Raw genomic sequence first — 115,343 nt, 5'->3', positions numbered from 1 at the left:
AAAATTGTAGTTTTAGGATGGAGCAAAGGCTATCTCACAGCATGTTTGTTATGCGATAGCCTTTGCTCCGCATAACACCGACTCCCAATCATATAGTATGATAAGCCATCGTCCTTTCTTAAAAAAATTATCATTTACAAATCTTCGAGCGTTCTATATATCCGCTCTTCCAGTGCTTTATAAGTATATCTTAGTGGAAACTATTGTAAAATGCAATGAAAGTCAGACATAAAACCGCTTAGGCGGTCAGCGCAGGGAGGTTATACGAAAAATCGTTTTGGTTTGGGGGAGTTCCTGCTATTCAGTTTGCAGGAATTTTTCTTTTAGATAGAATTATAAGATTAGAGGATTGACATGCATTTTGTTTACGGAGGAGATATCATGAGAACATTATTATTCGCACTAAAAGGATTCGAAACTATGGAGTTTAGTGCTTTTGTTGATGTTTTGGGATGGGCGAGGAACGGATATGAATATGACGTGCCGGTTGTTACATGCGGATTTCAAAAAGAAGTGACTAGTACCTTTAACATTCCTATTTTGGTTGATAAGACAATTGATGAGATAAACGTGAACGATTATGATGCACTAGCAATTCCGGGAGGGTTTGAGGAATTCGGATTTTATGAAGAAGCCTATGATGAACGATTTTTAAATCTAATCCAAGAATTTGACAAGCAGAAAAAAATAATTGCAACAATCTGTGTAGCTGCACTGCCTGTAGGGAAGAGCGGGGTGCTAAGGGGACGAAAAGCCACTACATACCATTTGCGGGATGGATTTCGTCAAAAGCAGTTGAAAGAGTTTAATGTTGATGTAGTAAATGAGCCTATTGTAGTAGATCAAAACATCATTACCTCATATTGTCCGGAGACTGCTGCTGGCGTAGCTTTTAAGCTTTTAGAAGAGTTGACCTCCAGTGAAAAAATGATAATTGTAAAACATGCAATGGGATTCTAATGGGCAATGGCAGTAGCCTATTAAAAAAGTTATTCAACGGAAATGGAGACAAGAATGAAGTTATGAATACTGAAGATATAATAGATCTGAGTGTAAACACAAATCCATTAGGAATGCCGAAGTCAGCTAAACTAGCTATTACAAGAGAAATGGAGTTGTATGCACAGTATCCTGACCCCCAATGCACCGCTTTATCTGAGAGAATCGCACAACATTATTCGGGTATATCTGCCAAACAAGTTTTATGCGTCAGTGGGGTGGATGATGCGATCTACCGGATTATAGCTGCACAACAACCAAGAAAAGCACTTATACTGGCTCCTACCTATGAAGACTATGAAGGCGCATTACGTAATGCGGGATGCGCTGTGACATATCATTTTTTGCAAAAGGAAGAAAAATATCAAACTACAGAAACTATTTTAGATTCATTAACTCATGATATAGATATGTTTTTCTTATGCAATCCGAATAATCCAACCGGACAAGTCATTGAGAGGAAATTACTCAATCAGATAGTAGATAAGTGCCAAGAGAATGGAACTATTTTGGTTGTAGACGAGAGTTTCATTGGGTTCTTGGATAAGCCAGAAGAATATACGGCCAAAGGGCTGATTCATGCATATACTAATCTTATCATTTTAGATGGATTTACTAAACTATATGCTATGCCGGGGCTGCGGTTAGGGTTTTGCATATCTAATAATGAAGAATTGTTAGGCAAAATATTTGCAGCAGGACAGCCTTGGAATGTATCTACTCCAGCACAAGTAGCTGGGATTGCGGCATTAAAAGATAAAAAATATTTAAAAGAAACTCAGGAGGTAATTCTGACAGAAAAGAAGTGGTTGCTCAACGAATTAAGCAAATTGAAAATTGAAGTATGGGGTAGTTGCGCTAATTATTTATTTTTCCCAGCGCCTTTTCCTAATACGCGAAAGCTTTTACGAGAAGATAATATACTTTTGCGAAATTGTGAAAACTTCGTTGGGTTAAACGGAGAATTTTGCCGCATTGCAATTAGAGCCCATCACGAAAATGAGGAATTTATTGCTGCCATTCGCAGGCATGTTATTTCAGGAGAGCATTAATAGTCAAGCGGGGTATTGCCAATCCGTAATAAAGCAGACTCGCAACGAAGAATCCTACTCAGAAAGCCTGGACTGGATCGAGAGGAATAGGTTCCGGGGGTAGAGGGTATGGCAGGAGTTATTTTACACTTAGAAGGCAATAATAGAACTAAAGAAAGGTGGTAGAATGATGAAAAGCGTTACTGTACTGATAACAGATTGGTGTCCACATTGTAAAAGAGCAATTGATTGGATTGATGAAGTAAAGCAAGAAAACCCGAAATATAAAGATATCAAAGTGGAAATCATTGATGAAGAGAAGAATACTGAAATTGCAAAGCAATACGATTATTATTATGTTCCAACTTATTTTGTAGAAAAGCGTAAAATTTTTGAAGGTGGCACTACTAAAGATATTGTACGTAAAGTATTTGAAGAAGCCATTAAAACGGATATCTAAATAGAAACTCCTGCTGAATTCTGTATGAATATGGCAGGAGTTTGAGCTTTTATATCAAAGCAACTTTCTACGATCCACATAAATATTACGGCAGACTAAGTAGAATAGAGAAGTTTAGCATTGTTACGCCTAATGTCATCGAGAGAAAAATGATAAGGGAAATGACAATATGAGAACTTTAGTGATATATAAATCAAACACTGGTTTTGTTAAAAAATATGCCGAATGGATTTCTCAAGAATTATCTGCTGATATGATTGAGGTTTCAAGGGTTAATCCATCCGTACTGCCATTCTATGATACCGTAATTTACGGTGGCAGTTTACATGCTGTTGGTATTATTGGACTTGATTTCATAAAGAAAAATCTAGGTAAGCATAAAGACAAAAAGGTGATTGTATTTGCAACCGGGGCAACGCCTTACCGGGAGGAAACTATAAAGGAAGTGCGGGATAAAAACTTTACTCCCGAAGAACAGGGATATATCAAATTTTTTTACCTGCGGGGCGGTTTTGATTTCAATAAACTAAAGCTATTGGACAAGCTTCTCATGACTATTCTGTGGGTAAAAATAAAAAAGCAAAATGAATTGACCCATGATGAAAAGGGCATGTTGGAAACTTATGGTAAGCCTGCCGACTTCACAAAAAAAGAATATATAAAACCGTTGGTGGATTGCGTGAATTCGTGCTAATTGTGCATCATTATTGCTTGCCGATTTATTTAACCGAACACTTATATTTGTAATTATATAAGCGAAATATATAGTAACAAATATTTACTAATCGGTGCAGGAGGAAGAAATGAAAGCAGTTGTTTATCATAAGCCCTATCAGCTTTCCTTAGAAAAAGTAAAGGATGCTGAAATCCAGGATGACCGGGAAATGCTTATACGTGTAACCTCGACTGCCATATGTGGCTCGGATCTACATATTTATCATGGGTTACAACCTATGCTTCATGATGGACTTATTCCAGGCCATGAGTTTATGGGGATTGTTGAAGAGGTGGGAAAAGACGTCAAACGCTGGAAACGAGGAGATAGAGTTTTAGTTCCATTTCCTATTTCCTGCGGTGAATGCATTATGTGTCAATCGAAGCTGTGGAGCCACTGCGAGCGCTCAAATGAGAATGGTGAAATTGCAGCTGTATTTGGACATGGGGATTTCTATGGCGGTTTTCAAGGTGGACAAGCTGAGTATGTACGTGTTCCGTATGCTGATGTTAGTCCATTAGCAGTCCCAGATGAATTAACTGATGAGCAGGCATTATTTGTAACCGATATACTGCCTACCGCCTACTGGATTGTTGATGTATCCGGAGTAAAACCAGGTGATTCAGTAGCTGTCTTCGGTTGTGGCCCGGTGGGTATTCTTGCGCAGCGGTGTGCTATTTTTAAAGGTGCCCGTCGTGTTTATGCAGTAGATCAGGTTCCTTATCGCTTGGAATATGCCAAAAAGTTAAATCCGGGAGTAGAAACGATTAATTTCCGCGATCATGATGACCCTGGTGAAGTAATTCGAGAATTAACGGGTGGACGTGGAGTTGATGTTGCAATTGATGCTGTTGGTTTTGAGTCGGAGCCAACAGACTCTATTGTATCGGCAATGGTTGGAATGAAGCGTATGGGGATCCCACCTTTGCCGGGGACTCGGCCGGAAGATCAGCCGGCAGTCGCTTCTGTTTCCGCTATTAACTGGGAAGTTAAAGCGTTGCGGCATGGAGGAAGTTTAGGCTTAGCTGGTGTGTATGGAGCGAAGGCAGATGGGTTCCCAATAGGTGATATATTTGCAAAAGGACTCAAGATTCAGTGTGGCCAGGCATTAGTGCAAAATTATACGGATGAATTGATGCAACTAATCCAGCAAGGGAAACTGCGTGCAGATGATATTATTACACATCGTCTGAGCTTAGATGAGGCAATGATTGGGTATGAAAAATTTGGTCGCCGTATTGATAACTGTCTAAAAGTAGTAATGCACCCGTAAAAGCATAAAGGTAAACAAAAGAGCACCTCCATACCTTTCGAAGTATGGAGGTGCTCTTTGTGGGAGCATTCCTAATCGCAAATTGCCTTTGATCTGACTTCACAAAGCACAAAAATGGAATTGCTAGACAGTTATGATTCCTTTTGTGCCATCTACACGTACCGTTTGTCCATCTTTTAATATAGTTGTGATACCCGGTATATCTACTATGCAGGGTAGGCCATATTCCCGCGAGACAATTGCAGCATGGGAACCTGCACTTCCGATTTCAGTGATTACTGCGGATGCTAACCTAAAAAGTGGAGTCCAAACTGGAGCCGTATAGGGTGACACAAGAATATCTCCCTTTTTTAATTTATGGAATTCTGATGGTCCTCTTACTATGCAGACTGGACCTTCATACACTCCGCGGCTTGCAGAAATCCCCTTAATTTCATTTGGATTCACAATATTTTTAGCTTGCTTTGCTTTTTTATTAAAGACAGGAAACGATCCGGTAGCTATCATCCAGTGAATACCCTTTTCATGGGCAGCATAGACCTTTTTATAAGCACTTTCCCTTTTGGCAATCTTTCCTTTAAGATCTAATTGTCCCGCTGCGACAGGCCCTAATTCTTCCAAGAAAAGAAAGAATATATCATTCGCTTCGGATAGAATACCTTTTTCTTCAAGCATAGTTCCAAGTTTTAAACTTAATCTACGCACACAAGAGGTGAGCTTTTCTATATAAAACAAACCTTCTTCTCGAATGATCACTCCTTCTCTGGCTAAATCAAGTATTGTAAGGAAGTTGTCATATTGTTTTTTATTTAGCACTTTCTTGATTTCATTCTTTGCCTCTTCAAGGGCAATTTCTTGCTTTTTAAAGCTTGCCTCGGAATGGAACAGCTCGTTGTCACTCACTAATGAATCAATGAGGTTATAAATGACTTCCGGCTTTTCTCGCCATGTATAGGCTGATAGGGTAGGAGCCATACTTGACGAAGGCCTATCGCCGTATTCTGCTAAAAATGCATCAAACTCATTTTTAAATTCAGAGCTGTCTTTTCCATACAAAGCTGCTGCATGGGCAACTTTGACCAGTGATTTATTCTGCAGAGCCGTTCTGAAAGGCAATGCTTTAAGGAGATTTTCTTTCACCTCTTCTTTCCGTTTTTTACCTACCGCTTTTTTGATTAAATAATCAAACTTTAAGTCGATAACGATATTCGGTACGAAGTCAGATATCCTTTTTTGAAAAAGAACTCCCATTTCCGCTACTGCCTGTTCCATCAACTTTGCTAGTTTGACTGCATCCGTTGTATTCTCTCCCTCTTCATCCATTCTCTTAATCCACAAATCTATTTCGCTAGATAAGGATTGCCAAAAAAGCCGGATGTCCATGGTATATTCTTTAATGAGTAATTTTGGTATTTTCCATAGCATAGCAGGGGAGAATTCCGCTTGTTTAAGATCAATAGCAACACAGCCACTCTCTCTTTCGATAGGTCTCATCGGACTCTTAGGCAGACTAAAGCCGACCTCGTTGTGCAAATAACTATCAAAGCCTTGATAACAGGAACAAATGTAAGCGAAATCCAACGGTGTCGGAGGTTCCGAACAATGTTCCATAGCGCTTTGCAAGCCCCAAGGAGCTTTTTTACCCTGGAAAATGATTTGATCATCAGGGCCTAAAATATCCGTATCTTCAGGGGCGGATAACTCAGTGGTGATTGGTCTGGCTTGCAGCATATAGATTTTGCCTTGTGAAAGAGCCCACTCTGTGTCCATCGGGCATCCGTAATGCTGCTCGACCGCTTTAGCAAGGTCGGTCAATTGCTGAAACTCACGGTTGCCAAGGCAGAATTCTTTCCGCTTTTTCAATGGAACTTCTTCTAGCACCGTGCCATTTTTGCTTAGCAAAATTCTTATTTCTTTGGAACCTAAAATTTGTTCTTTGACGCTTCCAGATTTAGATAAGATGAAGGTATCTGGCGTTATTTGTCCGCTTACAATCGATTCTCCCAAGCCGTATCCAGCGCTAATCAGCATTTCATCCCGTCTGCCATTGACCGGATTTGCCGTGAACATGACTCCAGCAGCCTCAGCATCGATCATTAATTGGACAACAGCAGCCAAGTCTACCTTGAGATGTTCAAATCCCATGCTAATGCGATAGGATATGGCCTGCGACGACCAGAGACTGGCCCAACACTTTTTTATATGCCTAATGATCTCATCGATTCCGTAAATACCGAGGTAGGTTTCATGCTGTCCCGCAAAAGATGCAGAGGGTAAATCTTCAGCTGTAGCGCTCGAACGGACTGCAACCATTAAATCGGATTGGTTGCGCAGTTCTTTAGAAAAATTAGCGTATGCCCTTTTTACGTCTTCTTGCACCTCGTTAGGCATAGGAGACTTTTCAATCCAGGTAGAAATGCATTGACTAGCCTCAGTTATAGCAGCAATATCATTCTCAGCGATGTTTTCCAGTTTAGCTTTTATCAGCTCTTTCAGATTTGCAGCTTCCAGGTGCTTTCGATAAGCTGCTACTGTGATTACGAATCCAGGTGGAACAGGAAGCCCTGCTTGGATTAAAACCCCTAGGTTTGCACCCTTGCCGCCTGCAATTGATAAAGATTCTTTATTTAGTCCCTTTAAATCATTTGTATATCTTGTCATATACCTCACTCCTTTTTTATGCTTTTTGAGCTTTTATTATTTTTTGATCTTTCATAAACGCGACCGCGATAATGGATAAGAGTATTGTAATTAGGGTTAGCATCATCGCGTAATTCAAGGCTGCATTATAAGCCTGCTGCTGCAAAATACCACTTGCTTGCTCCAGCAAGCGGTGATTTTGGATTTGTGTTGTTAAAATGGTTATACATAGTGCCTGATTGATCTGTTTTATGGTATTTTGCAGTGCTGAGGCTCTGCTTACGAGATGACTGGGAACAGCGTATATCCCGGCAGTTCCAACCGGCTGCATACAAAATCCCATCCCAAGTCCCCTGAATGTGGATAGCAATAAAATGGTTTGAACAGAAGTGTTCATATCTAGAATACTTAGTTGATAAGTGGTAACTGCGACAATGAAAAGACCCGGTACTGTCAGTTTTCTGAGTCCAACCTTGACTAGTAATCTGCCGCTTATAGCTGATGTAACGCCAGCGGCTATTGCGGAAGGAAAAAGTAATAACCCTGTGTCTAGTGCACTAAATCCTCTTACTTCCTGCAAGTATAAAGGAAGGATAAGCACGCCTCCCATAAAGGCAAGTCCGTGTAAAGTCTGAACGATCTGGCTCACTGTATAGTTGTAGATTTTAAAAACGCGTAAATCAAGCAAGGGCTCTTTGACGGTTAGTTCATTTACAATGAAAACCACTGTACTGATGATTCCAACAGCAAGCAGTATCAAGTTTGTTGTATTATCCCAGTCTATCGAGGCGCCTTCGCTAAGAACATAGAGTAAGCTCACAATACCGATCACTGAAGAAATAAATCCGACGATGTCAAAACGCTTGAATGGCTTGGTCGGAGGATTTTCTAATGAATAGCTTGCTATTGCTATGCCTAAGATGCCAAGAGGAACGTTTACAAGAAACATCATTCCCCAATCCATGTTTGCAATAATATATCCACCGATAGTTGGCCCCAGAGCCGGACCAAACATTCCTACAATTCCCCAGTATCCCATTGCTGCCCCCCGTTCTTCATGGGGGAAGACAGTAAAGATAATAGTGACTGCAACCGGCATAATCATACCGCCACCAATTGCCTGAATGATTCTAAACATGACCAACGAATTATTACTCCATGATAATCCGCACAACATCGACCCCAATGTAAACATGGATAAAGCGAAAATGAATACTCTTTTCGTTCCAAAAGTGTCGATCAAAAATCCCGTCAAGGGAATTACTGCTGCTAGTGCTAGGGAATACGCACTTAATACCCACTTTACATTGCTTAGGTCAACATGGAATATATCCATGAGTTTTGGGATTGCTATATTCACAATACTTGTATCCAGCATAGTCATAAAAGTACCTAATATAATGACCGTCAGAGCCAGCCATTTATTATTCTTCATCTTTATCCCCTCCGTATAAATATAAAATTGTTGAATGATAAGAGAATTGCTTAGTCTTCTAAAACATTGACAACTAATAGTTAGAATTCTAACAATAAGACTAAAAAATTAGATGGAAATTGTAAGGTGATTTTTACTCTAGGTTACTGTTAATCTTTGTTAAAAGGCGAAGCAAGGTTTGAATCTCATCATCAGTTAGACATTTGGTAATATCATTTTCAATTTCTTGAAATTTTTTATCGAAGTCTTCAATTAATTCTTTCCCTTTTGGCAAAAGATAAACTTTTTTTTCTCTTTCATTATCCTTAGGAATTCTTCTTTCAATAAACCCTTTTTTTTCAAGGCCTTGAAGCATGCTAGTTATACTGGCGTCTCGTTTCTTAAAAAAATCGGCTAACTCCTTCTGTATAATTCCTTCATTGGAATTAATGTAACCGAGGGTATGCCCTTGTTGAGAATTTAAGCCGAATTCGGCAAGACTCTTGTCAGCTTTATTCTTCATTTTAATGCTTATCACTCTGAGTAGATACGAAAAAGGTTGATTTGCCCAAGAGTTGTTATCTGCCATTTTTCAGTTCCTTTCTAATGTGGATGATAATCCAAAATGAATTGATGAATTTATTCTAACAGTTAGAATTCTAAATGTCAACGCAGCAATTATAAATGGTATAATTTGGTTATCGGAGAATGTACAAGTCGAAATAGATTATTGACTTTTAAACTAATTTAATATAATATTTAGTTGTCAATGACAATTAAATTGAAGGGGAAAACGATGTATATTCTAAATGATGCCATTAGTTTTATTATTAGTAGAACATATTCTAGAATGAAAAATTTATTTCTTAAAAAATTGAGGAAATATGGGATTACTCTTGAGCAATGGGTCTTACTTGCTCAACTTTCGGAAAAAGAGGGAATTTCACCAACTGATTTATCTTTAGTATCACTTAGAGATAAACCATATACAACAAGACTTATTGACAAATTAGCAGAAAATGGTTTTATTTTTAAGGAAGAAAGCAAGGTTGACAAGCGTTCGTCATTAATTTATCTAACAAAACAGGGGGCAGAAATAAAAAAAGAGATTATTCCCGTTGCTGATAAAATTAATGAATGGTTAGTTGAAAACATGGATGAAAAAGAAGTAAAGCGCCTTAAGATTTTATTGCATCAAATGTACGATAATATCCAATCTCATAGTCGTGATAGTTAACATTTATCTTTAATTTTTTTTTTTTTTTTTTGCATATATAGTTGTCATTGACAATTATATATGCAGTTAATATAGAAACTACACGTCTTTGCCGTTCATTATGAGGGTATGTTGATAAGAGAGGAGTGAGGTTATGAATTATTTAAGGCGTTATTGGCAAGATATTGGTGGTGTTGTGGGGGTGGGAGTATGTCTTGTTTTGTTTTATCAACATCAATACATGCGAGAACTCCAAGTGATTTTATGGCTGAGTTTTGTTGCAATTCTTTTTCATCAGTTTGAGGAGTATCGCTGGCCAGGCTACTTCCCCGGTGTTTTTAATATCGTTATATTCAAAAGCGCAAATCCTGATAAGTATCCTTTAAACAGCCATTCAGCGATGGTTATTAATATGTTAATTGCCTATGGTTTTTACTTGCTGCCCATCTTTTTTATAGAGCAAATATGGATGGGGTTAGCACCAATATTTATGGGATTTTTCCAATTGATATGGCATGGTGTATTTGCCAATTTAAAAATAAAAGGTATTTATAATCCTGGTCTGGGTGCTGTTGTTTTAATGCACATGCCAATAGGGGGTTGGTATATTTACTATATTACAGTTCATAATTTAGCAACTACGTATGATTGGATATTGGGAATTGCATATTTTTTTGTAGCTACTTATGTGTTAATTGTAAAAGGGAATATGTGGATGAAAAATGAGAAATCAATTTACAGTTTTAATCAAAAACAGTTAGGTCCTTATCGCTCACGGTAAAGACTAATAAACTGACGTGGATACTTTCTACGTCAGTTATTTTACTATCTGTCCAACAAATAAGGAGCAGGTCAATAATCTCGTCCCTATGATATCTGCATGCAATAAATTATTTGGAATATAGTTCTTATAGATAGAGGACTTTTAATTGGGAAAGAGAAGGGAGGAACAATGACGTTGGATTTTCTAGGATGTACATAACTGTAAGCCACTTAAATCGACTGATTGCATTCTGAGGATTATCTTAAAAAATAAAGATAAAGGAGATTTTAAGTAATGAATGAGATTCTTGCATTTCTCTTAGAGAACAGAATAGTTTATCTTGCTACAGTTGATGGTAATATTCCTAAGGTGCGGCCTTTTGGTTTTGTTATGGAGTTTGAAGGCAAACTCTATTTTAGCACCAGCAATCAGAAGAGTGTATACAAACAGCTCAAAGCAAATCCTAACTTTGAAGTCAGCATAATTTCAAAAACAGGTGACTGGTTACGCTTACAAGGTAAGGCTGTATTTAATACCACTCGGAAAACCAGGCAGGCTGCTTTAGATGCAGTTCCTGCTTTTAGCAAGATGTATAGTATTGACGATGCTATTTTTGAACTCTTTTATATCGAAGATGGAGTAGCAACTTTTAATGACACAAAGGGATCTTCCAGAACTGTTACATTGTAATTCTTTTCCTACTAGGCCTTATTAGGTGGTTCTATTCTGATGCCCGCTTAGGCATGTACAGCCTGGCGATTGGAGAGGTTTTTATGTTGAATGTCGGAATCTTTTTGTTTAATGATATAGAATTGCTGGATTTTGCTGGACCGTATGAAGTTTTTTCAGTTGCTACAGAAATACAGAATAGTGCATTGTTTAACGTTTTTACCATTACTGAAGATGGAGCGGGGATTCGATCAGTAAATGGGCTAAGAGTCACGCCGGATTATGATTTTAAGAATCATCCACATATAGATGTCCTTATTGTACCTGGAGGCAATGGAACCAAGATTGAAATGACCAAAGATGCGGTTTTACAGTGGCTGAAAGAGCAATATAATCATTCTCAAATTACAATGTCAGTTTGTTCCGGCACAAGATTACTTGGGAAACTAGGGCTGCTGGATAATTTAAAAATTACTACTCACCACGAAGTGATCGCTGATATGAAAATGATTGTTCCAACCGTAATGATTGAAGAAAAGGTGAAATTTGTTGATAATGGAAAAATATTAACTTCTGCTGGTATTTCTGCGGGGATTGAATTATCACTTTACGTAGTGGCAAAATTGTTTGGCAAAGAAGTTGCCAATAAGGCAGCGGTTTATATGGAGTATGGAGATTGGGAAAACCTATGACGTAGGATAAAGCATGATGTATGAAAGTGGGAAGTTAAATTTAATAACGGACGGTGGTAGTGTTTTTAAAAATCACTCCACCGTCCTCTTGTTATGCCTACTATTAACTTCTTGCTTAAAACCTAATTTGAGGATAATCTCTTGAACTTCTTAGATTCTGCCAAATCCATAATAAAATTCATTTTAACGATAATAAATATGACCATCTTTGTATACTGCATGATTCTCGTCTGAACTCGGCCAACTATGGTCATGTCTGTGCCAACCATTTCTATAATCATGTCTAGTATCATACCGAGTGTCAAACTTAGCTCCGTTGTTATACCGGATTACATATCTAGCATTATTGTTTCTACTACTGTACCGAGTGTCATATTTACTATTGTTATCAAATCTAGTATCAAAGTGAGATTTGTCATTAACCCTGGTGTCATAATGAGCAGCTACTCGTTGTTGTTGTACATTGACAGGATTTTCTGCAGCAAAAGTGGTAGCAGGAATTGCTGCCCCGGCTCCTGTTAAGAGAGCGGCACCCGCTAAGGCTGCAGTATAATTTTTGTATTTGCGACGAAGCATTTTTCTTCTAGATATTTTTCTTTCCATATATCCCACCTCCTTTTTTTTAGTTTTCCATGAACTCATCTCAATCATCCATGGTAATTTAGCCTTACTATATCAATACTTTTTTAAAACTGTGCCGTTAGTTTTCGTTGCAGGAATGATCTGTAAAATATGGTATTTTAATTAAGACATAAATATTATGTAGGAAAGGTTATGTTAGTTGAATTTTTTCCGGTTCAACTGCGAATTTATGCTAATACACTTTGGTAGGTATAAGTTTTTTATATTGAGCGGCTTAGCGATGCTCCAAGATATGTAGTAGGATGCGGGAAATTACAGAGGTATTTCAATCTTGTGCGAGTGGAATTTGTGCTGCAGTCTCCATACAGACTGCCCTCTAACGCAGGAGAGCTATCGCGTTAATATTACCTAAGAATAGGGACCACGTATTGACAATCCAATAATAATTGGTAAAATTATACTAATGCTACTTTAAAAGTAGCATAGCGGTTTTGAAAAACTGCATTCAAAGTCTACTAAATCTTAATATTTGTCTGCACAGCATCCGTGAAGGAGCATTTTAAAGCTAGACGCTTTAAAAAGGCTAACCATCACGGTTTTATTTTTTATGGCATTAATTTAATTAAATTCAGCTAGTAGCAAAAAAATAGGGGTATGTGTTGATGAATAAAGATAAAAAGGGACTGTATATGACACCAATGATTGAACGCTTGGACTTTCCAATGACAGTCTTTCGCGGTAAAGGTGCCTTGCATTCTCTAGGCGCATTCTGTAAAACATTGGGCACGAATGCGCTGGTTTTTGGCGGCCAGACCGCATTAGCAAAAACTCAGGAGCTTATTTGGGATAGTCTTTCGCAAGCCGGAGTCGGTATTACTGATACTGAATGCTATGGTGGGGAAAGCTCACGCCACAATATTAATGTTCTGGTAAAAAAGGTTCGGCAAGTCCAGGCAGATGTTCTCATTGCCGTTGGTGGAGGAAAAGCACTGGATACAGGTAAGCTTGTTGCTGATATATGTGAGCTACCGTTAATCACCATCCCCACAATTGCTGCCACCTGTGCTGCCATTACACCGGTATCGGTAGTTTATGCGGATGATGGCGAGTTTGTTGAAACAGTTGTTTTTAATAATTGCCCGGCAGGCACGATTATTGATACCGATATTATTCTGCATGCTCCACTACGCTGGCTGGCTGCCGGTATGGGAGATACGCTGGCCAAATGGTATGAATGCCGTGTCAGTATTCAATGCGCCCAGCAAACAAGCCTGATATTCTGCGCTCTGGCGAAAGGCTATGAACTGGTGGAGCGTTTTGGCAGACAAGCACGGCAAGCTGTGGAAAACCGGAAGCACACCGATGCCCTTGATTGGACTGTGGATGCGATTATTCTATATGCAGGACTGGCTTCGAGTTTGGGTGGCGAAAAAATCCGGTCGACGGCTGCCCATGCCGCAGGTCATGGCTTGGCCGTTGGATACGGCAACTTATTTTTGCTGGCCTTGGAAAATTGTTCCGATGAGGAAATAAGTGAAGCGATGCGCATTGCCGAACAGTGCGCCGTTCCTACGAATCTGGATCAGATCCTCAATTTGACGGAAGCAGAATTACAAACAGTTGCCCAATCAATATTGCTGACGTTTGATACGAAAAATATGCTATTTGCGGCAACAGAAGACATGGTACTAAAGGCAATTCAACGTGTTAATTGCTTAGCTCGGCGTAGAGTAACCGAGAGGCTTACTACCGAAAAAGTAGCATTGGCAAGTGGTAAAAAAACTTTTGCATAATTTTTATCAGTTAAGGAGTGGCTATTTTTAGAAACTCTGTATAAGCGACGTGAAAAAGTTGTAAGTTATGAGGATATAAAGAGAGTTGTACGGCCTGAAAGATAATTAATTCATAATAACTTTTTGGTTGTAGGTTTTGAAGAGGTTTAACATGATGAGTTATCGCTTGCGTAAAAATTGGTAAGTATAGCAAAATAATAAAAACAATTAGAGGCATGGGTGTATATTGAATTTTAGTAGAGCTTTTGCCTAGAGTATTGGAGAAAGCTTTTTATTAATCTGTAATGAATCTGTAAGGGAAATGCTATTCTTTTTAGAAACTAGTTTAAGTAATATATATACGTAGGCTATGAGCGATATAGTCAATAGAAAGCGGAGGGATTATAAGTGAAAAAAGTAATGTTAGTGTTACTATGTATTATGCTAATTAATATTACTAGCGTGAATGCATCAAAAATAATGGAACGCGGGGATTTTGAAAAATATGCTTCTGGCTTTACCGGCACATTTATATTGTACGATGAAACAAAGGATCAATATGTTGTGTTTGATAAGTCACGAAGCACAGAACGATTATCACCATGTTCAACATTTAAGATTTACAATTCGCTTATCGGATTAGAAACGGGAGTTTTAGATAGCGAAGACGTATATACTTTATATAAGTGGGATGGTACACAGTATGCCTTTCCTGCGTGGAATCATGATCAAACACTTGCATCGGCAACTAAGGATTCAGTAGTTTGGTATTTCCAGAGGCTTGCTGCCAATATTGGCGCAGAAAAAATGCAGGAAAACCTCGATAAAATAGGATATGGGAATAGAGATATTTCAGGTGGGTTAACCACATTTTGGTTACGTTCATCACTTCAAATTTCAGCTCGTGAGCAGGTTGATTTATTATATAAGTTGTACTCTGGTAAATTACAGGCTTCTCGAGATAACATAGAAGTAGTAAAGCGAAATATTACGTTGTCCGAAATTGATGGGATTCGATTTATGGGAAAAACGGGGTCTGGTTTTGAAGATGGGAAATGGAAACTGGGTTGGTTTGTTGGCTGTATAGAAAAACAAGGAAGACGTTATTATTTTGCCACTAATATTCAAGCACCAGATGGAGCAACGGGCGGTAAGGCTAGAGAAATTTCCAAAGCAATTCTTAAAGACCTTCGAATATTATAACAGCATGATAGTTGTGTACGACAGAGGGGATTATGCCTAGTGCATATTATTCAGACCTTTGACAGGCGATTGCCAAAGGTTCAGAGGTTGTAATGGAAAAATATCAAACTCCTGCTAAATTTTGTATTAATTTAGTAGGAGCTTTTCGTTTCATGGCAAACATTACAGACACCAAGGGTGGTACACGTTGGTATTTAAAGAATGATGGCGATATTTGGAGAGTGTGCAAGAGTGGAATAGGTTGTTGAAGCGGATTGTAGGTAAGATTACATATCATAGGGAAGCTAATAATGTGTATTTGGGGATTCAATATAATTGAAACTTTAAAAGATAGAATGTGTGGTTAACTTTTCAAATTGACATGATTTAAATAAACTCCTGCTATATTTCGCGAATATAGTGGAGGCTGCATTCCTAGACCGAGACGGCACAATTAATATTGACAAGGGCTATTTTTATATGCCGGAAGAATTTGTGTTTGAGCAAGGTTCTATAAATAAAGGACAGGTACCTTGTTTTAGAAAATGTGAAACAAGGTACCTGTCCCTTTATTTTTTCTAGATTCAATACTTAAATTTCAGCAATTACTCTGCAAGGAAGTCCTGAAAACCCACTCATATTTACCGGAAAAGTATATACTGTAAAGGGCTTGTTAAATGCTTTCTCTAACAACAGGTCTAAATTATCCAAATTTTCAATAATGAATATTCCTCTGTCAGCACAGTACTGATCAATATATAGATGAGTAGCTGGTTTTTGTGCTCCAGCCATATCTACGCCTATAAAATTTACCTCTTTGTCTATAAGATAGTCAATTAGTTCATTGGATAACTCGATATATGTTGAAAGATATTCTTTTGATCCATATCGAAGTTGTTTTAAAATTCCTGAATAAAACATTACAAAATCGCCTTTCTCTACATTACTTAAGTCTAGATCATTTACTTTTACTTCTCCAGTTTTAATGTGGCTTATATTAAATACTCGACCTTTTGTTATAATTTTATCTATAGAAAATTCTTTGTCCCTAACGTCAAAATGTGTTCCTACATGCCCTTGTTTTTCAAGATTCATATAGGCTTGCGAAACCGAACCAGCTAGTTCCTCTAATACTTCTTTATCCACTTTAAAACTCAGATCAATTTTCATATAAAACCCTCCACTAAAATATATTAAAATTCTTAAAAAACGCTCTGACCAAACCTAAGTTAACTAATACTTATCATCATCTTGCTTAAAACCCTTAAATCTATTAGTTATCATAGAATTTACATCATTAAGAAATCTCAATATAATTGCCTTCTCATCTTCAGTATATCTGGCTATAATAGATTTTTTATCTTCATGTATTTCGTCATGTATTTTTTTATGGAAATTATAAAGCTTTTGTCCTGATTCTGTTAACCTATAATATTTTTTTTGATTATTCCCAGGTTCCTGATATTTCTCAATAAAACCCTGATTAAATAATTTCTTACACATTTTTGTTATAGCACCAGTTGTCATCTCTAACTCATTAGATATCTTAGTCACATTAGCATTCTCAATATCTCCTATAACAGAAAGACAATGTATTTGTGAAAGGGTAAGTTCTCCCACAATACTAGGAGCTAATAACTCAGTGTTTTCTTGAATTTTTTTTAAAAAAAATATAATATCTTTTGTAATACTCATTATGAACCTCTCTTCTTTCTTCCATGGAAGCAAGTTTAGTGTAAAACATTCTTTCTTCCATGTCAACAAGTTTTTTTGTTCCTGTATGACCAAAAGTTATACTTTTCCACATACCTGGATGGTGTGCCATGGGCCCAGGTTGTTCTGTCCCGATAGAACATAAGAGGGACATTAATAGCATTATGCGTTATGCACAATCATTATCAAATAATGTAAGTGTATTTGCTTGTAGTATGGGAGCATATTTTAGGCTATTAGCATATAGCCATGAGCCTTTGAAACAGTGTTTGTTTCTCTCTCCTGTGGTAAATATGGAACGTATGTATTTCTTGCTAGTATCCAGTATGATTTAGTAAAGGAGGGCTGTCATTATGACTAAAGTAGCAGCCACCACAGTTGATTTAGTGGACAATTATTTGGAACATGTTCAACAAATAGCGAAAAGTATCGGTAAGATATTCATGATGGATATATATTATCGCCTGTCTTGTAATAAAAGGAATATTCGGTATAATTGTCGAACGATTACCTTATTTTAGGAGGTGTTAATGTGGAAAAGTTAGTTAGGGTAACGATATTATTTATTGCACTTTCTTTTATTATAATGCCTGTGACACTAGGTGAGGCGGCTGATTCGAAGGCAAGCCCTCAGGATAAAATCATCGCCGATTGTACAGCAACTATCGCTGCAAACTCTCAAGATTTTATATCTTATTATGCACGTGGGCAAGCTTATGCTCAGAAGCGATTATTCGACGAAGCAATCGTTGATTTCAGCAAAGCTATCGAAATTAATCCTAATTACGCCGCGGCATACAATGCACGAGGCGCGGTCTATCAGGTCCGTAAAAAATATGATGAAGCAATCGACAATTACACACATGCCATAAAAATCGACGCAGCCTTTTCTCTGGCATATACCAACCGAGCCATGACCTATTGCGCTAAGGAAAATTGGGACTTAGTACTCCAAGACAGCAATAAAGCCATCGAACTATCGCCAAAATTACCCCGGTCATATTATGCTAAAGGCTTGGCACATTATATGAAACATCAATACGATGACTCCATTATCGCGTTCCGCTATCTTATCGCCAACTCAACTGATGCGGTGCTTATTGAGCAGGCTAAAGGGTATATACGGGCGATGGGAGTTAACGGTTAAGGACATTCTCATGCCTGGAGGTGCTGCTTGAACAAGTCTTTTAACTGTTTTACCCGTATGTTATTTTTGGAGGTGTTATTTTGAACAAGCGACTGATAACTGTGATTTTAGTGATGATGGCCTGCTTCCTACTTTATTCCGTGTCGCCGGTGTGGGCGGCTGAGACAACAGCCAGTCCTCAGGATAAAATCATCGCTGAATGCACAGCGGCCATTGATGCTAATCCTAATGACTATTTCTCGTACTTGCATCGGGGGCAAGCCTACAGGAAGAAAAATCTATTCGACGAGGCGCTTGCTGATTGCAATAAAGCTATCGAGATAAAGCCAGATTATGCGGCTGCTTATTTTGAGCGAGGTTGGATTAATCAGGTGCGTAAAAATTGGGATTCGGCCATTGACAATTACACCCAGACAATGAAATTTGACTCGGGATACTATTGGGCTTACAATAATCGGGCTGTTTGTTATAACCAGAAGGAACAATACGATCTGGCTATATCTGATGCTGCCAGGGCTATTGAACTTTATCCTAAGCGGGCCAATTCTTATTTCCACCTTGGCTACGCTTATACCCAAAAACATCAATATGAGGATGCTATTTCCACTTATCGAGGTGTAATCGATAACTGTAGCGACTCTCGTGATATCGAAAAGGCCAAAGACCGGATCAGAGCGTTGGGCGGTAGTGTATAGGTGTTTAGATACATCCTTCAAAGAATACGGTCTTTGGGGATTCAGTATAATTGAAATTCAATAAAAACTCCTGCTATGTTTTGTATAAATATGGCAGGAATTTTATATTTTATAAGAAATGTAGCTATTATGTTTTTGTCTAAATTGAAGGTATATAAATGAGATTTAATGGAGGTAGAGAGATATGAACAGATTGTCGAAATTGTTTTGTATCGTTAGCGTAATACTTGTATCTGTCACGACTTCTGGCTTTGCTTCTAATTGGCTGGTAATGGAGGAAAATTCAACATCTGTGTATCAAGTTGATGCAGAGACGGTAAACTTTTCGGGTGAAGATACCGATAAACAGCTAGAAGTATGGATGAAGAGTCTTCAAAAAGATGGAGCTGGAACATACAATGTAGCTCATTATTTAGTAAAAGAGAAGGGATTAATGTTCATTTTAAAAGAACGTACGATTAGCTCAGCAAATGGGGCAATACTCAGTTCATTCCAAAATACTACAGACAAATGGAATGCAACTACTCCTAATACTCCAATAGGTTCTATTGCAAGCCGCCTCTTTGCTGAGTATCACAAAAATCCGGAAGCATTTACTCTACAATCATTAACGAATAACCTTAAAGGGGCAGGGCCGTTTTCGACTGAGACTAAAATGAAAGAAGCAACAGAAACGGCAGTGGATTTAAAGGAAGTCAAAAAGGCATTGGATGACGAACAAATCAAAATGGACGATGCTAATGGAGTGAAGCGTTTCTATGTACGCGATAGGAGAGGACCTGCTCTATTTAGTGGCATTACACATTATGTAACAGCTGACTTCTGTCTGTCTATTTATGGAAATGCAAAAAGAGCAGCTACATTACAGTTCACTACTGAGGATACCCGGGCTGGTACTCATAAAGAGAAAGGTCCAATAACGATTCAGGTTGACGGAAAAGACTGGGTTTTATCGCCTTCGCAGTCTGACAGCGGCGGACGTAATAGTGTTATGTATATATATACGTATAAACTACCGGATTCCCTCATTCAATCAATAGTGGGCACTAAGAAGCCTGTTACTATAAAATGGATGCATTTTTATAATAATTCATGGGAAAACAAAGAGCGGGTAATTCCAGACAAGACACTGCGTGCAATACAACTTATGTATTTGGGATGTACTAATGAAATATTATCAACATGAAAGTATCATTAAGTGAACGATGGAAATAGTTTAAATTGCTGAACTTAAAGATCGTTTCCGAGAGCATATTGATTAAGTAATGCTAATTAAAACTAGGAAGGATTCTTGCTATATCATGACAAAAGTAGCAGCCATCAAAGCTGATTCCTACGATCCCCATATAGTTGGACAAGCCATAACCGACTTACTCGCCCACTTAGGCGGTATGTCACAGTTTATACAGCCTGGTGATAGAGTGTTAGTGAAACCGAACATGCTGGAAGCGGTGGAAAAAGGTCTTTGTGTAACTACCGATCCGCCGGTTGTTCTCTAAATACCTCTTTAGATGCTTGAGTACTATTGACTGATGCTTTAGAACATAACATTGGTGCCATGTTCATAAAAGTAACAATTCTTTGGATTGTCGGGGGAGAACATGTCATTGGTAACGGCGAAAAATGGTGTGATGATGCGATGTGACAAGGGTTCGATAAGCTTCGCCTCTACCAATCAAAACCAGACTTTCACAAAAATAGGAAACAGCTATTTGCCAATATATGCAAATAGCTGTTTTTTGATATTTAAGATTAATTTAGTTTACTAATAACCGAGTATTTAAGATGGAAGAAAAAGTTTAGTTAATGCAGTATTATGCTTATAATGCGAACGCTCATCCCCATTTAAGTTAATTTTTGCAAACTATTCCTTATTAGTTCTTCAAACCTCGGATTGTAAATACCAGGTTTTACCTGAAAAGGCGTTAGATTATCTATAGAATCTTTAATGTACAAATAGACAGATTTGAGGATTTTACAACTTACGCCTTCATTATTTTCAATACCAGTTTCATTATATGAAACATGATTGCAACCACCATTGCAGAAATCATAAATTTCACAAGACTTGCATTTATCTCTGCGTATTATTGCTTCGCTTAAAATATTCACAAATCCCTCTGATTCGAAGGCGCCCCTAATATTTGAATAATCAAACACATTTCCGAAACTATATTTTGGGGGAAAGTACCTATTGCATGGAACAATCTCACCATCATGTCGCACGCCTACCCATCTTCCTAAGCAGGAAGTAAAGGAACAAAGTGTTTTCTTTCGGAACAGTATAAAATCAATTAGCTGTCTAAAAAAGCTGACTTCAATGTTGCATTCTCTGTCGTATCTCCAATAATCATAAAACTCTTTCATTCGCCAAATTGCTTCATCTTCATGTAATTCTAAACTCGGATTTCTAGAGTCTATAGAGGGAACATAAAAGTTAAGTGAATAATTCATTTGATTCTCTTTGAAAAAATTATAACTCTCTATCAGATTATCGATATTGCGCTGCGAAACCACCATTATAGTACCGCACCTTCCACCGCGATCAAGAATCATTTTACGTCCACGTAATATCGCTTCATCATTGCCTCTCAAGTCTGCGTTACGTATGCCGTCATAAGAACCACTTACACTAATTCCATTATCACACATAAACGCCGCAAATTCTGGATTCATAAGCGTAAGGTTTGTTTGCATAGAGTTTATAATTTTACAATTACTGCCTTTCTGCAACGACAATACGCTTTTGTAAAAATCTTGCCCCATAAGCATAGGTTCACCACCATGCCACAAAAACGTTACTTTTTTATAAAAAGGTAACGTTATAGAAAATAACTGTTTTATTGTTTCTAAATTCATGAAATCACTATTTTCATAATGTTGTTTATGAAAACAATAAACACAATTCATATTACAAGCATTTGTAGGCATTACCAAAACATTCAAGTGTTCAAAAAAGTGAGCCATTTACTTATCCTCTAATCCCTATGCTCATCCCTATGAAAATCAACATATGTATCCCATTCATCATCATCAATCGTCCAATCAGTATGCTTATCCTGGGGTTGATAGATGTTACTAAAAAATGTGCTAAACAAAGATTGTTTCAAATATTTGTCATATAATGCAGTAGTACTCATATGCTTTCCTCCAAATTTAAATAAAATACGTTCAACTAAATTAGAGTTCGCGATTACGTCTGAAAAAGTCGCTGGTTTGCATAATCATCGTTTCCAAATAATTCTTCGGAAGATTTCTTCCTTATACAGATTATCCTTAGTGCAATCAATATAATTATAATCCTTGATTGACAAAAATACAAATTTATGTAATATACTGGGACAGTAAAAATCGTTCGTCGTTATATCCGATGCGGAGAACTGTATCATCCTACAGCAGTTAAATCCATGATATCTCAAAACATCAAATCCATATATCGTCTTGACTATCCTATTTTTGTTTTTGTTGATTGATGGGGTTATAGGTGACTCAATACTTAAATCGAACATTGTATTGGCGTGTTTGTTTAATGTTTCGTGGCATGTTATAGAACTGTTTAATGAATGAACATCGAAAGAATATACTGTCGTTGAATATTGTGTTTCTATCTTACTCAGATACATTTTGCTAATTCCCGTTATCAGCTAGTTTTCCTTGAGAAAGCTCTTTGTTCTTTGCGAATGCGATATAGAAGATTTTTAGTAATTTAGCGATATTTTTTTGCTTCTCTTGTCAAGCTAAATTCATGAAGAATACTGTATACCCGAATATAGTGAGGATACATCCGCCGGTTGTCCTTTGGTTACCTTTTTAGATGCTTAATTTCTCCAAGAATATGCCAGTTTATAAAACCACTCTATTGCCGATTGTTTTCATGCTCATATATCAATCTTTTCGCTGGTGGGCCGGCTTCATTAAAGCCTCCACCATTATGGCCACAGGTTTTGCGTTTAATGGAGAGCCTATAGCCGTGTGGTCGGGAGTATATGAAATGATAATCTGGAAGTATTACTATGCTTTCCATTATATTTTGCTTGCGGAAAGCCTAAAGTTTATCATTGAAACAATAAAGTCGGTACAATTTCGAAGTAATTCGCAATCGAAGTAACACCTAGGTATGATAAGTATGCCGATAGCGAAAGGATAGCGTTAGGGTTTTACGGCATACTATAGTTGGAGATGGGGATTTGATCATGACGATGAAAGTACGTATTATTACTACGATTGTTTCTATGATACTTTTCATTTAGCTTCGACGGATCACGGTAGGAGCGTTGTATAACTGAACTGGTTGATCAGCAGATTCTATATATTTTCGTGCCCGAAGAGCTTGGTATCAATACAATGTAAGGTTGGTGAATACTTCATTGCCAAATTTCCGATACTTAATCAAGTGGAGGTGTATATTCTTGGAAGATAGATTTACTCGTGGATTTACCGCAGGGATCATATCTGGATTAGCTATGAATATATACTCTTGGCTAGCAGGATCAATGGCCCTAACCACTCTAAGGATGGTGGATTGGGCTGGATTAGTTTTATACGGGCATAGGCCACCGTTTGATACAACCGAGTTTATAGTAGCCCAGGTAGCTCAGCTAATCTATTGTGGAGCGCTCGGTGTTTTTTTCGCTTATTTTATAACCTGGGTAAAAAGTAGAAACATATACTTTAAGGGATGGCTTTTTTCGACCATGACCTGGTTTGCCTGTTACGGTATAGCTACTCTCTATAAATTAGAAGGAACTATACCTATGCCAGTAAAAACGGTAATTTCCAATTTTATAGCGGCTATGATATTCGGCTTAGCTATAGCAGCTTTAACCACGGTTGCGGCAACAGACAAGAATACCTCGGAAGCCTATTCTAATTTAATTGCGCAGCCAGCAATGAAACCAAATAAAGAAGATAAGGAAACGCCGGACGACTAGTCACGGGCGTTGATTTTTTCATGGCTTTTTTGTTATTAGGGGATGTGGATGGGGCTACGATTTTGTGTCACCGCCAGGTCCAATAAAACCCAAAAACAAAAAACAAAGCTACAGTAAATAAAATAGTTGGAAAAATTCTACCCATTTATTGCCTAGGAGATTAGTTTTTATATGGTGTCGCCAAGACTTCGAATCCACTCTCGTGCCTTATAGCGATCGAAGGTATTGTTAGGTTCGGGTGGGGTAATCGTATGAAAGTGCCGCAGCACCTCCACAGCCTCCTTGTTCTTGTGTTGATGTTTCAGGGCCAGGGCTTTGGTAAAATAGGCTCCGGCTTTTTGGGGTCTACTTCAATCGCTTATCGGCATCCAGCAGCACCAGGTCGATGTTGCATTGGAGTGAAATAGTTGAAGACTGATTACGAAGAAGCGTATCTTGAGCTTGGCAAACAGATTGCATTTTATCGACAGAAGAGAGGCTTATCGCAAGAGCAATTAGCCAGAAGAGTTAAGTGTAGTTTGATTTACATACAAAAAATAGAAGGGGAGCTTGTGGCAACTCGAACAACGATGAGCGCTATATGGTCAGTAAAGAAATTGGATTTCTTGTTTGCGATTGCCAATGCGTTACAAACAGATGCAGCTGCCTTTTTTAAGCCTATGACAGAGGTTAATTTCCAAAAATATCGGAGGGATCACTAATGTTTGTAGGAACGCGATATGCTACAAGAGGTGTTGCTAATCGATTGGGACTTGATGCACAATTATTACTGTGGTCATTGATTGATATGCGAAAAGAGAAAGGCATTGAAGTTGATTATTTACAGGTATTTGAACTGTCTGTAATACAAAAAGAAGGTATTGATATACAATATGTAATACATCGGCAAGAATGCCCGCCAGCAGTTGATAACTATTATTCGCCGCTGCTTGAAACAACAACTAAAATAACGGTATGGGTAATAGACTGTGACGAATACCGTATGATGTTGTTGCCAGAAGAATATTGAGAACTACCCACAAGCTAACCCTTGTCAAACTATTGACAGAGGTTTATTTTTTTTCTTCAAGATGCATAAAACCGTTTACGCGGTGAGAGCAGGAGGATACGATAAATATATAAGTAGTTAACATAAAGAAGGTGATTGCATGAAGCGAAACATCAAACCGCTAACCCCACGGTGTGGACTTTGTAAAAAGCTCTATTCCTATCGGGAAGATGATGGCTCTGGTCTATGTCCCAGGTGTAGACCTGCTAATAGCCGACCGATGTTAGCAAATCATCACACAAAACAAACAAATATTAAGGAGGTCAGTAAACCAGTGATGGATGATTTTGAGCTAGAGGAGCAGCAGGGACTAGAACCTATTTTAGAACCTAATGAGGAAGTCCAAGAGGATCAGGAACTTGCAGTATCTCAAGAGATGGTTGATCATACTTTTTCTAATAAAGAGAAGGAAGTTGAGTTAGTAAAGGAATCAAGGTCTGAACTTAAAGTTGAGGACATCATCGAACAAGGACGATACGGTGTTAGCAACAGTCAAATGATTCCGGAAGGCCATTGCGGAAGAATTAATAGAGAAGTTGATTCTATTGAAGAGAACGTACTTCTATACTTATGAAAAGTCAGTCCGGTATTTAAAGAAGAAGGAACGGGAATATATTGCTACCAATCTACAATAAGCATAAAAAATCGGAGCATTACGCTCCGGTTTTTTTATTTTCTATTTTAGTTAACTTGTGGCTTGCTTTTGGGTACTATGTGTTACTTCCGCGAGATTATGCCCTTTTTTCGCTTGGTAATACATTGGATTGCTAAGGAGTTGATGAACATGTTGATTAAAATCCATCAAAGCGGTAGGCGAGGGTTGATTAATTTCTTTGAAAGTAAAAGTAATTTTAGGCATTTAATAAAAACCTCCTGAATTTTTGAAGTATCATACGGATTCAGGAGGTAGAACTTAACATGTATTTGAAAGGATGAATATATTGATAGTTAAGACGATAAAACATGTGGCAATTTATTTACGTAAGTCTCGCGATGATGGAGAATATGAAGACGTATTGGCCAAGCATCGAGATATGTTGACTTCTTTTGTGGAAAGTAAGGGATGGAGCTATGTAATCTTAGAAGAGATCGCTTCTGGTGAATCGATTATTAAAAGGCCGCAAATGCAAATTTTACTTAGTCATGTAGAGGATGGCTGTTACGATGGCGTGGTTGTAGTAGACTTTGACCGGCTAAGTCGTGGCAGCTATGCTGACCTGGGGATGATTGAGGAGGCTTTTAAATCTACAGGGACATTAATCATTACTCCCCAGAGAATGTACGATCTAGAAGATGACAGTGACGAAATGACAATTGGCATTAAATCCTTTGTTTCCAAAGAAGAATATAAACTAATCAAAAAGCGACTACGGGATGGGAAGATCAACGGAGCTAGAAAAGGGATGTGGACAAGCGGTCAGCCATCATTTCCCTATTACTATGATCGACTGAGCAAAACCATTTTTGGTAGATGAAACCAAACGGTATTACTATAGGGAAATGGTTGAACGCTTTATTAATGGTGCTGGTTTGACGGAAATTGCCGACTGGTTAACGGAGCATTTACCCAGGCAGCGAAGAAATACTATGGGAAAACAGAAAAAATGGTCAATAGTTGTTGTGAAACGGATTTTAAGTAGTGAAGTGCATCTCGGTTATGTGATTTTTGGTAAGTATAAAAGGAAAAGGGGGCTTAGGCAGGTAGTACCGCAAGAGCAATGGATAAAGAGTAAAGGAAAGCACGAGCCATTAAAGACAGAAGAAGAACATAAAAAGATTATGGCAAGGTTAGCGTTATCTAAAGAGCAAAATACAAAGAATCGAGAAGTATTGCCTTTATCAGGTATGCTATATTGCGAACAGTGCGGTTCTCGGATGATAATTAAGACAGTCGTATATAAAAATGGCAAGAAATGTTGGTGTGCGTATTGTTCTGGACGACAAGCAGATAAAAGCTGTGATCAAAAAAGCAGTGTTTTGAATGAAGACTTCTTTACAGGATTATATCAAAGGGTGGTACACGTTGATGATAATATTCAATGGCAAATGCATGAGCAAAATAGAGCGTTAACGAAATACAAGCAATTATTAGCGATTAAAGAAAAAGAACTAGAGAAGCATAAGCAAGCTATTGATAGGCTATATGAAATGCGGGAAGAAGATAATATTGATAAGAGTTCCTTTATTGAACGTAAAAAGGTACGGGATGAGCAGATTCAAGCTTTAAGGAAGGAAGTTGATAATTTGAAGCTGGTTATTCAGGAACAAAAAGATATGCCTTCACTAGACAAAATAAAGCAGCAGATAAAAGTGTTTAAGGAAAGATGGCGTTATATAGAGAGTGTGCAAGAGCGAATAGGCTGTTGAAGCGGATTGTAGGTAAGATTACATATCACCGGGAAGCTAATGATGTGTACTTGGGGATTCAATATAATTAGAGTAAATATTTTTTGAATAATTTTGAAAACTCCTGCCTTAATATGTATTATTTTGGCAGGAGTTTTATATTACATGATATAAATATAAAGAATAGTCAATTTATTATGCAAAAAGCGTTAGGAGCAATTTTATGACTAGAATTTTCGATAAAAAGAAAATTATATTATTAAATATTAGTGAAACTGATCTTAATTCTTTTCTAGTAGATACGGATATAGACGATTGTGGAAATTCTTGTTTTATGCTTAACGAACTTGCTAATACAATAATAAATGTAATTCCCGAATATGTTTTTGCCCATTATGAAAACCCTAATATTCCTCAAAATGATACTGTTGATAAACTTAGACAAGCAGCTAAAAGTATCTATAAAATAAGCGAATATAATTTGATGAGGAGATATTATTTAGATAAGGATGAATCTCTTGAAGATGAAATAAAAAATTTAAAAAGTTATAATCGTGGAGAATTTGGAGAATTACTACTACATTTGCTATTGAGAGATTTTAAAGCGACAATTCCTTTAATCTCGAAAGTCTATTTTAAAGATTCTGCAGGAGTACCCGCACATGGGTTTGATTCAGTGCATGTTTCTCCTGATGAGAAAATTCTTTGGTTAGGGGAAAGTAAATTTTATACGGATAGTAAGAGGGGAATTAGTGAATTAATCGAGGATTTGTTAAGTCACTTTAAAACAGATTATTTAAACGAGCAGTTTAGTATTATAAAGAAAAACCTTGAAAATAATAGTATTCCGATGAGAGATAATTGGATAGATGTTTTAAGTAACTGTAATAAATTATCAGATAAAATTAATATTATTAACATACCACTACTATGTATTTATCCACATGACATTTATGAGTTATATTCAAATATGAAAGATAATCAAACTATTATTTATCATAAAGATAATGTTCGTGAATTGAAAAAATACTTTGATAGTAATAATAATCATCCCCTTAAGAAAAATTTGAATATTATTTTAATGTTATTTCCTGTAAAAAACAAAAAAGAATTAGCTATTAAGCTTCACGAAAAACTTTGGCATATGCAAAATATGTGAGGTAATTATGGAAAAAATAATTAGCAATATTGATAATGTTGAATTTATTAATTATGATGAAAGTTTTCAACTAGCATCATATTGTTCAAAATTATTATCTAGCAAAGATGAAAATAAACAATATGAAGCACGTAAAATAGTAATTCATATATTAGCTAAATTACATAAATTAGATCAAAATACTTACACCTTATGGACTGATATTATAGAAGCTGTTGGTTTTTATCCTTATATCGAAAAAAATAAAGATACATTAAATGTTACTTCACTAAGTGATGAAATACGCAAAGAATATCATTCTTCTAATTATATTGAGAAAACATATTTTCATTTAGAACAAAAAAAGCTTTCTGAATATATTCAGTCGGGAAAAAATGTTATAGCTAGCGCTCCGACTAGTTTTGGTAAAAGCCTGCTAATTGAAGAGGTTGTAGCATCTGAGAAATATAAAAACATAGTTATTATTCAACCTACGTTGGCACTCCTTGATGAAACAAGATTGAAAATGAAAAAATATAATGATAAATATAAAATCATTGTCAGAACTTCTCAGCCATTTTCAGAAGAAAAAGGAAATTTGTTTTTGCTTACAGCTGAAAGAGTTATGGAATATGATAACTTGCCGCATATAGATTTTTTAATAATTGATGAGTTTTATAAATTGAGTCTAAAGAGAAAAGATGATCGAGCAGATGCACTTAATAATGCTTTTTTAAAAATAATTAATAAATTTAAATGTAATTTTTACTTCTTAGGACCAAATATTGACAGCATATCAGAAGGCTTTGCCCAAAAGTATAATGCTGTTTTTTATAAGTCAGATTTTTCATTAGTGGATTGTAATGTAATTAATCTATATGAAAAAATATGTTGGGGAAATTCTGATAAAAAAAAGGATGCACAGAAAGAGGCAATTTTATTTGATTTATTGGAGTCTTTACAAAATGAACAAACTTTAATTTATTGTTCTACACCTAGCAGAGCTAGACGGTTTGCTAGAGACTATTTGAATTATTTGTTAAATAAGAATAAAGGTTATTTGAAAAACAATGAGCTCCCTTTGATTGAATGGATTAATAATAATATTTCTTCAGAGTGGAGTTTGTCAAAAGGCCTACAATTTGGAATTGCAATTCATGATGGTTCATTGCAAAAACATATAGCAACTACTATAATTAAATATTTTAATGAAGGACTTTTAAAGTGCATTTTTTGCACTTCAACCATCATTGAGGGTGTAAATACAAGCGCAAAAAATGTGATACTTTTTGATGGGAAAAAGGGTGGAAATGACATAGATTTTTTTGATTATAGTAATATAAAGGGAAGATCTGGTCGCCTAATGGAACATTATATAGGAAAAATATATAATTTTTGTTTACCACCTAAGAAAGAGAAAATAGAAATTGATATTCCGTTTTATGAACAAAAAATAATAACTGATGAAATTTTAGTAAACATTCCTAAAAATGATATACTTTCTATAAATTTAAGCAGATATGAAGAAATACATGAAATTATGCCACAGTTATTAGATATAATAAAAAGAAATGGTGTTTCTATTAATGGGCAAATGAATATTTACTATGCTTTGGAAAGAGATATAAATACTAATGACTATAATAATTTTGCATGGACACAAACACCTAATTGGAATAAATTAAGATATGTTTTAGGTTTAGGGGAAAATAATCTTTTTGATTTTAGAAGTAAGCATGCAGTGGTTTCAGTTGATCAACTTGTTCGATATATAGATGAATATAAAAAACACAAGAATATCATGCATATTGTCAAAGATATTTATTCAACTAAATTAAAAACTATACAAAATTTGACAGACGATAGAAAGTTAAGATATTATGACGAGTCTATAGAAAAAGCTTTTCATATATATCGTCATTGGTTTCAGTTTACAGTACCTAAAGCCTTAAGAGTTGTAGACAGTTTACAACGATATGTATGTGAAAGACACAGAAAACATGGCGGTTCGTATAGTTATTTTGTACAACAACTTGAAAATGATTTTGTACGTGAAAATTTATCTATACTCTCTGAATATGGGATACCTTCGAGCACTATAAGACAGCTAGAAGAAAAAATACCAGTGCATTTGAGTGAAGATGAAGTAATTCAATATATAAAAGCTAATTTTAATACATTGTCAAAGTCTTTAATTCAATATGAAAGAGAGAAATTGATGCAATGTATTTAGCTATATATTGTAGCTTCTATATTCAAATAAAAAGACTCTACATTTGTAGAGTCTTTTTATTTGAATGATTAATCTATCTAGTTATATTAGAGTAATAATTTGTACTTTAGAGCGCAAGCGAGTATCGTTAACCAGTTTCGGTAATGCTTCATTGTTAGAATCAGCGATAAATTTCAAGGCTTCCTTAAGTGGAAGATTGGTTGACCGGCTATTAAATTGAGAAGCTAGTGTACGAAAGTTGATACTGCAGCTGGAGTATCTTAAGCGAGATTGAATATCAGAGTCGGCTAATAATCTAATAAATTCAAAATAATGCTTATCAGAAAAATGGCTAATTAATTCTGTGTATATTGGTTCAGCTGAAGATGAAATTCCATATGCATTTCCTATAGCGCACATGATTAAGACTTTAATGTATTTTGCTAAAACTTCTCTAGGAATTTCCCCGTTTGCAGGTATATATTTTGCTAGGTTCCGTGCGTGAGGAGGCTCATTATGGAAGTTATTCCATCCCATATGGGCAGAGTATAACGTATCCAAAACTTGATCCATTTCCATAATTCTGTGGTCATTTGTAAGGTAAGAAAGCCCGTTTTCAAGACTGTCTAAAAACTCATGGGCGAGGTTCTTCCTTTGGATTTCTGCATTTGCGGAGAAGACCGCAAATTTCAAACCACAGTCATATTTTGCTTGAACTGAAGAATTTTCCCATACAGATGAGACGATAAGTCTTAAGTTGGTTCGTACTTGTGCGGCTAAGGATGGATCTGTATACATACCAAATATTGCTCGAAGAGTCGAGTCGATAAGGACAACAGGTATTTGTTGCAAATTGGCTCTAATTGGAGGTACGTCAGCGGCGGAGAGTACATTTGTTCTTAAGTTATTTAGTAGTTTTCTGATTTCAATTACTGGACCTTCGGGGTCCTTAGCTAATACTTCTTTTATGCAGGTTTGAAGCCAGCTCGATAGTTGCAGTCCGTCTAGGTCATTATGATTAGGGTGGGCGGCACTGGCATGATTGCGCATATCCCGTATATAATCAAGATGCATATAGCCGATATCGGTTATAATACCAGTATCCTTGCACCCTTTTATCAATTCCCAGTCATCTAGGTTTTTAAGATCGTCCTCATTGCGGAAACTGGCTCTTCTTCGAGTATCAGTGATAATACTATCAAGAAAATAATTTATATCAAAGCGAATAACCTTTTGTCTTAAATTTAGTACCGTTTCATTCCACAAAAAATTTAAGGCGGCATCAAAAAGTCCTGCACCGCATGCAGCGATAAATTTTGAAATATACATAGCCTCATTTTTTTGCTGAGGATTTAGTCGCTGAACGATAGCGGGAAGATTGTTCATAACTGTCAAACGTTCTTGGGGTTCAACTAAGACATTTTCTGCTGGTAAACTTAAACTAGAGAGGTAACGTGTAAGTCCTTGCGAAAAACTGTCTACGCCTGCTTGAACACTTGTTTCGGGCGGGACAGAAACTAAATTATTACTTCCCATCGTCATATATAGTTCCACCTCAATTTTAGTAATATAGAAATAATTATAATATTTGGGTCAATATTACTTCTAATTTGGACTTTAAAAATCCTGCTATGCCAGAAATCAGCATATTGGATATGCAGGTGATCTTCAAAGGTTAACTTTTAAGCGAATTTGGCAGGGGTTTTGCATTTTCATGAGAATATTAAAAAGCGTTTTACAATATATCGATTTGAGAAAATCGCTAAGGGCGGTCGCAAAAAATGACAAAAGTAGCAGCGGTCAAAGCTGATTCCTACGATCAACATATAGTCGAACAAGCCATAACAGAATTGCTTGCCCATTTAGGAGGCATGTCGCAGTTTATACAGCCTGGTGATAGAGTATTAGTGAAGCCGAACATGCTGGAAGCGGTGGAAAAAGGTCTTTGTGTAACTACCGATCCAGAGGTAGTTAGAGCAGTCATTCGTGCAGTGCGCCAAGTTGGAGCAATACCCGTGGTCGGAGATTCACCAGGAACAACTTCAACAGTGAAAGCGGCAGAGAAGTGCGGAATTCTAGCTGTTTGCCAGGAGGAAAAAGTTGAATTGGCTGCCTTTGATGAGACAACAGAGGTGGCTTATCCTGATGGGATAACCGTAAAGAAGTTTACAGTAACCCGTCATTTAGCAGAGGTTGATAAAGTTATTTCTCTTGCCAAAATGAAGACTCATACCTTTATGGGAGCTACCGGAGCGACAAAGAATTTATTTGGCTGTATTGTGGGCATGCAAAAGGCACAATTCCACTTGCGCATGCAAGCACGGCAGGAGTTTGCTGCTATGCTGATTGATTTGGCAAACTGTGTGAAACCGGTATTGTCAATTATAGATGGTGTTATCGGTATGGAGGGAAACGGTCCGCGCAATGGAAAGCCTATTAAAGCCGGAGTGATCCTGGGGGGAGCCAATTGTTATGCCGTAGATGTTGTCATGGCTGAGATGATGGGCTTTAAACCAGAGCAGCTGCCAGTGACGGCATTAGCTCTCAAAAGAAGTTTGACACCTGCCTTTCCGGCAATTGAACTTGTTGGCAGTGGTGGGCAGTTGCGATGGAAGTTCGTAGAACCGCGCAGTCTTCAGTCTCTGGAAGACCGGATACCGAAATGGCTGGCGGCATTTGGGCGCAGCCAATTGACTGCCCGGCCGGAGATTACCGCCTCCTGTGTTGGCTGCGGCCGCTGTGTTAAGCATTGCCCTCCCCAAGCGATGGATATTGTGAGTGGACAAGCTGCGATTGACTACACAAAATGTATTCGCTGTTACTGCTGTCAGGAACTCTGTCCCTATGATGCAGTGCAGTTGCACGATGGGCTTTTACTGCAGATGGCAAAACAAATAACTAGGCTTCGCTAGTTTAATCTTGCATAACCCCCCCTGGGGGGATGTAAAATATAAGGAGTGGTATAGTGCATAATCATATACATGCTCATCAGAAACAAGTAGTGAATCGCTTGGCTAGAATAGAAGGTCATGTGAGAGCGATTAAGCAGATGTCGGCAGAAGGGCGGGATTGCCCGGAAGTTTTACTACAGATTGCTGCCGTAAGAAAAGCATTGGATAATACGGCAAAACTCATTTTGAAAGATCATCTGGAACATTGCCTGGTTCATGCAGTTAACGAGGGTGAGCAGGATAAATTTTTGAAAAATCTACAGGATGCAATAGACCACTATATCAGATAGATAGGGGGTCGAAATTATGCGGGCTTTGCTGGTAACCTTGGCTTTACTGGCAGCACCGTCTGTGGCGTTTGCGCACACCGGATCAGTCTTCAAAACAGCCGTAAATTTTTTCCCGATGCTAGTGGTATTTATACCAATACTGTTGAGCCGCTTTATTAAGATAATCTATAACATTATTTCATGGATAAAGCATAAATAATTTAAGGGCGCAGGAAGTAACTTGCGCCCTTAATTATTTTGTTACGATTGTTTTCGAAAGCCTTTATACAAGTGCCCATGATATGGCTAATATACGACTGAACTGCACATACTAACTGGGAAAAATTACATGCGTGCAGGAGGGATTCCGTTTGAGCGAATTAATTAACAATCGGGAGCAGCGTAAGAAAGTACTCCGTGAGATCATCACTGACCTCCATGAAGGAAAACCATTAGCTGCCGTTAAGGCCCGTTTTGATGGAGTGGTCAAGGATTTAGCACCCGGTGAATTGTCGGCAGTGGAACAATCATTGATTGATGAAGGTTTACCTATCACTGAAGTACAAAGATTATGTGATGTTCATTCAGCCGTATTCCGGGATGCCTTGGAGAAATCTCCGGATATGTCGGTCACTTCAGGTCATCCGGTTCATACCTTTCAACAGGAAAACCGCGCCCTGGAAAAACTGATCAGTAGTGAAATCAAGCCATTACTAAGCGAATTGCGGCGAGCACCAGCAGATAAACAGAAAGCCATTGCTTTGAGCATTACCGAAAAGCTTAATTTGCTGTGGGATATTGACAAGCATTACAGCCGTAAGGAAAACTTGCTTTTTCCCTACTTAGAGAAGTACGGCATTACCGCACCGCCACAGGTTATGTGGGGCGTCGATGATGAGATAAGAGCTCAGCTGAAAGAGACTAAAAAATTAGCTGCAGCCTATCAGTCTGACTTGCAGGGGGATCTAATCAGCAAAGCGGAAGATGCATTAGAACGCATCAATGAAATGATCTTTAAAGAGGAAAAAATCCTTTTGCCAATGGCATTAGAAACGCTTGCTGAAGATGAGTGGCATCAGATTCTGATGGATAGTGATGAGATTGGCTATTGCCTGATTGAGCCCGATACAGGATGGAAGCCTGCCAAGAGTTCGGCAGATTCTGTTGGGATGCATACCGAAACGGGTAGAGGCAGCTCAATAAAAATGAATACCGGTGTACTTTCTATCAATGAATTAGAGCTGATTTTCAGTCACTTACCGGTAGACCTTACTTTTGTTGATAAAAATGATACAGTGAAATTCTTTTCTGCAACAAAAGACCGTATTTTTCCACGTACTCGCACAATTATCGGCCGTAAGGTAGAAAACTGCCATCCTCCGGCTAGTGTCCATATTGTTGATCAGTTGGTAGCCGACTTCAAGTCCGGCAAAAAAGATCAGGAAGATTTTTGGATTCGTATGGGTGAAAAATACGTATCTATCCGGTATTTTGCGATCCGTGATACGCAGGGAGATTATCAGGGGACCTTGGAAGTGACTCAGGATATTGCAGCATTGCAAAAAATAACCGGTGAAAAGCGGATAGCCGATTAGTTGGCTAGTATGAGTTGAAAGTAAAAGGACTGCAAGCGTTTTGGCTTGCAGTCCTTTTGCTAACGTTTAATTGCGGCAATATCCTCGTATAACTCAATAACGGGTTTCTCTGCCAGGAGACTGGGAATTTTCTCAAACAGTTCTTTTAAATAGGGCGTAGTGCTGTGATGGTTCAGCGCGGCCTTATCGGCATACTTTTCGTAGAACATGAATTTACCAGTTTGCTTTTCCGAGCGGTGTAAGATATATTGGACGGTGCCTTGTTCTGATTCTACCTGAGGCAATACGGACTTTAACGCAGTTTCCAGCTCTTGCTCTTTGCCTGGTTTGGCCTGTAATGTAGCGATTAATACTACCATATAGATACGCCTCCTTTAGATGATGTCAAAAATCTTGCCAGGGTTTAATATATTATTAGGATCAAGCGCCTTTTTTATCGCTCGCATCATTTCCAATTCGACCGGATCGGTGTATTTTTCCATCAAATCTTTTTTCTTGTAGCCGATGCCATGCTCGCCGGAGAGCTTGCCGCCCAAGGGGTATACAAAATCAAAGATATCCTGATGAATGGCAGCGAGTTTTTGCTGCCAATGCTCTTCCGGAATGTCGCCTTGCAGAATAGAAATATGAATGTTGCCGTCTCCTGCGTGGCTGACAAAGCGGGTTACTGCCTGGTGCTTCTCACAAATATCCGCCATTGTATGCATGGCAAGCGGCAGCTTATCAAGAGGAACGACAATATCCTCGTTACTGTGAATTAATGTTTCATGACGGAATGCTTCAGCAGCTGATTTGCGGGCCCGCCAGATTTTCTGCGAATCGGGCATCATTACTGCTAACGCGCCATTGGCCATGCAGAGTTCGTCAATTGCCACCGCAAAGTCTTCCAGCTCTTCGATGTCGTTGCCTTCCAGCTGGATTATGAGATAATGTCCATTATCACTGTGCGGCAGTTTTTCATTCAGGAAGCTTTCCACGCTCTGAATGGCGGTATTGTCCATAAATTCGATACAGGTTGGAGTAGTAACTTCTTTGATGATCTTAGATACCATGGCAATTGGTGTATGAATATCCGCAAAAACGACTAACAGATCCATGGAGTTTTGAGGCAGGGGAATTAATTTCAGTGTGAGCTGGGTAATGATGCCCAGTGTGCCTTCCGAGCCGATGAGCAGCTGGTCAAGATTGTAACCGGTACTGCTTTTGGCCAGGCGGCCGCCCAGTGTGGTAACCGCCCCTTGGGGGGTAACGACTTCCATTTCATAGATTTGATGACGGGTGGTACCGTATTTTACTGCTTTGTTACCACCAGCGTTCGTTGCGGCATTACCGCCGATAAAGCAGCTGTCGCCGCTGCAAGGGTCTCCTGCGTAGAACAAGCCGGCAGCTTTGGCTGTTTGCTGCACTTCTTCCGTGCGGACTCCGGCTTCAACTGTGATATACATATTATCTGCGTCGATTTTAATAATCCGGTTCATTTTTTCCAGGGATAACACAATTCCGCCATGGAGGGGAACTGCACCGCAGGCCAGTCCTGTACCTGCTCCACGGGGGACAACGGGAATTACCTCCCGGTTTGCCAGGCGCAGCACCTGTGCCACTTCCTGCGTGGTAGCCGGAAAGACAACTACTTCCGGAGCGTGATGATAGTGGGGATCGGTTACTTCATCGTGGCTATAAGTAACAAGTTTATCCGCATCGGTGATCACGTTTTTTTCACCGAGCAGCTGTTTTAGTTCATCGATAATCGCGACAGTTACTGGCTGATAAGTAGACAAGTACAGGACCTCCTCAAGAATAATGAAAAAATATTGTATACAGTATAACATAATACAGTGAATTTTTCTATTGATATCAGGACATATCTGTCCTTGGAGAGGAGATTGATGTCTTTTAGTATTGCCTGTTTAGGAGACGCTTTTCTGTGCTCCTTTGGCCAGCATGACTTTGAGAATAATTTTGTCCGTCTCTACCATCCCGGGATTGCTGATTTTCCCCAGATTGCAGATAGTTTCTTCTATTGTTGGCGCTATAATGCCGTTGGTGCTGGGCACAATGATATGCCGTTGGGCCAACAGGGCGCTTTCTACTGCAGTGGCTGCCGCAGTGGAGAGCTTAAGCGCACAGCCTACTTTGCCGCCGTCGCAGATCATACCGGTAAGATTGGCAATCACATTTTTCATTGCCGCTTGAATTTTGGCGATATCTTCACCAAGCAGCCAGGTAATTGCCGCACTGGCACCGGTTGCGGCAGCTACTGCACAGCCGCATAGCGCCGATAGGCTGCCTGTATGAATCTTGATATAAATGGTAACTAAATGGCTGATGGCAATTGCCTGAGTTAGGCGCTCCTTGGAGCAGTTTATCCTTTCAGCCACGGCATAGACCGGTAAGATAACGGTTATGCCGTGATTTCCGCTGCCGGCGCTGCTCATGATCGGAACTGTTTCACCGGACATGCGCACATCGGCAGCAGCTGCTGTCAGTCGTTTCGCATAGTTGATGATATCATCTGCCATGATGCCCTGACCCTGCATTTCCGCAAATACATGACCGATACCCATCCCCAGCTGTCTGGCACTGCCTAGCTGGGCAGCCGCGAGATTCATTTCAACTCCGTCCAGCAGAAAAGTCAGTTCTTGGCTGGGAATTTGTTCAACTGCGGCAATCAGGCCAGCAATAGTAATATCACTGCCGCGCAGAACCTGCCGGTTGTCTACCGCCTGGCGGGCAGGATCACTCAATTTGCTGAATATGACCTCGCCATTATGCTCAATGCTGATGATATTGGTGTGGTGATCTGCGATGATTACCCGGCTCCATTCAGAGCCTGCTTTTATGAGAGCGCATATCCACAGATTGCTTTTGTCGTCATCTACTGTAATTTGAATTCGGCCCTCTGACAGCAGCTGTAGTGCGTCAGTTAATTCTTCGGGAGAAACTGCTGCAAGCACTGATAATTGTTTCTCCGGCTGTTTTTTGATGGCTCCCAAAGCAGCAGCAATTTCCAGGCCGGTGCTTCCGGTTCCGGGTATGCCGACTGCCATGCCATTCTTATAAATGTTGGCATTCACGATAATTTCTATGGAATCAATCGGTTTTTTGAGCACTTTTCCCGCCTGAGCGGCAGCCAGTGCCACTGCACCTGGTTCGGTACAACCCATTGCGGGGATTACTTCCGCTTTCAATAAAGAAATCAATAGTCTGCTGTCCATCGTGTTCCGCCTCCTCTTTAGCGGATACTGATGCAATTCCTGTGCCAGACTTTTTTAGGTGGATAATGGGTATGAAACAGTACATTATCAATGTGAAGTATGATAAAATTATCGTTTGATGATAAATTTATCATACTTTCTTTGTGTTTATAAAAATTAGGCCAAATTAAGTGCCTGTGTTGTACTCGTAACAGGATTTTCCGGCTCTATTAAAGAAAGATGTGATAATTATTGTTTGGGGTGATGTACGTGTCGCTGCTACAGCAAATTCAAATTACGACTCAGCAGGTTGCTGAGGCTATTTCCAGTGTTCTTGGTATTGAGGTAACGATTGTTGATGATACTCTAACGCGGATTGCCGGCACCGGAGATCATAAACAGACGATTGGCCAGGCGGTTGCCGGCAGATCGTTATATCAGAAAGTACTGCAAGAGAAAAAAGAAATTATCATTACCGATGTTACGACCGATGAGCAATGCCGCAATTGTGACAGACAGTCTGTCTGTAAGCAGCTAGCGGAGTTATGTTGTCCAATTCTTATTGGGACAGAGGTTATTGGCATCATCGGTCTCATTGCCTTTTCAGCAGAGCATCGTCAGGAAATTATTGCGAAGAATGTACGGCTGTTGACCTTCATCCGGCGGATGGGGGAGCTGCTGGCCGCTAAAGCGGCGGAGGCTGACAGTATGAACAGGCTGCTGTTTATGAAGAATCAGCTTCAGACAGTATTGAATTTTATTACGGAAGGCGTTTTGGCAATTGATAATACTGCCAGGATTATCAGCATTAATTATGCTGCTGAGACGATGTTTAGGGTAAAGGCACAAGATGTGATTGGTTTTCATATCAATGAAGTCTTTCCAGGCAGCCCGATTCCTGAGGTATTGCGGGAGGGCGCCGGTTTTGCCAATCGGGAGGTCAACATCTGGCAGCATGGCAGACAGCATCACTATATGATTAATGCCAAGCCGATGATCGTCGACGGGCGCATTCAGGGGACGGTTGCCAGTCTGCGTGTGATGACGCCAGGGGCAGATTTAGCCAGTGCCTGCAGCAAACAAGTACTTTCCTTTGAGGCTATTATTGGCAGCAGTGAAGTGATGCAGGGGGTAAAGGATCAGGCTCGTAAGGCGGCGGCAACGGCTTCGACTGTGCTGATTACCGGTGAAAGCGGCACAGGTAAAGAATTGTTTGCGCAGGCAATTCATTGTGAGAGCAGCCGAAGCGCCAGACCGTTTATTGCTATTAACTGCGCGGCTATCCCCGAAACCCTGCTGGAAAGTGAATTATTCGGCTATGAAGAAGGATCATTTACGGGGGCCAGAAAGGGCGGGAAGCCGGGGAAATTTCAACTTGCCAATGGTGGTACCTTATTTTTAGATGAGATTGGCGATATGCCTCTGTCCTTACAGGCTAAAATACTGCGGGTGCTGCAGGAAAGAGCGGTAGAGCCGGTTGGCTGTATGCGCGTCTTGCCTGTTGATGTGCGCATTATCGCTGCAACCAATCGCAATCTGGAACAATTGGTCGCAGCCGGTCAGTTCCGGGAAGATCTTTTTTACCGGCTTCATGTGTTTGTCCTGGAGCTTCCCCCCTTGCGTGAACGGAAGGACGATATTCGCCAATTAGCCGATTGTTTGCTACATAAGCATGCCGGTACCGCTGCTGAGGGGAGCCGAGGCTTTACTGACGAGGCTTATAAGACTCTGGAACAGTATGACTGGCCGGGTAATATCCGGGAACTGGAAAACGCGGTGGAATGTACAGTTATCCGGGCGGAAGGCAGCGCAATTACCAAAGCTGACCTGCCTGTGAAAATTAGAGGCCAGGCCGGCGTAGGTTCCCGGCAGGCAAAGCGATTACCTGCGATCTCTCCTGCCGAGGAGCTTGAGCGTCAGGCAATTGCTGCGGCTTTGCAGCTTTTCGGGTTTACTGTTGAGGGGAAAAAACAGGCGGCAGCCCACTTAGGAATGGGGATTGCCACGCTCTATCGCAAGCTGAAAAGATACAACCTTTAATCGGATACAAAAAATAGGCGGCATAATGCCACCTATTGGTTGCGGATGATTATCCTGCAGTGCGTTCAATGACGCTTTTCATTTCTCTTTTGTGCTTATACATGCGGTCGTCTGCCAAGCTGAGCAGCGTATCAGCGTCGGTGGCTTCGTCAGGATAACTGGCACCGCCTACCGCCAGAGAAAAGGCTGCGTCTGCCTGCTTTAGCTGAAGATTGGCGAAGAGCAGTTTCAGCTCGGCAATTTTGGTTTGTGCACCTTTATGATCCATGTAGGGGTAGAGTATGGCAAATTCATCCCCGCCCAGACGGGCAGGCAGATCGCTTTGGCGCGTTGCTTTCTTCAAATAGGCAGCAATGGTGAGCAGCGCTTCATCCCCGGCATCATGGCCAAAGGTATCATTAATATATTTTAAATTGTTCATGTCCAGATAAATAACGGTAAAAGGGGTTTTGTACCGGTCATAGGCATAGACGGCTTTTTCAATTTCCTCAAAAAAGCGGCGCCGGTTGGGCAGGCCTGTCATACCATCTTCATAGGAAAGCTTGGTAACCAGCTCTTGATGCCGCATCTGGGCAACAGCTAATGCGGCAAAAGTCTGAAACAGTTCGGCCCTTTCCATGTCGTCCTCATCGAAGCTGTTCACTTGGCAGAAGATGTACACCATGATAAAGCCATAAAACCGTCCTTCCACTGCTAATGGCAAATAGAGGACTTGCTTAGCTTCTTTGAATAAGGGAACAAGCTGGAGAGAATAGTCGCCGGATAAGTTGTTCAGCAGCAAATCAATGGGAGAATTGTAAATGGCGACCTTTTGACCAAACAGCTTCTGAAAATTTTTAATGTAGATCCCTTCGCTATGCGAAAAGATTTCACCGTATTTTCCCCATTGATAGCTCGGTAAAAAGTGATTCGGATCTTTCCCGGTAGTATAAAACGATATTCTTTCTGCCTTAGGCAGGATCTGTTTTAGTTTTTTGGTCTGAATTTCCATAATCGGCTTGAGTGAAATCGATTCTTTCAGCAATTCAGCGCTCATTTTGGCCATTTCACTTAGGTTGTAGAAATGATTAAATACGCCTGATAAATAAACGGCCTGATAGAGGAAAAGAAACGAAATAAATTTATAAATGTGGCCTAATAAGCTGTACGTAACAACCTCGCTGTTGAAAAATGTGAACGAGGCTTGAGAACAAAGGGAGAAGATAAGAAAATAAGCAATTTTTCCTGCCACACTGTCTTTCAAGGTGCTGCTCCTGGCACGGACCAGTCCAAGGGTGACAATATACAAAAGAATGAGCAGCAGTTCCATGGAGCTTTTGAGCAGCGGCGGGTTTTGCGGCCGCCACGCTGCGGGCCAGTAATACGTTACGGCCAGGGCCAGAACGATAGCGGCAATGGCAGTGGACAGTGCAATTTTGGCCAATTTATTGTTGTCTATACTTAACCGGCTGGGCCAGATCAGCATGGCTGCAACTGCCGCAACCGACAGGTAACGGGCATATAGGCAAAGAAAGACAGATTTCATCTGGGAATAGGTACTGGGATAGTCGGCGGCATTTTGATAGGTAAATACATGCAATAGATCCATTGATCCTACGGCAAAAAAGGAAATTCCGACAATGATCAGCGATTGTCCGAGACTGCCTTCCAGGGCATCTCTGCTGATCCAGACGATATTGAACAGCGAAAAGGAGACGATGATCGAGATTAATTCTAAAAAGGAGTGGATGCCTAAATAGTTTCCGTCACTAAAGGCAGTGGGCAGAAAAGGCTGCAGCCAGACGAGTGCCGATAAGCCTGATGCGGCGACAAATATTGCAATAAGTGCTTTACGCGTTACATAATGCATAATATCCCGTCCCTTTTTTCTTTAATTGTAAGCTATCAATAATCATTATTCAATAGTAGTCATAAAATAAAGGTAAAGACTGCCAATTGCAGTCTTTACCTTTATTTCTGCTGTTGTTTCATAATCCGTTTCGCTTCGTACATACGGTCATCGGCCAGTTTTAAGAGCTGCTCTTCATTATCGGCTTCTTCCGGATAACAAGCTCCGCCCACGGCCAGAGAGACAGTATAGTTTTCGCCGTTTACCGGTAAGGCACTAAAACGGTGCCGGAGATTTTCAATGATCTGGCAGCCATCTGCCAAGCCGGTATGGCGGAAGATAATGGCAAACTCATCGCCACCCAGGCGCGCCGGTACATCACTTTGCCGCGCTACCAGGCTGAGCTCTTCGCCAATCCGCTTTAAGGCGCTGTCGCCGGCGTGATGACCAATATTGTCGTTAATGAACTTTAAGTTGTTCATATCCAGGTAAATGACGGTGAAAGGGATGTCATATTGATCGGCATCATATTTAATCTTGCTTAATTCTTCAAAAAAACGGCGCCGGTTGGGCAGTCCTGTCAGCGTATCCTGGTAGGAAAGGCGGGTGACAGCCTCCCGGTTGATCGCCTGAGCAATGGCAAGAGCAGCAAACTTTTGAAAGACTGCAGACTTCTCCAGGTCTTCATGACTAAAGCTGCGAGTACGGCTGAAGGTATAAATGAAAATGTAGCCCAAGTAAGTGCCTTTAGCCATAAGCGGCACGTATAGCATTTGGTGAGCAGCAAGGAAAGCCACTCCTATCTCAGGTGTATAGGCATCAGTACCGATTTGTCCGGGAAGCTTTTGGGGATGGGGAATAAGTGTCAATTGGCAGCCAAGTTTCTCTTCTATATTAACAAAATGAACTTCCCGGCCCTGGTAAAGCAAATCACTGTAGCGGCCCCAAACATAAACAGCCCGGTAGCAGTCACACGGCTTTTTTAAATATACGCTGATCCGCTCGGCCTGCGGCATAAGCTTTCTTAATTTGCTCATCTGAACATTGAGCATGGTCTCCAGGGTGATATCATCATTCAAAAACTCTGCGCTCATTTTAGCCATTTCGCTCAATGTATAGAAATAGTCAACTAATCCGGAAAAATAAACGGCGCGAAAGAGAAAATAGTAGGCAATTGCTTTATAGATGGAACCAGCCATATTAAAGGTGTCGTAGACACTTGCATAAGAAATAAAGGCTGCTTCCGAAAAAATACTAAAAACTAGATACCAGATAAGCTGGGAAGAGATCGTTTCCTGAATTGAGCCGCGACGGTTCCATAATAGTTTGAAGCTCAGCAGGTAAAGGGCGATAACGCCATACTCAAGCTTAATTTTTAAGCTGGTAAGCCCATATTGCTCGGTAAATAAGGGCGGGATCAAATAAAGGTAGTAGGTGGATAGCACCAGTGCCAGGGCTGCGATGCTGATTACGAAGAATAAACCGGCAATTGCTGAACGGACAAGCGGTAATCTTTCCTTCTCCAGCAGAAATATTGCTGCCAGAAAAGTGAGAGCACCCACATAACGGCCATACAGCCATAAAAAGGACGCTTTTTGTTCTGAGCCGGGTGTTAGCAGAACAGGCATGCCATCATAAGCCATTGCATGGAGGAAGTCAAGAATGCCTACGGCAAAGAACCCTAAGCCCAGACAGAGAATAAAGCGCCCCTGCCGATCCTCAAGGCCGTCGCGTGTCAGCCAGGCCATTGTAAAGACAGCAAAGGAGACAAAGACGGAAATAAACTCTAGGACCGTGTGAATATATAAATAGTGGTCTGCGCTATGAACAACATAAAATTGAGATAGTATGGAGCCAATAAATAAAAAGCCGCCACAGGCCCAAAGCAAACTGCGCCAGAAATCTTTTTCAAGCTGCTGCAAAATAAAAACCCCCTTTTCCGGCGTGCTCTCTTACATTAGTATATGAAGCAGCTTTCTAAGGGGTCATAAATTGAGAATATTTGATATGTAATTTAAAAGTTATCTCCTTTTGGCTTTCGGTTCCGTGTTAAGCCAAATAAAAAGACCGGCGTACAGGGAATAGGCGCCAAGCCCGAGCGCTATCCATGCATATCCGCCAAACACTACATAGCGCCCTGGCAAAGCATGGCCCATACTTTGCAGAATGTCGCCTGCACCTAACAGCAATCCGCCGCCAACGATGAGCAAGGCTAGCATTCTCTTCATTCGTTCGCTGATATCTAATTTTGCTACAATCCAGACGGGGGCAATCGCCGCTGCACCGGCAAAAGCCAGGTGGAGAGGTAAACGGGCGTGAATTTCCTGAAGGAGACTTAAGGAAGCAAATTCACCGGCAAAAGCAGCGGCCATAGCCGGATCACCTTTTGTTGCCATATTGAGAGCCATGTCCAGCGTATACGATGCGGCAGTATGCTGCGCAGGCCGCAGAACGAGATCATAATATAGGCCGGTAAAGGCGCTTAATAAAAATAACAGCAGCCCTCCGGCAAGCAGAATACGTTGACTGTTCATCCTAACTCTCCTTATTATGGTGGTATTGGCCAATACCTAATATTCCCAAACATTGGCTGTTGTATGTAGCGCATGCTGGAAAGGAATAGCAGATCAACAGCGCGAATATACGCAAAGAGACAGTGATGTAATTATGATTACTTGGAGTGAACGAACCATGATGCTGCATAAGTTCCGCCGCCTGCTGGCTATTATTCTTTGCATTACTTTTATGACATCGGCGTTTGCATTGCCTGTTGCTCAGGCATATAGTGTAAATGACGAAATTGAGATAGGTAAGAAGGTTGGCAAAGCGCTTGAAAATGAATATAAGCTTGTTGAGGATGCTGCAGTTCAGGAGCGGGTGGAGCGACTGGGGCGAGCCCTGGCTGCTTTTTCAGACAGACCTGATTTGCCTTATACCTTTAAAGTGCTTAATGTGAACGAAGTCAATGCACTGGCCTTGCCAGGCGGCCCGGTGTACGTATTCAAAGGCCTGGTGGATTTTATGAATGATGATGAACTGGCTGGAGTTATAGGCCATGAAATTGGACATATCGTCAAGCGTCATTCCATTAAGCAAATGGAAAAAAACATGGGAATGACCTTGCTAATGTTAATTTTGCTTGGTGACAGAGGACTGCCGCTGCAGAGTGTCCTCCAGCAGGCACTAATGGCCCGCAATAGCCGGGAGGCTGAGGAAGAAGCCGATCATCATGGTTATACGCTGACCCTTAAGGCTGGGTTTAATCCGTACAGCATGCTGATGGGGATGCAAAGACTGGCTGAAGTAAGTGGCGGATCAGATTTTGGCATGTTTGCCTCTCACCCTGAGCCGGAGGTTAGAATTAAGCGGCTGAAGGGCTACATACAGAAAAGCAATATCCATCCTCAGGTTGTAACTGACGGACAGTCAGTCCGCCTGGTTGATGGGGAATGGACGTTTGACTCTTTTGCTGCACTGAGCGGTGAACGAAAATCAGAGTCTTATGCCTATAAACTGGCTGGGGCACTGTATCGCGTTGCCCAAAATCCGCAAGTCAGGCCTGATTGGTTTGTTTTGGATAGGGACGGAGATAATGTCAGGGTATATTATGACGATATTATCGTACTTACGGTTACAGCTCAGCAGGCGGCGATTGCGGGTACAACCGCCACTGAACTTGCGGCCTCTTTCATACCTAAGCTGCAGGATTGGGCTATGCACCAAAGCCGGATCAAAAATAAAGAAGGCGCACAAGCAAAAGAGGCAGTCAATTGACTGCCTCTTTTGCTTATTTACTTGAGTTCAATTATTTCATTTAAATAAGGCGCAGCTTTCTCTAACGGAACGGCAATCTTTACATAGTTTGTGGCATGGTCATTTTCAAGATAGTAAAAAACAATGTCTGATTGAGTGAAGTAAATGCCCATCCACTCATCAAATACAGGCAGTTTCGTGACGGCAGGGTTATTGGCAGCCGCTTGCTGCAGCAAAGTCGTCAACGCCTGATGAGCGGTATCGTCATTTTTAACTAGATTCTTGGCGACAATGGGTTGGCGTGATTTCAGATCGAAATTCAAAGAAGAAAGAAGTTCCTGCTGTCCGTCACCTTGCTGTCGTCCCTTGAAAATTACGCTGACTAATCCTTTAGTGTGACGGGTCACTTCATAATCGATTGCTATCCGGCTTGCGGCTCCTACCTGGCTGCTGTACTTGAGAGCAGCTTCCTCTAATTGATTGTTTAGTACACCTTGGGCAAGCATACTTTCCAATTGCTCAAACTGAGGATAATAAATATCGGTATTTTCCGTATGGATATATTGGCGCTTAATAGTGGAGGCCGGAGCCGCGGCAGGCGGCAGCGGATCATTTAGTAAATTAGTAGCAATTTTGATTTTACGCACTTGCCAGGCAGAATCCTGGTATTTCCATAAGGTTTCAACTTCTGCAATAGGATCAGCATTGTATGCGCCAACAATACGCTGATATCCTTTTAACTCATAGATGCCGTCCCGGTTGCTGTCAGTCGGCTCAAGCAGCGAAAAGGGATAATGCCAGGGCCGCTGCTCCTTAAGAACATTGCCTTTTTCATCATAAATCCCCAGCCGCACATAGTCGGCACGGTTACGGCCATTATCAATAATGATTGATTTGCCTGTATCTGTATTGATAATTTCTGTTTTGTAGCCATCTAGAAATTTTCCGGTAAAGTTAGCGCCTTTATTGTTGTCACTGGTAAAAATGAGGGCCGGACTGCTGCCGGTGAAGGTGGCAATGCGGTTGTCCACGATCCCCCCGCTTCCACCGGTGGGTGCTGAGATCATAACATCAGCTACGTGGTCACCTGTAAAGTCACCGGCAAATAGCTTGCCTTCATAGCCGCCCATGTCAAGATCCACTGACTGAGTCTGACCGGATTTTCCGTCGCGAACGACAAGGATCATTTTTTTCGAGTAATGGTCTTCTGCTTTATCTTTGTGGCCGCCAAGCACAATGGAATCGATGATGCCATCACCGGTTACATCCGCAGTTATGCTGTCAAGCAAGTAAGTATTGGCCGGTAAGTCTGCGAGCGGTACGGTTTTATTCGACCCGTTAGATGCGGCCCAGGAAAGCGCCATGGGGACAGCCAACAAAGTAATTGCAATAGCGGCAGCAAGTTGTTTTCTCATTGCAATACCTCCTATTATAAAAATTTTTCTTCTATAAAGAGTAAAACGCTGAGTTGTCCTTAAAAGTAACTCTGCAGCCAATAAAAAATGGCCAGGATACCTGGCCGGTGTCAGTGATTTAATTCTCGGTGATCTTTTTTGCCATCATAGTTAGCTCAGCAGCCATATGATTAGTTGCCTGTGTTGTGCCGGCGATTTCCTGGGTGGCATCTACAATTTGTCCGATTATGGTATTAACATTGGTGATTTGTGTACAGGTTTGGTCATTATCGCGGCGGATTGTTTTGATAATGGAATCAATTTTACCAATGGATTCAGCACTGTAACTGGCAAGCTTTCTTATCTCCTCGGCAACGACGCCAAAACCACGGCCCTGCTCGCCAACCCTGGCAGCTTCTATTGCAGCGTTTAAGCCAAGCAAGTTGGTTTGGACCGAGATATTGCGAATCATGTCTAAAACCTGATCGGTTTCATTTGCGCGGGCTTGTGATTCCTTCGCGGTATGGGCAACACTTGTTACAATGGAAGCCAGTTCTTGGGTTTGGGCTGATATTTCCTGAGTGGTATTGGTAAGGGAGTGAACGGCGGTATTTAAACTGAGAGCCATAGCTGACAACGCCTCATAACGCTCAATGGATTGTGATACACTGATGGCCCCGACTACCTGGCCGCTTTCACCTGTTACCGGACAAGCCAATGCCATAAAAGCCTGACCGAATTTTTCTTTGTCAACCTTTGAAAAAAAACGTCTTCTTTCTTGCATACAGCGGTCGATAGGCAGGCCTTTTTTTACCGGCTCCCCAATGGTATGATGCAGGTTTAAGGTTTTACCCGGCAGATAATAGATGATTTTTTCTCTGTCGGTAATGCAGATGCCGGCATCATCAAGTAATAAATTGGGTAATAACGGAGCACAATCAATCAGTTTCTGTAAAGCGGGATCAATGGCGTCATTCATCATCAAAATTTAAATCCTCCCGATAACAATGTTTCATGAAAACGTTTGCAAGGTTCTTATAATAATTATTCTGTGAAATAAAACGAAATCCTCCCAATATTCTTAAAAATTCGATAAAATTCGCCATTGCGTCTGTTCCAAAGAAAGGCCGTAAATCATTTTATGAATAAATGATTTACGGCCTTTTTCAGCATTATATGATAGTTTGAGGATTTTTTTCTACTGGTAATGCATAAAAACGGTAAGCATGAGACCCGTCAGATTTAGCCTGGTACATCGCTTTGTCGGCAGATAGCAGTAGTTCTTCAGCAGTATTGGCATCAAAAGGATATACACTGATGCCGATACTCGCACCTACTTCTACAACATTATTGTCGATTTGCACAGGACAGCGGAAGGCTTCCAATATCCGTTGTGAGACCAGTTGTGCTTCATCGTAACTGCGGATACGAGGCAGAATAATGACGAATTCATCACCGCCCAAACGGGCTACCGTATCACCTTTGCGAACATTCTCCAACAGCCGTGCAGCTAATACTTGCAGCATACGGTCACCATTGGCATGGCCAAAATTATCATTTACCTGCTTGAATTGATAGCAGTCCAGAAATAAGAGGGCCATCATGGTTTCTTCCCGTTCTGCCTGTGACAGGGCAATATTTAGTCGATCCCAGAAAAGCAGCCTATTTGGCAGATTGGTGAGCGAATCATGATGCGCCTGATAGCGGATACGCTCTTCAGCCATTTTATGACTTGTTATATCCCGCTGAATACCAAAATGTCCGGTAATATACCCGGCATCATCATACAGGCAGATATAATCTCCTTCAATCCATAGCTCCGTACTGGCTGAAAGGCTATGTTGCATATCAATACGAAGGCGGCCGGCATCGAAAAAACGGCGCCAGGTTGATTTTGCGTAATCAAGGTTGTTTTTGAATAAATCAGCAGGTGTTTTTCCGATTAACTCGTCATAGGTAGTTTTATACTGCGCTGCTAAAGCCGGATTAATGCGTGTAAGCCGTTCATGGTGCATGACATAATCTAGTGCAGCGTCCTTATCTATTGTATCATCCCACTTTATGGGCTTGTCGAGGGTCATAAAAAAACAGCCATCCAGCGATTGGGAAAAGAATAACTCTAGTAGCTGCTGTTGTTGAGTGAGTATCGTATCTATTTGTCTTTGCGCGGTAATATCAGTTATCTGCCATAAATGTCCGTAAAATTCATTTTTAATAAAGACGGGCATATAGTTACAGGTAAGGATGCGTCCGTCAGTCAGCTGATATTCTAAATTTGTTGCTTTCGTGCGCCGGCAGCTGACTTTCGTTAAGCGGCTGCTAAAGCTCTTTTTGTTACCTGCCAATGGCAGGAGCCGGTTGATCAGTTCGCTGCCGTTTATTCCATGCAGTCTGTCTGCCGCGGGTAAATGCCACATATGATAAAAGGAATCGTTAATAAACAGCACATTGTGCTTGCTGTCTTCCAGCAAAAGTGCACAATCCAAGTGATTGAGGCTGGCTGTCAGCTGAGAGCTGTTCATATCCACACAATTGTCGGCTTGCTGTAAGTTTACGATACTTTGGGGAGACATGGCTATTCACCTCGGGTACAGGTTGAGGAATTACCGCAGCATGACTAACGTTATTCTATCACGTTCGCTTAATAATTGGAAGAAAATTTCCAATTATTGAAGGAATTGTAGAACCTGTATTATCCTATGCATAGCTTTGCAGGTAAGAACCTTTTTGTTAGAAAATTTATAAATAAGTGAATATAAAAACAAGGACTTTTATCATTGAAGCGGCGAATTTTTCCAGTAATAAGCGATATATTTAGGTAAGGGACGTGAACATGGCTATGACAAGCAATGAAGCCAGTGATTTTGACCTGTATCTATTTCACGAAGGACGACACTTCCATAGTTATCGCTTTATGGGAGCCCAAATCCGGTGCGTAGCAAACAAGCAAGGCGTACAGTTTACTGTGTGGGCCCCCAACGCATCGGCTGTTCGGGTAATCGGCGAATTTAATAATTGGCAGGGGCAAGCGCACTGCCTAAAGCGGACGAATGAATCGGGAATATGGACGTTGTTTGTACCGGATGTATGTGAGGGAGCGCTTTATAAATATGAAGTACACACTACAGAGGGACGAATACTAATAAAGGCCGATCCTTATGCTGTTGCTGCAGAAATCAGGCCCGGAACTGCCTCGAAAGTGGCCAGCATTGGCAACTACCAGTGGGGGGATGAGGCCTGGTACAGGCAAGACCGAGCTGTCAGCTATCGAAGGCCGCTGGTTATTTATGAAGTTCACGCCGGTTCGTGGCAGCGCAACAGGGACGGCTCTTTTTTTACTTACCGGCAGCTGGCAGATGAATTAGTTCCTTATGTTGTGTCTATGGGATATACGCACATCGAGCTATTGCCGCTTGCTGAGCATCCACTGGATGCATCCTGGGGATATCAGGCAACCGGTTACTATGCGGCAACGAGCCGCTATGGTAATCCGGCGGATTTGATGTATTTAATAGACTGCTGCCATCAACAGGAAATTGGCGTCATAATGGATTGGGTGCCGGGCCATTTTTGCAAAGATGATCACGGGCTGCGCCAATTTGACGGCACTCCATTATATGAGCACTGGCAAACGGACCGGGCAGAAAACTATGGCTGGGGAACATTGAACTTTGATTATAGCACTCCTGAAGTGCGCAGCTTTCTTATCTCCAATGCATTATTTTGGATGCAGATTTACCATGTTGATGGGTTGCGGGTGGATGCTGTTGCCAGTATGCTGTATCTCGACTATGGCAAGGAAGCGGGACAATGGTCGCCGAATGAGCATGGCGGCAGAGAAAATGTGGAGGCAATCACGTTTATTCGACAATTGAACGAAGCAGTATTTGCCGAATTTCCCCAGGCGCTGGTAATGGCTGAGGAATCAACTTCCTGGCCGTTAGTCACCAAACCTGTCTATCTGGGTGGTCTGGGCTTTAATTACAAGTGGAATATGGGCTGGATGAATGATACCCTGCGCTATATGTCACTTGATCCTATCCATCGCCAGTTCGAGCACCATTTGCTCACATTTTCCCTCATGTACGCTTTTTCGGAAAACTTTGTCCTGCCTTTGTCGCACGATGAAGTCGTACATGGAAAAAAATCATTGCTTGATAAAATGCCCGGTGATTATTGGCAGAAGTTCGCAACCTTAAGAGCCTTCTATGGGTATTGGATGGCTCATCCAGGTAAAAAACTACTGTTTATGGGTGGAGAATTTGGACAGTTCATCGAATGGAATGAAGCACAAGCGTTGGACTGGCAGCTTCTTGACTACGAGATGCATGGAAAACTAAAAGATTATGTACAAAATCTCAATCATTTATACCGCAGCCAAATGCCCTTGTGGCAGCTGGATCATGACTGGCAGGGTTTTACGTGGATTGACTGCCACGATTATAGACAAAGTGTCATTAGTTTTAGGCGTACCGATGAACAGGGAAATTTTATCCTTGTTATAGCTAATTTTACGCCGGTAGTTCGCTATAATTACCGGATTGGCGTGCCTAGACCAGGCCGGTATGGCGAAATGTTGAATAGTGATGCTGGCAAGTACGGTGGTTCAGGCCAACTCAATGAAGATGTATTCACGCAACCTAATGTATGGCATAATCAGCCATATTCTCTGGAATTAAAGCTGCCGCCGCTAGCCTGTATTTATTTGCAGTGGAAAGCCGAACTGGATAGTGAATGATTGTAGTGAGGGAGGGTGTGAAAAATATGATGAAAAAAGAATGTGTAGCCATGATTCTGGCCGGTGGCCAAGGCAGCCGGCTGGGGGTACTAACTAAAAGTCTGGCAAAACCAGCCGTTCCCTTTGGTGGTAAATACCGCATAATTGACTTTCCACTCAGTAATTGCCATAACTCGGGCTTGGACACCGTTGGTGTGCTGACGCAATATCAGCCGTTTGCCCTGCATAATTATCTGGGAATCGGCAGTGCCTGGGATTTGGACCGGAAAACAGGAGGCGTTTTTGTTCTGCCGCCATTTGTGAAAGCGCGTGGTGGTGAATGGTACAAAGGTACCGCAAATGCCATTCATCAAAATGCTAACTTTATTGACCAGTTTAATCCGGAATATGTACTGATCCTGTCAGGTGATCATATTTACAAAATGGACTACTGCCAGATGCTGGAGTTTCATAAGCAAAAGGCTGCAGATGCTACCATTGCGGTAATAGAGGTTCCCTGGGAGGAAGCGAGCCGCTATGGCATTATGAATACAAATGCAGAGCAGCATATTATAGAGTTTGAGGAAAAACCAAAGAAACCGAAGAGTAATCTGGCTTCCATGGGTGTATATATATTTAACTGGAGCCTGCTAAAAAAATATATGGAAGAAGATGAGCAGGATAAAGGTTCCAGTCATGATTTCGGCAAAAATGTTATACCCAAAATGCTTAAAGGAGATCAGCGGCTTTTCGCATATCCCTTCCGGGGATATTGGCGGGATGTAGGGACGGTAGAAAGCTTGTGGGAAGCAAACATGGATCTGCTGAAAGATGAGCCAGGGCTCAATCTTCATGATTATAATTGGCGCATTTATTCCGTTAATCCCACGCAGCCTCCTCATTATATTGCCGCTTCCGCCCAGGTGCGCTGCTCACTGGTTAGTGAAGGCTGCCAGATTTTTGGTGAAGTTGACAGGTCCGTTCTTTTCCCAGGCGTACAGATCGGGGAAGGGGCCATTATTCGTGACTCCGTCCTGATGCCCGGAGTGATTGTCGGTAAAAATTGCCGGGTAGAACGGACGATTATCGGTCATGAAGCTGTGCTGGAGCAAGCCTGTGAGGTAGGCTGCCAGGGGGAAAGTGTAGGTATTACTGTTATTGGTGAAGGTGCTTTTGTCACAGCGAATACACAAGTCCCCAGAAGTGCTGTAGTCGAGTAAAAGGAGGGCAGGATGCAGATGAAAAATGTTCTTGGTCTTATTAACTTACATGAAAATGAAGAGTTCCTAAAGGAAGTTACCCGTCACCGCAGTCTGGCCGCCGTGCCTTTTGCCGGCAGATACCGGCTGATTGACTTTATCCTCTCGAATATGGTCAATTCGGGCATATATAATGTGGGGATTTTAGTTCCCAACAAATATCGCTCTTTAATGGATCATCTTCGCTCCGGCAAAGAGTGGGATCTCGCTCGCAAAAGAGATGGGCTGTTTATTTTGCCACCCACCCATGCTCATTACGCTATGGGCATTTATAAAGGGGATATGCAGCATTTTTATAATCATTTGGACTATATTAAGCGCAGTGCCCAGCAATATGTCCTGATTGCGGGCAGTCATATGGTCTGCAATATGAATTTTTGTCCGGCCTTTCAATTTCATTTGGACCAGCAAGCGGATATCACAGTTATTTATAAGCCTGAAGCAGAGTGCGCCGGAGATTTTCCACGGGCAACGGCTGTCCGGCTTGATGGCAGCCGGATCGTTGATATGGAGGTCAATCCCGGAAAAACAACCTGCAGTGACATTTCGCTGGAAATGTATATTATGTCTAAAGAGCGTTTAATTGAAATCGTGGAGAACTGCGTGTCCCGGGGTGAATTTGATTTTGTTAAAGATGGAATCATTAAAAATATTAGCCGATTAAAAATCAGCGGTTTTCCTCATCGCCAATATGTTGCTAAGATTAACTCCATCCAGAGTTACTTTAAGCATAATATGAATTTGCTTGATCCTCAGGTGTGGCAGGAGTTGTTTGCCAAAAGCGATCCCATTTATACCAAGGTAAAGGATGAGGCTCCCACTAACTATCGTCAGACAGCTCAAGTTGCCAATTCCCTTATTGCTAACGGCTGCATCATTGAAGGCAGGGTGGAGAACAGCATCATTTTCCGGGGAGTAAAGGTGCATAAGGGGGCTTATATTAAAGACAGCATCATTATGCAAAAAGGTGAAATCGATGAGGATGCGATGCTTGACAGTGTTATTTGTGATAAAGACGTTCATATTACTGCTGGCCGCAGCTTGAAAGGAGATCGAAACTATCTGCTTGTTATAGAGAAAGGGATGGTGATATAGTGATGCTCAAAGTACTGTTTGTCGCTGCCGAAGCAGTTCCGTTTATCAAGACAGGCGGCCTGGCCGATGTTATCGGTTCATTGCCGAAAGAGCTTGTTAAGGAAGGCGTTGATGCCCGGGTTATCCTGCCAAAATACAGTGAAATACCCAGTCATTACCGGGAAATAATGGTACCTGTACATACCATGGAGGTACCGGTTGGCTGGCGCCGTCAGTATTGCGGGATTGAGAAAATGGAGTATCAGGGAATCACCTTTTACTTTGTTGACAATGAATATTACTTTAAGCGCAAAGGGCTGTACGGGCATTTCGATGATGGTGAACGATTTGCTTATTTCTGCCGTGCTGTGCTGGAAGTGCTTCCTCATATCGGGTTTGCGCCTGATATTCTGCATTGCCATGATTGGCACGCAGCGGCTATTCCGGTGATGCTTGCTGCTCACTACCGGCATGCATATCCTGATCTGCGCACCGTGCTTACCATTCACAACCTTCTATATCAGGGAGTTTTTGCAAGGGAAGTACTTGGCGATCTGCTTAGTTTAGGCAATGACTATTTTGCGGAGGATAAACTGGAGTTTTTCGGTTCCGTTAACTATATGAAGGGCGGCTTGGTGTATGCTGATCGCTTAACTACCGTGAGTCCTACTTACGCCCAAGAGATACAAACGCCATATTTTGGAGAAAAGCTTGATGGCCTGCTGCGCGACCGCAGCAAAGATCTATACGGCATTGTTAATGGGCTGGATTATGATGTGTACAATCCGCGCATTGATGATTGCATTGCCGTTCCATATACCTGGCGGTCAATTGGCCGTAAATGCAAAAATAAAATGAAGCTGCAGGAGCATGTGGGGCTGCCGGTGCGGAGCGATGTGCCGGTAGTAGCGATCATATCCAGACTGGTGGCGGCGAAGGGCCTTGACTTGGTAGCTCATGTAATAGAAGAAATGCTGGCGTCAGATATACAATTGATTGTGCTTGGTACAGGAGAGGAGCGCTACGAAGGCATGTTCCGCCTGGCGGCTCACCGTTATCCTGATAAAGTATCCGCCAATATTTTCTTTGGTGAGGATTTGGCGCATAAAATCTATGCTGGAGCAGATGTTTTTCTCATGCCCTCTTGCTTTGAGCCTTGTGGTATTGGTCAGCTTATAGCGCTCCGGTACGGTACCTTGCCAGTTGTAAGGGAGACGGGCGGCCTCAAAGACACCGTTCAGCCTTACAATGAATATACTGGCGAAGGAAATGGTTTTACGTTTGCTAATTATAACGCTCATGATATGCTGCATACCTTGCAGCGGGCCCTTGCCATTTATCCGCAAACGGATATTTGGGAACGGATTGTTAGAAATGCCATGCGCAGTGATTATAGCTGGTGCCAGTCAGCCCAGCAGTATCACGAGCTTTATCAACAGCTTGTTTGAAGTAGACAAAACTAAACTTTAGGACCTAATAGCCACAGAATAACTTAATGCTGCTTATAATGGGGGGAGTTTATGTTTACTGACAGGCAAGCCTTTCGGGCAGCCTTTCTCTACCAATTACAGACAATGCACGGCAAGAGCCTTGAAGAAGCTTCCCCGCAGGACAAATATACGGCTTTAGCGGGAATGGTAAGAGATTATATCAGCAATGCCTGGGTTGAAACGAATAAGCACTATGAAAGTAAAGGGGAAAAACAAGTTTATTATTTTTCGATAGAGTTTCTTCTTGGACGGCTGCTTGGAGCTAACCTTCTCAATATTGGGGTTCGCGCCGAGTGGGAGAAATGGTTAGTGGAAATGGGGATCGATTTAAACCAGCTGGAGAACGAGGAACCCGATGCCGGTCTGGGTAACGGCGGCTTAGGTCGTTTGGCTGCCTGTTTTCTTGATTCCATGGCATCATTGCAGCTGCCTTGCCATGGCTGCGGTATCCGGTATAAATATGGACTTTTTGAGCAGAAGATCCTGGATGGCTATCAGGTGGAGCACCCTGATAACTGGCTGAAGAACGGTACGATGTGGGAAATCCGTAAGCTTGATAAAGCAGTCCAGGTTAAGTTTGGCGGGAATGTCTGGTCCGAAGAAAAAGATGGAAAACTCATCTTTCATCATGAACATTTTCAAACGGTACTGGCCGTTCCTTATGATATTCCGGTGATCGGCTATCAGAATAGTACGGTGAATACGTTACGACTATGGAGTGCCGAGACAGTGCAAGAGGATTTTGATTTGCTGGCATTCAACCAGGGGAATTATGTAAAAGCGGTAGAATACAAGTACTCGGTAGAATCCATATCGGAGATCCTGTATCCTGATGATAGTCACTACGAAGGCCGGGTACTGCGTTTAAAACAGCAATATTTTCTTGTTTCTGCCGGGCTGCAGAGCATTATCCGCCGTTTTAAGAAAAAACAAGGCTCGATTATGGATTTTGCCGAAAAGATTACAATTCACATTAATGATACACATCCGGCAATGGCGATACCGGAATTAATGCGGATATTGATGGATGAGGAAGGCTTGTCCTGGGATGATGCGTGGCAAATTACCCGTAATACTATTGCCTACACTAACCATACGATTTTGCCCGAGGCCCTGGAAAAGTGGCCGGTCGATATTATGAAGACGCTGCTGCCCCGGATATTTATGATTATCGAAGAGCTAAATAAACAATTTTGCAGCCATCTATGGAATCACTATCCCGGTGATTGGCAGCGTATTGCTTCTATGGCAATTATTGCTGACAATTATGTTCATATGGCTCATCTGGCTGTGGTGGGCAGCTACAGTATTAATGGGGTTGCCAAAATCCATACGAACATTCTTAAGCGCGATGTTATGAAAAATTTCTATCACTTTTATCCCTATAAGTTCAATAACAAGACGAACGGTATTACCCATCGCCGGTGGCTGCTTAAGGCCAATCCGGAGCTGGCTCAGTTAATTACTGATTCAATCAGTCCCAGCTGGATATACTATCCTCAGTATTTGAGTACGCTTTTGCGTTACTCGGAAGATGCTGCTTTTTTAGAACAGCTGGATAGAATTAAAGAAAATAACAAAATGAACTTTGCCAATTGGATTCACAATAAATATGGCATTACAATTGATGGAAGCTCGATTTTTGATGTTCATGTCAAACGCATCCATGCGTATAAACGCCAATTGATGAATGCCTTACGTATTTTAGAGTTATATTCGCGCTTAAAGGATAATCCTAGCCTGGAAATGGTGCCGCGCACTTTCATTTTTGCCGGGAAGGCGGCGCCCGGGTATTATCTGGCAAAGCGGGTTATCAAATTGATTACAACGTTAGCTGCTGTTATCAATAATGATCCTGCTATTCAAGGCAAGATAAAAGTATTGTTTCTTGAGAACTACAGCGTGTCTCTGGCGGAAATGATTTTTCCTGCGGCAGATGTAAGCGAGCAGATTTCCACTGCCAGCAAAGAGGCCAGCGGTACAGGTAACATGAAGTTTATGATGAATGGCGCCGTCACAATCGGTACACTCGACGGGGCAAATGTAGAGATCCATGAAGAAGTAGGCGATGATAATATCGTTATCTTTGGCCTGACTGCCGGTGAGGTAATGGATTACTATCAAAAAGGCGGCTACCGGCCGTGGGAATTAATCCAGTCGGATGTGCGGCTTAAGACACTGCTGGATCAGTTGATCAATGGCAGTTTGCCGGTACCGCGCGAAGAATTCCGCGTTCTTTATGATTCATTAGTCAATAGTGATGAGTTTTTTGTGCTTAAGGATTATGCCGCTTATGTAGAAGCCCAGGAAAAGATAGACAGCCTTTATCGTGATAATAACCGGTGGAACAAAATGTGTCTGTCAAACATTGCCCATTCAGGAAAGTTTTCCAGTGACCGTACTATTTCGGAGTATGCAATTGGGATTTGGAAGGCTAATCCAGTGGTAATTGGAGATATTCGTGAGCCCTATTAATCTTATACATAGGCCGGTGATGATATGAAACAGGATTGGCTCATCCATAATTCACAGTTGCCAGATTTTCGCAGCCCCTTTGGGGCTGTTTCTTGTCATAGTGCAGTAGTAATAGCGTTAGCTGTGGCGGCGGGCAGTCAGCCTGTCCAGGTGACACTGCGCCTATGGCATAATGATCATGAAGAGAAGATACCGATGACTGCGACTGTTGTGAAAAACGGCAACCTGTATTATCAGGCAACAGTTACGGCACCTGAACAGCCGGGATGGATATGGTATTATTTTATTGTTGAAGGTTCTGATCGTGTATGGTTTTATGGAAATAATCAAGAACAGCTTGGCGGTATAGGGCAGATAAGCCTCGATGTTCCGCCATCCTATCAAATTACCGTCTATGAGCAAGGCCTGTCCACACCGGCCTGGTTTAAAGATACAATTATCTATCAGATTTTTGTTGATCGTTTTGCGAATGGAAACGCTGATAAGAGGGTAGAACATACACCTAAGGGTAGTGTTCTCCATACGCACTGGGATAACAATCCCGTTTATGTGCGTGATATGCAGACCGGCAGTATTTTGTCCTATGACTTTTTTGGCGGAAATTTAGCAGGCGTCATTGAGAAATTACCGTATTTGCAGCAATTAGGGATTGGTGTCATTTATTTCAACCCCATATTTCAGGCACCTAGTAATCATAAATACGATACGGCAGATTATAAAACTGTGGATGCTCAATTTGGTGACAATGAACTGTTCCGGGTTCTGTGTGCCAAGGCCGCAGAGGCAGGAATTGCCGTTATTCTTGACGGTGTTTTCAGTCATACCGGCAGTGACAGCATTTATTTTAACCGGAGTGGTGCTTATCCCGCTGTGGGTGCTTACCAATCTACCAATTCTCCTTATTACAGCTGGTACCGGTTTAAGCGGTGGCCTGATGATTATGAAAGCTGGTGGGGGATTGAGACATTACCAAATGTGGAAGAACTGGATTCCTCCTATCAACAGTTTATTATTGAGGATAAGGGAAGCGTAGTTGAGCAGTGGTCCGTACTCGGCGCAAAAGGGTGGCGGCTGGATGTAGCTGATGAATTGCCTGATGCGTTTATTATGAATTTTCGCCGGAAGCTAAAACAGCTTGATCCGGAAGCGATCCTGATCGGTGAAGTATGGGAGGATGCTTCCCGCAAAGAAAGCTATGGAAAGCTTAGGCCTTATTTGCTGGGGCGGGAGCTGGACTCAGTCATGAACTACCCTTTCCGCAGGATTGTACTTGATTTTCTACTGGGCAATAAGACGGCTGGCGATACCTGGCAGGCCCTGCTGTCACTGCGGGAGAATTATCCTAAGCATCATTTTTATTCGTTGATGAATTTGATTGGCAGCCATGATGTACCACGTATAGTAACACTGCTGGGAGATGAAGAGTTTGGGGTGCCGCTGACTACGGCCCAGCAGGCCGCAAAACGGCTTACGCCCAGTCAATACAAAAAGGCATCAGCCCGTCTAAAAGCGGCAGTATTATGGCAAATGACATTTCCCGGCGTACCTTCTATTTATTATGGTGATGAAGCAGGTCTGGAAGGCTACGCTGATCCGCTAAACCGGCGTGCCTTTCCCTGGGGAAGAGAAGACCGCGAACTGCTCACGTGGGTTTGTCAGTTAACCAAATTGCGCAATGCCCATGCTGTATTGCGTACCGGTGACTGGATTCCCCTTGCGGTGCAGGATGATGTGCTGGCTTATATGCGGGTAATATCCGGAAATAGAGATGTTTTTCAGCAGGAACGGGATGATAATTCAGCGCTGGTGCTGATTAACCGCAGTGATCATCCTGTCATGGCTGCCGTTGACATTAGTCGGTGGGCCCGGAGCCGCATGCTTTATGATATGATGAATGATGAAGCTGAAGTAGCGGTGGGTGACGGCATCTGCTCCGTAGAACTTCCACCGTACGGCAGTAAGGTTTTCCTTGAAAAACTATATACTGGTGATAAGACCAGCGGAGTGCTGCTTCATCCTACTTCATTGCCATCTGCATATGGTATTGGGGACTTTGGTCCTGAAGCATACCGGTTTATTGATTTTCTTGGTGCAGCAGGACAGAGGCTGTGGCAAATACTGCCGCTCACTCCTGTTGGCTTCGGGGACTCACCATATGCGGCATTATCTGCCTTTGCAGGCAACTGGCTGTTACTATCGCCTGAGCAGCTGCTTATCGAAGGTTTGCTGACCGCTCCGGCTGTTGCTGAGCTGGCTGCTTCATTTGCTGACAGCAGTGCTCATTCTGTTGACTATGAAAAAGTGAAGACCGAAAAAGAGGCCTTGTTTCGTCAGGCATTTGCTGCTTTCAGGGGGCAGGCTGAACCAGCTGCGTACCGGGAATTCTGCCTGGAGAATAAGGGGTGGCTGCCTGATTATGCACTATTCATGGCAGCTAGCAGGCATTATGGGGGCTTGCCCTGGAATGAATGGGACCCTGCCCTGGCAAGCAGGGAAGAAGCTGCTATGGCCCGGTATGGGGAGTTTCTATTCGAAGAGGTTGACTTTCATTGCTTCTTGCAATATGTGTTTTACCGGCAATGGCAGGCTGTGAAACAATATGCAAACAAAAAAGGCATTCAGATAGTCGGTGATATGCCGATCTTTGTTGCTCATAACTCGAGTGATGTCTGGTCCAACCAACGGCTCTTTGAACTGGGAGAGGACGGCAATCCCCTTGTGGTGGCCGGTGTTCCCCCCGATTATTTTTCCGAGACAGGGCAGCTTTGGGGTAATCCTCTCTTCCGCTGGAATGTAATGGAACAAGACGATTACCGCTGGTGGCGGGAACGATTTGCCTGTCTGCTTCATCAGGTTGATGTGATCCGGCTCGATCATTTTCGCGGTTTTGAGTCGTATTGGGAGATTGGAGCAGAAGAAAAAACAGCTGTTAATGGCCGCTGGGTCAAAGGCCCTGGAGCAGCATTCTTTTCTGCGCTTGAAAAATACCTGGGGACGGTAAACATTATCGCAGAGGATTTGGGGATAATTACCCAGCAGGTAATTGATTTAAAGAACGCCTTTTCTTTTCCGGGCATGCAGGTACTGCATTTTTCTTTTACCTGTGGGTTGGATGGACAGTACCAGCCGCTCGGAATCGAGTATAACACCGTTTTATATACCGGGACGCATGACAATAATACTACTGTGGGCTGGTACCGGGAAGAAGAGGCAGCTAATAGCGATAACCAAAGTTGTGTACACAAATATTTAGGGTTAACCGGATTGCCAACTAATGAAGAGTTATGCTGGCGAATGATCGAATTGGCTTATCAGTCACGGGCCAAAACAGTTATTATTCCCATGCAGGATCTACTTGCGCTGGATGCTTCGGCGCGCATGAATTTTCCAGGAACGGTCGGCGGCCAAAATTGGCGTTGGCGCTGCAGTTCCGATTACGCTGCCAACCTGATAGCCCCTTTGACAGAATTAGTACAAAAATATCACCGTTAAGTCAGTTGCTTACGGCGAATAAACAGCAGGTGTTAGAGCATGTTTGGTCATATTCATCGCTTTCTAATCGGCAGACCCTTACGAACGGAAGAGGCAGCAGGAGAGCGGCTGCCTAAGTGGAAAGCGCTATCGATTTTTTCTTCCGATGCGCTATCTTCAATTGGCTATGGACCGGAACAAATTGTCGTCACTTTAGTATATTCGGGCCTGTTGGTCTATGGCTATTTTGGCTATGCCTCTATTGCGGTAGTCGCTCTTTTGGCTGTTGTTACCCTGTCCTATGCCCAGGTTGCCCGGGCGAATCCCGGCGGTGGAGGGTCTTATTCCATTGCGATGCAAAATTTAGGTGAGCGCTGGGCGCTAATTGCGGGAGCCGCGCTGTTTGCCGATTATGTGCTGACGGTTGCTGTTAGTATTTCTTCGGGAACGCAGGCCTTGATTTCCGCGTTTCCTGCGCTTATCGGTAAAGAAATTACAATTGATTTACTCATTCTCTTCGGTATCTTAATGCTAGTTAACTTGCGGGGAATTCGTGAATCATCCAACATTTTTGTTTGGCCTACCTACTTTTTTATTGCCGGCATCGTATCGATGATTGGCACCGGGATATACAATGCGCTAACCGGAGAGGCTCCGTTACTTGCTCCTCAGTCCCTGGTTAAACAGCAGGCAGACTGGGCTGTTATCATTTTGGCCTTGCGGGCTTTTGCCAATGGCTGCAGCTCTATGACCGGTGTGGAGGCAATTTCCAATGGTGTACCCATGTTTCGCAAGCCAGAGGTATCGAATGCCATCAAAACGACATATCTCATGTCGGCACTGCTAGGCATAATGATTCTCGGAATTTCCTTTTTGTTTATGCATTATCATTTGCTGCCACGGGAAAATGTCACAATGCTGTCACTGCTTGCAGAGCATGTCTTTGGGCGGGGCTGGGGGTACTACTACATCCAGATCACCACGATGCTTATCCTTTATCTAGCCGCCAATACTTCCTATAATGGGTTACCGCCGCTTCTATCGATTATGGCAAGGGATTCTTATGTACCCCGCTATCTGGGGGCGAAGGGAGAACGGCTGGGATATTCCAATGGCATTCTGCTGCTCAGCCTGATTGCCGGTGCGCTGATTATTGTGTTCCATGGAAACGTCGAGCACTTAATTTCGCTGTATGCCATCGGGGTTTTTCTGTCGTTTACAATTGCCCAGGCAAGCCTGGTTATCAAGTGGACGAAAGAGCGGGAGAAAGGCTGGATTTCCCGAACAGCCATAAATGGCTTTGGTGCCTGTATAACCGGGATTGTTGTTATCATCATCGGGGTCACGAAATTCTTTCATGGAGCTTGGCTGGTTATGGTTTTTATACCGGCAATGATTTATACCTTTAAAAAAATTCATCAACATTACCTGAATACGGCTGAACAGTTATATCTGTCACCTGAGGACTTTTCCGAACATCTTGCTGCCGGTCCGGTAAAAAGCCTGATTATTGTGCCTGTCTCCGGCATCACCAGGGTGTTGGCAGAATCTCTCCGTTATGCGCAGTCAATGGGAGGCGATGTAATTGCCCTGCACATTTATACGGATGAACAGGAACGGATAAAATTCGAGGAAAAATGGCACAATTTTAACCTCGGAATTGAAATGCATGTGGTGTATTCACCTTACCGGTCTATCGTTCAGCCCGTGTTGGGATATGTGAGTGAACTGGAAATGCATAAGTCGATTTATGATTATATTACAATTGTCATTCCCGAATTTGAGACAAAAAAATGGTGGCACCGTTTTTTGCATAATCAGACGGGATGGATACTCAGAACGTTGTTAATTTTACGGGAAAACGTGGTTGTTTCCACTTTGCCCTATCATTTTAAACGGTAAAAATAAGTGTCGGCGGGGGAGGTTCCGCTGACACTTATTTTTACCGTTTAAATTTTCTGAGTATTCCTGTATTTTAGACTGGAAAGCGTTGACAGTGAAAAAAGGCAGTGCTAAAATTAAAATAAAACTATACCATTATAGTATAGTTTCTAATGAAGGAGGATGCCGGCGTTGCAATTTAATCAAGCTACTGATTATGCGTTTCGGGTAGTACTTCATTTATCCTGCCTGCCGCATGGAGTAATCGTCAATGGCCAGACGCTGGCGGAAAAAGAGAATGTTCCTCAGCGGTTTTTATTGAAAATTATGCGGTCATTAACAGCCGCCGGGATCATAAAATCATATCGTGGCGTAGACGGCGGTTTTGCTTTAGCGCAAAAGTCAGCCCGCATTACGCTGCTCGCAGTAATTGAGGCGATTGAAGGTCAGGTAGCTGTACACCGCTGCCTGGTTGAACGGGATGCATGCACCAATTTTTGTGTGCACGAATGCCCCGTCCATCATGCCTTAGCCAAAGTTCAGGAGCAATTGGTAATGTCATTGGGCAATATAAATTTTGCCGAACTAGCTTTGAAAAAAGGGGGAGTTACCAGCTGTGCACAGTAATCGGTTAATTTAGGTAATACCTTGTCAGTTCTAAAACGGTAGGATTAGATCTGACAAGGTACTAAAAGACTATGAGGAGGGAAAACACAAATGGGTGAAGCCTTTTTAGCGCGCTGGCAGTTTGGCCTGACGTCGACTTATCATTGGTTGTTTGTGCCGCTCACTTTAGGGTTGACAGTCTTTATTGCAATTATGGAAGTTATATATGTACGCACCGGCAATGAAATGTATAAGAAGATGGCTCAATTCTGGGGTAAGCTTTTTTTAATCAATTTTGCAATGGGTGTAGTTACTGGTATTGTCCAGGAATTTCATTTCGGCATGAACTGGTCAGAATACTCCCGTTTTATGGGCGACATCTTTGGTGCCCCCCTGGCTCTGGAAGCATTAACAGCCTTTTTCCTGGAATCGACATTTATCGGTGTCTGGATATTTGGCTGGGACCGCCTGTCTCCAAAGCTGCATGCAACAGCTGCCTGCCTGGTTGCTTTCGGCACTAATCTATCTGCGTTTTGGATTTTAGTGGCTAACTCCTTTATGCAGCATCCTGTAGGCTTTGCTCTTCGTAATGGCCGTGCTGAAATGACTGATTTTGGTGCGCTGCTAACAAATGGATATGTGGTTCATCAATTTCCCCATGTCGTTTTAGCGGGACTTACTACAGCCGGAGCATTTATTGCGGCCATTAGTGCCTGGCAGCTGCTGCGGAAAAATCAAGTCGACTTCTTTCATATGTCCCTGAAGTCCGGTGTTGCCTTAATGGTGATTGGTGCTGTTTTAGTAGCCGGTGTAGGACATTTACAAGCGCGATACATTGCTAAAGTTCAGCCCATGAAGCTGGCCGCTGCGGAAGCGCTGTGGGAGACATCTAACTCTGCTCCTTTTTCTTTGTTTGCAGCCATTAATGAAGAAAAGCAAAGTAATGCAATGGAGCTGGCTGTACCCGGTGCACTTTCTTTCCTGGTTTATGATTCTTTTCAGGGGAAGATTCAGGGGATAAAAGATTTGCAGCAGCAAATGGTCCAAAAATATGGCCCCGGCGATTACATTCCTCCGGTCACTCCGATATTCTGGAGTTTTCGGCTGATGGTTATTTCTGGTATGTGGATGATTGGAATTGGTCTGCTAAGCTGGTGGCTGGTAAGGCGGAATCAATTGACCGGCAATACGCTTGTACTGAAAGCACTTTTTTGGACGCTGCCTGTTTCCTATATAGCTAATGCAACCGGCTGGTATATGGCGGAGGCTGGACGTCAACCCTGGCTGGTAGTCGGGCTCCAGACAACTTACCAGGGAGTCTCGCCGAACGTAACAGCTGCCGAGATATGGACTACTATGGTCGGGTTTACTCTTGTTTATGCTGGTATAGCAGCGGCAGCAGTATATCTTGCTAAAAAAGTAATTGTAAAAGGAGTGGCCGATCAACGGCCAACGGAGATTGGTGTGGCAAAGGGGGCGACATTATGGAGTTAACCGTATTGTGGTTTATCCTTGTAACTGTTCTGTTTATTGGCTTCTTTTTTCTGGAAGGCTTTGATTATGGTGTTGGTATATTGCTGCGCTTTCTTGGCCGCACCGATACTGAGCGGCGGATGATTATTAATACTATTGGCCCAGTATGGGATGGTAATGAAGTATGGATGATTACAGCAGGAGGCGCCTTATTCGCCGCTTTTCCTCATGTATATGCCACGCTGTTCAGCGGCTTTTATCTGGCCTTGTTTCTTATGCTTGTGGCGTTGATTCTCAGAGGGGTAGCTTTTGAATTCCGCAGCAAAGATGAGCATCCGGCTTGGCGCAATGCCTGGGATTGGTGTATTTTCTTCGGCAGTGCCGTGCCAGCCATTTTATGGGGCGTTACGGTGTGCAATTTAATAAAGGGTGTTCCCATTAATGCTAATATGATTTATGTGGGATCTTTCTTTGATTTGCTCAGCCCGTACACGCTGACAGGAGGCATCGCGTTTTTTCTGGTCTTTACTTTTCATGGTGCGCTGTACCTGTCTCTTAAGATTGCCGGTGAATTGGCTGAAAGGGCCAGAAAGACCGCTCTCAGGGTCGGAATGCTGACAGCTGTTGTCTGTCTGGCGCTGGTTGGTCTTACTTACACAAATACGGATCTTTTTGCCAGCACTGGAGCGGGTATCAGCCTTTGGGGAGCAATAGCAGCTTTTGTCACGTCTTATATTCTGACTAAGCTGAAGCGGGTCGGCTGGGGGTTTGTTTTCAGCAGTCTGACAGTTGTTTTGACTACTGTAGCCTTTTTCTGGGGGCTTTTCCCTCGCTTAATGGTATCCAGTCTGAATACGGCCTGGGATCTAACAATTATGAATGCTGCATCTTCGCCTTATACGCTACAGTTAATGAGTATTGCAGCGTTTATATTTGTACCTGTAGTGCTGGTATATCAAGGCTGGACATATTGGATTTTTCGCAAGCGGGTAACAGCCAAACATCTTGAATATTAGAGGCTGCCGGGAGTTATTATGCTGCATAAACAATTATTGGCCGAGGCAATCAGCAAGAGCCGCCTGTTAGCACTTATAACAGCTGTTAACAGCTGCGGCGGCTTGCTGACAGTGCTTCAGGCCTATTATCTTGCTTTGAGTATAAATGCTGTATTCTTGGAAGGGGCGGCGGTATCGGCCATAACAAACTGGCTGGCAATACTGGCAGCGGTTATCCTTTGCCGGTCAATTGTCGTCTGGTGGGGTGATATACTGGCACACCGTCTGGCGCTCACTATTCAGACAGAGTTGCGCCAGCGGCTGCTGCAGCATTTGCTGGCCTTAGGGCCGGTGATGGTAAGCAGGCAGCCAAGCGGCAGCATGGTTAACTTACTTACTGAGGGCATTGAAAATCTTGAGCCTTATTTTGCCCGTTATCTGCCCCAAATCATTACATCAGCGCTAATCCCTCTCTTCATTTTGTTGTTTGTATTTTATCAGGATATGATAGCGGCGCTTTTACTTTTGCTTACAGCGCCGCTTATTCCGTTTTTTATGGTGTTAATTGGCAAAGCGGCAGAAAAACTGAATAAAAAGCAATGGGAGAAGCTGTCTTATTTAAGTAGTCACTTTCTCGACGTTTTGCAGGGGCTTACTACACTGAAAGTATTTGGCCGCAGCAAAGAGCAAGCCGCTGTTATTGCCCGTATGTCTGATGACTTCCGGGATACAACGCTGCAGGTTCTGAGGGTAGCATTTTTATCTGCGCTTGCGCTGGAGCTGATTGCAACGATCAGTACGGCATTGGTAGCTGTCACGGTAGGTCTTAAGCTATTGTTTGGCGATCTTGTCTTTACGCAGGCGTTTTTTGTTTTGCTGCTGGCTCCAGAATATTATTTGCCGCTTAGATTATTGGGGACTCATTTTCATGCCGGGATGGCCGGAGCAGCGGCGGCGGAACAGATCTATCGCATATTGGCTATCCCTGTATTGTCTGCGGGGGGGCCTCAAGAACCGTTTCCCCGGCAAAGCAGTATTAGCCTCTCTTTTGACAGCGTGTCTTATTCCTATCAGACAAGTGGAGAATGGGCGCTGAAGGGACTAGAATTTGCAATTCGATCTGGTGAACGGGTAGCAGTGGTTGGTGAAAGCGGAGCAGGAAAAACGACCATTGCAAACTTGCTGCTGCGCTTTATCCGCCCTAATGCGGGAGCGATTAAGATCAATGACCGGCTGCTTGACGAGCTAAGCTGTGAGGATTGGCTGCGGCACGTGGCTTATGTACCGCAAGCACCACATCTTTTTTCCGGCACAATAGCAGACAATATTGCCTTTGGCGGCAGCTACAGCCGGGAAGCTGTAGCTGAAGCGGCTAAGCAAGCGGGAGCTCATGCATTTATTGAACAATTGCCGCAAGGCTACCAAACGATAGTAGGCGAAGGGGGGCGCAGTTTGTCGGGCGGCGAGCGTCAGCGTCTGGCCATTGCCAGAGCCTTTTTGCTTGATGCTCCTCTCATACTGCTTGATGAGGCCACAGCCAGTCTTGATCCTTATAGTGAGAATGTGATCAGCATAGCACTCGAAAAACTGTTCCAGGGTAGAACGGTCATTATTATTGCTCACCGCTTGAGTACGATATCCCGGGCTGACCGGATTATTGTGCTGGAACAAGGACAAGTAGCTGAAATAGGTAAACATGATGAGCTGATAAAGCGGGACGGGGTGTATTCCCGCCTGGTAACAGCCTTCCGGGGTGTCCAATGATAATCAAAAAATTGCTAAAGCTAGTAGCACCTGCTGCTCCGTCGATGGGATTGGCGCTATTGTGTACAATATTGACGGTAACTGCTAATATTGGCCTTTTGGCAACTTCAGCGCTGCTGATTGCAAGTGCCGCTTTGCATCCTCCGCTGGCTGCACTGGCTGTAGCCATAACGGGTGTTCGTTTTTTTGGCATCAGCCGGGCAGTATTTCGCTATGCAGAGCGCTATATTGCACATAGTGCCACCTTTCAAATACTGGCATCGTTACGGGTTTGGTTTTACTCCTGCCTGGAACCGCTTGCTCCCGCACGGCTTGGACACTACAAAAGCGGTGATTTGCTTAGCCGTCTGACGGCAGATATTGATACATTGCAATATTTTTACTTGCGGGTACTTGGGCCACCGCTTGCAGCACTTGTTATTCTTCTCGCCATGGCCTGGTGGCTGTCCTGCTTTGCGCCGGTACTTAGCCTTCTGCTGGTGGCTGCTTTTGTTCTGGCTGGAGTGGTTGTTCCTTATTGCGTTCGTCAGTCCGGCAAAGCCAGCAGTCCGGCACTATTAGCAGGGCGAGCCAAGCTGAAAGCAGTAGTAGTCGATACACTGGAGGGAATAGCAGAGCTGGCGGCTTTCCGCCAAATCAAGCGGCAGCAAGAGCAGGTGGCCGCTATTGAACGTGAATTAAATCATTGGAAAAGTAAGACAGCAATGGTTGGGGCTCTGACGGAGAGTTTAAACAGCTTGATTATGAATAGTACAGTCTGGGGAGCCTTGGTGCTAACTGCACCGCTGGTTGCCGCCGGGAGGCTGGAAAGCATCTACCTGGCAGTTCTGCTGCTGGCAATCCAAGCCAGTTTTGAAGCCATTCAACCGCTGCCTTTAGCAGCTTATTACCTGGCAGAAAGCATAGCAGCGGCTCAAAGGCTGTTTGCATTGGCCGGGAGTGAGCCGGCTGTACACGACAGCAGTACGGCTGTACCGGTACCAGACAGCTTTGCACTATCCTTTTCACATGTCGATTTTACTTATCCCGGCGAAGTACGGCCTGCACTTCGTGATATTTCCATTTCACTGCCTGCCGGTAAACGATTGGCTATTGTCGGTGCAAATGGTGCGGGTAAGACTACGCTGACCTCGCTGCTGCTGCGGTTCTGGGATTATAAGAATGGAAGCATTCAGCTAGGGGGGCACGAACTGCGGGAGTATCCGGCTGAGGTTGTACGGCGGTATTTCGCTGTTGTCAGTCAGCAGACGCACCTGTTTCATGCTTCTATTGCCGATAATATTCGTTTGGCCAGACCTGAAGCTGTTCAGGAGGAAGTGATAGCAGCGGCTCAGTATGCCGCGATCCATGAATTTATTCATGCTCTTCCTCAAGGCTATGAAAGCCTGGCAGGCAATAATGGTAAGGCAATCAGCGGTGGGCAGCGTCAGCGCCTATCGATTGCGCGCGCCTTACTCAAAAATGCTCCGATTTTGATTTTGGACGAGCCGACAGTCGGACTTGATGCTGTTACCGCACAGGAAGTGATGGCGGTTATTGCTGACCTGATGAAAGGCCGTACTACGATTTTGGTTACGCACACACTGACCGGACTCCAACTGATGGATGAGATCATAGTGCTTGATCAGGGGCAGATTGTTGAGCAAGGTACGTTTGAGCAGCTTTTGATAATGGAGGGCTTATTCTATCAGATGTGGCGATTGCAGCAGGATATCATATAGACCGCTTTGGCGGTCTCAGGCCGTCGATAAAGCCCCATCTGCGTTGTCAGGCCTGCGGGAGCTCGCTCGTCGTACCCAAGCTGTACTGTCTTCGCTCGCTTCCTCGGCCTTCCTAGCATCTGGGACTTTCTCAACGGCCTGGGAACGAGGTTTTACAACAAACTGAGACCGCTTTGGCGGTCTTTGTTTTTTACAAGAAAAATAAGAAAAATTGTAAATTGGACAAGGAGTTTTTCAATATTTGTCGAAAATAATTATCATTAACAAAATGGTAAATTTTACTGGAGGTGGCAGATATGTCCATTCTTGATCTCATTGAAAAAGGTAAAAAAAACCGTGAAAAAAAAGCTCGTGTAAAGACAATAAAAAACACTGCAATTGGTGCTGCCATCGGGGTGACCGTCGGAGCGGCCGCCGGTGTCCTGTTAGCGCCTAAGTCAGGTAAAGAGACTCGAGAAGATATTGCGGTAACTGCAAGAGAATTACCGGAAAAAGCAAAAGAGTTCGTTGAAAAGGCCCAGGAGAAAATTGAAGAAGCCAAAGCAAAGCTGCAAGACAAAAAAGCAGAAATGAAGGCCGAGTTTTGTGCAACTGAAACAGGTAAAGCAACTGAAAATGTAAAGCTATAAGATCTTTAGAGATAAACAATGAGCGGTCGGGCAGCAATGTTCGGCCGCTCATTTAACAAATTTGATGGCAAAGAAGGGGAAAAGTTTGTATATTTCATTGTATGATTTAGGGTTGTTCTTCTTATTTACGGTTATCATTATCGGCGGAGTTTACTTAATCGCTGTCTTGCACCGCTTGCTCGGATTGCTGGTATATATAAAAGAGATTGTACATATCCATAATAGTGATATTTCTGAGACGCTGACCTTACTGCCGAAGACGTTGGTTAATGTGAGCGAACTTGCAGTAAGTCTTAAACGCGCCGTTGATCAGACCGGCAATGCTGTTGGTGTTCTGCAGAGCGATTTGACCGATACAGTTGATGATTTGCGGGATGGGCTGGAAACAGTTAGTCTATATGCCAAAATCATAACAGAAGTATTTAAATCAGTGTTTTTTAAATGAAAACTACCCCGGAGATAAATACAGGAGTCTTTATTCACGAACCTCTGCTGCTTGCTCCTGTGTGAAAGGAGGACTGCTATGCTGGCGCTTAACTTTTTCTCGGCTCATAATGAAAAGTTATTAGTTTCCCGCCAGAAGAGTGCGACTATTCGCCTAGGTGATATACGGGAAACCTACCCTGAGAATTCAATTGTCTGGATTACTTTTGGCAATAAATACAGCCCAAAGCGGAAAATCTTTGAAGCATTTATTGATAGGACCATTGTTAAGCGATTTGCCGATTTGACTACTCCTGAGCTTCAACATCAAAATCCGGAAATTGCAACAGTGGAAGAGCTAATTCGTATATTTGAAACTGTCTATGAACGGAAGATTTATATGGAAGATACTGTTACCATTATTCATTTTTCAGAGATTATTGTGAAATAAGGGATGTCAGACGTTGCTTAGACCCGCTATTGTAGTATTTATACTACAATAGCGGGTCTTCTTTATGTAGGATTTTGCCTGTATTCTTAGGTACTTAGCCCTATTTATAAGAAAATTCGAAATAAAAGTATCTTTTTTGCATTTACTATGATTTAATAAGAATTGAAGCAAAAAATGTAAAAAAATGCAATAAAATGTTGAAAAATGTATGTTTGTAATAAAGTAGCCCTTTTATTGGCGACTAGCACCTCACCCAATAATAGCTAAAGTGCAGCAAGGATAATCAAACTAATGGAGGTTATAACTCATGCAATTGACAAGCATTCGGGCAAAGCTTCTAGTTAGCTTTTTAACGTTCTTCATCGTTTCTTTTTTTGTTTTGTCGGGGGTCAGTTATTACATATCACAACAAGCATTGACTAAGAGTGTTAACGAAGTAGCAATGTCCGTGGGAAAAGATTATGCGAAGCAAATTAATTATGAAATAAATGATATTGTCGTTCGGTTGGAAGGATTAGCAGCTCTTGAACGTATTCGCGAAGGCAGCGATAAGCAGGCAATTATTGCGGCGTTGGCAGAGGGGAAAAAACGGCTTGATAAGCTAGGGACGGTAGTATTTATCTCACTAGACGGATCGGCAGTTCGATTTGACGGTTCTACCGGACAGCTCGGTGATCGGGATTATTTTAAGCAGGTGCTTGCTACTAGCAAGCCGGTTGTCTCAGAAATGTTAATTTCTCAAGGTACGGGTAAAGTGTCAGTGAATATTGCCGTTCCTGTCATGAATAACGGACGAGTAACAGGCGTAGTGACGGGACCCTTTCCCTTGGAGCTCTTAACAGAAATAGTTAAAGAAGTAAAGTTTTTGGAGACAGGGTATGGACTTGTTGCTGATGACTCTGGTCTGATCCTTGCCCATCCCCGGGCGCCTGAACTTATTGGAAAATTAAATCTGAAAGAGAAGAAAGTTAACCCTGAGCTGAAGTTGGCAGCTGCTGAACTGGATGACCGCTTGGTGGAGTGTTTTAAAATAAGTGCGGAACAAGAGAAACAAGTGCGAGGGCAGTATACTTTTGTGGATGGCATAAAACGGGTTGCTGTTTTTACGCCTATTAATATACCAGGTGGGCAACGATGGGTTATGATGGTAACGGCACCAGCCGTTGAAGCTGAGCGGGAGACATCGACATTGATGTGGACTATGCTTATCATATCTTTAGTATGTGTTGTCATTGCTAGCGTTTTTGTTATTTTTATGAGCAAGAAGTTTGCAAAACCGATTGCGGTAATTCGTGATGAATGTATGCTTTTAACAGAAGGAGACCTTCAAGAACGTAATTTTGCCGTTACCTCTCAGGATGAAATTGGTCAGCTCGCTCATGGATTCCGGGATATGCGTACTAATTTACGCATGCTTGTAACAAGTGTATTATCCCAGTCTCAACAGTTAGCTGCTTCTAGTGAAGAATTAACAGCAAGTGCGCAGCAATCGGCGCAAGCTGCTAACCAAGTGGCAGGTTCAATTACCGAAATCGCCGCTGGCTCTGTCAGGCAGGCTGCTGCTGCCGACTACCTGACCCAAGTGGCGGACGAATTAGCTAAACAGACTGGGCAGATTTCAGCAACGGCACTCGAAGTATCGGAGATTGCCGAAAGCACTTCACAAGAAGCTCAGCAAGGGCGTTTGGCGGTAAATCAGACTATTGAGCAAATGAACAAAATTGGAAAAGGCTCTATACAAATCCAGACTGCAATTGCTGAATTATCTCAAGGATCAAATGAGATTAATGAAATCGTCAATCTGATTTCTACCATAGCAGGTCAGACAAACTTACTTGCACTAAATGCTGCGATAGAAGCAGCTCGGGCTGGTGAACATGGCCGCGGTTTTGCTGTTGTAGCCGAAGAGGTTAGAAAACTGGCAGAACAATCAAATCAAGCCGCTCAACAAATCGGTACACTCATTAAACATAATCAAATTAATATGGAGCAAGCCGTCATTGCTACGCAAGCTGGTGCAGAGGGGATTAAAACCGGTGTTGAGACGGTAAATGATACCGGTAAAGTTTTCACCAAAATTGTTGAGTCTATTTTTCAACTTACTATTCAGATTAAAGAAATTTCTAATGCAATGAATAAAATGGCTGCGGGTAATAAGACACTAGTCGCTTCCATTCAAGAAATTGATAAGGTAAGTAAAGAAAATGCTGCCGAATCGGAGATGGTATCAGCTGCTACCGAAGAGCAGTCCGCATCTATGCAGGAGATCGCTTCATCAAGCCATAGTTTGGCAAAGCTGGCAGGTGAATTACAAGAATCAGTAGCTAAATTTAAGGTTTAATAGATCATACACTATGTTCTTTAATAGAGGCCATAGTGTATGATTGTTTTTATACAAAGGACTGTGTAAACGTTATTGCAATTTAATTTCAGAAACAACTTATTTTTTACTTAAATATGTTACAATTATTGCAGTGCGGTATGTTTAAACTCAAATGAATTGTAAAGGGGTAGATGCATGTTATGAAACAAACCGCTTTGGCACCTTTGTATTTTGCCTATGGCTTTAATCTTAATTTGATGCAAATGCGTCAGAAGTGCTTAAAGGCTCAAGTAGCTGGCATTGCCCGTTTATCAGGCTACAAAATTGGTTTTTATGAGCATACTGTTGTGTGGGATGGAGCAATGGAGACAATCATTCCTGACCCTCAGTCCCAGGTGTGGGGTGTACTTTATGTCTTAAGTGAGAGTGAATGGGAAGAACTAGATTCTCATGAGGATGCCAGGGTAGATGGCTCAGGAGCCTATTTTCACTGTCCCGTGGAAGTAATTGCTGCTGACGGATCTGCTAGGCAAGCAATGGTTTTTCTGAAGGCCCGATTGGGTAAACCCGAACTTCCCGGTACGGAATATATGAATATTTTGCTGCAAGGTGCAGAAGAGCAAGGTCTACCCCCAGAGTATATTACACATTTGAGGCAAATAAGAAGTAAGCCTGCAGCTTATTCGGTACCCAAGCGTCCCTCTTCTGGCAGAAAGCTTATAGCAGCGGGAGATTGCAATAGCTGTGAATAGAGAAAAGGTGTCTCAAAATGGCTTAGCATTTTGAGACACCTTTTGCCATTATATTTGGTAAGTTTAGAGAAGCACTCCTTCCTTAATGCATAATTTACGATGAGGTGCCTAATTTTTGAAAGTAATTGACACATTCGCTATTTCACTGCTATTATTATCATGTAATATTGTAATGTGGTAGTGCATGTAGTGGAAGTTTATGTTTTTTACAAGTAAAGAGAGTGTAGAAAGGTAGGATGGTTATTTTGAGTATTCAGTTAGTCATTATTATTGTGTATATTTGTATTCTGTTTGGTATTAGTATTTATGTAAAACGACGGGCAGAGAGCAGCAGCGGCTTTTTATTTGCAGGCCGTAAGCTGACTACAACTCTGGTGGCAGCTAATATTGCCGGTACGGCTATCGGAGCTGCATCGACTATTGGTGTTGCCGAAAATGCTTTTCAGTTTGGCATTGCTGCAGGCTGGTATAATGTTGCCTGGGCGGCAGGTGCTGTTGTAATGGCACTCGTAGCGGCAGGTAAATACCGGGAGTTGAATTGCACAACCATACCGGAATTGTTTGAACGTTATTATGATAAAAAAGGGCGGGCAATTGCTGTACTAGGTATGATTACTATTCAACTGGTAATTACCTCCCTTCAATACATTGCTGGTGGAGCAATATTGTCGTCTCTGCTGCCTGATATCTTTTCCTTTCAAGGCGGCATGGTAATCAGTGCAATTGTATTTATTGGCACTACTATACTTGGCGGCTTATGGTCGTCAGGGATTTCTAATATTCTCAGTGTGACGCTTATTTATGTAGGTGTGTTAATCAGCACCATTACCATTGTCAATGATCAAGGCGGCATTAACGCCATCGCTGCTTCCTTGCCCTCCAATGTTGACTGGTTTGGTCCCGTAGGGGGTCTTGGTCTGGCAACTATTGTTGGCTGGTTTGCTGTAATGATGACCCAGACGATTACCGCTCAAGGGCCAGTGCAAGTGGCCTGTGCGGCAGTTGATAAAGCTGCTGCGAAAAAAGGGTTTCTGTGGGGAGCCTTGCTTATGTTCCCGGTTGGTTTTTCCTGTGCTATTATGGGGGTGGCTGCGCGGGCGGCACATCCCGAGATGAAAGCAACACTTGCATTGCCGCAAATGATTATGGGACTTGATCCTGTAATATCCGGATTGACACTGGCTGCGCTTTGGGCAGCTGATGTTGCTACAGCTTGTCATATTCTATTGGCTGCGGGAACACTCTTTTCACAGGATATTTACAAGCGCTTTCTTAACCCCGGTATCAGCGATAGGCAGTATACCTTAGTAAACCGTTACGCCATATTGGGCCTCGGGGCTGTAACACTATGGTTTGCCTTTAATGCTGTAGGGATTGTGAAGACGATGCTGATCGGGTTAAGTCTGACAACGGCTTTTACCTTGGTATTCTTGTTTACGATGTTTGCTCCTGGGCTCTGCCGGCGAAATTCAGCTTTTTATACTACGCTGGCCGGTATAGTAACCTTATTTGTATGGCAGGCTTTTCCGCAGGTACAGGTTTTCGCCCATCCGATTTATATGGAGTGGCTGGTTTGTCTGATTACTTTCTTTGTTGTCGCGATTGTTGACAAAGAGCGGATTACTGCTGACGAGACTCACAAGAATGAACAAGAAGCTTGCAATTGCTGCTGATCAATAAAAATCCACCTGGTGCGGTGTGCACCAGGTGGATTTTGTTATTCATCAGGTCATTTCTGAATAGCTGAAGGTAATTGTTTTTTTCATATCCGGATGGAGGCTGTTATACACAGGACATTCTTTGGCAGTAAGCTCAATGATTTTCCGTTCTTTGGCAGTATAGGAATTAGGGGGCAGGATAAATTCAGCAATTAATTCCACGATACGCCGCGGGTTCGTACCCATTACTTTGGTTGTGACTACTTTTGCTCCATCGATATTGAAGCCGTGTGTCTGGGCAGCGAGGCCCATAATGGTCAATACGCAGCTGCCATAAGAAGCAGCTAATAGATCAGTAGGAGAAAAGGCTTCCCCCCGCCCATGGTTATCGATAGGTGCATCGGTAATTAAAGCACTGCCTGACTGGGTATGCACGGCTTCCGTACGCAAGCCGCCCTTGTAGGTAGTTTGTATAGTTGCCAAGAACAATCCCTCCTCGTTGTTGTACAATACTCATAGAGGAGTCTTTCGCTGCTCTCCCGTCTTTTCCTCTGCCGTTTCTGCTTGCCACCGCACTAAATTAGGCTTGGGATCAAGAATAGAGAGATACTGCTCTTTGATTCCGTAGGTACCATGGGGGTCAAGTTTTTTATACCGGTAATATTTATTTAGTCTGTCTGCAGGACGGGACCAGCCCCAATGCTTTACCCGTACCTGGCAGCAGACTTCTTTGCGATCACCGGTATTGAGCGGCAGCCTGCCGCAGTGCAGCGGTGTTTCCTGCCAGGACTGCTCCTGTCCTTCCCGGTATCTCAGTAAAAAAGGACGGTAATAATTGTGAGCTTGCCAAAATACGTCTTCCCGGTAACAAGTCTCATTCCACATATCATAGAGCCGGAAGGAATAACTGTCAGCTTCAGGATTAGCCAGTAAATGAGGCAATGCCGAAATAATTTCGTCGTCAAATATTTCATCAGCATCCAGCACTAATATCCAGTCCGGCCGGGTGGCTGCTGCCAGGTTCCATAGCTGTTTACGCAAAGTAATTTCATTATGAAAGCCGGGCTCGCTGTTAACGACAATTTGGTGCGGCACTGTTGACAAGCTGCGCTTGCACAGGTTTACTGTTTCATCATCGCTCGCGTCATCCAGGATAACGGCCTGATCAATATAGTTAGCAGCATGAAGGAGAACTTTTTCCAAGAAGCGGCCTTCTTCATTTCGTACTACCATTGCCAGTGTCAGGCGAGGTTTTGGTTTGACTGATGAATAATCATATTTAATTTTATGAGCGTTAAGGCCTGATAGCTCCGACTCGCGGTATATGTGATAAGGCGGATAGCAGGTATCGGCATATAGTTCCAATCCCAATACGGCAGCTCTTACACAAAAGTGACGGTCCTCGCCGGTAAGATCCAGGTTATAAACCTTACTAAAAGAGATGCCCGAATCAAGAGCAGTTTTGCTTATCAGGGTACAGGCGCCGAGACCTCCAACTTTGTACACGCCAGGACAATGCAGTTTGCTTAAAAAAATCTGCTGTCCGAGAGCAATTTGTTCGGGACTTAGAGTCTTTTCTGATGTTACCTCATGAAGCCGATATTGCCCGCCAGCCCATACCTGCGGTAAGGGAGGAAAGTTCTGTTCCCATTTTGTCCAATAAACTTCTGATACAATTTTCTTATTCAGGCCTACAAGGTGTGTTATTGTTTGGGGGTGCAGTGCTAAATCTGAGTCAACTAAAAACAGAAAATCCACAGCTTTTTCACGAGCCAGCCCGATAAAATAATCTTTATAAGCTGCTACTTTCCATACAATATCTTCCTGCCAGCAGTGCGTTTGCTCCGTGCAGTGATAGAGCTGAGATTTTGCATTGCCTCGCAGAATCGTGACACAGGGAACCGTATGGGCAAATTCCTGCAAGGCAGGACTAGGATCTTCATGATCATCAATAAAAACATAATCTATATGCAGGTCTGTTTTGTCTAAAGCCGCCAGACATGCAAGAAATTCGTTTAGTATGGCTGGTTTTTGTTTAATCGGGCTGGCGATCATGACTTGCTTCACCGATAAACACCTCCTCCCAAAAATGTACAGGGTTTGCGGGAACTGACTGGCTGATAACAGCTGCTATTAAACGCAGTTGGTGGAGAATACCGACTTCAAGGCTGTGTTGAGCTGCCTGATTACCGCAAAATACAATGAATTCGCCTTGCAGCAGCAGCACTTCGGTGCTGAGCATTAGCAGGGACACCAGCTCTTTGTTCGCAGGAAGCATAGAGGCAGCCAAGGGCTGTAATTGAAGGAACAAGCTGCAAGCTATTGTTAATTTTGCAGGGTCTTTTGTCTTGCAACATTGTAGAAGTTCTAGCGAAATACAGGCTGTGGCCAGTGCAAACTGAATAACTGGCTGACTTGGTGCAGCGAGAGTAAGCGGATATGGCAATAACCCGTCATAAATATCTTCCCAGATACAGGATGAGTTTTCGCCGGCTGCTATCATGAATAGCCGTATCCTGGAATATATTTCCTGTGGTGTTTCTGTAATAGCCGTTAAAAAGTAATGAATAGAGCACCGCTGGCGGCCGGCAAGATAACAAGCGTCTCCCAGCATAGCAGTCAGGCTGCTGCCGGCTGTTAGTTCTCTGCTTTTTTTCAGGGCCGGTTCTAGTATGGCAATGGCTTCTTCATACCGTGCTCTTTGCATTAACCACATACCGAACAGGCAGTAAAAATCACCGTTATCGGGCAGAACATGAATTGCGTTTTTAAACAGGTGCTCAGCTTGCTGATTATGGGGTTGCGACAATTTCACCAGTAATAGAGCTCCTAGCAGCTGCGGCAAATAGCCTTCGGTACCGGTTAACAGAGGAAGCACTTTTTCTAAGCTTTCTCCTGCTTGGTCAAAATCCCTATTCTGCAGGTATTCAATGGCCAGTGAATAGTGAAGAAAGGCATCTTGAGGACTGTTGAGCAGCGCCTTGACAAGTAAATCAGTATTACGCCTGAATTTACATTTAGCTGCCAATTCTGACGGCAGATAGCCGTAATGTTCGATAGTGAAAGGAGAAACGAGCAAGCGGCCAGGCGGTTCTTTACTGAGAATAGAGCCGACAACCTGTTCGTGAATAGCTCCTGTGAAGCGGTAGCAGGAGTTGTTTTTAAATAAACGAACTACCTGGTCTCGTGTAATTTGTCCATTCAGATCAATAAAACTGGTTATGTTGAAATAATATCCTTCAGCGGGATTCGCTGCGATGAAATCCAATAGCTCAGGACGGGTAACCAGGGTAAGTCTTTCATCAGCATCCAATACCAAAATCCACTTACCGTGTGCTTGGCTGATTGCATAGTTGCGGGCTGCTGCAAAATCATCTGCCCATTCAAAGGGGAAAATACGGGCTCCATATTCAGCTGCAATGGTCATGGTCTTATCGGCAGAACCGGTATCTACAAGGATAATCTCGTCAACGAGCTGGCTGGCGCTGGCCAAGCAGCCGGAAAGACAGTGCTCTTCGTTTCTGGCAATGAGACACAGTGATATCTGACAAGAGCCGCTCATCGGAGTAAGTCCCTGCAGGCAGAAAACGTATAGGCTAGATGCTGCTTAAGAGCAGCTTCTTTTTGGTTAAGGTCGTTGATCAGCAGCTCCCAATAGTCTGCTCTGGTGTGTAATAATTCGGTGATTGTGGTTACTATCCGGGCAAAGTCTTTTTGGGAGTTATAGGCGGATCTATTGCGAGTGCAGCGCTCTGCCAAAGCAAGCAAAGCTGCCGCAGCCAGGGGACTAGGCAAGGTAATCAGACGATTGTGAGCAAGCTTTTTATATAGGCCGAAAGCGGCCCAAAATGAATCGCGGCTGCTTTTTCTTCGCCAAAGACCCCATACTCGCTGCCGGGCCTCAGTGAAACGCCCTAATAACAGAAGGGCGGAAATTTCGTCAATAACAATATCAGCAGCAGGTTCGTGATTATTATGACGCAGATCATCTAATGACAGTAAGGCACACTCGGCTTTGCCAGTATAAAACTGACATCTGGCAAGCAATTCAATTGAGGCAGGCAGCCCGCATGCAGACTCTTCCAGACAGGACAGGGCAATATCGGGAAAACCTGCAGTCCAGAATAATTCTGCCATACTTACTGCTATTTCCCTGCAGGCGAAATGGCCTGAGGTGCGCAGAAAATCCAGAACAGCTTCCGCACTCTGGTGTGTTAGTTTTAACAGGATGAGCGGGTATAACGGATAGTAATAGGCATTATTTGCTGCTAACGCCTGCTCATAATAGTGCTGGGCTTCTTTATATAAACCTAATTTTTCGGCACAAAAGCCTAAATGGTAATAGGCAAGATAGCTGTTTGTGCCATCAGTATGGAAAAAGCTGAGAGGTGGTTCAGGGAGCTGCACCGCTGCCTGAAACCACTTTAGAGCAATACCATACTCTTCCTTTAGTTCAAATAAAACACCGCCGTCAAAGAAGAGGTCGCAGTACTCGGAATAATTCTGACTTTCTTCCAGGCAGAGGCACAGGCCTTCGTCGAGTCGCCCGGTGTTTTTATAGCAATGAATGAGATGACGGATAGTAGCAGTACGAAATGCTTCCTGCTGAGAGGGCAGCTGGCTAAGCGCTTGCCGGAATAAGCCGATACTGGTATCAATGCGTCCAAGTCCCAGCCATTCTGTGCCCAGATAGTAATGAAGACAGGGGTCGGCACTGTTTTTCTTCAGTGCATGTTTTAACAGGCGGATATTACGGTTTCTCCGGTGATGCCGCTCAAGTGCCTGGACAGGCGTATGAATGATGACTGGTAGTTGGGCATGCCCGATCTCTGCAGGCGTATCCACTTTGATAAATTCGTGTATGGAGCCATGAAAGCGATAGTAGCTGCGAAATAGTCTGAGAACCATAAAGCGATCATACTCCAGTACGTTATCTTCATTTTTTAAGGCATGAAGAGGCAGATGAAAAGCGGTATGGGCACTGTTGGTAATTAAGGAGCGTAGGCTGGAGGTCTTACTCAATACCTCATCGGCATCCAGTGATAAAACCCATTCGCAGGTAGTGAGAGATAGTGCAAAATTGCGGGCGGCAGCAAAGTCATCGCGCCATTGATAGGAATATACCTGTTGTGTATACTGTCTTGCAATAGATACGGTATCATCTGTTGAGCCTGTATCGACGATAATAATTTCATCGACAGCATCCTTGGCGCTGTTTAGGCAGGCGGACAGATGATCGCCCTCATTTCGGACAATCATAACTAAGGCAAGCCGCTCGGTCATTTGCTTTTTTCCTCCCCTAGCAGCTCGTTAAATATTGGCATATTTGGGTACCTCAGAGCGGCCTCAGTCAAGAGATCCTGACGCATAGCCTGATAAAGTCTTATTAGTTTTACGTAATATTGCGGTTGCCGAGGTTCGATAGACAATGTGCGCCGGTAACAAAGACATGCTTCTTCGGGGCGGTTTTGCTTTGTTAATATTTCCGCCATCTGGTACCAGGCTCCGGCGCTTTCTGCATTTCCTTCCAGCGCTATTTCCGTAAATGTAAGTGAAATATCAAACTCCTGGTAATGACTAAAAATCCGGGCAAAATCCAAGGCGTGTTCCTGTTGGCAGTGTTTATCCAGACGGGCGAGCAGACTTTCCGCCAGCGGTACATTTTTAAGATCCAGTGACCGCAGCACGATGTCTTTGATAAGTGCAATTCCTTCAGTCTGCAGGATTGCTGGAGCATTAGAGATTCGCTTATAAAGAGAATCCTTCAACATAGTGACTACTGCACCAGTATCGGGCGATAGGCCCATTGATAAGAATTCTTCACAGAGTGCACGTACTTTTGTGCGATTATTTTCAAACCAGAAGCATAGTATTTTATTCAGCATTGCCAGAGGGAAATGGGGCTGACCGGGAGGGATTGTATCAAGAATACGAATTGCTTCGATAGTTCTTTTTTGTTGTATCAGGCATATTGCTTTTAATATAGAAGTATAGTCATCTAAAGAGGACGGTTCGATTTTTTCCAAATACTCATAGGCCATACTATAGGCACCTTCGGTGAAGTAAATGGTGCCGATCAATCGCTGGGCTTCCGGTGTACAGAAGTCGCAAAGCTTTTCCATCGTTTCCCTGGTATATTCAGGGTTGCTGCGGGGGTCTAAGATGCGAACAATTGCATATAGGGCAATTGTGAATTCAGCATTATCCTGGATACTAAGCAGGTAAAACCGTAAGGCTTCCTCTTCATTACCAAATGCTTCTGCTAAGAGTCCCACCTGATAATAAGCCCGAAAGCCACGGCTGCCGCTAAAGGGTGCATAATAGGCTGGCTGCTCCGGCATAGCCAGCGCCTGGTGAAACCATTGGTAAGCAGCAGCATAATTTTGTTGTTCGAGTTGAATCAAGCCGCCATAGTAATAGAGATCGGCATAATCGGGAAAAAATTGCAGACCCAGAGTTATTGCCTCTAGCGCCCAGTCATATTTTTGCGCACTATAGTGAGCCAGAGCGATATAACGCAGTAATTTGGGATAGTATACGGTCTTAGGATCGGTGTTATTAGCTGCTTTTGTCAGTTCTTCAGCAGCTTCTGTGAAGCGGTCAGCACGGTACAGTTCTATACCATAATGGTAGCGCAGCATATGATTATCCGGGTTGCTATCCAATTCTTTCTTTATAATAGTCAGATTGCGGACTTTTTTGTTTTTTTCCAGTATCTGCTGGTTTAAATAACCGTAATGCCGAAGAACAATGCCTTCTGCTATTTGAAAGCGGGCTTGGCCGTTTTTTTCGAGGATTACATCGACTATTTGTTCGTGAATCGCTCCCCGAAAGCGATAATCCGGTTTGTTGCGAAACAGGCGGAATACTAAATCCGGTGAGCTTTCTATGCTGCCCTCGGAGCCAATCAAATTGATAATTTTTATAAAGAAGCCTTCCTCTTCGCCTGCAATAACTTGGCGGAGGATTTGTCCGCTTTCCGGTTCCAGTGCCTCGTCGGCATCCAAAAACAGAATCCAATCGCCGGAGGCTGCCTCTAGGGAGGCATTGCGGGCTGCACTAAAATCATCTTGCCATAAAAAGGGAATGACAACTGCTCCATTGTCTTCAGCAACTTTAATCGTCAAATCGGTTGAACCAGTGTCGACTATGATAATTTCGTCTACGAACCCTTTTATGCTAGCTAAACAACGGGTTAAATTTATTTCTTCATTTTTCACAATCATGCACAAACTAATCTTTTTACTCACTTTTCATACCCCATATTGTTTTACTATCAATATATGCACAGGGTATTTTCGTTGTTCAAGGAAAATGGCATTGACATAAAAACTTCCTTCCAGACAGTCACCATAAATAAGCAAAAACATAATCTATAAAGACGGTAGAAATTCTACTGTATCGTTTGGAGGAAGGGAGACTGTTTGATCTATGCCTAACTTTAAAATTATCCAGGACGTAGCAGATCAGGCGCGAGTAAAAATCTTTGGTTCTCAAAATATAGCAATCAATACAGATGGAGCCGGTAATTTAGCAATTACACCCCCTGTTTCCGGTCTGCTGGTCACTGTTGCTGACACCGGTCTTAGCGTGACTGGGCCTATTAATGGACTGATTGTTACCGCCCCTGCGTCGGGCTTAAGTGTGACAGGACCATTGAATGGTTTGATTGTCACCGCTCCCGCGTCGGGCCTGAGTATAACTGGCCCGGTGAACGGACTGATTGTTACCGCCCCTGCATCGGGATTAAGTGTCACAGGACCAGTAAATGGCTTAATTGTAACTGCCCCCGCATCGGGATTAAGCGTAACACCGCCTGTTGACGGCTTTGCCATAACGGCACCTGCTAATGGCTTACTGGTGACTGCCCCTGAATCGGGCTTAAGTGTAACCGGTCCTGCAAATGGACTGATCGTCACCGCCCCTGCATCGGGCTTAAGTGTCACAGGACCAGTAAACGGTTTAATTGTAACTGCCCCCGCGTCGGGATTAAGCGTAACACCGCCTGTCGACGGCTTTGCCATAACAGCGCCTGCTAATGGCTTGCTGGTAACTGCCCCTGAATCGGGCTTAAGTGTAACCGGTCCTGCGAATGGACTGATCGTTACCGCTCCCGCGTCAGGCTTAAGTGTCACAGGACCAGTGAATGGCTTAATTGTAACTGCTCCCGCGTCGGGATTAAGCGTAACACCGCCTGTCGACGGCTTTGCCATAACAGCGCCTGCTAATGGCTTGCTGGTAACTGCCCCTGCATCAGGCTTAAGTGTAACCGGTCCTGCGAATGGACTGATCGTTACCGCGCCTGCATCGGGCTTGAGTGTAACAGGACCTGCAAACGGTCTGGTTGTAACTGCTCCTGCAGCAGGATTAAGTGTAACACCGCCTACTGGTGGCTTGCTGATTACCAGTGCAGGTCTGTCTGTAGTTTCTGCATTGGCTACAACTGATGTAACCGAAGCGAAGACTGGTATTGTGGATATAGCCGGCTCACCATCTAATCCATATGTCGTACTTGGTGTAGCCCAGTATTCGTTTGGTTTGGTTAATCAGTCAACATCAGAACCTAATGCTCAGGCTGCGGCTAAGCTGCAGGTAAGTCCAGATGCGATAAACTGGTTCGATAACAGCTCTGTGGTTACTTTGAGCCCGGGAAGTGCAGATTGTCTAGTAGCATCAGTATTCTTAAAATATGCCCGGGTATATTATTCTGCTGTCAATGCAGCTAGTTCAGTTGATCTCACGATATTCTTCCAGGGTCAAACCTCATAATAGAATCTGTAAGGCATTTTGTCTCCAACCTTTTGTTGGAGACAAAATACATAAGTAAGGAGGGAATCGTTGGATGGGGGTGAAGACGGTTAAGCCGCCTATTCGCGCCGCTACAGCAACCACCAGCAAACAGGGGCGGCAGCTTTGTGACAAGTATACATTGCTTGTTGGCAAGGAAAGGGAAGTTTTTCAATCATTACTTGCTTTTGATACTGCTTCGCTGCCTTTGATGCAGGCAATCGTCAATGGGACGCTTACACTTTATTTATATGAAAATCTTTTTCCTAATCGGAAGAAAGCGATTGCTGTCCATCGGATACTTTCTCCGTGGAAGGAAAATAGGGTTCGCTTACAGGACCTTATCATTGATCCTGTTCCTGTTTGCCTGTCAGTTATTCAAGGCAATAATAAATTTATTGATTTTGACATTACTCCGTTAGTTCAAGAATGGCATAGTGGTACAGCAGCAAACTTAGGAATTCTTTTGAAACCAGCTGACAACAGTTATAGCAAGCAATCTGGCATTAGCGGATTTTGCAGCAGAAATTGCTGTAATTCCCTTTGCTGGCCAGCTTTACATATATCATTTATTGACTACAGTCCTGCTCAGAATTGCAATCCCACACTTGAGTTCGATTGCAGGGTGAGCACAGGTAGTGTGGTCCAAACAGCGTGTACTTTGAATGTATTGCAATACATGTACACTTACTTTGTTATTAATACAGGGAAAAGCGGTGCCTTAATCGCACTGCAAATCAGTCCTGACGGGATAAACTGGATTACCGAAGGCGAACTGAACTCCATAAGGCCAGGAGAAACAAAGCCGCTTATTCCTAATAGCATAGCTAAATATGCCCGTCTAGTTTTCCAGTCTGATGAATCAGGCCAGAGCGCTAGTCTTGCTATATGTGTGCGAGGTTATTTAGCATAGCCTACTGTTCGTACATAGCCGATTTTCGTAAAGGAGTTGCTGCATCGGATAAGATGGCAGGACAAGCAGATGTGCGTTGACGGCAGGAATATGTCCTGCTATAATGACATCAATTGGATAAAAGCGGTTGAGGTGCCGCCAACGTTTGTTGGGGGAGAATAGGGAAGTCTGAGCGGGATAACAACATCTTGCATAGGCGCGGGCCCACCACTGTACCGGTGAGATCTTGCAATGCCACTCGTAAAAGGGGAAGGCGCAAATCGTCGATGATTCGGGAGCCAGGAGACCTGCCTTGATACCGTGCTAACATCCTTCATGGAAAAGAAGGCTTTTTTGGAGTTACCAAAGAGGCCTTTTATTTTTTCCCAAATTTGCAAATTCAGTAATTCAGGATAATGGAGGTCAGTTATGAGTTTATTGCAAGAAACGCTACAGAAAATTGTGCTGCCTGATGCAGTGACGATGGAGAAGGTGCAAAGCCGTCTGGACAGCCTGATTAAACCGCAAGGCAGCCTTGGACGCTTGGAAAGCATGGTTAAACAATATGCAGGTATTGTCGGACAGGTGCACCCCGAACTGCCACGTACTTGTATGGTAATTACTTGTGCCGATCATGGCGTTGCCAGACAGGGCATTAGTGCCTATCCGATAGAGACAACACTGGGGATGACTGCGAACTATCTTGTCGCCAAAGGGGCCAGTGCCAATGCATTTGCTAATTATTGCGGTGCTGATATGGTGGTTGCAGATATGGGAGTCGCGGGTGACTTATCCCATGTTCCCGGCCTTTTGCAGCGTAAAATAGCATATGGGACCGAGGATTTTACACAAGGGCCGGCCATGACACGTGAGCAGGCGATACAGGCGATTGAAACAGGAATTGAAATTGTTAATGACCGGGTAAAGCTGGGGTACAATAGTTTCAGCTTAGGCGAAATGGGAATCGGCAATACGACTGCCAGCGCCGCTATCGTATCTGCTTTCACTGGATTCACTCCGGAGCAAGTTACCGGGCGGGGAACAGGAATATCCGATCAACGAATGATCGTAAAAATCAATGCTGTGCGCCGTGGATTAGAAGTTAATAAGCCAGACAGGCAGGATGGTATTGATGTACTGGCTAAAGTAGGCGGCTTTGAAATTGGCGCATTAGCTGGAGTTGTGCTGGGCGCAGCGGCTAATAAATGTGCAGTTATTATTGATGGGTTGAATACTACTGCCGCTGCACTGATCGCCAATGCGATTCATCCTATCTGTAAAGATTATATGTTTGCCTCTCATTTATCCGGTGAGCCTGCTCATATTCTGGCATTGCGCTTTTTGAATCTTGAGGCGTGTGTGGACATGGGTGTCCGCTTGGGAGAGGCAATTGGGGCCTCGGTAGTAGTGGATATGCTGACGATTTCAGTCAAAATGGTCAATAATATGAAGACTTTTGAAAATGCAGGGGTCTCCAGACAATTATAGGGTGGGAAATATTCGCAGGAGGATAGAAGATGATTGAAGAAAGCATCTCTTTAATACAGCCGTTAGATCGAATAGCCATGGAAAAGTGCCAGCTGAGGCTGGATAACTTAACAAAACCTTTAAATAGTTTACATTCTTTTGAACACTTGGCTCTTCAAATGGCAGGCATTACCGGTCTTCCCCGGCCGCAAAATATCAAGAAGAGTATCATTTTGATGGCGGCTGATCACGGAGTAGCAGTAGAAGGGGTAAGTGCTTATCCGCAGCAGGTAACAGTGCAGATGGTAAAAAATTATATAGACGGTGGGGCTGCTGTAACAATATTTGCAGAGCATGTTGGCGCCCAGCTTGCGCTAGTTGATATCGGTGTGGCGAATGAGCTGCCGCCTGTACTTGAGCTGCATCATGAAAAGATCGCCTTGGGGACAGGGAATATTGCCGTTGGCCCGGCGATGACTCTGGAACAGGCACGCAAGGCAATTGAAGTGGGGATCAAGATAGCCCGCCAGGAAATTGCGAAAGGTTCGCGCGTTTTAGGACTGGGAGAAATGGGAATCGCCAATACTACTGCCGCCACAGCAATTATCGCCTGCTATAGCAGTTTGCCTGTTGCTGAGCTATGCGGTCGAGGTACGGGAATTTCCAATGAAATTTTTAACAAAAAAATTCAGGTGATTGAAACCGCTTTAGCCGTTAATCAGCCTGACAGTAATGATCCCATTGCAGTTTTGAGCAAAGTTGGCGGGTTGGAAATTGCCGGATTGGTTGGCGTTATCCTGGCCGCTGCTTCAGGCGGGGCCGCAGTTATAGTAGATGGATTGATTACGACGGCAGCAGCACTTATTGCGGTTAAAATTGCACCAAATGTCAAAGACTATCTCATAGGATCACATATTTCCACTGAGCCTGCTCATAAAGTTGCACTGGATATGATTGGAGTTGCTGCCCACCTGCATTTGGATATGCGGCTGGGAGAAGGAACAGGAGCCGCCTTGGGAATGTCGCTGGTTAATGCAGCTTTGCATGTCATTAATGACATGAAGACATTTGGCGAGGCCGAAGTTGAGGTAGCGCAAGATGGTCCCGGTGCACTGAAGCAAACAAAGAATGTGAAAGATTAAATAAAAAATATTACGATTTTAGAAATTAATTTTCACATTAAGCAGGTAGGTTGGAAAAAATACAGAATATTATATTCTGAAATTGCATGTTCTCTGCGTTTGTGGAGGGACATGCAGTAAAATTGCCAACAAAGACAACAGGAGGGATTTCCAAATGAAACGGTGGCCATTATTTATTATGCTGCTGTCGCTAACCCTGCTATTTACCGGCTGTGGAGGTAAAAAACAGGAAGCACAGCAGGACGGACAAAAATTTGCTGGCAAAACAATTCGTTTTGTCGCAACTAACCATCCTTACCCCGAAGCGATTAAGGCTCTAATTCCTGAATTCGAAAAACAAACCGGCATTAAAGTAAACATGGAAAGCTATTTTGAGGACCAACTGACTCAAAAACTGACAGTTGAAATGACTTCCGGCTCTTCCACCATCGACGTATTTATGACACGGCCTCTGCAAGAAGGCCGGTTGTTCTCCAAAAATAAATGGTATGAGCCATTGAATCCGTACCTCAGTGATGCAAACAAAACGCCTGCAGCCTGGGATTGGGCAGATTTCCAAAAATCTGCTGTTGAAGCAACAACCTTAAATGGTACTACATATGCAGTGCCAATTGTAAGTGAATGGCAGATGCTGTTTTACCGCAAAGACTTGTTTGAACAGGCAGGCTTAAAGCCACCTACCACTTTAGAAGAGTTAGAAGCAGCAGCCAAAAAACTGCATAACCCGGAAAAAGATATCTATGGTATCGTTTCACGAGGCCAGCGCGGTGCTGCTGTAACACAGTTCTCCAGCTACCTGTTTGAATTTGGTGGAGACTTCCTGAAAGATGGAAAATCGGTTATTGATACACCTGAAGCTGTAAAAGCTATTCAATTTTACGGCAGAATTTTAAAAGAGTACGGACCTCCCGGCGTAACCAATATGAGCTGGCCGCAAGCACAAGCTTTGATGGCGAGCGGTAAGGTTGCTATGTGGACTGACGCGAGTACTTTATTACCCGGACTTCTTGATCCGCAAAAATCCAAAATAGCTGATAAAGTCGGACTGGCACCATTTCCTGCCGGACCCTCTGGCTTTAAGCCCTTTAACGTAGTTCCATGGGCCGTATCTGTATCGGCGCAATCCAAGAATAAAGATGCTGCCTGGGAATTTGTAAAATGGCTGTCCAGCAAAGAAACAATGAAAAAAGCTCAATTGGCAGGCAACACAACTGCACGTAATTCCATCTGGAGTGATTCTGAAATCACAGCTAAGCTGCAGCCTGGTCTTGCTGATATTGCCAAGAAAACAGCTGCAACGGCAACTCCTTATGATCGTCCGCTCATGACAGCTGTTGTTGAAGCACGCGATGCTATTGGAGACGTAATTGTAAAATCAATTGAATCCGGCGGTACTGCCGATATCCAAAGCCTGGCTACTGAAGCAAATGCGAAAGTAAACGAATTGCTGCAGAAGTCCGGTGAAGGTAAATAGTTTTTTTGAAGAGAATAGGGATGGTGCGGCTTCTTGCTAGCCGCACCATCTTAATCACTAGTACTTAAGCAGGACTGCAAATTTTAGGACAAGTGTGCTTGTAGGAGGAAGTTAAGCGTGAATCATTATATAGAGCGCAATATACATTGGATTTTCCCGCTACCGGCTGTTGTCTTTGTTGTATCAATGATGGGATTTCCTGTATTGTACACGCTTTGGGTAAGCTTGACCGATTGGTCTATGGCCTCTGGCGGAGAAGCGAATTTTGTTGGGTTAAGCAACTATATAGCTTTGTTCAAAGATGAGCGTTTTTATAATTCGGTATGGTTAACTGGCTATTTTACTATTTTAGCGGTTGGTGTTGAAACTGTCCTGGGAGTTGCAATTGCGTTAATACTTAACCGGGACTTTAAAGGTCAAAATATTGCTAAGACAATTCTATTGCTGCCGATGGTAGCAACACCTGTTGCGATCGGCTTGGCCTGGACGTTATTTTATGAACCGACAATCGGGTTAGGTAATTATGCTCTTAAGCTGTTAGGCTTACCTGCATCCAGCTGGCTTGCTTCAAAAGATAGCGTAATTCCGGCACTGGCAATTGTTGATATATGGGAATGGACCCCGATGGTAACATTGATTGTTCTTGCCGGCTTGGCTGCCTTGCCGACAGATCCCTTTGAAGCTGCAGAAGTAGATGGAGCTACCCGATGGCAGGTACTCCGTTATGTGACACTGCCGCTGTTGCTGCCAACAATCCTGATTGCTGTTATTTTGCGTAGTATTGATGCCTTTAAAACTTTTGACATTATTTATACTATGACGGCTGGCGGACCAGGCTTTGCCTCTGAGACGCTAAATATTTACGGATATAACCTGGCCTTCGGCTATTTCCGCTTTGGTGCTGCATCTTCAGTTCTTGTGGCCCTTTTGGCTCTGGTTCTCGGTTTCAACTTGCTGGTACTATGGACGCGGAAGAAGACAGAACAGTAATTTTATCGGATTAGCTGAGGTGGTGTAAGATGAAAAACGAATCGTTATTAAGCAAGATCCTCTGGGGCGGTTTAGTAGTTCTGGTACTTATTCCGTTCTTGTTCCCGTTTTTATGGATATTATCAGCCTCTTTTAAGACTCAAGCACAAATTGTGGCGATGCCTCCAGTATGGGTATTTACTCCTACGCTGGAAAACTATGCCAGAGTGTTTGTCGAGCAGGATTTTGGGCGGTTTTTATTAAACAGCTCGATTATAGCAGTCGGATCAACCGTATTATCCCTGGTGATTGGTTTGCCGGCAGCTTATACTATTTCCCGGTACAAACAAAATGGGCTGGGAATTTTTATTCTGATAGCGCGACTCATGCCGGGTATTTCGTATTTGATTCCCTGGTATATTCTGTTTTCAAAATTACGCATGATCGATTCTTTTGCAACGCTGATTGCCAGCCATATGCTTGTTGGGCTGCCTTTAATCGTTTGGATTATGGTCAATTATTTTGATGGGCTGCCTCATGAACTGGAAGAAGCGGCACAAGTTGATGGCTGCACGTTGCAAGGGGCGTTTTTCAAAATTGTTCTGCCTTTGTCAGGACCTGGAATCATTACGGCTTCAACTTTATCCTTCCTTTTCTCCTGGAATAATTTTATGTTCTCCTTAGTGCTTAGTGCTGAGGAAACGAAGACATTACCGATTGCGGTATATAATTTTGTGTCGTATGCAGATGTTAGCTGGGGTCCGGTTATGGCCGCGACAATTGTTATTATTGCACCAGCTATTATTTTAACGATGGTATTCCAACGGTATGTTATCAAAGGCTTGACTATGGGAGCTGTAAAGGGGTAGTACCTTGTCAGCCCTAATCCGGTGAATACTGATTTAGAACTGACAAGGTACTACTGGTAATTTATGAAAAGTGGGGTTTGAAGTAATGGGACGTGTTGTGTGTGAACACATAGAAAAGAAATTCGGAGATGTCATTGCCGTTAATGATTTTAACGTAGAAATAAACGACAAAGAATTTGTCGTTATTGTTGGACCTTCAGGATGTGGCAAATCGACATCTTTGCGAATGATTGCCGGACTGGAAAAGCAAACGGGAGGCAATATTTATATTGGGGAAAAGCTGGTGAGTGACAAGCCTCCTCGGGACCGCAATATTGCCATGGTGTTTCAGAATTATGCGCTCTATCCGCATATGAATGTGTATGACAACATTGCCTTTGCGCTGAAACTGCGCAATTTACCTAACGATGAAATTGACCGTAAAGTAAAAGAGGCAGCAGAGATCTTGGGAATTACCAGCTATTTACAGCGTAAGCCCAGGGAGTTGTCTGGTGGCCAACGGCAGCGTGTTGCACTTGGACGGTCGATTGTCCGCGAGCCAGAAGTATTTCTCATGGATGAACCGTTATCAAATTTAGATGCAAAGCTTCGCGTGCAAATGCGGGCTGAAATAGCTAAACTACAGGCTAGACTAGGGATTACTACTATTTATGTTACCCATGATCAGGTAGAGGCAATGACCATGGCTGACCGCATTATCGTCATGAAAGATGGTGTCATTCAGCAGGTTGCTGATCCACAAACCTTGTATGACCAACCTGCGAATCAGTTTGTAGCCAGTTTCATTGGCACGCCTCCAATGAATTTTATTGCCTGCAAGCTGCAAAAACAGCAGGATGGATTTCATTTTATTAGTGAATCTGTAGACGTTATTGCTCCGGCTCAATGGTCTGAAAAGATTGCTGCATATGATGGACAGGAAGTGACCTTAGGCGTGAGACCGGAAAATATGTGTCCGAGCAGCTTGGAAAAAGACCAGGCATCTGCCATTGTTGACTTAGTGGAAGTATTAGGATCGGAAACGCTGGTTAACGTAAAAATTGGCGCAGATTCGGCAATCATTAAAGCGGCGCCTGACTATAAGCCTGCAGTGGGTGAGGCAGTTCAACTTCATTTTGATATGGAGAAGGCACATCTGTTTAATAAGGAAACAGGAGTAGTTATCGTTTAAGTGGATAGTAATGCCCATGACTCATTTATGAGTTGTGGGTATCTTTTTTTAAAGGGTATTCGTGTCAGCTTAGTAAGAAAGAGACCCGCAAGCACCTATATGCAAGCAGGTCTCTTTGTCTTATCAACTGAAGTTAGCGAGGAAAATAGAAGATACGCGTCGAATTAAAGAGAAGATATATCGCCTTTTGTTTGCAAATGACTCTTCTGACGAATGTACGCGACTTGAATAACGGTGGGAATGGTCTTACGGTAGGCAGGGCCGGCCAGGCTTGTCAAAAGTATAACTACTCCGGCTACAACGCCGATTGGCCCCAGCAGCTCGGCCACAAAACTTCCCATAAGGCTCTCCAATGTGATTATACCTGCTTCTCGTGCAGCGGCTGCTGCAACGAGGCGGGCAACATTCCAGATAACCAGATAACCGGTGGCCGGCAGGAGATCATAGAACGTTCCGTCGATTAGTGCCTTACTCAAGCGTTCGCCGTCAGCTGCAGATTGCCCCAAGGCATCATAGAGAGCTGCTTTGTCTTTAGAGGACATTTTGTCCCAGGACTGTTGAAAAATTTCTGCCAGCAGCCGGCTTTCTAAAATTTGTTCACTGTCGTTCTCCTGCCACTTAACATGAAAACGATTGGCCACATCACGGACAATTTCCAGATAGTGTGCCTGTCCCCATAGACGGCGTCCAATATCGTGGCTGCCATTATCCAACATTGTCTTTATAAGCTCTTGTATGGTAGTATCTCGGTACTCGCCATAATTATATCGGATGAGAACATCGATATCTTCCTTGTCAGCACTTTCCAGTAATTCTAGCAGACTCTGAGTAGATTGTGCCAGTTTTTCATCCACTATTCTCACATCCTTACCTAATTGTTGAAGGGAGCTTACTATGCGAAGTATAATAGCTATTCTTGCTGTGATAGCCTTGGCTGCCGTTGCTTATTTTGTTGAACCTGGTTTTTTTGATAAGTTAATTGAGCTTGCGGCAAGCAGCGATATAAGCCAGCTATCACTGCATATCAAAAGCTATGGCAATTGGTCAATTGCTGTAAGTATTTTATTAGGGACTATTATTAATGTGTCTGGTTTGCCGACAGTTGTATTTTCTGGAGCCAATGGACTTATCTTTGGCTTTTGGCCTGGCGTAGCCTTATCGTGGGTATCGGAGGTGCTAGGTGCAGTCGTAGCTTTTGTATTGGCGAGACCGCTGCTCGAAAAGGGAGCCTCCCGGGTAGTGGAACGTCGGCCCGGATGGCAGAAGGCGTATGAGTTTACGGCTAAACGCGGATTCTGGACTGTCTTTGTTGCCAGACTGCTTCCTTTTTCTCCTTCGGGGCTGATTAATGTGGCTGCGGCGGCAGGAAAGATCTCTTTTCGCGATTATATTGCAGCAACGGCTTTAGGTAAAATACCTTCCATCATTGCCGAGGTATACTTAGGGCGGGATTTATTGTTTGCTGCAAATCATACAACCCGTATTATACTGTGGATTGCACTGGCCGCTGTACTTTATGGAGGATTTATGTATTACCGGAAGCGCAGCCAGACTTCAGAAGCCAAAGAGTAAATAGCTAAAAGAAGCAAATCTTCGCATAGGCAAAGAAATGCTTCTTTTTATCGCTTCTTTTAGACTTTAATCACAAGAATACGGCACAATCGTTACCATGCAGGGAGCGGCATTGACAACGCTGTAGCTGACGCTTCCTAACAACCCGCCAAGAACGGGATTCATACCGCGGGAACCCATAATAATCATACGGACTCCTGTGGTCAGACACTGACCCGGTTGATAAGGCTGATCCAGTGTTGCTTCAAGACAAATTTGTTCTTTGGCATCACCGATTCTTAATTTAATCTCAAATTCTACGCCCGATTCTTCCAGAAGCTTTTTGGCTGGCGCCACTGCTTCGTGGAATAATTGTTCCTGATATTCGTGGATCGCGTGATCATTGAAAAACATTTTAGTATGAACTGTACGGAAACTATGCTGAACATTTAATAAAACAATTTTTTCTTGCAGCATTTTGGCCCATGTAATTGCCAGTTGAAGTGCTTCCGTTGCATTTTTTGAACCGTCAAAAGGTACTAGAAGGTCTTTTTTCATCTTCAATCCTCCAGTAAACTTACTTTTCAATAGTATTCGATAAAAAAATGACAGGCTCCTCTTTGCTTGTTTAATTTTTGCTCAATTCTTTCGGTGATTGTCCTCTATTGCTTCTTCTGAGGGGTCATGATAACATAGAAAATAATGGAAATTATGTCAATACATAATAAGAAGACAAATTGATGGAGAGGTGTAGCGAGTATGTCGATCCACCCATTCGCAGGAAAAAAGGCACAAAGGTCTGATTTGGTTAATATACCGCGTCTTGTTAGTGCGTATTATACGAATAAGCCCGACGGCAGCCTGCCGTCGCAGCAAGTTTCTTTTGGTACTTCCGGGCACCGGGGTAGTTCATTTTTGTATAGTTTCAATGAAGACCATATTTATGCCATTACGCAGGCTATCTGTTGTTATCGTAAGTTGCAAGGGATAACAGGTCCTCTGTTTATTGGCTTCGATACGCATGCGTTATCTGAGCCTGCTTTTATTTCCGCACTAGAGGTGCTGGCTGCTAATCAGGTTGAAACACGAATTGCCAAAGATATGAATTATACGCCTACACCGGCAATTTCCCATGCTATTTTAAGCTATAATAAAGGTCGAAAAAGTGGGCTGGCTGATGGAATTGTCATTACGCCTTCACATAATCCGCCGGATAATGGCGGTATTAAGTACAATCCTCCCAATGGAGGGCCAGCTGATGCCGGTATTACCAAGTGGATTGCTGAGAAAGCCAATTTGTTTTTACAGCAAGGGAATACCGAGGTCGCCCGTCTGTCTTACGAGCGGGCACTAAAATCGCCTACTGTTCACGAATATGATTTCATCATGCCTTATGTACATGACCTGAAAAATTGCATTGATATGGATAGTATTAAGGCAGCGGGGCTTAAATTTGGAGCAGATGCTCTGGGGGGGGCCGGTATTGGTTTTTGGCAGCCGATTGCGGAAGTTTATGGCCTTTCTATTGATGTAATTAATGGATATGCTGATCCGACTTTTAGCTTTATGAATAGGGATAGTGACGGTAAAATCCGGATGGATTGCTCTTCACCCTATGCGATGGCCGGACTAATTGATTTAAAAGATAAATATGATCTTGCTTTCGGCAATGACCCCGATTTCGACCGCCATGGAATTGTCACACCCAGCAGCGGTCTGCTCAATCCTAATCATTACCTGTCAGTAGCAATTTCTTATTTATTTCAGCAGCGTACGGGATGGCGCAAAGATGCGGCAATCGGTAAAACGATTGTGAGTTCCTCAATGATTGATCGCGTTGCAGGTAGTTTAAATCGGGAACTGGCTGAGGTGCCAGTTGGGTTTAAGTGGTTTGTAAATGGCCTGGTTGATGGGTCTTTTGGCTTTGGCGGCGAAGAGAGCGCCGGAGCTGCTTTTCTTAAAAAGGATGGAACGGTTTGGACCACTGATAAAGACGGTATTCAGCTTTGCCTGCTGGCGGCAGAGATCACTGCTAAGACGGGGCGTGATCCTGGCGAGCACTACCGGAGCTTGACAGACCGTTTTGGGACACCTGTTTATACGCGAATGGATGCTGCGGCTAATGCAAGGCAGAAAGTTGTATTGGCAGCGCTTACCCCTGAGCAAGTAAAAGCCGATAGGCTAGCAGGTGAGATAATTACAGCAAAGCTGACGAAAGCACCTTATAATGGCGAAGCTATCGGTGGACTGAAAGTGTGTACACAAAATGGCTGGTTTGCTGCCCGCCCTTCGGGAACGGAAGAAATATATAAAATTTATGCGGAAAGCTTTAAAGATGAAGCGCATCTGCGGCAAATTCAGCAGGAAGCACAGGCGATTGTTAGTGAGGCCTTTGCGGCGGCAGGGGCATGAAACTAAAAAAACGGACAGGTATCTATAAAAACATTCGCTTTTATGGTATGGTTATATTACCAGGGAGGGATGTTTAATGGCTGTAGAGCCGATTTTTACTACTGACAAGGATTGTCCGGTATGCAAAAAAACCTTTTCCGCAACTAAGGCACGTACCCGCTTAACAATGCTTAAGCAAGACAGTGATTACTGCACTTACTATAAAGAAGTGAATCCCAATTTTTATGCAATATGGGTTTGCCCTCATTGCGGTTATGCGGCGATGGATACCTATTTTGCTGAGCAAACTGCTGCGGCGGTTGATAAGATACGAACTTTTCTTACTGGCCGTGCGGTTAATGTGAATTTCAGCGGACCCCGTACGCGTGAGCAGGCCATTGCTACTTATAAATTAGCAATTTTTTATGCTGAATTAAGCAGCGCCTTAAACAGCCGGCTAGGAGCATTGTATCTCAGACTGGCATGGCTTTACCGGGAAGGTGAAGAACAGGAGCCAGAGCAGCTGGCCCTTGATAAAGCCCGTACTTATTATGAACAGGCACTTTTAAAAGAGCGCCTGCCGATTGGCAATATGAGTCAAATGGCGTTGGAGTATCTAATTGGTGAGCTGCTGCGCCGCACTGGCAAACTAGAAATGGCGTTATCCTATCTGGGTAAGGTGGTAGGCAATCCATTAGCCAAACTGGAGAACCGGGTACTGCAATTGGCAAAGGCAGCCTGGCATCAAACGAGGGACGCCAAAAAACAGCTGGCTGCTGCGGCAAAAGAGAACGGACAGGAACCACAGCAGGCATCTGCCAAGTAAATATAAGAAATGAGCGAAAAGGATGACGGGAAGAACCGTCATCCTTTTTTTAATTGGTGAAAGTGTTTCAATGGAACTTGAAAGTGGTAAACTGGAATTCTGTTCCATTGGCATAATAGTTGCATGATATTACAATATAGCTACACGATACGATCTGCGTGAATACGGAGGATAGTTATGAAGGGGTTTTGGCCAGCAAATTTGCGTGGTAAGATGATTATTCTTACTTTGCTTGTTGTTACCATTCCGATGGTGGTAGCGGGATATATTATGAAAACCGATGCAGAGGCGGCTTTGCTTGCAGAAAAGGAGCGAAAACTGTTCGGTGCTGCCAGGCTGCTGGAGCAAAATATTGGCAGCGGTTTTAATGAAATACTGATTAGAGAAAATGCAGAACAGGCGGATGGGAACGCGAAGCTCAAAGTACTTAATCAAGCTTTGGCTGGATTTACTGATAGGGTAGCGGCCGTATATCCCGGCGTTGGAGCAGGTTACTATGTGTACACACCGGATGTGCAGGGCATTGTAACTTACGGTCCCAGCAGTCTTTACTCCGGCAAAGTAGGAGTGGTCATCGGTGAGCAGCATCCGGGAATGATGGTCATGCGTACCGGCGAGAGCCGGGTGCAGGTAGGTCCATTGGTGAGAGGGAGCATTATGAATGCCATGGTGCCGATCATTCGCAATGAACAGGTAATCGGCTATGTATGGGCTAATGAATTAACCGATGATATTCAGATGCAAATTGCGGACATGGAACGCAATATATTTTGGTCGGTTGGTGTTGGTATGGCGCTCAGTATTATCCTGATTTTATGGTTTGCCGATACCATTGTCAGCGGAGTGAATACCATTAAAGAGGGCTTGAGGCGTATGGAAAAGGACCTCAAAATTCCTATTACAGGGCCAACGGGTGAAATCGGTGAAATTGCAGCAGCTATTAATAATATGGCCAAATCGCTTGTAGAAGCGCGAACGTTAACTGAGCATATTATGGATAGTATGACAGACGGTATCATTACGGTTGACAATCACGGAGTGATAACATCTCTTAATCAAGCGGCTGAACGCCTGACCGGGTATGAGGCAGAGGAAATTGTCGGCGTCGCATATGAAAAAGTATTTTGCCATGGGAAGCGGTTCAATAGTCTGCTTCTTGATACGCTCCGGACGGGTAAGAGCCATCTCGGCCAGGAGACTGATTATCCGGTGCGGACCGGAACCATTCATATTAGTACCAGTACGACCCGTCTGCGCAATGCGAATGAGGAAATAATCGGAGCAGTTGTTGTTTTCCGTGATCTTACAGCCAATCACCGTTTGGAACAGCAGGTCAAACGGGCGGACCGGCTGGCAGCCCTGGGGGAATTGATGGCAGGAGTAGCTCATGAGGTGCGAAACCCTCTTACCAGTATTAAAGGATTTGTTCAATATCTGGCTGATTCAGACAGTGAGGAAGAACGCCGCGAATACACCCCCATTATTATCAGGGAAGTAGACCGAGTGAACCGGATTATTGAAGAACTGCTGTATTTTGCCCGCCCCAACCCGGCGTCTATTACTACGGTTGACGTAAACAACCTGCTAGAACAAACACTGGTGCTTGTTAAAAATAAAACCGTTCGTAATCTGGTGGAATTTGATTTGCAGATGGCGGCAGACCTTCCGCTTGTCGAAATGGATGCCGAACAATTTAAACAAGTGTTTCTAAATCTGGTGATCAACGCGATGCAAGCTATGCAGAGACAGGGAATAATTACAATACGAACAGCCTGGAATAAAGAAGCATCCCGGGTATGTATTTCTTTTACTGATACTGGTGTGGGAATTGCAGAACAAGATGCAGTTAAAATTTTTGATCCCTTTTACACCACTAAAGAAACCGGTACCGGTCTTGGATTGCCCGTGGTTCATCGCATTGTCACGGCCCACCAGGGACAAATCAAGGTAGACAGCGTTGTCGGGCAGGGAACGACTATCACGGTAAATATTCCCCTTCGGCAAAGAGGAGAGGATGAAGATCATGCGGTCTAATTGGACGATTTTGGTAGTTGATGATGAAGAGAGTGTTCGCAAACTGCTGACGGCGGTTTTGAAAAAAGAGGGCTATACAGTTGAGACGGCAGATGATGGGCAGCAGGCTGTTGAAAAAGCCCGTCTTATTAAACCGGCATTAGTGATTATGGATATTCGCATGCCTCATTTGGATGGTTTATCCGCATTTAAGGCGATCCGTGAGGAGAATAAAGAGGTTCTTGTTATATTAATGACTGCTTTTGCTGCAGTGGAAACGGCGGTTGAAGCTGTTAAGCTCGGAGCCTATGATTATATTATTAAGCCGTTTAATATCGATGAAGTAAAACTGCTGATCAAGAGGGCTATGCAAGTACAGACTCTTACGGAAGAAGTAAAGGTGCTGCGCGAGGAATTATACAGTAACTACCGTCTGGACAAGCTGCTGACAAACAGTCCCAAAATGCAGGAGCTATACCGGATTATCGGTAAGGTTGCGAGCACAAATGCAACCGTATTAATCACCGGTGAAAGCGGCACAGGCAAAGAACTGATTGCCAACACGATTCATTATAACAGCCAGCGCAGCCATGGGCCGCTGATTAAAATTAATTGTGGCGCCTTGCCGGAATCCTTGCTGGAAAGCGAGTTATTTGGTCATGAAAAAGGTGCATTTACCGGTGCTGCAGCACGTAAACTGGGGCGCTTTGAGCTGGCAAATAAAGGAACGATTTTCTTGGATGAAATTGGTGAGGTTTCACAGGCCTTGCAGGTAAAGTTGCTGCGGGTGCTGCAAGAACGGGAGTTTGAGCGGGTAGGTGGAACAGAGCCGATTAAGACCGATATTCGCATAATTGCTGCGACAAATCGCTGCTTAGAGGAAATGGTGGCGAAAGGTACTTTCCGGGAAGATCTGTATTACCGGCTGAATGTCGTATATATTCATGTACCGCCTTTGCGTGAACGAAGAGAAGATATTCCTTTATTAGCTGACTACTTTTTGCACAAGTATGCCCAGGAAAACAATAAAACCATGTCCATGTTTGATCAGGAAACCTGTTCACTGCTAGCAGATTATCACTGGCCTGGCAACGTGCGTGAACTGGCCAATGTTGTCGAAAGGGCAGTGATTATGAGCACCGGCTGTGTTATTTTTCCCGAGGATTTGCCTCAGTCGCTCAGTCGTCAGCAAATTCTTGCAATGGAAGCAAGCAGCGATTATACAGGTCAGTCTCTGAAGGAAATTATTAAACAGGTCGAGCGCAATATCATTAAACAGGCACTTGCCAATAATAATGGCAATAAGGTGAAAACTGCCAAAGACCTTGCTATGAGCAGAAGGGCGTTGCTTTATAAAATTGAAGAGTATGAACTTTGCTAGTACCTAGCCAAAAGTTTAGTTGATAAGGTACTGCTGTATAAAAAATAGTCACTGTGCAACAAATATCAGCTTTTCTCTACTTGTTTCCGGCTTTTGCGTACTGCAAAAGCTGTTTTTTTTACGCTATTTTCATTGGCATGACTCTTGCAATATGCAATGTGGAATACTATTTCATCAATTAACACAATTCCAGGAGGTGCTGCCACATGGACAAACTAACAACAATCCAGCAAGTTTCTGCCTCTTTTCAGACCGGAATGACGGTAATGATTGGCGGATTTCTGGCTGTTGGTACTCCAACTGTTCTAGTAAATGCGTTGCTTGAAACAGGAGTGAATGATTTAACGCTGATTGGCAATGATACTGCTTTCCCTGACAGCGGTGTTGGTGTACTTGTCGTTAACAAGCGAGTAAAAAAAGCAATTGTTTCGCACATCGGCACGAATCCCGAGACCGGACGACAAATGATGGCCGGTGAAATGCAAGTCGATCTGGTACCACAGGGAACGTTGGCTGAAAGAATCAGAGCTGCAGGTGCCGGACTGGGGGGAGTGCTTACTCCTACCGGTGTAGGTACGATTGTAGAGGAAGGTAAACAGAAGTTAACTGTCGACGGTACGGAGTATTTGCTGGAAAAGGCGCTTAAAGCTGATCTTGCCCTTATCAAAGCCAAAAAGGCGGACAAAGCGGGGAATCTAATTTACAACAAATCGGCCCGTAACTTTAACCCGGTGATGGCCTTGGCTGCTGACCTGGTAATTGCTGAAGTGGAGGAGCTTGTTGAAGTTGGACAGCTTGATCCTGATGAAGTTATGACCCCCGGCATATTAGTTGACAAAATCATCGTTTCAGGGGAGGCGAAATAGATGGAAGCAAAAGAGATTATCGCCCGCCGTGTTGCGGCAGAGCTCAAAGACGGGGATGTTGTGAATCTTGGTATCGGCTTGCCGACGCTGGTAACTAATTATTTACCGGAAGGAATTACTGTTACCCTCCATTCGGAGAATGGTTTTACCGGCCTTGGGCCAGTACAGGGCGAGCCTGATCCTGATCTTGTTAACGCCGGAGGAAAACCAGCCGGAATTCTTCCGGGCGGTGCCGTATTTGACAGCCTTATGTCCTTTACACTGGTAAGAGGCGGTCATGTAGATGTAACCGTACTTGGCGGCCTCCAGGCTGACCAGCACGGCAATCTGGCTAATTGGATGGTTCCAGGCAAAATGGTTCCTGGTATGGGCGGAGCAATGGATCTGGTAGCAGGTGCCAAAAAAGTAATCGTTGCGATGGAGCATACTGCTAAGGGAGCTCCTAAGATCCTGAAAGAATGCACATTGCCACTGACCGGCAAAGGCGTAGTTTCCATGATTGTAACGGAACTGGCAGTTTTCCGGATCACCGAAGGAAAGCTGATTTTGGAAGAAATTGCTCCAGGCGTTGATGTTGCAGCTGTTAAAGCAGGTACTGAAGCAGAATTTATTGTTCACTCTGAAATAACGACGATGAAAGGACTGTAATACGATGATACAAGCAATATCCCGAGCCCTTACTACTTTTGTAGGCCGGTTTTTACCTGATCCGCTGGTTTTTGCTATCCTATTGATTATTTTGACATTCATTTTGGGGATCACGCTCACACCAAGCAGCCCCATGGATATGGTTAATATGTTTGGTGACGGTTTCTGGAATCTTCTGGCATTCTCTATGCAGATGGCGCTCGTATTAGTTACCGGTCATGCTTTGGCAAGTTCGCCCTTGCTGCGCAGGGGAATGAGCAGCCTGGCTTCGCTGGCAAAAACGCCGGCTCAGGGTGTTATGCTCGTTACTTTTATGTCGGCGATTTGCTGCATTATCAACTGGGGCTTTGGTTTGGTCGTAGGTGCGCTGTTTGCCCGCGAAGTGGCCCGGCGGGTGCCTAAATCAGACTATCGTTTGCTGATTGCCAGTGCTTATATCGGCTTCCTTACCTGGCACGGCGGTTTGTCCGGCTCTGTTCCGTTAGTAGCTGCCACGAAAGGAAATCCGATAGAAAAATTGGCAGGCATTATTCCCTTATCCCAAACTATTTTCACTCCTTACAATATCTTTATTACAGTTGCGCTTATTGTAACGCTGCCATTCTTGTGCCGTATGATGATGCCTAAAGAAAGTGATGTAATTGCAGTTGATCCGGCACTTCTTGCAGAAGAACCTTCTACTGCCAAAAAACTTGGACCTAATGCTACTTTTGCGGAAAAATTAGAAGAAAGTCCGCTTCTGTCCTTGGTAATCGGCGTTTTCGGTACGATTTATCTGATTATGTATTTTATGAAAAACGGCTTTAATATGAACATCAATACCGTTAACCTTATATTCTTTACTGCCGGTATCGTATTGCACAAAACACCGATGTCGTACATGCGGGCCGTAACGAATGCTGCTCGTGGAACTGCCGGGATTCTTGTTCAATTCCCGTTATATGCGGCTATTCAGGTTATGATGGAACATTCCGGGCTGGGCGGCATTATTACAAACTGGTTTGTTAATATTGCCACAAAAGAAACATTCCCTGTTTTGGCCTTCTTTAGCTCCGGGATCATTAATTTTGCAGTTCCTTCCGGTGGTGGTCACTGGGTTGTACAAGGTCCGTTTGTCATTCCGGCCGCTCAGGCTCTGGGTGCTGATTTAGGAAAAGCTGCAATGGCAATTGCTTACGGAGAAGCGTGGATGAATATGGCGCAGCCTTTCTGGGCGCTGCCGGCGTTGGCTATTGCAGGTCTTGGTGTTCGCGATATCATGGGGTATTGTGTAACCTCCCTGATTTGGTCTGGTATTATCTTCATTGTTGGTCTGCACTTCTTCTAAATAAACAAATCACGATAAGCTGCTTACTTTTGCCATATGGTAAAAGTAAGCAGCTTTATTTTTTAAACATCTAAAAAAAACACAAAAAATTCAAAAAAAACAGTATCACACTATAAAGAGGCAAGCAGGTACAATAGTAAAGAAAAGAATATTCAAACAAAGGGGGTAAGATAAGTGCAAATGCTGCGCAAATTTGTATTAGCTGTGGATAATTGGCTGGAAACATTTGCTTTGTTAGCGCTGCTTTCAATGATTTTCATTGTTACTATGCAGGTCGTGACGCGGAAATTATTTAATTTTGTTTTCTTTTGGTCTGAAGAAGTTACGCTGCTGTTGTTAGTGTGGTTTGCTTTTATGGGAATGGCGATCGGCTTCAGAGAAGGTCTTCATTTGGCAATGGACACAATTGACAGTTATTTACCAGTTAAGCTTGTCACTATATTGGATCGTTTTATTGAAATTTGTACGTTTGCTTTTGGACTTTATTTAATTATTCAAGGTTTTGATTTTACCGTTCTTATGAGTGAATCAACATTGCCGGCAACAAAATTGCCTTCTAGCGTAGTCTACGCCGTAATGCCCGTAAGCGGGATCATGGTCTGTGCCTATGCAGCACTGCAGTTTTTTGGTGTTGATACCCGTCGGCATCAGGGACTGGAAGAGGGGGCTGAATAATGGAAGATCAAGCAATAGCATCAATTTTATTGGGAGTAAGCTTCTTAGTACTGATCCTGCTCCGTTTTCCAATCGCTCTTACACTGGTCGGATCGACAATGCTTACTGTTATGTATATGGATATTCCTCTGCCGGTAGTCGGGCAGCAAATGATTCAAGGAATTAGCAGTTATTCGCTTCTGGCGATTCCGTTCTTTATTTTGACCGGACAAATAATGGGTGAAGGCGGTCTGGCCTTGCGGCTGGTAAACATGGCCAATCTGTTGGTTGGACGTGTGCGGGGCGGCTTGGCGCTTGTCAATAGTGTAGCCTGTATGTTTTTTGGTAATATCTCAGGTTCGGCAGTAGCAGATGCATCTTCAGTTGGTTCGGTTATGATTCCCATGATGCAAAAAAAAGGTTACGATGCTGACTATTCTGTGGGTGTAACAATTTCGTCGGCTATTCAGGGCGTAGTTGTGCCTCCCAGTCATAATTTGGTGCTTTACTCCATTGCCGCAGGCGGTATTTCAATAAAAGCATTATTTTTAGCAGGTATCGTACCTGGTTTTGTCCTATTAACTTCTCTAATGGTTACTGGCTATGTTATTGCGGTAAAGCGGGGGTATCAAAAAAGTGATCCCGTTCCTCGCAGTGAGATCCCGGGCATTCTGACGCATGGTATCCTTTCTATGACACCAGCTGTCATTATTCTAGGCGGTATTATAACCGGCTGGTTCACGGCAACTGAATCCGGAGCGATGGCTGCCACTTATGCATTCGTGCTTGCCTTCCTGGGATACCGGGAAGTACCGATTACGCGCATGTGGACTGTGCTTAAGCGGACGTTTCGAATTGTACTGATGGTATTTTTCCTGATTGCAGCTTCCAATGCTTTTGGCTGGATGCTGGCTTATCTGAAAATACCTGATTTAATTACACAATTATTTTTGGAAGTATCAAACAACCCGTTTGTGATTTTACTGCTCATAAACATCCTGTTGCTCATTTTAGGCGGTCCAATGGATATGGCTCCGATGATTCTCATTATGACGCCGATATTATTACCGGTAGCAGTTAAATTGGGGATGGACCCTGTTCACTTTGGCATCCTGCTAATCTTGAATTCAGGGATGGGTTTATTGACACCACCGGTTGGGACGGTATTGTTTGTTGGATGTGCAATTGGTAAAATATCGGTACACGCTGGCACCAAGGCAATGTTACCTTTCTTTTATGCCATGATAGTTGTACTGATGCTCATAACCTATATTCCGCAGATTTCAATGTGGCTGCCCACAATGTTTAAATAACTAAGGGGATATTCCCAAAAAATTTTAGGGGGATGAATATATGAGATCTAAAAAACTAGCAACTGCTGTCCTGTCCTTATTGGTTGCCGGATCACTGCTGTTCGCCGGCTGTGGTCAAAAACAAGCTGCGCCTGCTGGTGAGAAAAAAGAAGGGGCTAAATTTACGCTTCGGTTGGCAGAAACTCATCCACCAGATTACCCTACCACTTTAGGTGATAAGAAATTTGCTGAACTAGTTGGTGAACGGAGTAACGGCCGTATTAAAGTTGAAGTATTTCCGTCTGCTCAGCTAGGAGAAGAAAAAGCAGTTATCGAGCAAGTTCAACTGGGTGCTATTGAAATGACCCGCGTAAGCTCTGCTCCGCTCGCTGAGTTTAATAAACAATATGGCGCAATGTCATTGCCTTATATTTTTGATAACGATGAACACCTGTGGAAATTCCTTGAAGGCCCAATGGGCGTTCAAATGTTGGACGGCTTGGAAAAATCCAAGATGAAAGGCCTGGCTTATTATGATTCCGGTGCTCGCAGCTTCTATGGCCGTACACCGTTAAAAAGCCTGAATGATATTAAAGGCCTCAAAATTCGCGTTCAACAGAACAAAATCAACATGGATATGATGTCTGCTTTAGGTGCCAGCGCAACTCCTATGGGATATGGCGAAGTATTTAGCGCGCTGCAGACAGGCGTTATTGATGCCGCAGAAAACAATTATCCTAGCTACTACTCCTCCAATCATTATCAATCGGCCAAGAATTTCATTCTTGATAAACATCAACGGGTTCCTGAAGTATTGCTGATCAGCAAGATTCATTGGGATAAAATGTCCGACGATGACAAGAAACTAATTAAGCAAGCCGCTCTTGATTCTGTAAAATTCCAACGGGACGCATGGGCTAAATACGAAAAAGAATCAGAAGCCAAACTGCGTGAAGCTGGTGTAACCATTACGGAAGTATCTGATGTCAAACCTTGGCAGGATGCTGTAAAACCGGTTATTGACAAATATCAAGCTGACTTCAAAGACGTATTGGATGCAATTGCTCAAGCACGTAAATAATAGTAGTGTTATTCCCGGAACCTAAAGTGCAGTCCGGAATGTAATCCTCTCAACTCCAGCGAGGCTGCCTGCCTCGCTGGAGTTTTTAAAATCTTCAGAGGTATCCGACAGTCATTTGCCGAAATTGATAAGTAAATTTTAAATATTAGGTGAAGGTATATGCGTCTATTGCGGTTTTGGCTGTCTGACACGCCTCTGACATCGAAGTTGTTTATCTTTTCTGCATTGCTTATCATTGTGCCGTTGCTGATTGTAGGCCTGATATCCTACCACCAGTCTTCGGTTGAACTGGAAGAAGAGGCTCGCCAGTATAGTTGGCAGGTCATGGAGCAGATAGAATCACATGTGGAGTATTATGTACGTGATTTGGAGATTACTTCTTTAAAAATTCTTAATCATCCTGATTTGGCTGAACTAGTTAAGGCCGAACCCAAAGTCGGGGAGAAGTATGAAACCATTCGGAAACAGGTGGAAGTTATGCTGAGAAATGCCGCCTATTCCGGTTCGGAAATTTCAAATATTACAGTTATCCTCGATGGAGCAGAGATTGTCGACAGCGATGGACATATTCCGGAAGGGGCCGCAATTAATGTAACTGGCGAAAGATGGTTTTCCGTCATTCCCTATAACGGCGGATCTTTGCTCTTTACTCGTATTCTGCAGCATGAAGTGAGGCATGAGCCGGTAATGACCCTGGCGCGGCGAATTTATAGTCCCCAGACGCTGGAGCCGGTAGGAATATTGTTAGTGGATGTTAATTACCGCCGTATTAAGGACATTGCTGATAAGGTCAGCGTTACCCGCAATGGATATTTCTATATTCTGGACAGCGAAGGCCATTATGTGTATCATCCGGATGAGAAAAAGTTAGGTAAAGTACTGGAAAAATTAGACTTCTCTCTGTTTACTCAGGCAGACGAAGGCACTTCACTGCGGGTCAATAAGGGGGAGGACTTTCTAACCTTTAGTCATTCTGCTAATTTGGGCTGGCGTTTTGTTACATCGATTCCCTATGCTGAACTGAGCCGTCCGGCAGGTCGTATCGGTGAGACGGTATTGCTGACTACTCTCCTTACGTTGGCAGCCGCTTATATTTTAGGCGTTTTTTTTGCGGCTTCGCTCATCCGGCCTATCCGGCGCCTGCAGCATTTTATGCGGCAGGTCGAAGTGGGGGATTTTAGTGCTCGCGTACTTGTTGAGACTGGCGATGAATTAGGGCAGCTTTCAAAAGGCTTCAATAAAATGGTGGAAAAACTGGCAAGTCTGGTGGAAGAGGTTTATTTTTCTAAGCTGCGTGAAACAGAAGGGGCCCTCAGAAGTAAAGAAATGGAATTAAAAGTTTTACAATCCCAGATTAATCCTCATTTTCTTTATAATTCACTGGAAACGATCCGGGGAATGGCCCTTGATAAAGATGCAGAAGATATTGCCACTATGTCGGCAGCGTTAGGGCAATTACTGCGCTACAATCTACGCAGTAAAGTGCCGGTAGTGCCGCTGCGCGATGAAATTCGCGTTTGCCAGGTGTACCTGCAAATACAGCAGTTCCGGTTTGAGGGACAATTTACGTATCGGTTTTGCATCCCTAACTGGGCCTGGGATTTGTCCATGATCAAATTTTCGCTGCAGCCTCTAATTGAAAATTGTTTTACCCACGGTATGGGCATGGCGGGCCAGCCGCTGGAAATTGTCATTACTGCTTGTCAGCGGGATGAGCAGTCTTTTGTTATCGAAGTTAGTGACAATGGTCCGGGAATTGATCAGGCTACTCTGGAACGTATTCGTGCTGATTTGCAGCAAAAAGATATTAGTCAAGGCGGGCACAGTATCGGACTGGTTAATGTGCATCGTCGAATCAGCCGTATATACGAAGCTGATTACGGTTTATCTGTGGAAAGCACTCTTGGCGAAGGAACGGTAGTAACACTGAGAATGCCGCTGTCAGTTGCAATACAGAAAGGGGATGCAGTATGAACAGCATGCTGTTAGTAGATGATGAACGGTGGGTGCGAACCGCATTGCGCCACACGATTGAAAAATTGAATAAGCCATTTCAAATTCAGCATGAATGTTCAAATGGCCTTGAGGCGCTTGATTGGCTGCAAAATAATAAGGTTGATCTGGTGATTAGCGATATACGGATGCCGGTGATGGATGGTCTTGCTTTTGTTGAGCAGCTTCGTCAGCAGCAGGAGAAACAAGATGTCATTTTGATTACCGTTCATGACGATTTTCAATATGTTCAAAAGGCATTACGCAGTGGCGTATTTGATTATCTGGTGAAGCCGGTTGATCCGGCTGAATTGGATATTTGCCTGGGAAAGTGGCTCCGGTTATGTCAGAGCCGCCAAGTGGAAGCAGCAGTGGAAAAACTACCGGATGCGAACACTTTATCAACTATCCAGCAAGTGCTGCGCTATATAACTAAGACTCCTCCCGGTGATGTAACGCTAGCCGACGCGGCAAAATGCGTTCATATGAACCCCTCTTACCTTAGTCAGCTATTTAAACAGGAAATGCATATTAACTTTATTGATTATGTAAGCAGCTTGCGAATTAAAGAAGCCAAGCTATTATTAACAAGTACAACACTGCGCATATCAGAAATTGCCTGTCGCTTGGGCTATAGTGATATTGCCTATTTCAGCAATATGTTTCGTAAGTTGACTGGTGTGAGTCCCTCTGAATACAGAAAAAGCTTAGAAAAAAATATTCAGTAAAGGCTGGTAGCAAGTATGGAAAAGATCCGGTTTGCACTTGTTGGCAGCGGTGCAATTGCTCCGACCCATGCACAAGTGCTGAGTCGAATTGAGACTGCCGAATTGGCAGCTGTCTATTCCCGGTCATGCGCTAAAGGGAGAGCGCTTGCAGAGCAATTTGGCAGCAGGTTTTTTGCAGATTACCAGGAACTGCTGGAAAGCAGCATAGATGCTGTTGCGATTTGTACGCCCAGCGGTGTTCATGCCGATTTTGCTGTTCAGGCAGCACGGGCGGGTAAACATGTATTGATTGAAAAACCCCTGGAGATTTCTCTGGAGAGAGCAGATGCCATTATAAAGGCCTGTGAGCAGTACGGGGTGCAGCTTGGTGTTATCTTTCAGCGCCGGTTCAGTCCGGGAGTGGTCCGGTTGAAAGAAATGGTTACTCAGGGAAAACTGGGAAAACTGAGTTTCGCGGGGTGTTATGCTAAGCTGTATCGCAGTCAGGAATATTACGATAGTGGCGCGTGGCGCGGTACGTGGCAGCTGGATGGCGGCGGAGTGCTGATGAATCAAGGGATTCACTATGTGGATTTGTTACAATACCTGGCCGGACCAGTGACCGAAGTAACGGCTCATTGTGCTACGGCGGGACATGAACGGATAGAGGTTGAAGATACGGCAGCCGCGACAGTTGCGTTTGCCAATGGTGCAATCGGGGTTATTGAGGCAACAACAAATGCTTATCCAGGCCTAGCTTCAAAAATTGAGCTGTATGGCAGTGAAGGTACTGCTATTATTGAAAATGATGATTTAGTCTACTACTGCTTAAAGTCGGGTGAGCAATACAGTGCAAGTGCTGCTGCCGAACAAGTAGGTGTGAGCAGCCCGCAGGTGACGGACGAGAATCATGAACAGCAGTTCCGGCAATTTATTACTGCTATTCAGAATAAGGAGTCGGTCAAAGTAAGTGGGACTGAGGGTCGAAAGTCACTGGAAATCATCCTCGCCCTTTATAAGTCCGCTTTTCTGGGAATGACGGTGACTCTGCCGCTTAGGGACAGCTTATTCTTAAAAGAGCTGGCTGATCAATCGGCGATACAAAAAGGATTTCCCGTAAATTTGAAGATCAGCGCCTTATCGGCTTTAAAACAGTAGGATGATGGCGAGGCTATTTTTCGCAAACCAAGGCGAAGGAGGGAGGCATACCGGATGTATGCTGACCGACGACAACGAAGGGTTGCGGAAAATAGATCGTCAGTATTCACTGGATTAGGGCTGACAAGGTGCTCGCAGTCAGCAGTAAAATAGGGGAGGAAAATAATATGCAACAACTTAATCGAAACGCAGCAGGTATTACCGGATCAGTTCAATTGCCCGAGCGGGTACTGCAATTTGGCGAAGGTAATTTTCTGCGGGCTTTTGTAGACTGGAAATTTCACCAGCTGAATAAACAAGGTTTATTCAATGGCAGTGTGGTTGTCGTACAGCCTATTGCCGAAGGCTTAGTACCATTAATCAATGAGCAGGAAGGCCTGTTTACACTGCTGCTCAGGGGATTGCAGGACGGCAAGCCTGTTGAAAAGACTGAAATCATTTCCTCCATCAGCCGCGGTATTAACCCTTATAAAGAATGGAATGAATATTTGCTCTGCGCTGAAAACAGGGATATTGAATTTATTGTATCCAATACGACAGAGGCCGGTATTGCCTATGAAAGTACCGACCGGCCAGAGATGACACCTCCCGCATCTTTCCCTGCCAAGCTGGCTCTATATCTGTACCATCGTTATTGTCATTTTGAAGGTGACCCAGCAACGGGAATGGTAATTTTGCCATGTGAATTAATTGACCGCAATGGAGATAATTTGAAAGCTATTGTACTGCGGCTGGCTGAAGAGTGGCAATGGCCGCAGGAGTTTTCCGCGTGGCTTAAGGAACATAATTACTTCCTGAATACGCTTGTTGATCGCGTTGTGACCGGATATCCCCGCGATGAGGCAGCGGCGCTGACGGAAAGACTGGGCTATGAAGACAAATTGCTCAATGCGGGGGAACTGTTTCACCTGTGGGTAATTGAAGGGCCGTCTCATCTAGCAAAGCGGCTGCCTTTTGCTGAGGCTGGTCTTAATGTAGTCTGGACAGACGATATGGCGCCCTATCGTACCCGTAAAGTGCGGATATTAAATGGCGGACATACTTGCTCCGTACCGGCAGCCTTTCTTTATGGTCTCGATACCGTTGGTGAAATGATGGATCACGAAATTATGGGCGCTTTTGTTCGCCAGGCCGTGTATGATGAAATCGTACCATCTATTAAGCTCGATAAGAACTTAATGACTGATTTCGCCAATTCGGTAATAGAGCGCTTTCAAAACCCCTACATTAAGCATTATTTGCTGAGTATTTTACTTAACTCATCGTCCAAATTTAAAACCCGTGTGCTGCCCTCTATCCTGGAATATCAGGAGCAGCACGGAAAACTGCCGGAGAAGTTGGTAGTTTCGCTGGCAGCCCTGATTAGTGTATACAAAGATGGAAAAATTGAAGGCTCAGGCATGCAGGCAAAGCGAAACAAGGGGACATTTGAAATGAAGGATGACTTGCCTGCGCTCGAGTTTTTTGTTGAGACCTGGTCGAAATATGACAATACCACGCAGGGCGCCTTGTCTGTTGCCAAAGTGGTGCTAGCTAATACTGCCATGTGGGGCCGGGATTTGAATCAGGTACCAGGCTTAACGGAAAAAACAGCGGATTATTTGTATAAAATTACTGCAAGCGGCATTCAAACAGTAGTGAAAGAGCTGGTGGCACGGTAATATGGCAATACTGGTCATTCATGAACGAGATAATGTAGCTGTTACTATCAGCGATATAAAAAAAGGCGAAAAGGTAGCTTATGGTTCGTCAGAACTGACTGCATTAGAGAATATTGACAAAGGGCATAAAATTGCCTTGCGCGATATTGAGGCTGGCGAGAATGTTATTAAATATGGTTTTGCTATTGGTAAGACCAATACTCCGGTGAAAGCCGGGCAATGGCTGCATACGCATAATGTAAAAACAAATCTTGGCGAGGTGCTGGATTATCAGTATTCACCGGACCCTGTATATCATGAAGTCTCAGGGCAATGCGGCAAGACCTTTCGCGGCTATCGACGCGATGATGGTACAGTCGGTATTCGCAATGAGGTATGGATTATTCCTACTGTAAGCTGCGTAAACCGGGCAGCCCAGTTGATCGCTAAAACAGCTCAGGCTGATTTGGCTGCGCTGCCGAATGTTGACGGCATTTACGAGTTCACCCATCCTTACGGCTGCTCTCAGCTGGGCGATGATCATCGGACAACCCGCCAAATTCTTATTGATTTGGTTAATCATCCTAATGCGGGTGCAGTATTAGTACTGGGGCTGGGATGTGAAAATAATAACATTCCCGAATTTAAAGCTGCTTTGGGCGATTATGATCCTGAACGGGTGAAGTTCCTTGTTGCTCAGGAGGTGGGGGATGAAATTGCCACTGGACTTGAGCTGATGGAGGAACTGCTGCAGCATGCCAATCGGTACAGCCGCACAGAGTGTCCTGTGTCGGAACTTGTTGTAGGGTTAAAGTGTGGTGGTTCGGATGGGTTCTCCGGCATTACTGCAAATCCCCTGGTAGGGTCCTTCTCAGATGTGCTGATTGGCTGCGGCGGTAGTACTGTACTTACGGAAGTGCCGGAAATGTTTGGCGCAGAGACTATTCTAATGAACCGTGCGCGGGATGAACAAGTATTTGATAAGACAGTCAAGCTGATCAATGATTTTAAACAGTACTTCAAATTTCATAATCAGCCGGTATATGAGAACCCCTCGCCAGGCAATAAAAAGGGCGGTATAACTACACTCGAAGATAAATCGCTTGGCTGCACGCAAAAAGGCGGTCGCAGTACGGTTGTTGATGTACTCGATTATGGTGAGCGGGTAAGCATAAAAGGGCTGAATCTTCTTAATGGACCAGGCAATGATGCCGTGGCTTGTACCGTGCTGGCTGCGTCTGGCTGTCATATGGTACTGTTTACCACCGGCAGAGGTACACCTCTGGGAACTGCTGTTCCTACCATCAAAGTTGCTACAAACAGTGACCTGTTTCAGCACAAGCAGAACTGGATGGATTTTGATGCAGGGCAGCTGCTGGCGGGTAAGACAATGGCAGACGTAACGGACGAGTTCTTTGACTATATCATTGCTGTGGCCTCAGGGCAGGAAACAAAAGCCGAGAAGATGGGGTTTCGGGAGATCGCCATCTTCAAAACCGGCGTCACATTGTAGGGACGGCTGGCGATAAAGGCTCATCTGCGTTGTCAGGCCTGCGGGAGCTCGCTTGCCGTACAGCCGCTGTACTGTCTTCGCTCGCTTCCTCGGCCTTCCTAGCAGCTAAACCTTTCTCGCCAGCCTGAGCTTGGCGGCAGAAGGGGACGTGGGGGGGGACGGGGAAACGGGCTGGATGCAGTTGGTAGTGGATGGCTCCCCTGCGGGGTGCACGGATGGGGAACGGGCTTGTGGCTGTTGGTGGTGGATGGCTCCCCTGCGGGGTGCCCCGACAAGGCGGTGTTATGCTGTGGGCTATGTGTCATTGTGAGGAGCGTAGCGACGCGGCAATCTCATGTTTAGCTTCTCGGCGGTAGGCGCCTGTTGGCAGTAGCTAGGGGGAAACGGGGCTTGTGGCTACTGCTGGTGAATAACTCAACTCCCCCTTGGGGTGCGCGGATAGGAAGGGACGAGGAGAACTGTTATCGCTACTGGTGGTAATGGCTCCCCTAGTGAGGTATACAGGAGTGTGTTAAACTTTGCTGGCGGGGAATACTAGAGTGGGGTGTACTCTGTGTTAGCCGGAAATAAACTGAAAAATTTAAAATAATCCTTTCAATGAGGCAGGAAAAACTGATGTTAGCCAGAAATATAGGAAGTGAACCGGTTTAGTAAACCGGTTTATAAAGCGAGAGGGAGCGTGATCATAGTGATTCCGAAACTAAAAAC

96 protein-coding genes and 1 riboswitch are annotated in these 115,343 nt (G+C 43.3%); of the genes, 70 read left to right on the top strand and 26 right to left on the bottom strand.

Going from position 1 to position 115,343, the window contains the following annotated elements:
• Positions 1-381 precede the first annotated feature (381 nt).
• The 5 genes from RTR76_RS09030 (at position 382) to RTR76_RS09010 (ending at position 4,478) form a co-directional block, all read left to right on the top strand.
• Entirely contained in the window at positions 382-960 is a 579-nt protein-coding gene (locus tag RTR76_RS09030; protein WP_312519471.1) for a DJ-1/PfpI family protein, read from the top strand.
• The gene (locus tag RTR76_RS09025; RefSeq protein WP_312519468.1) at positions 960-2,051 is read left to right on the top strand and encodes a threonine-phosphate decarboxylase; all 1,092 of its coding nucleotides are present in this window, start codon (positions 960-962) and stop codon (positions 2,049-2,051) included. The genes RTR76_RS09030 and RTR76_RS09025 overlap by 1 nt, the downstream gene beginning before the upstream one ends.
• Positions 2,052-2,217: 166 nt before the next feature.
• Positions 2,218-2,490: a thioredoxin family protein gene (locus tag RTR76_RS09020; RefSeq protein ID WP_312519465.1), complete on the top strand. Its 273-nt coding sequence runs from the start codon at positions 2,218-2,220 to the stop codon at positions 2,488-2,490.
• A gap of 169 nt (positions 2,491-2,659) precedes the next feature.
• Complete coding sequence (locus RTR76_RS09015) at positions 2,660-3,184, top strand: flavodoxin domain-containing protein (protein WP_312519462.1); 525 nt, start codon at positions 2,660-2,662, stop codon at positions 3,182-3,184.
• A 109-nt stretch (positions 3,185-3,293) separates the two neighbouring features.
• A complete protein-coding gene (locus RTR76_RS09010) occupies positions 3,294-4,478 on the top strand; it encodes an alcohol dehydrogenase catalytic domain-containing protein (RefSeq protein WP_312519458.1) in 1,185 nt (394 codons plus the stop codon).
• A 123-nt stretch (positions 4,479-4,601) separates the two neighbouring features.
• Here the strand turns inward: RTR76_RS09010 and RTR76_RS09005 are convergent, their stop codons facing one another.
• From RTR76_RS09005 to RTR76_RS08995, 3 genes are all read right to left on the bottom strand, one after another.
• Positions 4,602-7,139, bottom strand: coding sequence for a PEP/pyruvate-binding domain-containing protein (locus RTR76_RS09005; RefSeq protein ID WP_312519454.1), 2,538 nt, complete (start codon positions 7,137-7,139; stop codon positions 4,602-4,604).
• Between the two features lie 16 nt (positions 7,140-7,155).
• Positions 7,156-8,553: a DHA2 family efflux MFS transporter permease subunit gene (locus RTR76_RS09000; RefSeq protein WP_312519451.1), complete on the bottom strand. Its 1,398-nt coding sequence runs from the start codon at positions 8,551-8,553 to the stop codon at positions 7,156-7,158.
• Between the two features lie 133 nt (positions 8,554-8,686).
• The gene (locus RTR76_RS08995; RefSeq protein WP_312519450.1) at positions 8,687-9,121 is read right to left on the bottom strand and encodes a MarR family transcriptional regulator; all 435 of its coding nucleotides are present in this window, start codon (positions 9,119-9,121) and stop codon (positions 8,687-8,689) included.
• Positions 9,122-9,328: 207 nt separating this feature from the next.
• Between RTR76_RS08995 and RTR76_RS08990 the strand changes: the two genes are divergently transcribed.
• The 4 genes from RTR76_RS08990 to RTR76_RS08975 all read left to right on the top strand — a co-directional run bounded on the left by RTR76_RS08990 (position 9,329) and on the right by RTR76_RS08975 (position 11,872).
• Complete coding sequence (locus tag RTR76_RS08990) at positions 9,329-9,769, top strand: MarR family transcriptional regulator (protein ID WP_312519449.1); 441 nt, start codon at positions 9,329-9,331, stop codon at positions 9,767-9,769.
• A 133-nt stretch (positions 9,770-9,902) separates the two neighbouring features.
• A complete protein-coding gene (locus tag RTR76_RS08985) occupies positions 9,903-10,529 on the top strand; it encodes an HXXEE domain-containing protein (RefSeq protein WP_312519448.1) in 627 nt (208 codons plus the stop codon).
• Between the two features lie 276 nt (positions 10,530-10,805).
• Positions 10,806-11,201, top strand: coding sequence for a pyridoxamine 5'-phosphate oxidase family protein (locus RTR76_RS08980; protein ID WP_312519447.1), 396 nt, complete (start codon positions 10,806-10,808; stop codon positions 11,199-11,201).
• 83 nt (positions 11,202-11,284) lie between these two features.
• Positions 11,285-11,872 carry a DJ-1/PfpI family protein gene (locus RTR76_RS08975; protein ID WP_312519444.1) on the top strand — a complete coding sequence of 196 codons (588 nt, stop codon included), beginning with the start codon at positions 11,285-11,287 and terminating at the stop codon, positions 11,870-11,872.
• A gap of 183 nt (positions 11,873-12,055) precedes the next feature.
• Here the strand turns inward: RTR76_RS08975 and RTR76_RS08970 are convergent, their stop codons facing one another.
• The gene (locus RTR76_RS08970; protein WP_312519442.1) at positions 12,056-12,475 is read right to left on the bottom strand and encodes a hypothetical protein; all 420 of its coding nucleotides are present in this window, start codon (positions 12,473-12,475) and stop codon (positions 12,056-12,058) included.
• A 641-nt stretch (positions 12,476-13,116) separates the two neighbouring features.
• Between RTR76_RS08970 and RTR76_RS08965 the strand changes: the two genes are divergently transcribed.
• Together RTR76_RS08965 and RTR76_RS08960 are read left to right on the top strand one after the other, a co-directional pair.
• Entirely contained in the window at positions 13,117-14,247 is a 1,131-nt protein-coding gene (locus tag RTR76_RS08965) for an iron-containing alcohol dehydrogenase family protein (RefSeq protein ID WP_312519440.1), read from the top strand.
• 387 nt (positions 14,248-14,634) lie between these two features.
• Entirely contained in the window at positions 14,635-15,429 is a 795-nt protein-coding gene (locus RTR76_RS08960; RefSeq protein WP_312519437.1) for a penicillin-binding transpeptidase domain-containing protein, read from the top strand.
• A 570-nt stretch (positions 15,430-15,999) separates the two neighbouring features.
• Here the strand turns inward: RTR76_RS08960 and RTR76_RS08955 are convergent.
• Positions 16,000-16,578: a cyclase family protein gene (locus RTR76_RS08955; RefSeq protein WP_312519434.1), complete on the bottom strand. Its 579-nt coding sequence runs from the start codon at positions 16,576-16,578 to the stop codon at positions 16,000-16,002.
• Between the two features lie 63 nt (positions 16,579-16,641).
• Entirely contained in the window at positions 16,642-17,103 is a 462-nt protein-coding gene (locus tag RTR76_RS08950) for a MarR family transcriptional regulator (protein WP_312519431.1), read from the bottom strand.
• 550 nt (positions 17,104-17,653) lie between these two features.
• Between RTR76_RS08950 and RTR76_RS08945 the strand changes: the two genes are divergently transcribed.
• From RTR76_RS08945 to RTR76_RS08930, 4 genes are all read left to right on the top strand, one after another.
• Positions 17,654-18,268 carry a tetratricopeptide repeat protein gene (locus RTR76_RS08945; RefSeq protein WP_312519428.1) on the top strand — a complete coding sequence of 205 codons (615 nt, stop codon included), beginning with the start codon at positions 17,654-17,656 and terminating at the stop codon, positions 18,266-18,268.
• A gap of 80 nt (positions 18,269-18,348) precedes the next feature.
• Positions 18,349-18,963: a tetratricopeptide repeat protein gene (locus RTR76_RS08940; RefSeq protein WP_312519425.1), complete on the top strand. Its 615-nt coding sequence runs from the start codon at positions 18,349-18,351 to the stop codon at positions 18,961-18,963.
• Positions 18,964-19,147: 184 nt separating this feature from the next.
• On the top strand, positions 19,148-20,149 hold the full coding sequence (locus RTR76_RS08935; RefSeq protein WP_312519422.1) for a hypothetical protein: 1,002 nt from the start codon (positions 19,148-19,150) through the stop codon (positions 20,147-20,149).
• Positions 20,150-20,264: 115 nt separating this feature from the next.
• Positions 20,265-20,462: a hypothetical protein gene (locus tag RTR76_RS08930; protein WP_312519419.1), complete on the top strand. Its 198-nt coding sequence runs from the start codon at positions 20,265-20,267 to the stop codon at positions 20,460-20,462.
• A gap of 346 nt (positions 20,463-20,808) precedes the next feature.
• On the opposite strand, the gene RTR76_RS08925 is transcribed toward RTR76_RS08930, so the two are convergent.
• Positions 20,809-21,930 (bottom strand): radical SAM/SPASM domain-containing protein, encoded by a 1,122-nt coding sequence (locus RTR76_RS08925; protein ID WP_312519417.1) that lies wholly within the window; start codon positions 21,928-21,930, stop codon positions 20,809-20,811.
• 11 nt (positions 21,931-21,941) lie between these two features.
• Positions 21,942-22,103, bottom strand: coding sequence for a hypothetical protein (locus RTR76_RS08920; protein WP_312519416.1), 162 nt, complete (start codon positions 22,101-22,103; stop codon positions 21,942-21,944).
• A gap of 1,269 nt (positions 22,104-23,372) precedes the next feature.
• Here RTR76_RS08920 and RTR76_RS08915 point away from each other — a divergent pair.
• The 4 genes from RTR76_RS08915 (at position 23,373) to RTR76_RS08900 (ending at position 25,516) form a co-directional block, all read left to right on the top strand.
• Positions 23,373-23,894, top strand: a complete 522-nt coding sequence (locus tag RTR76_RS08915) for a hypothetical protein (protein ID WP_312519415.1) — start codon at positions 23,373-23,375, stop codon at positions 23,892-23,894.
• 407 nt (positions 23,895-24,301) lie between these two features.
• Positions 24,302-24,595: a helix-turn-helix transcriptional regulator gene (locus tag RTR76_RS08910; RefSeq protein WP_312519414.1), complete on the top strand. Its 294-nt coding sequence runs from the start codon at positions 24,302-24,304 to the stop codon at positions 24,593-24,595.
• Positions 24,595-24,903: a DUF960 family protein gene (locus RTR76_RS08905; RefSeq protein ID WP_312519412.1), complete on the top strand. Its 309-nt coding sequence runs from the start codon at positions 24,595-24,597 to the stop codon at positions 24,901-24,903. Before RTR76_RS08910 ends, RTR76_RS08905 begins: the two co-directional genes overlap by 1 nt.
• A 313-nt stretch (positions 24,904-25,216) precedes the next feature.
• Positions 25,217-25,516 carry a hypothetical protein gene (locus RTR76_RS08900; protein ID WP_312519410.1) on the top strand — a complete coding sequence of 100 codons (300 nt, stop codon included), beginning with the start codon at positions 25,217-25,219 and terminating at the stop codon, positions 25,514-25,516.
• A gap of 111 nt (positions 25,517-25,627) precedes the next feature.
• On the opposite strand, the gene RTR76_RS08895 is transcribed toward RTR76_RS08900, so the two are convergent.
• Positions 25,628-25,801: a hypothetical protein gene (locus RTR76_RS08895; RefSeq protein ID WP_312338051.1), complete on the bottom strand. Its 174-nt coding sequence runs from the start codon at positions 25,799-25,801 to the stop codon at positions 25,628-25,630.
• 82 nt (positions 25,802-25,883) lie between these two features.
• On the opposite strand from RTR76_RS08895, the gene RTR76_RS08890 reads away from it, so the two are divergent.
• The 4 genes from RTR76_RS08890 to RTR76_RS08875 all read left to right on the top strand — a co-directional run bounded on the left by RTR76_RS08890 (position 25,884) and on the right by RTR76_RS08875 (position 30,659).
• The gene (locus RTR76_RS08890; RefSeq protein ID WP_312519407.1) at positions 25,884-26,417 is read left to right on the top strand and encodes a recombinase family protein; all 534 of its coding nucleotides are present in this window, start codon (positions 25,884-25,886) and stop codon (positions 26,415-26,417) included.
• A complete protein-coding gene (locus RTR76_RS08885; RefSeq protein ID WP_312519404.1) occupies positions 26,407-27,309 on the top strand; it encodes a recombinase family protein in 903 nt (300 codons plus the stop codon). Before RTR76_RS08890 ends, RTR76_RS08885 begins: the two co-directional genes overlap by 11 nt.
• 202 nt (positions 27,310-27,511) lie before the next feature.
• A complete protein-coding gene (locus tag RTR76_RS08880; RefSeq protein ID WP_312519401.1) occupies positions 27,512-28,447 on the top strand; it encodes a DUF1837 domain-containing protein in 936 nt (311 codons plus the stop codon).
• A gap of 7 nt (positions 28,448-28,454) precedes the next feature.
• The gene (locus RTR76_RS08875) at positions 28,455-30,659 is read left to right on the top strand and encodes a DEAD/DEAH box helicase (RefSeq protein WP_312519398.1); all 2,205 of its coding nucleotides are present in this window, start codon (positions 28,455-28,457) and stop codon (positions 30,657-30,659) included.
• An 81-nt stretch (positions 30,660-30,740) separates the two neighbouring features.
• Here RTR76_RS08875 and RTR76_RS08870 read toward each other — a convergent pair whose 3' ends face one another.
• On the bottom strand, positions 30,741-32,180 hold the full coding sequence (locus tag RTR76_RS08870) for a hypothetical protein (protein ID WP_312519395.1): 1,440 nt from the start codon (positions 32,178-32,180) through the stop codon (positions 30,741-30,743).
• Positions 32,181-32,419: 239 nt separating this feature from the next.
• On the opposite strand from RTR76_RS08870, the gene RTR76_RS08865 reads away from it, so the two are divergent.
• From RTR76_RS08865 to RTR76_RS08855, 3 genes are all read left to right on the top strand, one after another.
• Positions 32,420-33,550 carry a DUF362 domain-containing protein gene (locus RTR76_RS08865; protein WP_312519392.1) on the top strand — a complete coding sequence of 377 codons (1,131 nt, stop codon included), beginning with the start codon at positions 32,420-32,422 and terminating at the stop codon, positions 33,548-33,550.
• A 53-nt stretch (positions 33,551-33,603) separates the two neighbouring features.
• The gene (locus RTR76_RS08860; RefSeq protein ID WP_312519389.1) at positions 33,604-33,879 is read left to right on the top strand and encodes a metal-sensing transcriptional repressor; all 276 of its coding nucleotides are present in this window, start codon (positions 33,604-33,606) and stop codon (positions 33,877-33,879) included.
• A 350-nt stretch (positions 33,880-34,229) separates the two neighbouring features.
• On the top strand, positions 34,230-35,453 hold the full coding sequence (locus RTR76_RS08855; RefSeq protein WP_312519386.1) for a DUF438 domain-containing protein: 1,224 nt from the start codon (positions 34,230-34,232) through the stop codon (positions 35,451-35,453).
• Positions 35,454-35,512: 59 nt separating this feature from the next.
• Here RTR76_RS08855 and RTR76_RS08850 read toward each other — a convergent pair whose 3' ends face one another.
• The 3 genes from RTR76_RS08850 to RTR76_RS08840 all read right to left on the bottom strand — a co-directional run bounded on the left by RTR76_RS08850 (position 35,513) and on the right by RTR76_RS08840 (position 38,668).
• Entirely contained in the window at positions 35,513-35,812 is a 300-nt protein-coding gene (locus RTR76_RS08850; protein WP_312519384.1) for a putative quinol monooxygenase, read from the bottom strand.
• Positions 35,813-35,827: 15 nt separating this feature from the next.
• A complete protein-coding gene (locus tag RTR76_RS08845) occupies positions 35,828-37,231 on the bottom strand; it encodes an FAD-binding oxidoreductase (protein WP_312519381.1) in 1,404 nt (467 codons plus the stop codon).
• Positions 37,232-37,360: 129 nt separating this feature from the next.
• Positions 37,361-38,668 carry an L-serine ammonia-lyase, iron-sulfur-dependent, subunit alpha gene (locus RTR76_RS08840; protein ID WP_312519379.1) on the bottom strand — a complete coding sequence of 436 codons (1,308 nt, stop codon included), beginning with the start codon at positions 38,666-38,668 and terminating at the stop codon, positions 37,361-37,363.
• A gap of 243 nt (positions 38,669-38,911) precedes the next feature.
• Between RTR76_RS08840 and RTR76_RS08835 the strand changes: the two genes are divergently transcribed.
• Entirely contained in the window at positions 38,912-40,687 is a 1,776-nt protein-coding gene (locus RTR76_RS08835) for a sigma 54-interacting transcriptional regulator (protein WP_312519604.1), read from the top strand.
• Between the two features lie 49 nt (positions 40,688-40,736).
• Here RTR76_RS08835 and RTR76_RS08830 read toward each other — a convergent pair whose 3' ends face one another.
• From RTR76_RS08830 to RTR76_RS08820, 3 genes are all read right to left on the bottom strand, one after another.
• Entirely contained in the window at positions 40,737-42,536 is a 1,800-nt protein-coding gene (locus RTR76_RS08830) for a diguanylate cyclase (RefSeq protein WP_312519376.1), read from the bottom strand.
• Positions 42,537-42,637: 101 nt separating this feature from the next.
• Positions 42,638-44,437, bottom strand: coding sequence for an MASE3 domain-containing protein (locus tag RTR76_RS08825; RefSeq protein ID WP_312519373.1), 1,800 nt, complete (start codon positions 44,435-44,437; stop codon positions 42,638-42,640).
• A gap of 99 nt (positions 44,438-44,536) precedes the next feature.
• Complete coding sequence (locus RTR76_RS08820; protein WP_312519370.1) at positions 44,537-45,049, bottom strand: hypothetical protein; 513 nt, start codon at positions 45,047-45,049, stop codon at positions 44,537-44,539.
• 133 nt (positions 45,050-45,182) lie between these two features.
• Here RTR76_RS08820 and RTR76_RS08815 point away from each other — a divergent pair, with 133 nt between their 5' ends.
• Positions 45,183-46,289 carry a M48 family metallopeptidase gene (locus RTR76_RS08815; protein WP_312519367.1) on the top strand — a complete coding sequence of 369 codons (1,107 nt, stop codon included), beginning with the start codon at positions 45,183-45,185 and terminating at the stop codon, positions 46,287-46,289.
• Positions 46,290-46,306: 17 nt separating this feature from the next.
• Here the strand turns inward: RTR76_RS08815 and RTR76_RS08810 are convergent, their stop codons facing one another.
• The 3 genes from RTR76_RS08810 to RTR76_RS08800 all read right to left on the bottom strand — a co-directional run bounded on the left by RTR76_RS08810 (position 46,307) and on the right by RTR76_RS08800 (position 50,235).
• The gene (locus RTR76_RS08810; protein ID WP_312519364.1) at positions 46,307-47,683 is read right to left on the bottom strand and encodes a hypothetical protein; all 1,377 of its coding nucleotides are present in this window, start codon (positions 47,681-47,683) and stop codon (positions 46,307-46,309) included.
• Positions 47,684-47,801: 118 nt separating this feature from the next.
• Positions 47,802-48,644: a methyl-accepting chemotaxis protein gene (locus tag RTR76_RS08805; RefSeq protein ID WP_312519601.1), complete on the bottom strand. Its 843-nt coding sequence runs from the start codon at positions 48,642-48,644 to the stop codon at positions 47,802-47,804.
• A gap of 190 nt (positions 48,645-48,834) precedes the next feature.
• Positions 48,835-50,235 carry a diguanylate cyclase domain-containing protein gene (locus tag RTR76_RS08800; protein WP_312519361.1) on the bottom strand — a complete coding sequence of 467 codons (1,401 nt, stop codon included), beginning with the start codon at positions 50,233-50,235 and terminating at the stop codon, positions 48,835-48,837.
• A gap of 260 nt (positions 50,236-50,495) precedes the next feature.
• On the opposite strand from RTR76_RS08800, the gene glgB reads away from it, so the two are divergent.
• The 18 genes from glgB (at position 50,496) to RTR76_RS08710 (ending at position 76,839) form a co-directional block, all read left to right on the top strand.
• On the top strand, positions 50,496-52,400 hold the full coding sequence (glgB, locus tag RTR76_RS08795; protein ID WP_312519359.1) for a 1,4-alpha-glucan branching protein GlgB: 1,905 nt from the start codon (positions 50,496-50,498) through the stop codon (positions 52,398-52,400).
• Positions 52,401-52,426: 26 nt separating this feature from the next.
• Positions 52,427-53,599, top strand: a complete 1,173-nt coding sequence (locus RTR76_RS08790) for a glucose-1-phosphate adenylyltransferase (RefSeq protein ID WP_312519356.1) — start codon at positions 52,427-52,429, stop codon at positions 53,597-53,599.
• Positions 53,600-53,611: 12 nt separating this feature from the next.
• The gene (gene glgD / locus RTR76_RS08785) at positions 53,612-54,733 is read left to right on the top strand and encodes a glucose-1-phosphate adenylyltransferase subunit GlgD (protein ID WP_312519354.1); all 1,122 of its coding nucleotides are present in this window, start codon (positions 53,612-53,614) and stop codon (positions 54,731-54,733) included.
• Between the two features lie 2 nt (positions 54,734-54,735).
• Positions 54,736-56,160: a glycogen synthase GlgA gene (gene glgA / locus RTR76_RS08780; RefSeq protein WP_312519596.1), complete on the top strand. Its 1,425-nt coding sequence runs from the start codon at positions 54,736-54,738 to the stop codon at positions 56,158-56,160.
• Positions 56,161-56,232: 72 nt separating this feature from the next.
• A complete protein-coding gene (locus RTR76_RS08775; protein ID WP_312519351.1) occupies positions 56,233-58,677 on the top strand; it encodes a glycogen/starch/alpha-glucan phosphorylase in 2,445 nt (814 codons plus the stop codon).
• Between the two features lie 24 nt (positions 58,678-58,701).
• Complete coding sequence (gene malQ / locus RTR76_RS08770) at positions 58,702-62,169, top strand: 4-alpha-glucanotransferase (RefSeq protein ID WP_312519348.1); 3,468 nt, start codon at positions 58,702-58,704, stop codon at positions 62,167-62,169.
• Positions 62,170-62,208: 39 nt separating this feature from the next.
• Positions 62,209-64,050 (top strand): APC family permease, encoded by a 1,842-nt coding sequence (locus RTR76_RS08765; RefSeq protein ID WP_312519345.1) that lies wholly within the window; start codon positions 62,209-62,211, stop codon positions 64,048-64,050.
• 171 nt (positions 64,051-64,221) lie between these two features.
• Positions 64,222-64,656, top strand: a complete 435-nt coding sequence (locus RTR76_RS08760) for an Rrf2 family transcriptional regulator (RefSeq protein WP_312519343.1) — start codon at positions 64,222-64,224, stop codon at positions 64,654-64,656.
• A gap of 90 nt (positions 64,657-64,746) precedes the next feature.
• Positions 64,747-66,129, top strand: coding sequence for a cytochrome ubiquinol oxidase subunit I (locus RTR76_RS08755; RefSeq protein WP_312519341.1), 1,383 nt, complete (start codon positions 64,747-64,749; stop codon positions 66,127-66,129).
• Positions 66,120-67,124 (top strand): cytochrome d ubiquinol oxidase subunit II, encoded by a 1,005-nt coding sequence (cydB, locus tag RTR76_RS08750; protein ID WP_312519338.1) that lies wholly within the window; start codon positions 66,120-66,122, stop codon positions 67,122-67,124. The genes RTR76_RS08755 and cydB overlap by 10 nt, the downstream gene beginning before the upstream one ends.
• 18 nt (positions 67,125-67,142) lie before the next feature.
• Positions 67,143-68,867: a thiol reductant ABC exporter subunit CydD gene (gene cydD, locus RTR76_RS08745; RefSeq protein WP_312519335.1), complete on the top strand. Its 1,725-nt coding sequence runs from the start codon at positions 67,143-67,145 to the stop codon at positions 68,865-68,867.
• Entirely contained in the window at positions 68,864-70,588 is a 1,725-nt protein-coding gene (gene cydC / locus RTR76_RS08740; RefSeq protein ID WP_312519332.1) for a thiol reductant ABC exporter subunit CydC, read from the top strand. The genes cydD and cydC overlap by 4 nt, the downstream gene beginning before the upstream one ends.
• Before the next feature lie 296 nt (positions 70,589-70,884).
• Positions 70,885-71,217 carry a YtxH domain-containing protein gene (locus tag RTR76_RS08735; RefSeq protein WP_312519329.1) on the top strand — a complete coding sequence of 111 codons (333 nt, stop codon included), beginning with the start codon at positions 70,885-70,887 and terminating at the stop codon, positions 71,215-71,217.
• A gap of 85 nt (positions 71,218-71,302) precedes the next feature.
• Complete coding sequence (locus RTR76_RS08730; protein ID WP_312519326.1) at positions 71,303-71,662, top strand: hypothetical protein; 360 nt, start codon at positions 71,303-71,305, stop codon at positions 71,660-71,662.
• 78 nt (positions 71,663-71,740) lie between these two features.
• Positions 71,741-72,091: an ASCH domain-containing protein gene (locus tag RTR76_RS08725; RefSeq protein WP_312519323.1), complete on the top strand. Its 351-nt coding sequence runs from the start codon at positions 71,741-71,743 to the stop codon at positions 72,089-72,091.
• A gap of 307 nt (positions 72,092-72,398) precedes the next feature.
• Positions 72,399-74,432 carry a methyl-accepting chemotaxis protein gene (locus tag RTR76_RS08720; protein WP_312519321.1) on the top strand — a complete coding sequence of 678 codons (2,034 nt, stop codon included), beginning with the start codon at positions 72,399-72,401 and terminating at the stop codon, positions 74,430-74,432.
• 182 nt (positions 74,433-74,614) lie between these two features.
• Entirely contained in the window at positions 74,615-75,166 is a 552-nt protein-coding gene (locus RTR76_RS08715) for a gamma-glutamylcyclotransferase family protein (protein WP_312519318.1), read from the top strand.
• A 245-nt stretch (positions 75,167-75,411) separates the two neighbouring features.
• Positions 75,412-76,839: a sodium:solute symporter family protein gene (locus RTR76_RS08710; protein WP_312519315.1), complete on the top strand. Its 1,428-nt coding sequence runs from the start codon at positions 75,412-75,414 to the stop codon at positions 76,837-76,839.
• A gap of 51 nt (positions 76,840-76,890) precedes the next feature.
• Here the strand turns inward: RTR76_RS08710 and RTR76_RS08705 are convergent, their stop codons facing one another.
• Genes RTR76_RS08705 through RTR76_RS08685 form a run of 5 tightly spaced genes read right to left on the bottom strand, consistent with a single transcriptional unit; the run spans position 76,891 to position 84,074 of the window.
• Positions 76,891-77,307, bottom strand: coding sequence for an OsmC family protein (locus RTR76_RS08705; protein ID WP_312519313.1), 417 nt, complete (start codon positions 77,305-77,307; stop codon positions 76,891-76,893).
• A 30-nt stretch (positions 77,308-77,337) separates the two neighbouring features.
• Positions 77,338-78,891, bottom strand: coding sequence for a glycosyltransferase (locus tag RTR76_RS08700; RefSeq protein ID WP_312519311.1), 1,554 nt, complete (start codon positions 78,889-78,891; stop codon positions 77,338-77,340).
• Positions 78,860-80,386: a glycosyltransferase gene (locus RTR76_RS08695; protein ID WP_312519308.1), complete on the bottom strand. Its 1,527-nt coding sequence runs from the start codon at positions 80,384-80,386 to the stop codon at positions 78,860-78,862. The genes RTR76_RS08700 and RTR76_RS08695 overlap by 32 nt, the downstream gene beginning before the upstream one ends.
• The gene (locus tag RTR76_RS08690; RefSeq protein WP_312519305.1) at positions 80,383-82,107 is read right to left on the bottom strand and encodes a glycosyltransferase; all 1,725 of its coding nucleotides are present in this window, start codon (positions 82,105-82,107) and stop codon (positions 80,383-80,385) included. The genes RTR76_RS08695 and RTR76_RS08690 overlap by 4 nt, the downstream gene beginning before the upstream one ends.
• Complete coding sequence (locus RTR76_RS08685) at positions 82,104-84,074, bottom strand: glycosyltransferase (RefSeq protein WP_312519302.1); 1,971 nt, start codon at positions 84,072-84,074, stop codon at positions 82,104-82,106. Before RTR76_RS08685 ends, RTR76_RS08690 begins: the two co-directional genes overlap by 4 nt.
• Positions 84,075-84,255: 181 nt before the next feature.
• Here RTR76_RS08685 and RTR76_RS08680 point away from each other — a divergent pair, with 181 nt between their 5' ends.
• The 8 genes from RTR76_RS08680 (at position 84,256) to RTR76_RS08645 (ending at position 93,595) form a co-directional block, all read left to right on the top strand.
• Entirely contained in the window at positions 84,256-85,593 is a 1,338-nt protein-coding gene (locus tag RTR76_RS08680) for a DUF6385 domain-containing protein (protein ID WP_312519299.1), read from the top strand.
• Positions 85,594-85,666: 73 nt separating this feature from the next.
• Complete coding sequence (locus RTR76_RS08675; protein WP_312519296.1) at positions 85,667-86,524, top strand: DUF6385 domain-containing protein; 858 nt, start codon at positions 85,667-85,669, stop codon at positions 86,522-86,524.
• Between the two features lie 113 nt (positions 86,525-86,637).
• A riboswitch (cobalamin riboswitch) is annotated at positions 86,638-86,834 on the top strand.
• Positions 86,835-86,932: 98 nt separating this feature from the next.
• Positions 86,933-87,991, top strand: coding sequence for a nicotinate-nucleotide--dimethylbenzimidazole phosphoribosyltransferase (cobT, locus tag RTR76_RS08670; protein ID WP_312519292.1), 1,059 nt, complete (start codon positions 86,933-86,935; stop codon positions 87,989-87,991).
• 29 nt (positions 87,992-88,020) lie between these two features.
• A complete protein-coding gene (cobT, locus tag RTR76_RS08665; RefSeq protein WP_312519289.1) occupies positions 88,021-89,112 on the top strand; it encodes a nicotinate-nucleotide--dimethylbenzimidazole phosphoribosyltransferase in 1,092 nt (363 codons plus the stop codon).
• Between the two features lie 154 nt (positions 89,113-89,266).
• Entirely contained in the window at positions 89,267-90,586 is a 1,320-nt protein-coding gene (locus RTR76_RS08660) for an extracellular solute-binding protein (protein ID WP_312519286.1), read from the top strand.
• Positions 90,587-90,703: 117 nt separating this feature from the next.
• Positions 90,704-91,576 (top strand): sugar ABC transporter permease, encoded by an 873-nt coding sequence (locus RTR76_RS08655; RefSeq protein WP_312519284.1) that lies wholly within the window; start codon positions 90,704-90,706, stop codon positions 91,574-91,576.
• Positions 91,577-91,605: 29 nt separating this feature from the next.
• Positions 91,606-92,424: a carbohydrate ABC transporter permease gene (locus RTR76_RS08650; protein WP_312519281.1), complete on the top strand. Its 819-nt coding sequence runs from the start codon at positions 91,606-91,608 to the stop codon at positions 92,422-92,424.
• 85 nt (positions 92,425-92,509) lie between these two features.
• Positions 92,510-93,595, top strand: a complete 1,086-nt coding sequence (locus RTR76_RS08645; RefSeq protein ID WP_312519278.1) for a sn-glycerol-3-phosphate ABC transporter ATP-binding protein UgpC — start codon at positions 92,510-92,512, stop codon at positions 93,593-93,595.
• Positions 93,596-93,759: 164 nt separating this feature from the next.
• Here the strand turns inward: RTR76_RS08645 and RTR76_RS08640 are convergent, their stop codons facing one another.
• Entirely contained in the window at positions 93,760-94,449 is a 690-nt protein-coding gene (locus tag RTR76_RS08640; RefSeq protein WP_312519275.1) for a hypothetical protein, read from the bottom strand.
• Positions 94,450-94,489: 40 nt separating this feature from the next.
• On the opposite strand from RTR76_RS08640, the gene RTR76_RS08635 reads away from it, so the two are divergent.
• Positions 94,490-95,167 carry a TVP38/TMEM64 family protein gene (locus RTR76_RS08635; RefSeq protein WP_312519273.1) on the top strand — a complete coding sequence of 226 codons (678 nt, stop codon included), beginning with the start codon at positions 94,490-94,492 and terminating at the stop codon, positions 95,165-95,167.
• Positions 95,168-95,233: 66 nt separating this feature from the next.
• On the opposite strand, the gene RTR76_RS08630 is transcribed toward RTR76_RS08635, so the two are convergent.
• Complete coding sequence (locus RTR76_RS08630; protein WP_312519268.1) at positions 95,234-95,704, bottom strand: universal stress protein; 471 nt, start codon at positions 95,702-95,704, stop codon at positions 95,234-95,236.
• A 201-nt stretch (positions 95,705-95,905) separates the two neighbouring features.
• Between RTR76_RS08630 and pgm the strand changes: the two genes are divergently transcribed.
• From pgm to RTR76_RS08555, 15 genes are all read left to right on the top strand, one after another.
• Entirely contained in the window at positions 95,906-97,558 is a 1,653-nt protein-coding gene (pgm, locus tag RTR76_RS08625; RefSeq protein WP_312519265.1) for a phosphoglucomutase (alpha-D-glucose-1,6-bisphosphate-dependent), read from the top strand.
• A 76-nt stretch (positions 97,559-97,634) separates the two neighbouring features.
• Positions 97,635-98,363: a DUF2225 domain-containing protein gene (locus tag RTR76_RS08620; RefSeq protein WP_312519262.1), complete on the top strand. Its 729-nt coding sequence runs from the start codon at positions 97,635-97,637 to the stop codon at positions 98,361-98,363.
• A 177-nt stretch (positions 98,364-98,540) separates the two neighbouring features.
• Positions 98,541-100,397 carry a two-component system sensor histidine kinase AtoS gene (atoS, locus tag RTR76_RS08615; RefSeq protein WP_312519260.1) on the top strand — a complete coding sequence of 619 codons (1,857 nt, stop codon included), beginning with the start codon at positions 98,541-98,543 and terminating at the stop codon, positions 100,395-100,397.
• Positions 100,378-101,757 (top strand): sigma 54-interacting transcriptional regulator, encoded by a 1,380-nt coding sequence (locus tag RTR76_RS08610; protein WP_312519258.1) that lies wholly within the window; start codon positions 100,378-100,380, stop codon positions 101,755-101,757. Before atoS ends, RTR76_RS08610 begins: the two co-directional genes overlap by 20 nt.
• Before the next feature lie 206 nt (positions 101,758-101,963).
• The gene (gene atoD, locus RTR76_RS08605; RefSeq protein WP_312519256.1) at positions 101,964-102,623 is read left to right on the top strand and encodes an acetate CoA-transferase subunit alpha; all 660 of its coding nucleotides are present in this window, start codon (positions 101,964-101,966) and stop codon (positions 102,621-102,623) included.
• Complete coding sequence (locus RTR76_RS08600; RefSeq protein ID WP_312519254.1) at positions 102,624-103,271, top strand: 3-oxoacid CoA-transferase subunit B; 648 nt, start codon at positions 102,624-102,626, stop codon at positions 103,269-103,271.
• 4 nt (positions 103,272-103,275) lie between these two features.
• Entirely contained in the window at positions 103,276-104,598 is a 1,323-nt protein-coding gene (locus RTR76_RS08595; RefSeq protein ID WP_312519252.1) for a TIGR00366 family protein, read from the top strand.
• Between the two features lie 180 nt (positions 104,599-104,778).
• Positions 104,779-105,273, top strand: a complete 495-nt coding sequence (locus tag RTR76_RS08590; protein WP_312519593.1) for a TRAP transporter small permease — start codon at positions 104,779-104,781, stop codon at positions 105,271-105,273.
• Positions 105,273-106,565: a TRAP transporter large permease gene (locus RTR76_RS08585; RefSeq protein ID WP_312519250.1), complete on the top strand. Its 1,293-nt coding sequence runs from the start codon at positions 105,273-105,275 to the stop codon at positions 106,563-106,565. The genes RTR76_RS08590 and RTR76_RS08585 overlap by 1 nt, the downstream gene beginning before the upstream one ends.
• A gap of 40 nt (positions 106,566-106,605) precedes the next feature.
• The gene (locus tag RTR76_RS08580; protein WP_312519248.1) at positions 106,606-107,625 is read left to right on the top strand and encodes a TRAP transporter substrate-binding protein; all 1,020 of its coding nucleotides are present in this window, start codon (positions 106,606-106,608) and stop codon (positions 107,623-107,625) included.
• A 159-nt stretch (positions 107,626-107,784) separates the two neighbouring features.
• A complete protein-coding gene (locus RTR76_RS08575) occupies positions 107,785-109,599 on the top strand; it encodes a sensor histidine kinase (protein ID WP_312519246.1) in 1,815 nt (604 codons plus the stop codon).
• Positions 109,596-110,345: a response regulator gene (locus RTR76_RS08570; protein ID WP_312519244.1), complete on the top strand. Its 750-nt coding sequence runs from the start codon at positions 109,596-109,598 to the stop codon at positions 110,343-110,345. Before RTR76_RS08575 ends, RTR76_RS08570 begins: the two co-directional genes overlap by 4 nt.
• Positions 110,346-110,360: 15 nt before the next feature.
• Entirely contained in the window at positions 110,361-111,482 is a 1,122-nt protein-coding gene (locus RTR76_RS08565; protein ID WP_312519241.1) for a Gfo/Idh/MocA family oxidoreductase, read from the top strand.
• 167 nt (positions 111,483-111,649) lie between these two features.
• Positions 111,650-113,143 carry a tagaturonate reductase gene (locus RTR76_RS08560; RefSeq protein ID WP_312519238.1) on the top strand — a complete coding sequence of 498 codons (1,494 nt, stop codon included), beginning with the start codon at positions 111,650-111,652 and terminating at the stop codon, positions 113,141-113,143.
• A gap of 1 nt (position 113,144) precedes the next feature.
• Positions 113,145-114,635: an altronate dehydratase family protein gene (locus RTR76_RS08555; protein WP_312519235.1), complete on the top strand. Its 1,491-nt coding sequence runs from the start codon at positions 113,145-113,147 to the stop codon at positions 114,633-114,635.
• Positions 114,636-115,343 lie beyond the last annotated feature (708 nt).

Source organism: Anaerospora sp., from assembly GCF_032013335.1.
In the GTDB taxonomy this organism is placed as follows: Bacteria; Bacillota; Negativicutes; order Sporomusales; family DSM-15969; genus Anaerospora.
The sequence above is the reverse complement of the archived record's forward strand: the minus strand, read 5'-3'. Positions and strand labels throughout refer to the sequence as shown.

What these genes read in the sequence shown, in the direction of transcription:
- RTR76_RS09030 (WP_312519471.1), top strand. Translation starts at nt 382, where the DNA reads ATGAGAACATTATTATTCGCACTAAAAGGATTCGAAACTATGGAGTTT.
- RTR76_RS09025 (WP_312519468.1), top strand. Translation starts at nt 960, where the DNA reads ATGGGCAATGGCAGTAGCCTATTAAAAAAGTTATTCAACGGAAATGGA.
- RTR76_RS09020 (WP_312519465.1), top strand. Translation starts at nt 2,218, where the DNA reads ATGATGAAAAGCGTTACTGTACTGATAACAGATTGGTGTCCACATTGT.
- RTR76_RS09015 (WP_312519462.1), top strand. Translation starts at nt 2,660, where the DNA reads ATGAGAACTTTAGTGATATATAAATCAAACACTGGTTTTGTTAAAAAA.
- RTR76_RS09010 (WP_312519458.1), top strand. Translation starts at nt 3,294, where the DNA reads ATGAAAGCAGTTGTTTATCATAAGCCCTATCAGCTTTCCTTAGAAAAA.
- RTR76_RS09005 (WP_312519454.1), bottom strand. Translation starts at nt 7,139, where the DNA reads ATGACAAGATATACAAATGATTTAAAGGGACTAAATAAAGAATCTTTA.
- RTR76_RS09000 (WP_312519451.1), bottom strand. Translation starts at nt 8,553, where the DNA reads ATGAAGAATAATAAATGGCTGGCTCTGACGGTCATTATATTAGGTACT.
- RTR76_RS08995 (WP_312519450.1), bottom strand. Translation starts at nt 9,121, where the DNA reads ATGGCAGATAACAACTCTTGGGCAAATCAACCTTTTTCGTATCTACTC.
- RTR76_RS08990 (WP_312519449.1), top strand. Translation starts at nt 9,329, where the DNA reads ATGTATATTCTAAATGATGCCATTAGTTTTATTATTAGTAGAACATAT.
- RTR76_RS08985 (WP_312519448.1), top strand. Translation starts at nt 9,903, where the DNA reads ATGAATTATTTAAGGCGTTATTGGCAAGATATTGGTGGTGTTGTGGGG.
- RTR76_RS08980 (WP_312519447.1), top strand. Translation starts at nt 10,806, where the DNA reads ATGAATGAGATTCTTGCATTTCTCTTAGAGAACAGAATAGTTTATCTT.
- RTR76_RS08975 (WP_312519444.1), top strand. Translation starts at nt 11,285, where the DNA reads ATGTTGAATGTCGGAATCTTTTTGTTTAATGATATAGAATTGCTGGAT.
- RTR76_RS08970 (WP_312519442.1), bottom strand. Translation starts at nt 12,475, where the DNA reads ATGGAAAGAAAAATATCTAGAAGAAAAATGCTTCGTCGCAAATACAAA.
- RTR76_RS08965 (WP_312519440.1), top strand. Translation starts at nt 13,117, where the DNA reads ATGAATAAAGATAAAAAGGGACTGTATATGACACCAATGATTGAACGC.
- RTR76_RS08955 (WP_312519434.1), bottom strand. Translation starts at nt 16,578, where the DNA reads ATGAAAATTGATCTGAGTTTTAAAGTGGATAAAGAAGTATTAGAGGAA.
- RTR76_RS08950 (WP_312519431.1), bottom strand. Translation starts at nt 17,103, where the DNA reads ATGAGTATTACAAAAGATATTATATTTTTTTTAAAAAAAATTCAAGAA.
- RTR76_RS08935 (WP_312519422.1), top strand. Translation starts at nt 19,148, where the DNA reads ATGAACAGATTGTCGAAATTGTTTTGTATCGTTAGCGTAATACTTGTA.
- RTR76_RS08930 (WP_312519419.1), top strand. Translation starts at nt 20,265, where the DNA reads ATGACAAAAGTAGCAGCCATCAAAGCTGATTCCTACGATCCCCATATA.
- RTR76_RS08925 (WP_312519417.1), bottom strand. Translation starts at nt 21,930, where the DNA reads ATGGCTCACTTTTTTGAACACTTGAATGTTTTGGTAATGCCTACAAAT.
- RTR76_RS08920 (WP_312519416.1), bottom strand. Translation starts at nt 22,103, where the DNA reads ATGAGTACTACTGCATTATATGACAAATATTTGAAACAATCTTTGTTT.
- RTR76_RS08905 (WP_312519412.1), top strand. Translation starts at nt 24,595, where the DNA reads ATGTTTGTAGGAACGCGATATGCTACAAGAGGTGTTGCTAATCGATTG.
- RTR76_RS08895 (WP_312338051.1), bottom strand. Translation starts at nt 25,801, where the DNA reads ATGCCTAAAATTACTTTTACTTTCAAAGAAATTAATCAACCCTCGCCT.
- RTR76_RS08880 (WP_312519401.1), top strand. Translation starts at nt 27,512, where the DNA reads ATGACTAGAATTTTCGATAAAAAGAAAATTATATTATTAAATATTAGT.
- RTR76_RS08875 (WP_312519398.1), top strand. Translation starts at nt 28,455, where the DNA reads ATGGAAAAAATAATTAGCAATATTGATAATGTTGAATTTATTAATTAT.
- RTR76_RS08870 (WP_312519395.1), bottom strand. Translation starts at nt 32,180, where the DNA reads ATGACGATGGGAAGTAATAATTTAGTTTCTGTCCCGCCCGAAACAAGT.
- RTR76_RS08865 (WP_312519392.1), top strand. Translation starts at nt 32,420, where the DNA reads ATGACAAAAGTAGCAGCGGTCAAAGCTGATTCCTACGATCAACATATA.
- RTR76_RS08850 (WP_312519384.1), bottom strand. Translation starts at nt 35,812, where the DNA reads ATGGTAGTATTAATCGCTACATTACAGGCCAAACCAGGCAAAGAGCAA.
- RTR76_RS08840 (WP_312519379.1), bottom strand. Translation starts at nt 38,668, where the DNA reads ATGGACAGCAGACTATTGATTTCTTTATTGAAAGCGGAAGTAATCCCC.
- RTR76_RS08835 (WP_312519604.1), top strand. Translation starts at nt 38,912, where the DNA reads ATGTACGTGTCGCTGCTACAGCAAATTCAAATTACGACTCAGCAGGTT.
- RTR76_RS08830 (WP_312519376.1), bottom strand. Translation starts at nt 42,536, where the DNA reads ATGCATTATGTAACGCGTAAAGCACTTATTGCAATATTTGTCGCCGCA.
- RTR76_RS08820 (WP_312519370.1), bottom strand. Translation starts at nt 45,049, where the DNA reads ATGAACAGTCAACGTATTCTGCTTGCCGGAGGGCTGCTGTTATTTTTA.
- RTR76_RS08815 (WP_312519367.1), top strand. Translation starts at nt 45,183, where the DNA reads ATGATTACTTGGAGTGAACGAACCATGATGCTGCATAAGTTCCGCCGC.
- RTR76_RS08810 (WP_312519364.1), bottom strand. Translation starts at nt 47,683, where the DNA reads ATGAGAAAACAACTTGCTGCCGCTATTGCAATTACTTTGTTGGCTGTC.
- RTR76_RS08805 (WP_312519601.1), bottom strand. Translation starts at nt 48,644, where the DNA reads ATGATGAATGACGCCATTGATCCCGCTTTACAGAAACTGATTGATTGT.
- RTR76_RS08800 (WP_312519361.1), bottom strand. Translation starts at nt 50,235, where the DNA reads ATGTCTCCCCAAAGTATCGTAAACTTACAGCAAGCCGACAATTGTGTG.
- glgB (WP_312519359.1), top strand. Translation starts at nt 50,496, where the DNA reads ATGGCTATGACAAGCAATGAAGCCAGTGATTTTGACCTGTATCTATTT.
- RTR76_RS08790 (WP_312519356.1), top strand. Translation starts at nt 52,427, where the DNA reads ATGATGAAAAAAGAATGTGTAGCCATGATTCTGGCCGGTGGCCAAGGC.
- glgD (WP_312519354.1), top strand. Translation starts at nt 53,612, where the DNA reads ATGCAGATGAAAAATGTTCTTGGTCTTATTAACTTACATGAAAATGAA.
- glgA (WP_312519596.1), top strand. Translation starts at nt 54,736, where the DNA reads ATGCTCAAAGTACTGTTTGTCGCTGCCGAAGCAGTTCCGTTTATCAAG.
- RTR76_RS08775 (WP_312519351.1), top strand. Translation starts at nt 56,233, where the DNA reads ATGTTTACTGACAGGCAAGCCTTTCGGGCAGCCTTTCTCTACCAATTA.
- malQ (WP_312519348.1), top strand. Translation starts at nt 58,702, where the DNA reads ATGAAACAGGATTGGCTCATCCATAATTCACAGTTGCCAGATTTTCGC.
- RTR76_RS08765 (WP_312519345.1), top strand. Translation starts at nt 62,209, where the DNA reads ATGTTTGGTCATATTCATCGCTTTCTAATCGGCAGACCCTTACGAACG.
- RTR76_RS08755 (WP_312519341.1), top strand. Translation starts at nt 64,747, where the DNA reads ATGGGTGAAGCCTTTTTAGCGCGCTGGCAGTTTGGCCTGACGTCGACT.
- cydB (WP_312519338.1), top strand. Translation starts at nt 66,120, where the DNA reads ATGGAGTTAACCGTATTGTGGTTTATCCTTGTAACTGTTCTGTTTATT.
- cydD (WP_312519335.1), top strand. Translation starts at nt 67,143, where the DNA reads ATGCTGCATAAACAATTATTGGCCGAGGCAATCAGCAAGAGCCGCCTG.
- cydC (WP_312519332.1), top strand. Translation starts at nt 68,864, where the DNA reads ATGATAATCAAAAAATTGCTAAAGCTAGTAGCACCTGCTGCTCCGTCG.
- RTR76_RS08735 (WP_312519329.1), top strand. Translation starts at nt 70,885, where the DNA reads ATGTCCATTCTTGATCTCATTGAAAAAGGTAAAAAAAACCGTGAAAAA.
- RTR76_RS08725 (WP_312519323.1), top strand. Translation starts at nt 71,741, where the DNA reads ATGCTGGCGCTTAACTTTTTCTCGGCTCATAATGAAAAGTTATTAGTT.
- RTR76_RS08720 (WP_312519321.1), top strand. Translation starts at nt 72,399, where the DNA reads ATGCAATTGACAAGCATTCGGGCAAAGCTTCTAGTTAGCTTTTTAACG.
- RTR76_RS08715 (WP_312519318.1), top strand. Translation starts at nt 74,615, where the DNA reads ATGAAACAAACCGCTTTGGCACCTTTGTATTTTGCCTATGGCTTTAAT.
- RTR76_RS08695 (WP_312519308.1), bottom strand. Translation starts at nt 80,386, where the DNA reads ATGAGCGGCTCTTGTCAGATATCACTGTGTCTCATTGCCAGAAACGAA.
- RTR76_RS08690 (WP_312519305.1), bottom strand. Translation starts at nt 82,107, where the DNA reads ATGACCGAGCGGCTTGCCTTAGTTATGATTGTCCGAAATGAGGGCGAT.
- RTR76_RS08680 (WP_312519299.1), top strand. Translation starts at nt 84,256, where the DNA reads ATGCCTAACTTTAAAATTATCCAGGACGTAGCAGATCAGGCGCGAGTA.
- RTR76_RS08675 (WP_312519296.1), top strand. Translation starts at nt 85,667, where the DNA reads ATGGGGGTGAAGACGGTTAAGCCGCCTATTCGCGCCGCTACAGCAACC.
- cobT (WP_312519292.1), top strand. Translation starts at nt 86,933, where the DNA reads ATGAGTTTATTGCAAGAAACGCTACAGAAAATTGTGCTGCCTGATGCA.
- cobT (WP_312519289.1), top strand. Translation starts at nt 88,021, where the DNA reads ATGATTGAAGAAAGCATCTCTTTAATACAGCCGTTAGATCGAATAGCC.
- RTR76_RS08660 (WP_312519286.1), top strand. Translation starts at nt 89,267, where the DNA reads ATGAAACGGTGGCCATTATTTATTATGCTGCTGTCGCTAACCCTGCTA.
- RTR76_RS08650 (WP_312519281.1), top strand. Translation starts at nt 91,606, where the DNA reads ATGAAAAACGAATCGTTATTAAGCAAGATCCTCTGGGGCGGTTTAGTA.
- RTR76_RS08645 (WP_312519278.1), top strand. Translation starts at nt 92,510, where the DNA reads ATGGGACGTGTTGTGTGTGAACACATAGAAAAGAAATTCGGAGATGTC.
- RTR76_RS08635 (WP_312519273.1), top strand. Translation starts at nt 94,490, where the DNA reads ATGCGAAGTATAATAGCTATTCTTGCTGTGATAGCCTTGGCTGCCGTT.
- RTR76_RS08630 (WP_312519268.1), bottom strand. Translation starts at nt 95,704, where the DNA reads ATGAAAAAAGACCTTCTAGTACCTTTTGACGGTTCAAAAAATGCAACG.
- pgm (WP_312519265.1), top strand. Translation starts at nt 95,906, where the DNA reads ATGTCGATCCACCCATTCGCAGGAAAAAAGGCACAAAGGTCTGATTTG.
- RTR76_RS08620 (WP_312519262.1), top strand. Translation starts at nt 97,635, where the DNA reads ATGGCTGTAGAGCCGATTTTTACTACTGACAAGGATTGTCCGGTATGC.
- atoS (WP_312519260.1), top strand. Translation starts at nt 98,541, where the DNA reads ATGAAGGGGTTTTGGCCAGCAAATTTGCGTGGTAAGATGATTATTCTT.
- RTR76_RS08610 (WP_312519258.1), top strand. Translation starts at nt 100,378, where the DNA reads ATGAAGATCATGCGGTCTAATTGGACGATTTTGGTAGTTGATGATGAA.
- atoD (WP_312519256.1), top strand. Translation starts at nt 101,964, where the DNA reads ATGGACAAACTAACAACAATCCAGCAAGTTTCTGCCTCTTTTCAGACC.
- RTR76_RS08600 (WP_312519254.1), top strand. Translation starts at nt 102,624, where the DNA reads ATGGAAGCAAAAGAGATTATCGCCCGCCGTGTTGCGGCAGAGCTCAAA.
- RTR76_RS08595 (WP_312519252.1), top strand. Translation starts at nt 103,276, where the DNA reads ATGATACAAGCAATATCCCGAGCCCTTACTACTTTTGTAGGCCGGTTT.
- RTR76_RS08590 (WP_312519593.1), top strand. Translation starts at nt 104,779, where the DNA reads ATGCTGCGCAAATTTGTATTAGCTGTGGATAATTGGCTGGAAACATTT.
- RTR76_RS08585 (WP_312519250.1), top strand. Translation starts at nt 105,273, where the DNA reads ATGGAAGATCAAGCAATAGCATCAATTTTATTGGGAGTAAGCTTCTTA.
- RTR76_RS08580 (WP_312519248.1), top strand. Translation starts at nt 106,606, where the DNA reads ATGAGATCTAAAAAACTAGCAACTGCTGTCCTGTCCTTATTGGTTGCC.
- RTR76_RS08575 (WP_312519246.1), top strand. Translation starts at nt 107,785, where the DNA reads ATGCGTCTATTGCGGTTTTGGCTGTCTGACACGCCTCTGACATCGAAG.
- RTR76_RS08570 (WP_312519244.1), top strand. Translation starts at nt 109,596, where the DNA reads ATGAACAGCATGCTGTTAGTAGATGATGAACGGTGGGTGCGAACCGCA.
- RTR76_RS08565 (WP_312519241.1), top strand. Translation starts at nt 110,361, where the DNA reads ATGGAAAAGATCCGGTTTGCACTTGTTGGCAGCGGTGCAATTGCTCCG.
- RTR76_RS08560 (WP_312519238.1), top strand. Translation starts at nt 111,650, where the DNA reads ATGCAACAACTTAATCGAAACGCAGCAGGTATTACCGGATCAGTTCAA.
- RTR76_RS08555 (WP_312519235.1), top strand. Translation starts at nt 113,145, where the DNA reads ATGGCAATACTGGTCATTCATGAACGAGATAATGTAGCTGTTACTATC.